Source organism: Alteromonas sp. 5NS40-0096, from assembly GCF_057544385.1.
Genome location: NZ_BAAJLQ010000003.1, coordinates 346030 through 461372, shown reverse-complemented (window position 1 = coordinate 461372; position 115343 = coordinate 346030). Strand labels below are relative to the sequence as shown.

Sequence of the window (115343 nt, the reverse complement as noted above, 5' to 3'; positions counted from 1 at the left end):
TAATAACGAACCTGCTTTACTCTGCGAGGCTTTGCGGTAGACAAATAGATTTCATACACGCGCTTCATATCAAGCTCTAGCTCAGTCGCATAGGTATCTTCACCAACAGGGTATGCTTTGACAACTCTAGCACCCCGTATCACGCCTTGTACCGAAGACTCCAATTGTGAATTGTTCACTACCATATTGGCAATCGTATCTTTGCCATCAATTTTTTGGCCATACACTTGTTCTGCTAGTTCTTTATAAGCATCGAGCTTCGATGCTTTCATTGCCATCAAGGTCTTTTCGCTGAGATTACCACCCATCTGGCTGTCAATTGGCGCATACCCCACGGCATTAAGTAGCGGGTAGGATTCTGGCTCGACTACCTCCCACTCTACATATTTATCAAACATGTTGGCACACGCAGTTGTCAGCATGAGCAAAACAGACAGGCACAATAGTTGAATTGCTTTAAACATTAACTTTTCCTACTCAGGTGTTCCAATTCTGTATTTCTACGTTTTACTAAGCAACTAATATGCCTGAGTGTCTACAGATAAAAATACGGCATGCGAATTGCTGTTCACTACAACGTAAGACGAGTGTTATTCAACTTATATTCGAGAGAAGTTAGCGCTATGCATGGGTTTTGGCAAACAACAAGCTTAATCATACAAACCGCAAAGACCATACTTATTGCCGTTGTTTTCCTGTTCAGTATTCCTGAACGGCAAGCTTCTGCCGCCTGGTTTGAAGCGAAAGGTCAGGCTGTTGTATTTGACGGTAACAAGCAGGATGCGTTAAACGCAGCCACCAAAGACGCCATCAAACACGCCATGCTTTTTGCTGGCGCATCGATACACAGCGTCCAAACGCTAACGAATGGATTGCTGTCGAGCGAACAACTTGAAATCACGGCAAGTGGCGAAGTCAATCAACTGGAACTCGTTTCTGAAACTTGGTCAGGCGATGTTGTCACAGTAATGATTAGAGCCAATATCCTTCCGCAGCAACAAACTTGCTCATCGGCAGATTTTAGCAAATCTATAGTTAGTACTCACTTCCCCATAAACAAAAGAAATCAAGCTACAGATGGGAGAATACACAACTTGGGTAATGCCATACCAGAACGATTGAAAACGATTATGATGGCAGATCCTAACCAAGCGATTATCGATCATGTTGCCAATTACACTGCGAATTGGACAGACTCAAATATTGACCAACAGGCGCCAGAGTTTGCGAGACAAGAACATACCCAGTTTGTTTTGTCAGGGCAAATTAAAGATATTAGCGTTGAGCGTCAGCGCCCTGGCTCACTAGCATTTTGGAAAAGTGCCACGGCCACGCGCTATTTTGAAATGGACATTAAACTTCTGGATGGCATCACGGGTGCAATTTTATTAAATCAAAACTATCATTTTGCGGCACCTTGGAAATTTGATAGGTTCACCTCAGTTGACGTGTTCAGTCAGTCGTTCTGGAACAGTGAATACGGCATTCAGCTAGAAGATACACTTAAACAGATTGCCACTGATTTGGATATGACACTCATATGTCAGCCAGCGACTGGCAGAGTCTTGAATGTAGTAAACAATCAACTCACCGTCTCCATAGGTCAAGCAAACGGCCTAAAAGTAGGCGACAAACTCTCGCTCTATCAAGTCAGCGAATACACTGACACCTATGGCAAATCTCATTTGAAATACAATATCCACCCGGAAGCAGTTATCGTGGTGTCTAGCTATGTAGACAATGCGATTCTTGAGCCAGCGGACGGTAGTTTACTGTCCAATATTCAACCAAACGACTTCGTTGCGGTTCGTTAAGTCTTTTGTTTGTGCTTTGTCTGGTTATAATGAAAGAAGTGAGCGGTCCCCATAGTTTAACTGGATAAAACAAGAGCCTCCTAAGCTTTAGATCTGCGTTCGAGTCGCGGTGGGGACGCCATGCATTCTACCCTCTTGTTACTTTAATGGTAACTTTTGCTTCTTGGAGGATATATGTACGAAGACTCAGATGAACTCCAATCCTTCTTATCCGAGATGGGTGATGTCAAACCGCTAAAAAATGATAAAGCCGAATTGCGCGATGCCCAGATGAGTATCAGGGAAAAGCTCAAACGCGGTATTGTGGAAGATAAAACCGAATCGTTAAATCCCTTGAGCATGGAAGGCGTTGTTCCCATTGACCCCGAGGATTACCTGACTTACCAACAACCGGGTATTCAAGACGGCGTGTTCAAGAACCTAAGGTTAGGAAAGTACCCAATAGAACACAAAATTAGTGTCGCAGCTATGCCGCTTGAAGAATCAAGAGAGACACTATTTAGAAGCTTGTTAAAGTGCCATGAGAAAGGCATGAGAGCGGTAGTTATTAACCATGGCAAAGGCGCCAACAGTAAGCCCTTTCCTGGCTTGAAGAAAAGCTACGTCAAACACTGGCTTGATGAACTAGATTTGGTGATTGCTTACCACACAGCGCAACCACATCACGGTGGTACAGGTGCGACTTATGTTTTGCTGAAGAAACACCCTCAACAAAAACAAATCAATAGAGAACTCAATCGGAAGCGGTAATATATTTTTAGTGGGAATGAAGCGAGATGCTTTCCACAGGCATTGGCGTCGATTTAGCAGAGGTACTGAATACTGCGGTTAACAACATTAACACAACAGCTACAGCAACACCTGTTAACCCAAACCCCTTTGATGAACGATTCATTTTTCGTCTCTTATTATAACTTGTATGCGTATCTTTAACGCTTGACTGCTAACTATCCGTAAAACTGTAACGATTCCATTCGCAACTTACTGTAAAACAGAAAAAAACCGTTGACAAGGTGTCGATGACAAAAATTTGACACCTTGTCAAAAATTGCTTTTTTCCGATTAGCCGATGAACAACCTCGCATTTCTAAACATGCGCATCCATGGGCCGTCTTCCTGCCATTCGTCCGCTCTCCACGAGTTTGCGACAGCACGGAATACTCGCTCAGGGTGTGGCATCATAATTGTCGCCCTACCATCGGTTGATGTTAACCCAGTAATCCCCTCTGGCGAGCCATTGGGGTTCGCAGGATATCGCGTAGTAACCTGGCCATAGTTGTCTACATAGCGCAGAGCCACTTTCGCAGAGTTGTTCAGGGCCACAATATCACTCGGTTGAGCGAATTCAGCTTGCCCCTCGCCATGCGATACCGCAATAGGCATTCTTGAACCGGCCATACCGTTAAGCAAAACTGATGCCGATTCTTGAACTTCTACCATTGCGACTCGAGCTTCAAAACGCTCAGACTGGTTCGTAACAAAATGGGCCCAATGTTCTGTACCTGGGATCAAAGACTTGAGGTTAGACAACATTTGGCAGCCATTACAGACTCCCAGACTGAAGGTATCTTGCCTGTTGAAGAAGGCGCTAAACTCGTCACTTGCTTTACTGTTGAATAAAATTGACTTAGCCCAACCTTCGCCAGCGCCCAATACGTCACCATAGGAGAACCCACCACACGCTGCTAGACCTTTGAATTGGTCAAAAGAGACTTGCCCGCTTAGCACATCACTCATATGTACATCGACGGCATCGAATCCCGCGCGATCAAATGCTGCTGCCATTTCAACGTGAGAGTTAACCCCCTGCTCTCTCAAGATTGCCACCTTGGGGCGAACACCTGTAGCGATATATGGTGCAGCGATATCTTCATTGATATCGTAGCTCAGTGCACTGTGTAAGCCAGGGTCATTGGCGTCTTTTTTCGCTTCAAATTCTTGCTCAGCACAGGTTGGGTTATCACGTAGTCGCTGCATATGCAGCGTTGTCTCTGCCCAGATTGAGCGGTAGTGTACTCGCGTATTCTCAAGTACGGTTTCACCATTGACGTTAAAGCGAATACTGTCATCGCTATTGAGCGCACCAATTACTGTTGAGCAAGATGCCAGACCTTGCTCTGCCAGCACGTTATTTACTGAGTCAAGATTATCATTCGCCACTTGAATCACGGCTCCCAACTCTTCATTAAACAGAATGTCTAATGTCGAACCAGACAAACTAGACAGATCGATGTCGATCCCCGTTTTGCCTGCAAAAGCCATTTCAACTAATGTCGAGAACAAACCGCCGTCAGAACGGTCGTGATACGCCAACAGCTTGTCATCTTCAATGAGGCTTTGTATCGCATTGTAAAAGCCCAGTAATAGTTGAGCTGAGTCAACATCGGCAGGCTTATCACCAAGTTGTTGGTATACCTGAGCTAGACACGTGCCGCCCATGCGATTTTTACCCTGGCCCAAGTCAATCAAAATGAGTGAAGACTCACTCGATTTCAACTCTGGCGTCAGCGTTTTACGAATGTCCTTAACTGCACCAAACGCAGAAATGACCAATGAAAGAGGCGCTGTTACAGCCTTATCTTTACCATTGTCGTTCCAGGCCGTTTTCATCGACATTGAGTCTTTACCGACTGGAATCGTCAGGCCTAGTTCAGGGCAGAGTTCCTCACCAACGGCCTTCACTGCCTCATACAGACCCGCATCTTCACCAGGGTGACCTGCCGCTGCCATCCAGTTAGCAGAAAGCTTAATACGCTTGATATCTCCAACAAAAGCAGGAGCAATGTTCGTAATCGCCTCTCCCACAGCCAGTCTTGCTGAGGCACCGTGAGAAAGCAGTGCAACTGGCGTTCTTTCGCCCATTGACATGGCTTCACCGTAGTAGCTATCAAAACTGCTTGCGGTAACAGCAACGTCTGCGACCGGGACTTGCCAAGGACCGACCATTTGGTCGCGGCTGACCATGCCCGTTACAGAACGGTCACCAATAGTGATCAGGAATGTTTTTTCTGCGACAGTTGGCAAGCGGAGAATTCTTTCAGCCGCATCGCTGAGGGTGACACCACTTAAATCAAGGGCAGCAGACTCAAACGTTTTTGACTCGACGTCACGATGCATTTTGGGTGTTTTGCCAAGCAATACATCGAGCGGCATGTCGATTGGCTGATTGTCAAACTGCGCATCATTAAGGGTTAAGTGCTCCTCTTCTGTCGCTTCACCGACAACCGCAAATGGCGCGCGTTCACGTTGACAAATTGATTCAAACAGCGCTAAATTTTCTGGAGCCACGGATAACACATAGCGCTCTTGAGATTCATTACACCACAGTTCCAATGGTGTCATGCCAGCCTCGTCTGCTAATACATCACGCAACTCGAACTTACCGCCTCGTCCACCATCACTCACAAGCTCAGGCAAGGCATTTGACAAACCACCCGCGCCCACATCATGGATAAATTGGATCGGGTTGCTTTCCCCCAATTGCCAACACGCATCAATAACTTCCTGACAACGTCGTTCCATTTCTGGGTTGTCGCGTTGCACAGAAGCGAAATCCAAATCTTCGTTCGACTGACCAGATGCCATGGAAGAGGCTGCGCCACCACCAAGGCCGATATTCATAGCCGGTCCACCTAACACAATGAGTTTTGCGCCAACTGTGATTTCACCTTTGGCAATATGATCTTTTCGAATATTGCCCAAACCGCCTGCCAACATAATTGGCTTGTGATAGCCACGTACCTCAGTACCATTGAAGCTGGTTACCTCTTGTTCGTAGGTTCTGAAATACCCCAGTAAGTTTGGACGTCCAAACTCGTTGTTGAACGCGGCACCACCTAATGGGCCCTCAATCATAATATCTAGTGCACTAACAATGCGTTGTGGACGCCCATAATTAAGCTCCCATGGCTGCTCCGCGCCCGGTAAATTCAAGTTAGAAACACTGAATCCCACAAGACCGGCTTTAGGCTTAGAACCTCGACCTGTGGCGCCCTCATCGCGGATTTCACCACCCGACCCTGTTGCGGCTCCAGGGAATGGAGAGATAGCTGTTGGGTGGTTATGGGTCTCTACCTTCATCAAGATATCAATATCTTCTTGATGATAGGTATACTGATGAGACTGAGGCTCAGGGAAGAAACGCCCCGCCGCCCAGCCTTCCATTACCGCGGCATTGTCTTTGTACGCAGAGTGCACATACTCAGAAGAGACCTCGTACGTATTTTTGATCATTTTGAACAAAGACTTAGGCTGACTTTCGCCGTCTATTGTCCAATCGGCATTAAAAATTTTGTGACGGCAATGCTCTGAGTTAGCTTGGGCGAACATGTAGAGTTCAACGTCATTCGGGTTACGACCTAAACGGGTGAAATTGTCATAAAGGTAATCGACTTCATCATCTGCTAGCGCCAGTCCCATTTTGGTGTTGGCTTCGCTAAGGGCTGTTTTTCCCTGTCCCAAAATGTCTACCGAACTGAAGGTCTTGGCTTCAGCATCAACAAACAATACAGAAGCTTGCTCAAGATCAGTGAACACAGACTGAGTCATGCGGTCATGTATCGCTGAGACAATTATGTCACGTTCATCACTTGAAAGATTTTCAGCATCGACATAGAAAGCACAACCACGCTCAATTCGATTGATATTGTTCAATCCACAGTTGTGAGCGATATCAGTTGCTTTTGACGACCAAGGTGAAATAGTTCCTGGCCTTGGACTGACGAAAAACACATCGCCAGCCTGCTCTTGTTGGGAACGTTTGGGTCCATACGTCAGCAGTTTATCGAGCACGTTACGCTCTTCTGCAGATAGAGGTTCGGATACGTCAACCAGATGAATAAACTCTGTAGATAACGCGTTTACTTTTATATTTTGTTCCGAAAGTTTATCGAGTAGTTTTGTTACTTTGAATTCAGAGAGTGCAGGAGCGCCTCGTAGGACCAACATATTACAATTACCTGTGTGTGTGCAGGCTTTTTCAGCGCGCAATCAACACCCGAAAGGAAGACTTCAGGGTATGTGAATTGCCCTACTTTTAAAGCCGATAGGTTGATGATTGTTTCGCCGCGGATTATAGAGGAAAAGAGAGCATATTGATAATTAAATCATCAATTAGCGTGTGGTTTTTTTGAATAAATCTATTATTTTTATTGTCTTGTCGCCGAGATAAGTCAAAATGACCTTATGAGACAGAAAAGTGCTACACATTTCATACCCATCGCGTTGCTGATCATTGCACTGTTCAGCTTGGTCTCCTGCTCGCCTGTACCACCCACAACGCCATTAAAAGCGGTCTACGCAAACGGCGTGCTAAAAGTCGGTACATTATACGGTCGTACCACCTATTTTCACGGCCCGGGAGGGCCTGTAGGTTTTGAGTATGAACTGCTCGATGGCTTCGCTCAATACTTAGGCGTTACCCTCGAAGTGTATCCTTATTACAATATCACCGAATTACATGATCAACTGGCCAAAGGTCATATCGACCTTATCGCCAGTGGACAACCCGTCAGCGAATTCGAATTTGAGCAATTTCACGTCGGCCCAATTTATCAATCTGCCAATCATTTTTTAGTGTTCAAACAGGGCAACGAGATGCCAGACTCATTGGAGTCCCTCGAAGTCCCCGTGACCGTTGTTGCTGGCAGCATGCATGCGAGTTATTTACAACAGCTTCAAGATGCCTCATTACCGGTAAATTGGACCTCGACGGAAGAGCTCGATACTGTCGAATTACTCGAGCACGTGGCAAACGGCGACTTGCCTTATACACTCGCAGATAGCAATACACTGGCGATTCATCGTCGACGTTTCCCGCAATTAAGTATCGCAAAAGCAGTAGTTGAGAATACTCAGGTATCGTGGTTGGTTGGGAAACATCAAGACGATCTACTATTAGCCAGTATGCTTGAATACTTCAGTCGCATTCGCCAAGACGACAGCCTAAGTGTTTTGGAAGAAAAGTACTTTGGCCATATTCGACAATTCGATTATGTCGATACCCGAGCATTTATTGCTGCCGCAGAGGCTGTTCTGCCAACATACCAGCCGTGGTTTGAAGAATATGCTTTGGACATGGATTGGCGTTTACTTGCTGCTATTAGTTATCAAGAGAGTCACTGGAAGCCGAATGCTAGGTCTCACACAGGTGTGAGAGGGATGATGATGCTGACTCAGGGCACGGCAAAAGATATGGGAATTGAGAAACGCACCGACCCTCGTCAGAGTATAAGAGGCGGCGCTAAGTATTTTGCCAGTTTAGAAAGTCGCATCCCGGCGAGAATCCAAGCGCCTGATAGAATCTGGATGGCGCTGGCGGCCTACAACATTGGCTTGGGTCATTTAGAAGACGGCAGAATATTAACTCAACGCGCCGGCGGTAACCCTGATTTATGGATAGACGTAAAACAGTACTTACCACGCTTAACACAGAAAAAGTATTACAAACAAACTCGATATGGCTTTGCCAACGGTGATGTCGCGGTCAAATACGTTGAGAACATTCGACGTTATTACGACACCCTAGTTTGGTTAGATATGCAAGCACCTTCAATTTCTCCTGCTATTTCTTCCTCTGAGGCCCCCTAAGGGAGTGTTGACCTAGCAATGGCGTTAAAAACGCGACCAAGATACCGACTTGTCCGACTAGTCACAATGACAAATCCATCATTGCATCGGTAGAATAACGAGACTGTCGATGGAAAGGACTTGAAAAAGTGTCACATTACCTTCATTTATAGGGGGTAGAGTGTCACACAGTGAGTTCTCCATCACTACAGTGTTGTCAAAAGGAGAGCAACGTGAAAAGAACAAGAATGTTAAATAGAGGTACTACATTGAGAAACAATAATAGGCGCCGCCTAATGCTAAAACGCACGCATCAAAAAGTGCTACAAAGAAGAAAGCAATACCAAAGCTACGACATGTTTACTCAGCTTGCGAAAGCAAACTAGCTTCCAATAATTTCCTTGCCCGTTTCGCTCGCTTTTTCTCTGCCCGCCTGCGTTTGAAAAAATAAGAGATTTTACTTGCACATTCATCGCCAAGTACGCCTTTGGTTATCGATACCGAATGATTTAGTGCGCTGTGGTCGAGAAGCTGCATAACCGAGCCTGCGGCCCCGGTTTTGTAGTCACTGGCACCATACACAACCCGGTTTATTCGGCTGTGGACAATAGCACCCGCACACATTGGGCAAGGCTCCAAGGTAACGTAGAGTGTGGCATTAACGATTCGATAATTTTCGATGCGTTGAGCCGCTTGTCGAATCGCCATCATCTCAGCATGGGCACTAGGGTCGTGCTGAGTAATTGGCAAGTTATACCCTTCGCCAATGACTTTATCACCTGCAACAACGATGGCTCCAACGGGAATTTCACCGCTAAGCTCGGCCTGATGGGCAAGTTTTAAGGCATGCCGCATCCAATATTCGTCTAGTTGGGAAATTTGATCACTCATTCGTTAATTTTACTATTTTTTTGTTTTCTCTCGATAGGGAAATACACTGCTACTATTGATATCAAAGCTAACTATCTGTAAATAATAAATAAAATTTTTTGGCAAGAGTATTGCTTAGTCATAGTATATTCATGACTTTTGTCACTATATTCGGCATAAGCATTAAGTTAGTATATTATTTAAGCACAAAGCAATGAGGGAATAATTATGAACACGACGGCTATCGCAATCGTAGCAATTGTGACTTGGGGCATAGTCTCAATTGTCAAAATGAGTAAGAAAACGGCTGCGCCGAAATTCAATGCTGATATCAATGAAGAAACAGCGGCGGAAATTGCCAGACTAAAAGAGAGAATTGAAACGTTAGAAAAGATTGTGACAGACGAGAGTTACGACTTAAAGAAGCAATTTAAAGATCTTGAGAGCGGTCGCGTCGCCTAACACAATTCGGACGCAGACAGGCTGATCGCAACCTGTCTGCCCGCTAGTCGCCCTCGAGTAAAAAGCGCTCGGCGCGCTCTACTCGTCTGGGTTTACCTGAGATAACTAGTACATCTCCCGCTACAAGCTCGAGCAACGCTTCTGGGCTCTCAATTTCTTTACCTTCTCGGCGCAGCCCTTTTATGGATACGCGCATTCTCGAAAGATTGAGTTCTTCCAACGTTTTGCCGATGCCATAAGCGGTATTGTTGACCATTACGGCATGCATGAATTCAAGTTTGTCCTCAGTGTTATACGTGATTTCAGTTGTCTCACCAGGATAGAAGCCGTGCATGTGGTCATATCGACCGCGCCGTTCTGCCCGTATTCGCTTGAGTATCCTTGACATAGGGACTCCAGCGTAATGAAGTACTTGCGACACCAACATAAGGCTACCTTCTTGCTGCTCCGGCACAACTTGCGTCGCGCCTACTTCATACAACTTATCCAGTTCGTAGTCTTTTTTCGTTCTCACCATAGTGCCAACTTCAGGCGCAAGACGCTGTACCGCATCAATCACCTGTACGGCTTTGTCAGGTTGATCAAATGAGATCAAGACCAATTTTGCTGACGCTATACCTGCGCCGTGTAAAATATCCTTCTGCGTCGCATCACCAAAGATTAGGGGTTCTCCGGCATTCCGGCTTTCTTGCACGCGAATGGGATCAATATCAATCGCGACAAATGGGATTCGTTCTATTTTCAACATCCGTGCAACAGATTGCCCAACGCGGCCAAATCCACAAATCACAACATGCCCCGACAAATCACCGGTATCAACAACCGTTGCCGACATCTCGATCCCTTTGCGGTTCATCACTCGTTGAGCCAAGGATAAACTGCGGTCTATCAACAGAGGGGTGACTGCCATACTGATAATACCCATGCTCACCAAAATAGAAGATTGGGTAGACGTAATGACGTCATGGCTTGTCGCCATCGATGCCATAACAAAGCTAAACTCGCCAATTTGACAGAGCTTAACACCGGCTGACCAAGCATCGACGCCATTGTCGTGAAACAACCTAGCCGACAACCTGACCAGCACCACTTTAACCAGCATGAGTAGCGCTACACCCGGCAGTATCACATAGCCATAATGAAACAGTACCGATAGGTCTAGCTGCATACCCACTGTGATAAAAAACAGCCCCATTAAAATATCGCGGAATGGCCGAATGTCAGCTTCCAATTGGTATTTGTACTGACTTTCGCCCAGCATCATTCCAGCGAGAAATGCTCCTAAGGCCATAGACAACCCGAAGGAATAAGTCAGCCCTGCGGCGAGTAATGCCACAAGTATTGTTGTTAAAACAAATACTTCGTCGGTGCGAGTGCGCGCAACCTCTCTAAAAACCCAAGGAAGTAGCCATTTACCAGCAGACAATAAGATGGCAACAACGAGAATGCCTTTGAGCAATGCGAGTCCCAATACGAAGGCCAAGCTCGTCTCGGTATCCGCGGTGAGTAAAGGGATCACAATGAGAAAAGGGACGACGGCAATATCCTGAAACAACAACACACTGATCGCGAGTTGCGTGCGCTGGTTGTTGAGTATCCCCATTTCCGTGACTTGTTTGATAACAATGGCAGTAGAGCTCAGTGCAATCATACCGCCAATAATCACCGCAGCTTGCAGTCCAACGCCAAACCAATAAGCAATAGCACTGAAGACAATTGTGGTCAGTAACATCTGGCTAAGACCAACGCCGAACACGAGATTCCGCATTGCCATAAGCTTTGGCAAAGAAAATTCCAGGCCAAGGGAAAAGAGTAAAAAGACAATGCCAATCTCGGCGAGTAAATGCATATCCTGAGGATTAGCATAGAGTGACGTGACACTTGGACCAACGATCACGCCAGCTATGAGGTACGCTAATACGGCAGGTAAATGCAAACGCTTGAATAGCGAAATGCAAAAAACTGCCGTTATCATCAATAAAATAATTTTAATGAATCCGCTGTCTACCAAGTAACGCTCCAATAAATCACTGAAAAATAGACACTTCCTTAAAAACCCATACGAATACACGCCTTAGGCATGTTTTTTGCTCGATACAAAATAGCTTAAAGTGCTGCGCAACTCTGCCGATAAAATAGTCAGAGATTTGGCGGAGCGCCGTTTTAGACCATGTATCAGTAACAAGGGGCCGATTTTGGACTTCTCTACTACTATCTACGATAGCACAGCGCAAGACAACTATTTTACGTCGTCGTATTCGAGTGCGCCGCTAACTGCTGAACAGTCGAACCTGTTTCTTAACCAGTTACTCTCCACCATGGATATCGATGTATTGGGTAACCTATACGCAAGGCAGCTCAGAACACTTGTACCGGTGAATTATGTGGATGTAAGGCTATTCGATCGCGTTAGACATTACGCCCCTCATAAATCCGTCAGTTTAGCGTCGTTATCCATGCCGGTAATCGACCGAACAGGGACAGAGCATATTGTCTCTTATGGCTTTCCCAAACCAGCAACTCATGCGCAAAAAGTGATGCTCAGAGAGCTTCACAAGTTGTTTAGTATGCCGTTGATCAACGCGATAGAGTTCGAGCGTATGAAGCTTCTGGCAACAAAAGATAGTTTGACAGGGCTTGGTAACCGAAACGGTTTCAATGAAACATTTGCACGGATGATAAGCCGAGCGCAGCGATATCAAAGAAACTTTGGATTACTTGTCATAGACCTAGATAACTTCAAACAAGTGAATGATACTTTGGGTCATCAAGAGGGAGACAAAGTACTCGTCGAAATGTCCCAACTTATCCAAACGGCGCTCAGAGGCGACGATGAGGCTTTCCGATTTGGTGGTGACGAGTTCTGTTGTATTTTGGACTGTGTCCAGCCCAATGCTTTGCAAATTGTGGCCAACCGCCTCCAGCGCAATGTTGCACTTTCTTCGCTGTTATCATCAAAGGGCGTGTCTTGTAGTATCGGTGGCGCGGCATATACCACAAACGAATCAGCAGATGCTTTATTCGGTCGAGCGGACAAAGCCCTGTATCAAGTCAAACACAACGGTAAAAACGCATACTTAGCTGCGTAATAATAGTTTGTTGTTCACGTCAAGGCGGCAATCAGTTGCCGTCTTGCCAATATAACTGCCACGCCACTCTATTTGGCACATTTTCAAACGCCTGTATCCTATCTGGTAAGGCAATTGCGAAAGCCTCATTGGCACTGGAAAGCAGGTAGCAGTTTGGCCTTTGCCACGGGGGCACGTTCCATACTTGAAACCATTGCTTTAGCGGTTTCGAAAACGCAGAGCCATTGGGTTTTACCTTCACTGATAACGGCACCTGACTCAAGTTCACGTCCGTGCCGCTGATTTTCAATGTGTAGCCAAAAGCTGGCAAAAACCATTGATTAGTCTCGAGTTCAATCGCAGTCTGCGTTTTAAAAGCTGAGGCTTCAGCGGCATAAAGTTGTTGCTGAAAACGGCGAACTTGCCAGTTGTTGAACTGTACTATAGGTTGGCTATCTTGCCGTGCGGTAATCATCGCCACAACTTCTCTCAATTGCGCTTCACTGGGTAGAGGTGCGCCACATTGACTTAACCACGAACGCAAAATTTGCTTTTGCCATAATTGAGAATGTTCAGCCAACCCTGTTATAGACAACTGTGAACTGTCTGATGTCAAAACCGCTAACTTTTCTTGCGTGACTTCTTCCAATAGCACACTGTGCTCAGCACACAAATCTGCACTTCTACTTACCGTTCTGCCAAAAGCAGGCCATCGCGCGTTGAGGAGTGGCGTTACTTCATGTCTTAAGAAATTTCTATCAAAGGTAGCATCAAAATTGGATTCATCTTCAACCCAATTCAAGTTGTTACACTTAGCATAAGTTTCAATGGTATTGCGGGGCGTTGGCAACATAGGCCTAACGACCGCGACTTCTTGTCGATAGCTCAGTAGCTGCATAGCCTTCAATCCATTTGGCCCAGCCCCTCTTTTTAACTGAAGCAAGAAAGTTTCTACTTGATCGTCCTGATGCTGGCCAACAAACAACGCCCCCTTGTGCTGACGGCAATAATCCATCAAAACGCCATACCTTGCCTCTCGAGCCAACGCTTCGATGCTTTGCCCCGAACCTTGCTCAAGTGATACCCGATAGCACTTGAATGGAATGTTTAGTTCTCTAGCTAGCGATTCACATTGGCTTGCCCACTCATCTGCATTGGCGCTCAGACCGTGATGCACGTGTACTGCATGGATTGGCGGTAAGATGTCTTGAAGCGCATATAACGCATGTAAAAGAACGCAAGAGTCCATGCCACCGCTGAATGCGACAACGCAGGCATCAAATTGAGATATTTGAGGGGCAATTGATACAAGCTGTTCGCGTATTGCATCAATCAACAATGTAGAGGGGGAAAGCTCGCTAGTCATTACATCATGATAACGCTAGCGAGCAGATTTTCATACCGATTAGCAATAACCAAACGACATCAAACGCTCATAGCGCTCTGCCATTAATGTTTCAACAGGCAGAGACTTTAACTGCGCAAGTTGCTGCTTAATTGTTGCTTTTAGATTAGCGGCCATACCATCGTGGTCACGGTGAGCTCCGCCTAAAGGTTCTTCAACAATAGTGTTAATCAACCCAAGGTTTTTAATTTGTCCCGCAGAGACGCCCATCGCTTCTGCTGCCAATGGTGCCTTTTCTGCGCTTTTCCAAAGAATGGATGCGCACCCTTCCGGAGAAATCACGGAATAAGTGCTGTATTGCAACATGTTGACGCGATCACCAACACCTATCGCTAACGCGCCACCCGATCCACCTTCACCGATTACCGTACAAACAACAGGGACTTTGAGTTCAGCCATTTCTTTCAAGTTACGCGCAATCGCTTCACTTTGCCCGCGCTCTTCAGCACCAACGCCTGGGTAGGCTCCCGGCGTGTCGATCAGTGTCACCACAGGTAGATTAAAACGCTCAGCCATTTTCATCAAACGCAACGCTTTGCGATAACCTTCAGGCTTTGGCATACCAAAATTACGTTTAATTTTCTCATGAGTGTCACGGCCTTTTTGATGACCGATAAGCATGATGGGTTGATCGTCAATTTTCGCAAGTCCGCCAACAATAGCTTTATCATCGGCATAAGCGCGGTCACCCGCCAATTCATCAAACTCGTCAAAAATGCGGCTAACATAGTCAAGCGTATAAGGGCGCATAGGATGACGCGCGATTTGCGATACTTGCCATGCGCCTAAGTCAGAAAAAATCTTCTTTGTAAGCTCGGCACTTTTGCTTCTTAAACGGGTGATTTCTTCTTCGATGCTAACATCGAATTCTCCACCCTGATTAACCAACCTCAGCTCTTCGATTTTCGCTTCTAGTTCGGCAATAGGTTGTTCAAAGTCCAAATACTGTGTATTCATTTCTTGTCCTATCTGTACTGCTACAGTCCAGTCCTAGTGAAAACAGAGAGTGACACTCTGCTCACCCAAATTTTGTTTTAATTCATGCAAAAGCTGATCTTGTGGTGTCACATACCATTTTGCCCCACAGGTCAAAATGGCTTCAGCATCTGGATGCACAACATGAAGTTGAACTGGACAACTTCCCCCCGTAAAGGGTTGCATAATTGTCTGTAATGATGCGATCGTCTTATCCGTAAAGGCTGTCGTATCCAAATTTAGTGCAAGCGCTTTTGCATTTTTTTCTCTTGCTTGCACGATATCCATCACATCTCGGGCGGTGATTGTATTGCCGCCAGAGAAATCATCAAAGCTGACCTGTCCCTTTATAAGTAAAATTCTGTCAGTTTCCAAGACACTTTCGAACTCTTCATATAGATCTGGGAAAAATCTTACATCCATTCTTGCGCTTTTATCGTCCAATGTGACAATTGCCCAACGACGGCCTTTTTTATTGGTCATGACTCTGACTCCCAATACCAAGCCAGCCGCAGTAGCCATAACATCCTTACCGGTCGGTTTTAAATCGACCAACCTACCATCAGAGTAATGCCTGAGCTCACTGGCATATTGATTGATGGGGTGACCTGTAAGGTATAGCCCTAACGTATCTTTCTCACCGTCGAGCCATACTTTCTCTGGCCACAGAGGCACATCGGCAAAAGCCTGCTCTACCGCTTCTGGTTCAGTGGTAAGAAGCCCAAACATATCTGATTGGCCAAACGACTCAGCTTTTGCGTGTTGATCTGCGGCGGCGATGGCTTCTGGCAATGACGCCATTATAGCGGCACGATGAGGTCCTAAGTTATCCATCGCACCTGACAGTACCAATTTTTCCAGCACTCGCTTATTAACTCGCTTGATATCCACTTTCGCGCAAAAATCGAATAAATCGGTAAATGCGCCTTGGCTTTCCCGCGCTTCAATAATGGCTTCAATCGGCCCTTCACCTACGCCTTTGATCGCGCCGATACCATAGACGATTCGCCCCTCACTATCGACCGTGAATTTATACTTTCCGGTATTGAGGTCCGGTGGCAAGATTTCAATGCCCATTCGATTACATTCATCGACTAAGGTCACTATCTTGTCGGTATTATCCATATCCGCGGACATAACCGCCGCCATAAACTCAGCAGGATAATGGACTTTCAACCACAAGGTTTGATATGAGACTAATGCATAGGCAGCTGAGTGTGATTTGTTAAAACCATAGCCGGCAAACTTCTCTACCAAATCGAAGATTTTCATTGCCAAATCAGGGTCGATATTATTGCCTTTAGACCCCTCCTCAAACACAGCTCGCTGCTTGGCCATTTCCTCTGGTTTCTTCTTACCCATGGCACGACGAAGCAAATCCGCTCCACCTAGCGAGTAGCCCGCCATTTCTTGCGCGATTTGCATGACCTGCTCTTGGTACAAAATAATCCCATAGGTCGGCTCAAGAATTTCTTTGAGGCATTCATGCTGATAATCAGCGTCGGGATAAGAGATATCCTCTCTACCGTGCTTGCGGTCAATAAAGTTGTCAACCATCCCCGATTGCAAAGGTCCAGGGCGGAAAAGGGCTACAAGTGCGATAATGTCCTCAAAACAGTCAGGCTTGAGGCGCTTGATCAATTCCTTCATACCGCGAGATTCGAGCTGGAATACCGCGGTAGTCTCTGCAGCTTGTAATGAGCGGAAGCTGGCTTTGTCTTCCAGTGGAATCGCACTGATATCCACATTGACGCCGCGCCCTTCGGCAATCATATCGATAGCCCATTGAATGATGGTCAGCGTTCGAAGCCCCAGGAAGTCAAACTTTACAAGCCCGGCAGTCTCAACATCGTTTTTATCGAACTGTGTAACCGGGTTGTTGCCTTCATCGTCCGTGTAAAGCGGAGAAAAATCGGTAATGGTTGTCGGTGCGATTACCACACCACCAGCGTGCTTACCCGCGTTACGAGTCACGCCCTCCAATACTCGCGCCATATCGATGAGGTCTTTGACTTCCTCGTCTTGATCATAGAGCTCTGGCAATCTTGGCTCAACATCAAACGCCTTAGCCAAGGTCATGCCGGGATCAGGTGGAATTAACTTAGATATGCGGTCGACAAACCCGTATGGATGCCCCAATACGCGACCGACGTCTCTCACTACGGCTTTTGCCGCCATCGTACCAAACGTAATAATCTGTGATACGGCCTGACGACCATACAACTCAGCAACGTGGTCAATGACCTCATCTCGACGGTCCATACAAAAGTCGACGTCGAAATCAGGCATAGAAACCCGCTCTGGGTTCAAGAAACGTTCGAATAGTAAATCAAATTCAAGTGGGTCAAGATCGGTAATTTTGAGCGCGTATGCAACGAGTGACCCCGCACCAGAGCCACGGCCTGGGCCAACGGGAATACCGTTATCTTTACTCCATTGGATAAATTCCATAACGATAAGGAAGTATCCGGGGAACCCCATTTGGTTGATTACCTGAAGCTCTACCTCAAGGCGTTCGTCATATTCCGGTCGCTTTTCAGCACGAACCGCTTCATCGGGGAATAAAAAGGCAAGACGCTCTTCAAGCCCCTCTTCAGAGACTTTGACAAGAAAATCTTCAGTCGTCATGCCACCCGTTGGGAATTGGGGAAGAAAGTACTCTCCTAACCTGACGGTGACATTGCATCGCTTGGCAATTTCAACGGTATTAGCAATGGCTTCTGGTATATCACTAAACAGCTCAGCCATCTCGTCGGCGGACCTTAAATATTGCTGCTCAGAATAACGTTTCGGTCTCCGGGAATCATCAAGCGTATAGCCATCGTGAATACACACGCGGATTTCGTGTGGCTCGAACCCTTCTTTATTGTTGAAGCAAACTTCATTGGTCGCGACAACAGGCAAACCTCTCTCTTCGGCCAATGCTACCGCGCGATGAATATAATCTTCCTCACCAGCTCGACCCGTTCTGGTGAGTTCTAAATAGAAGTTGTCGGCGAAATGCGTCAAATAGAAATTGAGAGCGTTTTCAGTGATCAGAGCATTGTTTTTACTCAAACCAATACCGACATCACCGTGTAGACCACCACTGAGAATAATCACGCCCTCGGCGTGTTCCACCAACCAAGCCTGATCGATCACCGGCCGATGTGAAACGAAACCACGTAGGAACGCCTTGGAAATGAGTAGGGTGATATTTTTATAGCCTTCGTTGTTCGACGCAAGTAAGGTCAGACGGAACGGCTCTTCGTTGATATCTTCACTTTGCACCCAAAAGTCGGTGCCAATTATTGGTTTGATACCTCGAGAGTGGCTCTCAGAATAAAACTTTACCAGACCACACATGTTCATCTGGTCGGTAATCGCCACAGCAGGCATATTAAGATCGACAATTTTGTCGAGAATGGGCTTGACCTTGTTTAGGCCGTCCATCATTGAAAAGTCGCTGTGAACACGTAAGTGAATAAACGACGCAGACATAGGCAGTACTACCTTTTTGCTTGTTCTGCCAATATGGCTTGTACGGGTTTAAAACTAGTACGATAACATGTAATCACGCCATGTTCAGCAAGGGCTTCAAAGTGAGCCTTAGTTGGATAGCCTTTATGCTTGGCGAAACCGTATTGAGGGTATATAGCGTCGAGCTCAACCATGTCCTGATCTCGCGCAACTTTTGCAATAATCGATGCTGCAGATATTTCGGCGTGTTTACTATCGCCCTTCACAACCGCTTCACTTGGGTAATCCCAAGGCGGTAACCTATTGCCATCGACGTACACAAAGTCAGGACATACCGATAAGCCTTCCACGGCGCGTTTCATGGCAAGCATAGTGGCATGCAAAATGTTAATATCATCTATCTCAGATGGCGTTGCTCTGCCGATAGCCCAAGCAAGGGCCTTTTCTCTAATTTCTTTATCGAGTAGATTGCGTTTTTTTTCTGATAATTTCTTTGAATCAGCCAAACCTTCAATGGGTTTATTCGGGTCAAGAATCACTGCGGCGGTTACTACATCTCCGACTAATGGCCCTCTACCGACTTCATCAACGCCGGCAATCAATTTAACCATCGATTAGCTCCAATACTGCATCGGCTGATTGTTTATCGGCACCGCGCATTAACGATTTGTGAATTGCGTAAAAAGTATCAACCATGTCTTTATTATCACCTTCAAACATGGGTAGTAAATGGGACGCTAGGTTCTCGGGATTCACGTCTTCTTGTAACAATTCAGGTATGAGAAGTTTATCCGACAATAAATTGGGCAACGCAAAGAACTTCGCTTTATAAAGTCGCTGCATCATCTTATAGGTCAATGCGCTCATCTTGTAAGCGGCAACCATAGGACGCTTACATAACATCGCCTCAAGGGTCGCGGTTCCCGACGCTAACAAGACAACGTCACTGGCAATCATGACATCTCTAGCCCCACCCAAGGTAACAATAACACTATTGTCGTTTACGAATTCTTGGGCATTGTCTTTGATGTAGCTTTGAATACTCTCCAATCGCTTCTGATTCGCCGCAGGAATGACAAAAAGACACTGAGGCATCGTTGCCTGCATCGTTTTGATTGTCTCAACGAAAACTGGCAACAAACGATTCAGCTCCCCTTGTCTGCTACCTGGTAGCACCGCCAAAATGGGTTTGTCTTGTGGCAAATCGAGCTTCTGTCTCGCTTCACTCCGGTTCGGCTCGAGCGGGACAGCTTCGGCTAAGGTATGCCCTACAAAGCGATAGGGGACTTGGTATTTATCGTAAACTTGGTGTTCAAAAGGAAACAATCCCAAGACTAAATTGGTGGCGGCTGCAATTTTGTGAATGCGCTTTTCGCGCCACGCCCAAACTGTTGGACTCACGTAATGCACGGTTTTTATACCATGCGCTTTGAGCGATTTTTCTACGCGCAAATTAAAATCAGGCGCATCAACACCAATGTAAACATCGGGCCGATTATCCAGAAGATGGCGAATGAGTTTTTTCTTGAGGGCAAATATCTGAGGCAATCGAGATAACACTTCGACAAGCCCCATGACAGAGAGGGTTTCCATGTCAAATAGGCTATGACATCCCGCCGCCTGCATGTTATCTCCGCCAATGCCTTCGATAATGGCATCAGGATGGCGGCGCTTCAATTCTCTTATCATGCCAGCTGCTAGCACGTCGCCAGAAGGTTCTCCAGCGACAACAGCGATTCGAAGTGGTTTAGCAGTCATCAATCAGCGAATAATGCCACGGTCAGAATCGGCAATAAAGTTCACCATTTCTGCTACTTCCGGGAAGGTACTAGCAGGCTCTTTCAATTCAGCTAACGCTTCTTCGATAGTCAGGCCTGCACGATAAATCTTGCGATACGCTCTTTTAATCGCCATAACAGCATCTTTTGAAAAGCCGCGTCTCTTGAGACCTTCGGAATTGATGCCTTGTGGAATATGTTTAGTACCAGACACCATGACGTAGGTGGGCACATCACGAAGTACAATACCACCGCCGCCAACAAACGCGTGGGCACCAATTTTACAAAACTGATGAACAGCAACACCACCACCAAGAATAGTATGGTCGCCAACATGAACGTGGCCAGCTAACATCACATTGTTGGCAATGACCATATGGCTACCCAACACACAATCATGTGCAATATGAGCGTTCACCATAAATAAGTTATCTGAACCTATTTTGGTCAAGCTTTTATCTTGTGTTGTGCCGCGGTGAACCGTAACGGATTCTCGGAAAATGTTGTTGTCGCCAATGATCAACTCGGTAGGTTCACCAGCGTATTTTTTGTCTTGGCAATCCTCTCCAATAGAAGTGAACTGGTAAAAATGATTGCCAGAGCCAATTTTTGATGGCCCCTTTATTACAACATGGGATTCTAAAACGCAGTTGTCGCCAAGGACGACATCATCGCCAACAATACAAAAAGGGCCGACCGTAACATTTTCACCAATTTTTGCGTTAGGTGAAATGACGGCAGTTGAATGGATCACGTTATGCTATCTCTCTCATTGCACACATAAATTCGGCACTACAGACTTCTTCACCGTCTACACTGCCAGTTCCTTTGAACTTCCATATTCCACGTCGCTCTTTGACCAAAGCCACGTCAAACTCTAATCGGTCGCCAGGGACTACTGGACGCTTAAACCGCGCATTATCTATTCCTGCATACAAGTATAGCTTGTCATTTTTACCTTGGGTTTTAAAACCGAGTACACCTGCAGCTTGCGCCATCGCCTCGAGGATCAACACACCAGGGAAAATCGGACGTCCCGGGAAATGACCGGTAAAACAAGGCTCATTTACCGTAATGTTCTTATAAGCCTTTATCGATACACCAGCTTCAAAATCTGTTACTCGATCAATTAATAGAAATGGGTATCTATGTGGAAGTAAATCGAGTATTTCCTGAATATCGATAGTATTTAATGAATTGGCCAACTGTCTCTCCTATGCCACAACTTATTTTGCATACCCGCTATAGGTGGGGTGAAAATAAGCTTGCCGTAAATCTAACAAAAACGGCGGCAACCATACGCGTATAACACTAAAAAACAAATCAGACCAACAGGTATACACCGTGTTGGTCTGATGTTGATCTTAACCCTAAGCGTATCAAATTGAAATAAAATCTGATACTTGTAAATGCTTTAGTTAATTTTTGAAACGGTTTCTAGAACTTGCTGAGACAAGTCGTGATCCGCTTTAGCGAAAGACACAGAACCTGCGCTTAGTACCATGTCATAGCCTTCTTTTTCCGCTACCGCGTCAATCGCTTGCTTGATTAGGCCCAAAAGCTTGTTGCGCTCTTCGTTTGTACGACGTTGGATGTTTTGTTGCAAAGGCTGGCCTTTCTGAGCCAATTGATCGCGAACATCGATGATTTTCTTTTGAATGTCTTCTTTCTCAGATTCACTCATAGTCGCTGCATCACGTTGTAGACGCTCAGCATAGAAACGACCATCTTCTTGAAGCTTGTTGATTTCTTGAATCTGATCTTTGAACTCTGCTTCGATAACAGCTTGGATTTCAGCTGCTTGAGGCATAGATTGGAAGATGCCTTGTACATCTACTACACCGATTTTCTGTTCAGCTAGAGCAGGTGTACTGATTAATGCACTACCCAATAATGCGGCTGCAGCCATTGATTTTGCCAAGTTTTTCAAAAGGAACTCCTTTATCTTTGTTTGTCTGGTCTGTCGCCAGCTTTAAATTAAAATGTTTGACCGATATTGAAAGTGAAGAAACGTGCATCATCACCTTCTCGCTCTTGAATCGCTCGAGAGAAACTAAATACCATTGGCCCCATCGGCGATATCCATTGTACGGATAAACCTGCCGAACTGCGATATTGTTTCCAATCTGAGTAGTCTGCTAACGGTGGAGAGTTAGCGATTACCTCCAAATCTCGGTAGCTATCATAATCGAATTCTGTGTCCCATACATTACCAATATCGAAAAACAAGCTGGTACGTACGCTATTATCAAATTCTTCATCAACAAACGGCGTAGGAACAATAAGTTCTACCCCACCAAGTACCATGGCGTTACCACCCAAGCTTCGTTGAGAGAGTGCCAACACGTCATTCGATGGATCTTGTGGAATAACACTGCCATCCGGGCCAACAATCGCACCTTGGCTCAGGCGCTGAACCCCGCGAGGACCAACGGTGTTATTCTCAAAACCACGCAATGTATCACTACCACCCGCCGTAAAGTTCTCGGTAAATGGAAGAATCTGCTCAATCCCATTCTTGTCACCATATCCATTTCCGTAACCTGCTCTAAAGCGAGCCAAGAATGACCAACGCTGGTTGCGCGACAACGGGAAATAGAAGCGCGAGTCTAGAATCGTTTTGAAGTAGTTTACATCAGAGTTTGGCGTAGTAATGCTAAACGAGGCGCGCTGAGAAGAGCCCGCCGTAGGGAACAAGCCTCGGTTAAGGGTACTTCTGCTCCAGCTTACTGACGCTAGATAGCTTGAGTATTTAATCTCTGCATCGGGGTCAGTACCGTTTTGGAACTGCTGATAAAACGCATCTGTCTGGTCAAATTGACCACGGTTGAATAACTCTACATCAGAATACGTCAAACCGAAGCTAATTCGGTTGTACTCATTTATCGGATAACCGATATTGGCACCAATAGACCACTGTTTAGAGTTAAATCGAATGATGTTGAAATCTTCACCGTCAAATTCACTGTAACCAATGGTGCCACCTAAGCTGATACCATCAATCGTGAAGTAAGGGTCGTTGTAAGTAATTTGCGCTGAGCGCTGGTACGACACGGTGTTAATGTTGAAGCCAACACGCTTACCTGTACCCAAGAAGTTATCTTGCTGTACACCAGCTTGTAGACTCAAACGCGTGCGGTCACCATAACCAATACCGGCATTGAATGAGCCAGCAGGTTGTTCTTTAACACTGAAGTCGACATCAACTACGTCGTCTTTACCCGGGATACGAATGGTTTCAAATTCAACTTCGTCCATGTAAGTCAGACGTGACAGTTGGCCTTTCGACGTCTCAAGCAACGAGTTAGATAGCCATGTCCCTTCCATCTGACTGATGTTTTGACGCAATACGTTATCTGAAGTGATCACGTTACCATTGAAGTTGATACGTCTAACATAGATACGCTTACCGGGATCGACAGACAAGGTTAACTTCACTGTCTTGTCATCTTCGTTGATATCCGGAATGGTAGTAACCGTCGGATAGGCATAACCAAAACGTCCAAGGTACTTACTGATGAACTCTTCGGTGTAAGTTACCTCTGCTTGGTTGTATAGTTCGCCTTCGGTCAGTGGGAGCACGCGCTTGATGTACTCTTCGTGCCCTAGCAAATCACCAGCGAGTTCAACACCTGAAATGCGATATTGTTCACCTTCATCTATGTTCAACGTAATGTAAATACCATCTTTCTCAGGCGTCATAGAGACTTGAGTAGAGGACACGTTGAACTGCAAATAGCCTCGGTCCATGTAGTAGCTGCGGATAGTTTCCATATCACCTTGCAGCGTTTGTTGTTGATAGCGCGTTTCTGACAAGAAATCCCACCAAGGTGCATCAAACTGCAATTCCATGGTGTCGAATAACTCTTGGTCAGAAAAGACTTCATTACCAACGATATTGATTTGTTCTATCTTCGCCGCGTCGCCTTCTTCAAACAACAGTTTTAAATCGACACGGTTTCTCGGTAAAGGCGTGATAATTGCCGACACATCGGCATTGTATTTACCAATACTGTAAAAGAAGTCTTTCAGGCCGTTTTCGATGGAGACAAGGATCGTTTTGTCTAACGGTTCACCGATGCGAATATTATTGCCGTCCAAGCTCTCTTGAAGCTGTTCGTCTTTAATATCGTCGTTGCCTTCAAAAATGATGTTGCTGATCGTTGGGCGTTCCGCGACGCGAATGATTAATGTATCACCGTCGCGCAGGACCTCTATGTCTTCGAAGTGAGTAGAGGAGTACAGTGAGCGAATAAGTTGAGCGACTCTGAAAGCGTTGACCTCGTCACCAACTTGTACTGGGATGTAGGTCAAGGCTGCACCAAGCGCAACACGCTGCAAACCTTCAACTCGAATATCTTGTACTACAAAATCGCTATCGGATGCCGCAGCATTGGCTAAGCTAGCACTGGAACTGATTATTCCGGCTGCTACTAACTGTTTTAACTTCATTTTACTTTTATTCTTCCTGGCTGCGCTTCATTTTTCATGATTGTTCGCATGTTCTTGCATACCGCTTTGGCTCAGATACCCAATCTAGCCTCGCTCTATGTAAGCCGAGCTATATCGTTAAAAATCGCTATACTCATCACGGCAAACAAGAGTACTCCACCAACTCTGAAACCCCATTCCTGTACTTCGTCTGAGACAGGTTTTCCCGTGAGCCACTCAATGGTGAAATACATTAAGTGCCCCCCATCTAGCATAGGAAGTGGCAACAGATTGATTATGCCCAAGTTAACACTTATTAGGGCAAGAAAACTTAAGAAATAGACCAATCCATATCCTGCACTCGTTCCCGCTCCTTGTGCGATTGAAATAGGACCGCTGAGATTTTTTACAGATACATCGCCTGTAAACAGCTTGCCAATCATTTCAATACTCAGCGTCATTAAGCGCCAAGTTTTATCCGTGGCTTTTCCTACTGCTTCTACCACACCATATTGATGGGTAAAAACAAACCCCGGGGGCCATTCTTCAAATTTTGGACCGACACCCAAATAGCCCACTTCGCCATCTGGAGTTTGTCGACCAGTAATTGTGGCAGAAAGTAACTGCTCATTACCAGCCCTATTTACGGCTAATACCACAGTATGACCATTTAACCCTTGGATAGTTTCAACCAAGTTCTGCCAATTATCGATTTTTGTACCATTTAACGTTACTAATTGGTCCCCGACTTGCACCCCAGCTTTTGCTGCCGGTGAATCAGGCCAAAGGGCTGCAACCTCTAATGTGGCGTCGGGACGAAACGGCGTTATACCTAAACTGGTTAGCGGGCTGACCTTATCCGGGTCAAACGTCCATTGCTCGATGTTCAGGTCAACCTGTTGAGTCACACCAGATAGTGTTTTCACTTTAACAGGAATAGATGCTTCACCGACATAAGAGACTAACTCTAAGTTCGCAGCGCTCCAATCTATAGTATCTCTGTCACCAACCGCGAGAATTTCATCGCCGACAGCAAGTCCACTATCCTGAGCGATACTATTAGGTGCAACTTCACCCACTACCGGCTTTATTGTCTCAAAATCGATGAGGTACATTATCCAAAGCGCGAATATAGCAAAGACAAAATTGATACCTGGCCCAGCGGCGATGATAGCCATTCTTTTAAAGACATGCTGCTGATTAAAAGACATATGCGCCTTTTCTGCTGGAACGTCTTCAATACGCTCATCGAGCATACTGACATAACCACCAAGCGGGATACCAGCAATGACAAACTCTGTGCCGTGCTTATCAACTCGACGCCACAATGGCTTACCAAAACCAATGGAGAATCGCTTGACAAAAACACCGCACTTTCTCGCAACGTAGAAATGCCCCCATTCGTGCACGGCAACCAAAATACCAAGTGCGACGATAAATGCGCCAATATTACGGACGATTTCAAACACCTAGTTAAGCTCCTCGATTATGGAATCTGCCACTGCTCGTGCTTTGTTGTCTTGATCCAGAATCTGTTGGAGTGACGAAATAGAAGAATGTTCCATTCGATTCAGGGTTTCTTCATTGACTTGGGCAATTTGAACAAATGAAATCTGCCCATCAAGGAACGCTGCCACTGCCACTTCATTGGCGGCATTCAAACTTGTTGTTGCAGACTGACCAGCTCGACATGCATCGATGGCCAATTTTAAATTGGGATAGCGCTGGTAACAGGGCGTTGTAAAACTAAAGTCCATCATATCACCAAAGTTTAACGCCTTTACACCAGAGCTGATACGCTGTGGAAAAGCAAGACCGTACGCAATCGGCGTACGCATATCGGGCTGGCCAAGCTGCGCTATCACCGAGCCATCAACATATTGCACCATTGAGTGAATCATACTTTGTGGATGCAGGACAACCGTCACATCATCTGCAGACAACCCAAACAACCAGCAGGCCTCAATGAACTCTAGCCCTTTGTTCATCATGGTGGCTGAATCAACGGTAATCTTTCTGCCCATGCTCCAATTTGGATGGGAACAGGCCTCTTCAATCGTAATGTCTGAAAAGGTTGACAGACTGCGCGAGCGGAAAGGACCACCTGATCCGGTTAGGAGAATCTGACTGATCCCGCTTTTTTCCAGATTGCCGTATTCGAAATCAGCGGGTAAACATTGGAAAATCGCATTGTGTTCACTGTCTATCGGCAAAATTTGCGCTCCAGACTGTGTGGCCGTCTCGATAAACAATTGGCCAGACATGACCAACGACTCTTTGTTTGCCAACAGAACACGTTTGCCGGCTTTGACCGCCGCCATTGTTGGCAGCAAACCGGCTGCTCCAACGATAGCGGCCATAACGGTGTCCACTTCTGGCGCGCTCGCTACGTCTTCTAGCGCTTTGTCACCGCAAAGAATATCGGCTTTCAACCCGAGCTCTGCCGCTAGTGCCGTCGCCTGTTCAAGACACGATTCATCAGACAACACCAGATACCTAGCGTTACAAGATACGGCCTGAGCGACGAGCTTTTCTACCTGTCGATGACCCGTAATGGCAAAGACGCGATACAAATCCGGGTGTTGAGCGATAACGTCTAATGTACTGACGCCGATTGAGCCAGTGGCGCCCAAAATCGTTACCGTTTGCATTATGCCATCCATGTCACGTAACAAAATGCAAAGACAGGAAACGCTGCGGTAAGGCTATCAATACGATCGAGGATACCGCCATGGCCGGGCAGAATTTTGCCGCTGTCTTTGACACCTGCGCATCGCTTGAACATGCTTTCGTTCAAGTCGCCTAGAGCCGATACACCGACGGTCAAACCACCGATAACAAAGTGAAGCCATACGTTAGAAGATTCGACCTGATAGTGAAAAGCGGCAAACGCAATAATAGCAAACGACGCAGTAACGCCTCCCATTAACCCTTCATAGGTTTTACCCGGGCTAACATTAGGACGCAACTTATGACGACCAAACTTAACGCCTACGAAGAAAGCGCCGATATCAGCAGCCCATACTATGCCTAATACGTAAAAGATCAGGGAAGCACCGTAAAAGGCATCGACGCCGTGTAAACTAGTGCGCAAAGATACAATTGCCACCCAAGTTGGTATTAGCGTCAGCAAACCGAAGATGCTTCTAACAAGGATGCTCGAGCGCCAAAACTCGCTGTATTTTGGATAAGCGATAATCATTGCAAGAGAAATACACCACCACACAGCGGCTATCGTCAATATGCCGTGATACAAGCCGTTTAGCTGTCCCTGATGCCATATTTGTTGAGTATCAACGAGGAAAGAGAGCAGTAAGCATATTGCGCTCATCCCGATCATGAATACCACTTTCGCGGGACGGCTATCGATACCAGAAATTTTGGCCCATTCATAGGCCCCCATAGCAATCACGCCTGCCATGACTAATTGGAAGCTGTACATGGGTAAGTACAATATGGCCATCAACGCCAATGGCGCTAAGATTAATGCTGTTATTATTCGTTGTTTTAGCATAATGTAATTTGGCTCCTGGTCGCAGAGTACGCGCTAACCCCCGCGAGCCTGTAATTTAAGCTGGCTCAGTAACTTGCTCGCCAGTCAATCCAAAGCGACGTTGCCGTTTTTTGAAATCATCAACTGCCTGTTGAAATACACTTTCATCAAAATCAGGCCACAGCACATCGGTAAAATACAATTCGGCGTATGCACATTGCCACAATAAAAAGTTACTGATTCGGTGCTCGCCACCTGTGCGAATGAGCAGGTCTAATTCTGGCAATTGAGCAGTGGAGACATGCTGATTAAACATGGCTTCGTCAATCTTACTCGGATCTATCTTGCCATCTGCAGCTTGTGAAGCTAACTTTTTAGCGGCATCGACAATATCCCAACGGCCGCCGTAGTTGGCCGCGATATTTAAAATCAAATCCTGGTTATCAGCAGTCATTTCCTCTGCTTGACGGATTTTATCGCGTAACTTCTCGTCAAAGCCATCGACATCGCCAATAACGTTCAGACGAACGCCGTTTTTATTGAGTTTCTTGGCCTCGTTATTCAACACCAGATTGAACAGGTCCATAAGTACAGAAACTTCTTCTTTCGGACGTTTCCAGTTTTCTGAACTGAACGCGAAAAGCGTAAGAGATTTGATATGGTTTTGTCGGGCATAACGCACAACCGCCCTTACTGAATCAACACCAGCACGGTGGCCAAACGTTCTAATTTTGCCTTTACTTTTAGCCCAACGGCCATTGCCATCCATGATAATAGCAACGTGTTGGGGGCCGTCTTGTGCCCCCACCGCTGGCGCATCTGGCGTATCTGACGCCGTCGTACGTTTCCGTAACATGAGTCGAATTACACTTCCATTAATTCTTTTTCTTTACCAGCAAGTAATGAATCCACTTCCTTGATAAATTCATTCGTCAATGACTGGATGTTTTCTTCTCCAGCACGACTTTCATCTTCACTGATTTCTTTTTCTTTTAACAATTCCTTGATGTCGCTGTTGGCGTCACGACGAATGTTACGAATTGCCACACGGCCTTGTTCAGCTTCAGCGCGCACTACTCGGATTAAATCCTTACGACGCTCTTCTGTTAGCGGCGGCATTGGAATACGAATAGTCGTACCGGCACTCATCGGGTTTAGGCCCAAGTCTGATTGCATAATGGCTTTTTCAACGGCTTGAATTGCACTCTTATCGAAGACAGTCAAAGCTAGAGTCCGGTTATCTTCTGCAATCACGTTCGCAACCTGTTTCAGTGGCGTGTCAGAACCGTAATAAGGCACCATAATGCTGTCTAATAAGCTAGGGTGCGCTCTGCCCGTACGAATTTTTGCAAGCTGGCCTTTTAGCGCAGTGATGCTCTTTTCCATGCGTTCTTTCGCATCTAATTCTATTTCATCAATCACGATAGGATTCCTGTTCTTATTAATTGATATTTTCTTGATGATCTATCAAGGTGCCTTCTTCTTCACCCATGACAACGCGTCGCAAGCAACCAGGCTTATTCATGTTAAACACGCGGATAGGAAGGCTGTGATCTCGTGCCAGCGTGAAGGCTGACAAGTCCATCACTTTTAATTCTTTATCTAGGACTTCATTGTAACTCAAGCGGCTATAAAGTGTTGCGTCGGGGTTTTTCACTGGGTCATCGCTAAACACGCCATCAACTTTTGTCGCTTTGAGTACCGCATCGGCTTCGATTTCAATACCGCGTAAACAGGCTGCAGAATCAGTCGTGAAGAACGGGTTACCCGTTCCTGCCGAAAAAATAACGACGCGGCCCGACTTAAGCAAACTAATCGCTTCAGCCCAGTTGTAATCGTCACAAACACCTTTGAGTGGAATAGCCGACATTAAACGTGCATTTACGAATACGCGATGTAACGCGTCTCGCATTGCCAGCCCATTCATGACAGTTGCCAACATTCCCATGTGGTCACCAACAACGCGGTTCATGCCTGCTTCAGCTAGGCCTTGGCCCCTGAATAAGTTACCGCCGCCGATCACAAGGCCAACTTGTACGCCAAGTTCTACCATTTCTTTAATTTCTTGTGCCATACGGTCAAGAACTTTTGGGTCAATACCAAACCCTTCGTCTCCCATCAGGGCTTCGCCACTGAGTTTTAGCAGGATACGTCTATAGGCTGATTTAGGTGTGATACTCATAGTATGAACTTTCCTTATGAATTCGGTTTGACACATGTCTCGTCACAAACAAAGGCGACAAAAAATGAGGCAAAACGATTCGATTAGCAGCAGATTCTGCATTCACTTTAATAAATATGATCCGCCAGTCATAAAAAAGCACCCCCGAAGAGGTGCTCGTAGTTTATATGACATTCACGTCACGCAAAAGTAGATGGGGCAATTATTTCTTTGCCGCTTCCATTTGCGCTGCAACTTCTGCTGCAAAGTCTTCTTCTTTCTTCTCGATACCTTCACCAACTTCGAAACGAATGAAGTTTACAACGTCAGCGTTTTTGCTCTTAAGCAATGCACCAACTGTTGTTGAAGGGTCTTTAACGAAAGCTTGACCAGTAAGGCTGATTTCGCCAGTGAATTTCTTCATGCGACCTTCAACCATTTTTTCTGCGATTTCAGCAGGCTTGCCAGACTGAACAGCGATTTCGATTTGAATCTCACGCTCTTTAGCAACCACTTCTTCTGCTACATCTTCAGGCTTAACAAACTGCGGGCTAGCAGCAGCAACGTGCATTGCAACGTCTTTAGCTAGCTCAGTTTCGCCGCCTTCAAGGATAGCAACAACACCAATACGGCCACCGTGTACGTAAGCGCCAAGGTTATCACCTTCAACGTTGATTACACGACGAGGAGAGATGTTTTCGCCGATTTTAGCAACAAGTGCATCACGAACTTCTTTTACTGTGCTACCGTCTAGCTCAGCTGCGTTTAATGCATCGATGTCGTTGATGTTTTGTTCTGCTGCTAGTGCAAGTAATTTGTTACCGAACGCTAGGAAACCTTCGTCACGTGCAACGAAGTCAGTTTCACAGTTCAGTTCCATCATAGTAGCGCGGTTGCCTTCTACTTTAGTTAGGATTACACCCTCAGCTGCGATACGGCCAGCCTTCTTAGCGGCTTTCGCTTGACCTGATTTACGCATGTTTTCAATGGCAAGTTCAATGTCACCATCCGTTTCAACAAGGGCTTTTTTACAGTCCAACATGCCTGCGCCTGTGCGCTCGCGTAGTTCTTTAACTAGTGCTGCAGTCACTGCCATTTTTCAATTCCTCAGCATTAAAATAATAATTCGATAGGTAAAAGGGGCGAACGCCCCTTGTCTTACATATTCTGTATAGTTTGTGACAGCTCTTTGACAAACTGTCGCAAAATCAGCGGCTATTATTCAGCAGCTTCTACAAAATCGTCTTGTTCTGCTTGCACTTCAATGTTGCTCTCACGACCAGCATTGATAGCGTTAGCAGCTGCATCCAAATATAGTTGGATAGCACGGATTGCGTCATCGTTACCAGGAATGATGAAGTCAACACCGTCTGGGTTTGAGTTAGTATCAACAACACCAACTACTGGGATACCCAAGTTACGTGCTTCAGTTACTGCGATGTGCTCGTGATCTGCGTCGATTACAAAGATTACGTCCGGAAGACCGCCCATGTCTTTGATACCGCCCAAGCTGCTTTCTAGCTTGTCCATTTCACGTTGAAGCATAAGCGCTTCTTTCTTAGTTAGCTTTTCAAACGTACCGTCTTGGCTTTGTTGCTCAAGATCTTTAAGACGCTTGATTGATTGACGAACTGTTTTCCAGTTAGTCAACATACCACCCAACCAACGCTTGTTTACGTAGAACTGGTCACACTTAAGTGCTGCTTCTTTAACTGCTTCACCAGCTGCGCGCTTTGTACCAACGAAAAGTACTTTACCTTTCTTCGCAGCAACACCTTGTACATAGTTCAACGCGTCGTTGAACAACGGCACTGTTTTTTCAAGGTTGATGATGTGAACTTTGTTACGTGCACCGAAGATGAAAGGCTTCATCTTAGGGTTCCAGTAACGAGTTTGGTGACCGAAGTGTACGCCAGCTTTTAGCATGTCACGCATAGAAACGTTTGCCATAATCTTTTTCCTCTATTGGGGTTAGGCCTCCATACATCCCTTCTGTCGATCCACTCGAAAGCAGACACCCCGACAGTAAGTGTCGATGTATGTGTGTTTTAATAAAAAAGTTAATGCTCAAGCCACCGTTTCCAGTAGCCCATTTAGATGAGCGCGCGCTTTATATCACGTTTGTATAACCGACTCAAGAAAATGCGTAAATTTAATACAAGTTAAAACCGCCTAAATAGCCGCTAACCTATACACGGAGCAGCTAAGTCGGTAATATAAGGGGTATTATTTCGAACCGCCGCGTTTTTTCCAAAAACCAAGCCGTTCGCGTTCCCAATAAACTATGTCGAGGATAACAGTGGCAGCAATAATCAAAACCGCTGAAGAGATCGAAAAAATGCGCGTAGCAGGCAAGTTAGCTGCTGACGTGTTGATGATGATTGGTGAGCACGTCAAAAAAGGCGTGACGACAGATGAACTCAATACCTTATGTCACAACTACATTGTTAATGAACAAGGCGCAATTCCCGCACCGCTCAACTATGGTCATCCGCCCTTCCCGAAGTCCATTTGTACTTCGGTCAACCACGTCATTTGTCACGGTATCCCATCGGACAAAAAGCTTAAAGATGGGGATATCGTGAATATTGATGTCACGGTAATCAAAGACGGCTATCACGGCGACACATCAAAAATGTTTGTTGTTGGCAAGCCAAGTATACTTGCTGATAGGCTAATACGAATCACGCAAGAGTGCCTGTACAAAGCCATTGAAATTGTGAAACCTGGCGCGCGTCTGGGTGATATCGGTCACATTTGTCAAACTCATGCAGAAGCGCATAATTATTCAATTGTACGCGAATATTGCGGCCACGGAATTGGTGCTACGTTCCATGAAGAGCCTCAGATTGTACACTATGGCCGACCGGGTACAGGCGACGAACTCGTTCCCGGCATGTGCTTCACCATCGAACCCATGGTAAATGCTGGTAAGCGCTATTCAAAATTGCTTCCGGATCAGTGGACCGTAGTGACAAAAGACCGAAGCCTCAGTGCACAGTGGGAACATACTCTGCTGGTCACGGAAACCGGTGTTGAAGTGTTGACGCTGAGGGACGACGAAACATTGCCCCGAGTCATTAATCACGCCTAACGCCAAAAAAGGGCTAAACAGTCGTTTAGCTCTTTTCCCTACAGTTTGGCTATAAGTATGCATAAATTCGACTAAATATGCAGGCATTTGGGGCTGCGTTAATTCTTGCTTCGTGCTAAGGTGCGATGCACATACCGAAGTTTCTTTTTTAAAAACACATGCCAACCTTAAGCTCTTTAGTTACTGCTGCTAACTCATTGGCTTCTGCCAGTGACATTGCTTCTATTAAAGCCCTGGTGAAACAGTCATATGAATGGATCGAATCAGAGTTCGATACTGCTCCCATTCAAGACTTAGTAATGGGAAGAGCAACGTTTGTAGATGCTTTACTCGCCCGTCTCTGGGACAAAGTCGGTTTAACCCAATTTTCGGATATTGCGCTTTGTGCCGTGGGAGGCTACGGACGAGGTCATTTACAACCGCACTCAGATATCGATCTTCTCATTGTCAGCCATAAACCTCTTAATAAAAAAGCGCAAGAGACGATCAGCCAATTTATCACCCTACTTTGGGACATCAAACTCGACGTAGGCCAATCGGTTCGAACGATTAAGGAAACGGTAAAACTTGCCAAAGGTGATATCACCATTGCCACCAATTTGGTTGAGAGTCGTTTACTTATTGGTAGTGAGGCCGTATTTGACAGCCTTTGGAAAGCCGTAAACGAAAAAGACACGTGGTCGAGCAAAGCTTTTTTCAAAGCTAAGTATGATGAGCAACTGGCCAGACACGCCAAGTTTCACGGAACCTCGTACAACCTAGAGCCCAATATTAAAGAAAACCCAGGGTGCTTGCGTGATATCCAGTCGATTGGTTGGGTGGCCAAGAAGCATTTTCGCGAATACGATGGTTGGAACTTAGTCGGCCATGGCTATTTTACCGAACATGAACACGCCGAATTAATAGAATGTAGAATGCACCTTTGGCGTATGCGTTGCGCTTTGCATTTAGTAGCAGGACGCAGTGAAAACCGGTTGTTGTTTGACTATCAGACCGACGTCGCTGAGAAAATGGGCTATGGTAACGAAGGTAAGCAATCTGTCGAAAAGATGATGAAGGGGTTCTTCAGGATCGTTCGTCGAGTTACCGAACTCAATCAAATGCTGTTACAACGCTTCCGCTATGACATGCTAAATCAGTCAGTGCAAAAGACGATACAAATTAACCAGCATTACTGCCTGTTAGATGGCAATATCGCGCCAACCAGCGATGACGTTATACAAGCGCCCGAAGATATCCTTGATTTTCTCTACGTCGTGGCGGAGACACCTGCTGTGATTGGCCTTGATACCGCTTGTATTCGTCAGCTTCGAAACGCTCGACGTAAATTTCAAGACCAATATTACGTTGAGCGCCCCGAATGCCGAACCAAGTTGATGGCCTTGTTCAGACACCCACGCTTTTTTGATTTTGGCTGGGATGTCATGCACAAATTCGGTATTTTACAAAGTTATCTGCCAGAGTGGGATAAGATAGTTGGCATGATGCAATTTGACTTGTTTCACGCCTATACAGTTGACGAACACACTCACAGGTTGGTCAAGCACGTAAACCACTATTTTAGCGAAGACAATAGTGAGTTCCCTCGTTGCGGTAGAATCGCAAAGAATCTAGACAAGCCCGAATTGCTCTATGTCGCCGCGATCTTCCATGACATCGCTAAAGGGCGACAAGGTGACCACTCTACTCTCGGCGCAAAAGATGTACTGGTGTTTTGCGAACAACACGCCATCGAGCCTGGCGATGCAAAACTGGTTAGTTGGTTAGTTGAACAGCACCTCCTGATGTCTGTCGTGGCTCAACGCAGAGACATCTACGACCCTGACGTGATCAATGAGTTTGCTACCAGCATACGCAGCCACAACCATTTAAATATGCTATACGCATTGACGCTGGCTGATATCAGAGCGACTAACGACAATCTTTGGAATGACTGGAAATCCTCTTTGCTTAGAGAGCTGTATCTGATGACACAAAAAGCGTTAGATAATGGCTTACAGTGTGAGGAAACGCTTACCGAAAGAGTAAGTAATCACAAACAACAAGCCAAAGAAATATTAAAGAGTTCGTCAATTACTGACGAACAAAGGGAAGCGGTATGGCAGCGCCTAGACAAAGATTATTTTGTTCGCTTTAAACCACAACAAATTGCTTGGCATACCGAAATCCTTGTCGAGCATCACAATGAAACCCAAAGCACTGATACGTTAGTGGTCAAAGCCAGTGACAGTATCGCCAAGGGCGGAACTGAGGTCCTTATCTACGGCAAAGACAGGCCAGCATTGTTTGCCCAAGTAGCATCGGTACTAGACAGTAGAAATTGTTCAATTCACGATGCTCATATTACGGTAACGCAAGACGGTTATGTATTCGATAGCCTACTGGTTTTAGAAAACGATGGTACGCGATTGTCCAGTGAATCTAGAATTCACAGCTTGGAAAACGCTATACTAAAACAGATCGCCAAACCAGGCCGTTCTCATGATAATAAGCGCAAAATGCCTCGCCAAATGCGCCAACTTGATGTACCCACAAAAATTAGATTCTTTTCGGCACAAGAGGACTCTACACTAGTAGAACTGGAAGCACTGGACGCCCCGGGTATTCTGGCTAAAATTGGCCATGCCTTTGTCGATTGTAATCTCACACTGAGACTTGCAAAAATCTCAACTATTGGTGAACGCGCTGAGGATATTTTTATCGTCAGTAATAGTGAGGGTAAAGCTCTCACTCAAGATCAGCAGGTCGAACTGAAAAAGCGCATTCTGTATAAATTAGATCAACTTGAAGATATCAACATCACATGACTGAATTAAAAGCAATTATCGAAGAGGCGTTTGAAAATCGTGACGCCATTTCTCCTTCTTCTGCACCACAAGACGTTGCCGATGCGGTTGCAAAAGCAATGGCACTATTGAATAGCGGCGAAGCCAGAGTAGCAGAAAAAATTGATGGCGAATGGGTAGTACATCAGTGGCTCAAAAAAGCCGTTTTACTGAACTTCCGCCTATACAATAATGACGTGATTGATGGTGCTGAAAGCAAATACTATGACAAAGTTGCCTTGAAATACGCAGACTACACCGCAGAACAATTTGCTGCAGACGGTGTACGAGTTGTTCCGCCAGCAACAGTAAGAACCGGAACTTACGTAGGTAAGAATGCCGTACTAATGCCATCGTACGTCAACATTGGCGCTTACGTAGGTGAAGGCACCATGGTAGATACCTGGGCAACAGTTGGCTCTTGCGCACAAATCGGTAAAAACGTTCACCTGTCTGGTGGTGTTGGTATCGGTGGCGTACTGGAGCCTCTACAAGCGAATCCAACAATCATCGAAGACAACTGTTTTATTGGTGCTCGCTCTGAAATTGTTGAGGGTGTGATCGTCGAAGAAGGCGCCGTTATTTCAATGGGCGTTTACATCGGTCAAAGCACGCGCATTTACGACCGTGAAACTGGCGAAGTTCACTACGGCCGAGTGCCTGCTGGAGCAGTGGTTGTGCCTGGCAACTTACCTTCAGCCGATGGCAAGTACAGCTTGTATGCCGCCATTATCGTGAAGAAAGTTGACGCCAAAACACGCGCAAAAGTCGGTATTAATGAACTTCTTAGAAGTGCGGATTAATTTCAGAAATGCATGAAAAAAGAGCCGCAAATGCGGCTCTTTTTTTATACTAAATCAGCCTGAACAGAGTCAAACCAATCAATTACGTCTTTTTCCGGTTCCAACGTTTCAATCGCATCAACTTCCAACATAGGCGCAACGGCTTTGCCTTGAAGCTCTGTAAGTAACTCGTAAAAGTGCTTACCCGCGCCACAATATGAATCGCCATAACTGCTGTCTCCCAGAGCCGCGACAGCGAACGGTTTTCCGCTGAGCATTGGTGACTGGTCTTTTAATTCATCAAACGTAAATTCAAGATTAGGCGGAATGTCACCTTGCCCCGTAGTTGATGTGACAACCAAAATTGCTTCAGCTGAGATAAAATCGTCGACACTTGCATCTGCGAATACTTCGCTCTCTACCCCTTTTCCGGATAGGGCGTCATGTAATTGTTCTGCAACACTTTGCGCATTGCCGTAAACTGAACCAACAAAAATACTTAACTTTGCCATTTTTACACTTTACCTATTGTTTGAAACTTTGCCATTGAGCCAGTAGTGCCCGAATGCTATCACTGGGTTCACAGTTTATCTCAACCCATTGCTGAGAGACTGGGTGTGGAAAACTCATATGTGTACAACTTAAGGCCAAATTGTGAAAATCAAATGCCTGCTTGCCAAATTTATTCTGTTTTCCGTCACCGTGCGTTGTATCGCCAAGAATAGGATGGCGAATATGCACCATATGCCTTCTTAACTGATGTTTACGTCCACTAGCAGGATTCAGCTTAACTAATGAGAATCTCGCCTGTTCATAACGACCTACAGGCATTGGGATTAAATACCGGGCTTGAGGGGCATAATGGGTAAATGCCGGCTGCGGCGCGACTTGTTGTCGACGATTAGCATCAGCGTATTTATCCCATTTATATTTTAGCGCATAGTCAATCACACCCTCACCATGCAGCCACCCCCTAACAATAGCCGCATATTCCTTTTTGACTTGATGGCTCATGAAGTGCTGACCTACCAAGCTAGCGACCTCTGCGCTTAACGCGAACAGGAGTATTCCCGAAGTCGGCCGATCTAAACGGTGTAGTGGATAAACATGTTGGCCAATTTGATCTCGTAACTGCTGGACTGCAAACCGGGTTTCATGTTTATCGATCGGACTTCTGTGAACGAGCAAGCCATGGGGCTTTTCAACCGCAATAATATGAGGATCGCGATAGAGTATGTTCAGCGGTTTCTCAGACATTAGCGTTTCTTGAAGTTGCATCGATTTTTTCAATAATCCGTTTTAATTCTGGCTGTGACTCACCAAAGGCCACTTCTAACATAGGAGATAGCGACATTGGTGGGCAAGGCTCTCCCATTGCGCACAGTTCTCGCATTTTGGGCTCAAACACAAATTGCAGCCACTGTGCAAACGAAAGCGTATCGCAGCAGAATGGAGCTTGGCTTGATAGCGCCTCGGCAGAAGGAGAGTTTTCAGACCAAAGTTGTTGTTCTTTCAGAACGATACTCAGCTGGTCTAAAAGCCCATTCATACTTTGTTGGAACATGATTCACAGCCCCTCAATCTGAAAATAGCGCGGGAGTATATCAACTCATCACGGGTTTGTAACTGACGCTGCCATCTTCTCACGTGCTCATGTTATACTTTTCGTTTTTACTTCTTACGACGATATCCATGTCACAGCAAAAAATAGAAACCATTAGTGAATTTTTACTCCATGGCAACGCTAACTATATCATTTTCGATATGGGCAGAGAGTTAAACTTGGTCGACTCACAAGAATTTCTGGATATTGAAAATGGCATTCTGCCTGCCCCAAAACCAAGGCAGCAGCACGCTTGGTATGGCATTGTATTTTGGCATGGCAATGCAAAACAACAACACTACATTTGGTTCTTAAAATTACCATTGGATGAGCAAGGTTTACTTATTCAAGCCTCTCGTAACCACTTTTTACAGATTATTATCGACGCACTTGGCGCAAGTGTGATTGAGGGAGCTGAAAAACAAGATACGTTGCCAGACAATCCTTATACCTTTGTGCCCAGCCAGTCACAAATGGCCCAGTTCAGTGCTTCAGTTAAACGCCAACTGACATTGAATAGCCACGAATCTGTTGATGCTGCGATGCATTATTTCAAAGCACCTATGGTTGTAGATTGGCGTCAGCTTTCGGTACAAAATATGGCTGATTGCGCGATTGCTTGTAATGATCAATCAATAGCCGAGATTGTCTTCAAGGGCCAGACCCAATGGCCTTCGGACGTGGCTATTCCTTTTTTAAATGCGTGTGAGTCTGTGGCACTGTCGTCAGATGTACAAACACAACTTCTCTCAGCACTAAACCAGTGTGACAACAAACATGAGCCATATCCAATGGCTTTGTTGAGAGCACTAGCGACGCCTCAAAAGACTCAATCACTACACGCTTATTTAAGTGAACGCCTCCGTGGTGACTGTGGCCTAACACTTGACGAACTGAGCGTCATAGCTGGGCGCCATTATACCCAATTTGACGGAGCGCTCATTCTGGCGTTTTTTGAAAATGTCGCGTTGACTGATGAACAGCATCAATATAACTGGGCTCTGTTTAAAGGCTTTTTTAGTGATTTAGGGCAGATTCCAGACCTGCGAGAAGAGGTACTCGGATTACTGCGCAATACCAATCGTTCAGAGCGTCTGTCTAGAGCAATCGGCTCTTTGTTTGCACAAGGACGTACATCATGACACTAGGCAACATACTCCTTTTGGTATTGATTACCGTTGTCGTTATTTTATTTTGGCGCACTCGAGCCATGGCAGAAAGTGCTAGAAGCTACCTTGAGGTCTATTGTGAAAAGCAAGGCATACAGCTGATTAGTGTCGCGAGAAAAAAGTTAAAAGTGGGTACAAACAAAGGAAAACTCGATTGGAAAGCAACATTTAGTTTTGAGTTTTCGGGCAATAGAGAAGATAAGTATACCGGCACCATCCAAATGGTGGGACTGACGGTAGTGTCTGTTGAGCTACCACCATTCAGGGTGTCATGAAGCACCAAATAAAAAAGCGGTGGCCTTAGCCACCGCTTCGTACGAATTTTGAATATCCTTCTCTGCAGTCCGTCGCAACCGAGCCTCCAAGGCTCTAATCCGTTAACCCTTTCCTTATTTTCTCGCACATCCTATGCGAGCTACTCATCCTGAGTAGGTCCCTTTCCATTAATCCTAATTACGCCACACATCCTACATGTGGTACTCTTCGTCCTGAAGTTGTCCTTTCAGCTTCCATCGCTGTGTCCATTTCCTTAATCATTCATCCTGAATGATAACCCGTATCCCTCGGGCGTCCCTAGTTCATCCTTGGTGTCTTCCTGACCCGTCGTGTTTCCTTGTGACATGTTCATAATAGTACTTTGGTATAAGTTTTCGACCGACAATTTCGAAAAAAATGACTGTGGGACAATGGATTACGAAGGGAAAAACGAAAATATTGTTATTTTTCAATAGCTTTATACTAAAGTATAAATTCAAACTGACAAAATTAACCGAAATTGCTTACACATTTGTACGAAATGTCTTACAAACCTTGTAGCTAAAAGAGAAGACGATTTTATAGATTTGGTAATCTCCACTCACTCAGAGAATCTTGTTCACTGATAATAATGCGACTTTCTCTCTGATAAGCTGGCTGGCAGAAAAGGTAAGAAACGGACGTTCAGCGCTCTCTACTATTGTTACGGCTATGTCTCTTAAGCAGTCGTTGGGAGGAATACAACCGTGCCAACATTTTCAGTTAATCTATGACTCCTTTTCAAAATGCATTATCACTTAATGGTTTGGTATTTGGCCTAACCAGAAGTATTGCCTCGATATTAATTACCTCATTGACAAAAGAGCTTCAGATAGCAGCTAACTTCTGAATAATCAAAACTCCAGCCTATTTGTAACGCTCTAATTTTCATAGGTTCTTATTGAGTTTTGGTTCGAATAAATAAAAAATGAATAGCGATTACGACTAATGAAAAAGCAATAACTACGATCACTAAAAGTGACCACCTGAACCCTATACTGCCGTTAGCAAGTGCCGTAACCTTTTTCACGGCATCTTCGGCACTCATTGCGGTGGGTCCTATCCCCGCTATCATACCCTCGTCAACAAAATAGACTGAAGAGAGCGGATTAACGGCCTGAAAATAACTATCACCTATCGAAGTTGCAGGCTGCATAAGAATGATAGCTTGTTGAGATTCGCTGTTAAGAGCCACTCGGTCGCAAGAAATGACACCTTGTACGACAAAATTGATGGTCTCTTCTGGTGCTGTGTTCTTTATGTTGCTGATGACTTTTACTTTTACTGCCTTTATAACTGAAGAGTCTATTCGCGTTTCGGTCTCAATCACTTCAATCAAAGCAATTTTAGTCGCATGTTCGAGCTGTCTTTGAAGCGACCATTCTTGTGGGAAGCAAGCAAAACCTGAGTTGCTGCATAAAAGTAAAACAAGGAATGAAAAAAACTTATGCATTAGATACTACATTCAAAGTGTTTGAAACTGCCGTACTTGGGTAACGAGCCGATAAACGGTGAAAGCTGCAATGACTGCCGGACAGAGTCTTCTGTTGTTAACCTAAAACGACGCATCCACCGGACTATACCGACCTACATCCCTTAAGTATCGGGGAGGGCAGACTCGCTTGGTGCTCAATAGCAATTCCATCGAATCAATTTTGTATGCAACAAACAAATATCTGTCTGATATCGGATAATTGTGCCTATACTTTTAATTCATTGCACGTGTGTTTTGGCTGGAGACTCTCTAAATTGTACTTAGTGTCCAAAAGACGGAAAAGTGGACGAGACAGCACTGTCTCACCACATTAACGGAAAAAACCAATGAAAACATCACTGGATTATCAGCTCAGCGCTAACTTTAAAGGTTGTCATGCAGTCTAAATTGTCAAAACCTTTACTCGCTTTACTTTTCTGCATGCTTCTGGCTACGACTCTGCTGTTTATTAATCTAGACAGAAAAAAGATGATCAAGTCTGAAATGCAGGATAAAAGCGCTCAACTAGCGCTCTCGATTTCAGAAACACTAAGATTGTCTGTTGAAAACCTTCAAACACTGTCAAATGTACTCGTGTTCTTTGAGAATATAAATCATGAACAATTTAAGGGTATTACATCCCAATACTTTGAGGCCGACCCGAGCCTTTTGATCCTAGAATGGCAACCCATCATTGCCGAATCAGAGCGCGAAGCCTTTATTGATAAAGTACGCAGCAGTGGACTTGAGCAATTTCGTCTTTGGGAACCCGACGCAAATGGCGTACCGATTGCTGCAAAATCAAGAAAAGAACACGTACCTGTGCTCCACATGTTATCCAGAAATCCGACGGGCGATGACGTCAACACTTTGGGGTTAGACCTTGCTTGGTCTCCTGAACGTATGGAATCTAAACTTCAAGCTCGAGACACAGGCAGAGCGAGACTGTCTAATTTTTTCGTCGTTGTAACTGGACAAAATGCCCAATATGATCCTATGGGTTTCGCAATTACTCTCCCTGTGTATCAGGACGGCATTGTTCCGATCAACAGCGAACAAAGAAGAAAAAAGATTATTGGTTACTTAGCGGGCGTTTATTCGGTTGAAGAATTGACTAAACCTCAGACAACAGATTTGTTAGCAAACGATTTTAATATTCTTATTCGTGATAGTGAAAACAATGAAAATCGGATCGAGCTTACATCGGGAGAGGCGTCAAGCCACTCAACGTCAACACAAATCGAGGCGTATGGCAGCAGCCTTCACTTTACACTAACTGCAACAAAAGCGTTCGCTCACTCGCGATTTCACGTGTATTGGCTCATTTTACCCGTATCACTTTTGTTATTTGGCATTACCATTTTCTTTTTCTTGCAACGATTAGAAATCCAAAACCACAAGTTAAACAAAACGCTGAGAGACTTAGAAACCGCTCTCAAAGAAGTTGATGCTTTGAAAAAAAGAGAAAAAGAAAACATCTACCGGGCCACTGTGCATGGTACCCAGCACATTATGAACAACTTATTAAATCAGTTGACACTGGTCAGCATGGAAATTGAAAAAAATGCACATTTTAATCCACTGGTGGCTGCGTCTTTTGAAAACATGAAAGCGCAAGCGTTGGAGTTAGTCGATAAGCTTTCTTCAGTAGAAGAAGTTGAAGAGCAAGCTATCAAGGAGTCGATAAGGCCGAAGTGAAAATCAACCTTAATACAGGATGGCTAAAGGTTAATAATTAAAAATGCCCAGCATTGAGCTAGGCATTTCATCTTTCAATTTAAAGCTTCTCGCTACATTTTTGCCGATGCACACGAGCTAATTGCGCTTTAGAATGAGTAGCGAACCGTTGCAGTTACCATATCGAAATCTTCAAATAGGCGATAAGTCGCACCCACAGAGATATCTTCAGTTACAAAATAACGTCCACCGACTTTCAAAGTCACGTCATTGATTTCAGCATCATCGATATCGATGTAACCAAGTTCTGCCAATCCTTCGAAGTTGTCAGAGAACATTGAACGTAGGCCAATTGTTGCGCCGAAGCCACTCTCATCATTAGACGCACTTGCGCCACCGAAACTAGCATCTACGCCCAGTCTTTCGTAAGACACTATGCCGTAAAAATCAATGCTGTCAGCCGCTTCGACTCGATAGCCAAGGCCAACAGACAACAAATCAAAACCAACATCTGCTCCTGAAATATCGGTATCGCCGTCTGAGTATTCAATACGCGTGACAAAGTTATCAGCAAATTGGTAAGCGCCTGCGACTTTAAAGCCTTTCGCTTTATCGTTGATACTTTCATCATCAACTTGAGCATAACCGGCTTCCACATAGTTCCAGCTTGGAGATGCCGCGAAAGCGGTTGAAGCGAAAGTAGAAGCGAGAAGAGTTACTGCTGCAATTTTAGTAAGTTTCATTACATATCCTTGTTTACTAATTAAAACCGCACTGAACAGTGCGACGCGCAGATTACTAATAACTCGCTATTTTGCAAGCAAATTTTATTTATATCGAAGATAAGAAGTCAGATTTAAATAAAATTGAGAGCTGACCACTGTATGAGTAACGAGTCGCCGAAGGCTCTTTGTTTGACGTAGCAAATAAGCTCATAGGGAGCCGCTATTTGGGTTTTCTTCGATACATGACTTGACCCGTTATCCGTCCGATGGATAGATCATCTACCCCTTCGTATCCACCATCTTCGAAAAACGCTTGGTATTTGGGCACCGTAACAAAAACCGCTGCGCCATCTGTTACGTCATTATCAAGTAAAATACTGTCTATCGCGCCCATCAACATGTGACCTAAACCCAAGTGCTGACTGTCTGGATGCACGGCAATGAATCCAATCATGTGGAAGTGGGTAGCGGGTATCAAGCTGCGTATTTTTTCTTCTTTTTCTAACATTTGTCGGGTGCCAAATAACCCAGCGGTTAGCAGCATTTTTAATCGCCAATGCCATAGCCGCCCCGCATTTGCACTATCACTTGGCTCGCTCAAGCACACAACGGCGAGCAGTCTTTCACCGTCGAACAGTCCGATCATTGGATGTTCAGCATCCCAAAACGTATTCAGCTCTTCCCTAATAGCAGAGCGTAGACGGCTCTCGTACCCGTCTTTTTCCGATTGAAAAATATCGAGGAAAAGGGGATCGTCGAAATAAGCGTTATAGAGTAAAGAAGCCGCAACATTGATATCGTCATGGCTGAGGTGCATGGCTTTTATCGCCGACACATCTATTGAATCTTGTAATTCCACCGCTTTCTCCTAGCCCAAATGTTTTGGAAGTAAAAGAAAACTGTACAATAAAAAAACAAGAATGTTAACGAGCTGTTAACATTCTTGCGAGCGATATTTAGAATTGGCTGTAAGCCGCTTCTCCCCATCCGATCAAAGCACCATCTTTAAATACCAGTGGCGTACACTCGTCTTTTGTCGTCACGCCATCCCCTGCCATTTTTTGTGTGCGATAAAATAGCACGCGATAATCGGCGTCATCTTGTTTGTAACGTTCGCTAAAATCCGCGACACCCATGCGTTTTACAACCGCTTCGTAAGTCATATCTGTCTCGAGTTTAGAAATATGCTTGCGATTGTTGTACTCGCGATCTTGCCAATCAGAACTATAGTGACTGTCACCGTCACCACCAACGGAAATAACACATCCAGATAAAAATGCGGGAGAAAGTAGTGCCAAAGCCATAACTGCGTGTTTCATAGTATTCCTTTTTTTAGAAAATATCGTTTCACACTAACAAACAAGTTTAAGGCCAACTTTTTATATCATTGAATTTTAAAGATTTTAACTAAAAACAAAAAAAACAACATGCGATTTTGAAGTAAAAAATGCTATAAATTGGTTAAATTGACTAACACAGGTAACGTCGTGACATCTTCTCAAACGACCCAAGCTCTCATTTTAATTTGCCATTCTCTCGTTGAAGAAGGAAAAAAGCCATCTGTCGGACTTTTACGAGGCAAGGCTAGCTTCAAAGTATCAGTATCGGAAGCCATTGAGGCCATCAAGCACTTTAATACGTTGTCGACACAGGAATCGCAAAATGAAGTGGTTGCCTCAACATCGAGTGCTCCCACCTCAGTACCAAAGCAAATGCAGCAACGACTAACGCAGCTCGAAGACGAAATAAAACAACTGCATCAAACCAATACCGACTTAGAAAATAGAATTGATAAACTCGAATCCCTCGTATTGAGAACCTTTGATTAACAGCGGGCCGAGTATAACTGCCATTGGCAATTGCTATTCAATTTGTGCGATTGGCACCAATGAATCTAAAAAAGTCGCTAAATTCGGCGCAACTTCGGACTTAGCCTCTTTACCGACAGGCTCTAACACAACTGCCCCACTTTCATTATCTATACTGAGAATGAAATTTTCATCATCCGTCAGCGCAAAAAATAGTGTAATAGGCTGTTTTAATCTGCGCTTCATCATGACATGACCAATAAGGTTTTCTTGCAATCGGTCGAAATCTTCGTCGTTCCAGACTTGCAACAATTCACATACGCCCTGTTGTGCTTCAGCACGCCAGCCCATTCCCCAATAGGCGCTAAAATACTCACAAAAATCTGGATGTATTTGTATGTCGAGCGCGTGTTCCAAATCGCTAAAAGAACGTTTAGGCTCTTGCTTTATCGGTGCCCAATTTACCAGCCCATCAATTTCTTCCTGGTCGGCAATACAAGGAGATTGCCACTCTGAGTCTTTTTCAATGGGTAACAACAATTTAGCTAGCTTCGCCCGCTCAAAAAATTGCCGTAAAGCGCTTTCTACATTGTTCTGCATATCGATTTTGTCTGCTTTTCAGTTACAATACGCGGCATATCCGCTGAATGCGGCAAGTGTACGACTTAATTGGTAAATATGACAGATAAACAGACTGCCCCGTTAACGCTCTCTGAGGACCTAACACTAGGTAAACAAGTGAGCTATATCGAAACCTATTCACCTGAACTATTGCAACCCGTTCCGCGAACAGTTGGCAGAACAGCTATCCAGCTTCCGCAAACTTTGCCATTTGATGGTATTGATATCTGGAATGGTTACGAACTTTCTTGGCTGAATGCAAAAGGCAAACCTGTCATTGCAATTTTACAATGTAATGTACCCATAGACTCGCCAAACTTGATTGAATCCAAATCGTTCAAACTGTATTTGAATAGCTTTAACCAATCAACGATGCAGAGTGCAGCTCAAGTTGAAGCGCTATTGCAAAAAGACTTGTCCAATTGTGCCGGCAAGCAAGTTGAAATCAAGCTCTATTCAGCACCCGAGTTTGACCAATTGAATTTGGGGCAATTACAGGGAACCGTTATCGACGATTTAGACGTTGAAATTACGCAGTACCAACCAGGGCCGAGTTTTTTAGCCACGACAGACGAACAAGCCGATGAAACGCTAATAAGCCACCTGTTGAAGTCCAATTGTTTAATTACGAGTCAACCCGACTGGGCCAGCGTATTAATTCGTTACAGCGGTAAAAAAATCTGCCATGAAAGTATGCTGAAATACATCGTATCGTTTAGACAACACAACGAATTCCACGAGCAGTGTGTAGAGCGTCTATACTACGATATATTAACGCAGTGTAATCCAGAGAAATTAACCGTTTATGCGAGATACACCCGTAGAGGAGGGCTCGATATCAACCCATTTAGGTCAAATTTCGAAAAACCATATAGCAATTGTCGACTTGCTAGGCAATAATCAGTAACGAAAGGATAATAGTCGAGATAGTTGACTTTTTCGTATCATAGTCTGATATGCCTTTCAGTTTAAAGGGTTTCTAAGGAAGATAATGTCGTCAAAACAACTGCAAACGCTGAAACAACACGGTGAACAACTGGCGCAGTTCATCATTCGTTTGTCAGCTTTTTATGAAGGTTTCTCAAAGGAAATTGATGAGGAATTACACGTACTCAGGGGGCACCTAGCTGGTCAACCCAACATTACGCTTTCTACACTGAGTATAAACAAGCTCAATGGCATTTTGATGTCGACATCGACGTCGCTTAAACAATATCGCAGTGCAACCGTTAAAGAACTAGAAGATACAATAAAACATATCCAACTGGTTGCCGAAGCGTTCCCCGAACACTATCAAGAATCGACAAAGTACTTAAATGAAATCAGTGCCCCGACTCAGTCGATATTCACACTAGTTAACCATTGTTTAAAAGCACTAGAGCTCTATCGTAAATCAACGGCAGAGGGCTTACCGAAACCAGAAGATGCGGCGAAAAAAGCAGTACCTCAAACTCTCGCTGCGGTCAGCTCTGCACAAGAAGCAATCAATGCATCAGTTTCTCGCTTGCAAGGCGATATTGTCGCCGAGCTCAATCAGCTAGTCGAAACTTACGCGATGCGAACGCCGAATGACGAACAACTCATTCACGTTCGAAGTAAGTTACACAATGGCATTACTGAAGAAGAATTGCTTCAATGTTGTGTGTTTTTAATCCGATTAATTGTCAGAGACACTCTTGGTGAGGTGAACGTCACAGGTAAAGTCATTAATGGCCTTCACAAAGCAATTGGCGAAGTTAATCAATCTGTCACTGAAACAATAGAAACCAGTAAAAATAGCCTTGAAACTAAGCTCAAAAGTAATCAGGAATTAAAAGATCAAATTGACGACATGGAAGATGCCGTCAATCAAAGTGAATCGCTCGAAAAGCTAAAGCAGGATGCTCAAAAATATTTGACCAAAATGGCGTCGACGATCTCCCAACAAGAAGAGTCTGACCGTGCAGAGCAAGAGGCACTAGTCACGTTATTGGACCAAATGCAGAAGCAGTTAACGCAACTTCAAAAGCAGACTCATAACTACCGAAGAAAATTGGCAGAACAACGAATTTCAACTTACACGGATTCGTTGACTAAAATTCCGAATCGCGTTGCATACAACGAACGCGTTCAGCGTGAGTGGGAAGTCAGTAAAAGTACACAGTCTCCCCTGTGTATGGCTTTAGTCGATATTGACCACTTTAAAACGATTAACGACAAATACGGCCACGCTGCGGGTGATAAGACACTACAAGTCATTGCTCGACACCTTAAAAAACATGCCGGCGCCAATGATTTTCTAGCGCGTTGGGGTGGCGAAGAATTTGTCATGCTATTCCCCGGTGTTTCCATTGATGAACTAACAGGAAAATTAGAAGCGATACGGGCCACACTCGAGGCACTACCTTTTAAATTTAAACAGGAGAAGGTGACGATCACCGCGTCTATTGGTGCAGCTTGCTGCATAGATGGAGAACAAATAGACAAGACATTCGACCGCGCTGATGAAAACTTGTATCAAGCGAAAAATTCCGGCCGTAACAGGGTTGTCGTTACCGCATAACACTACATGAACAAAATGCAGATCAATCCGGTGGGCTGGATGAACCAGCTCTCCCAGTCTGAAGTACTACAGCTGCAAGATACAACAAACAGTGCACTGTACGACATGTTCCGAAATTGCTGTCTAGCCGTGTTGAACAGCGGTGTTGATGAAGATAATTTCGAAATCCTTTTTGCCCCATACCACGACTTTGACATCAAATTGGTTCGTCGAGAAAGGGGCGTCAAAATAGAGCTAATCAACCCGCCTCAAGTTGGTTTTGTCGACGGTAAACTTGTTAACGGTCTCCAAGAGCACCTATTTGCCGTCATGCGAGATCTGCTATACATGGGTTCGAAGCATGGTGATGAACGCAAACCCACGAGTGAAAGTGAGATCAGTGACATGGTGTTTGACATGCTCCGCCATGCCAATGCCTTGGAAGGGAATGATGAGCTTAACACCGTTGTTTGTTGGGGTGGCCATTCTATAAAACAACACGAATATCAGTATACGAAAGAAGTTGGTTATCAACTTGGACTAAGGGAAATCAATATCTGTACGGGCTGTGGGCCCGGCGCAATGAAAGGCCCAATGAAAGGGGCAACTATCGGTCACGCCAAACAACGATTCGCCAATGGTAGATACATTGGTATCTCAGAACCCAGCATCATTGCCGCCGAGCCCCCAAATGCCATTGTCAATGAATTGATAATCATGCCAGATATCGAGAAACGCCTAGAAGCATTTGTCCGCGTTGCGCACGGAATAATTATTTTCCCAGGCGGCGTTGGTACAGCTGAGGAATTACTGTATCTGCTGGGAATACTATTGAACGACAGAAATGAACAACAACCTATTCCCGTCATATTGACCGGCCCAGAGGGTTCACAAAGTTATTTTGAAGCGATAGATGAATTCGTTGGTGCGACTTTGGGTAGAGCCGCGCAAGAAAAATATCAGATTATCGTTAATGACCCTGTAGAGGTCGCTCAGACAATGCGAGCAGGCCTGGTGAAGGTAGAGCAATATCGCCGTGCGATGGGGGACTCTTTCAGTTTTAACTGGTCGTTGAAAATCGATGGCAGTTTCCAACACCCCTTCGCCCCTACGCACGCCAATATGGCATCACTCGATTTGAGCTTAAATCAGGACGTAAGTGTATTGGCCAGTAATCTGAGAAAAGCGTTTTCAGGCATTGTCGCCGGTAATGTCAAAGCGGAAGGTATAGCCGAAATTAAACAACACGGTCCATTTGAACTATCTGGCGATCCCGAGTTGATGGAACGAATTGACCGACTTCTACAATCCTTTGTTGAGCAAGGCAGAATGAAGTTGCCAGGGGCAAAATATGAACCCTGCTATACGATAAAATAGACAAATCGATAAAGTGCCCGAGTGCAACGCTTAGTTACGTTTTTATATTGGCGTTTTAGTGCGTTTTTGCGATAGACTCAAGTGTATAGCGAGCGAAAAAGCGAAGGGTTAATGAACAGCAAAGTGATGCGCCTTATTGTATTGGGAATTCTAGCCTATGCAGGTTTTGTCTTTATGGTAATGTCTTTTTACCCTGACAAGCCTGAAGATATGAGCTGGAAAGACCGGGAAGAATACAACAAGGTTCAAATTACAAAGTTGGAACTCGGCGCAACCCTCGACGAGGTTATTGCATTATTGGGGTCACCCGACATCACTGAAGCTAAAATGAAAGCAGACAACAAGATTCAAGTGATGTTTTATCGTACACAGCACGTCCAAGCTGATGGGCTAACAACGGAGGATGAATGTACTCCTTTGTTGTTTGAAAATGACCACCTAGTTGCCTGGGGTCAAGGAGCGTACGATAGTTTCTTACGCAGCTAGGTATGGAACTTGACGCTGACAAACGCACCATCTGTGCACAACAGTACCGCAAGCTCATTTCGATAAAGCTGACTCTCGCAAAATACTTTAAGCAAACGAGTACGAAGCAAGCTCCCTCTCTTACTATTGACGGTCTAAAATCGTTTGCCAATCAAATTACAACATTGACAAAAGAGGCGCCGCAACTCGCCATTGCAGCATCCCTGTGCCGCTGGAATAAACCGAGTGAGGTCGACGACTGCTTAAGCGCGGCGCTTTTGACAGCATATATGGGATTCAGTAGTCACTGGAATCAACTCTATACGCAGCAAGTTATATCTGCGCTCCTATCAATCTATTGGATCAAACGGCAGTCTGATTTAGGTCCAAAAGAACAGCGATTATACGCTCGCGATTTGGCTACCGAGCTCAGCCAAAAACACCTCGAAGTATGGCGTAGTACTTTTCAAATATGGCCTTATTGCCAGCATAAAAATCTTTTGAGCGCCATTAAACACAAAACGTTCACCCCCTCTCAACTGACAGTTTTACATGCAGATTTTCTGACGGCTCATTCACCGGACGACTTTGCGAGTAGGCTTGCTCAATGTGTTCAAGCAACGTCTTTCTCAGAACAATCTTCTCTTGACGCCTTGTGTTTAATAACAAGCACCGTACGAGCCGGGAGTGTATTTCTCTATCAATCCGAAAAAACGGTTTGCATTGCGAACGACGGTAAAGAATTACTAGGGGTAACCTTGACGGAACCCGATAAGCCTATATGGCTGAGTGTCGATAACGTGAGCGGGGTGCCAGCTAAGCCTATAACGTTCGAACAATGGTGGTCACGTGCAAGCTCGTTGTATTCTGACGACGATGTTTATACCAGAACCAATCAACATTTTGCCCGTGATTTCAATATCAACCATCCACCGCAGGCGTTAACCAGCCTACTCTCTCACTTAAAAAACCCAGACGTAACTGTCGATAAAATTGTTCAACTAGTCGAAAGTGAACCATTATTTAGTGATTACATTAAAGGTGTGGCGTCACAGGACAACCGTATGCAATTACCGGTTTCCAATGTGAAACAAGGAGTGATGACTTACGGCCTTGAAAGAGTTGGAGACATGCTAGTGCAACAAGCACTGCAAAAGCGTTTGACTCAACATTATTTTCCACTGGTCGACACTTGTCGTCAGCTAACAATGTTGATAACGGGAATTGCTGCACTCTTGGCGCAGGAATCAAAGGTTTCAACACCTCAACAGGCCGGTCTTTTGGCTACAGTGGCATGTTCACCGCTTTTTACCGTCCCCGCGCTAAAAGTACTGCTTAAATTTCACCACCAATCTACACATTATCATTCACTCAATTCCCTGTTGAATTTTTCGAGCAAAGATCAAATAACAGAATTTGCTAAGCAACTGACGAATAAATGGTACTTACCAGACTATTTCAACACCGTTTTATCGCTACAGGGGAAACTGCCAAAACAAGTGCCGAATCAGATTCGCAAGCCTTTTGCGTTACTCGGCTGTAGCGTATATTTAGGACGAAAATGGCTGCTTGGCTTCAATAAACAATGTCTAGAGTCAGAACAATTCTACACACAGAGCCTGGAGGTGCTGAACATCAACCATGTCTATCTACAACAGATTAAAAGCCAACTTAACCATTTGGTAGTCTACCCAGTCCAATACTAACACTTTCATTTGCCACTAAGATTTACATCAAACTGCGCGCGAAACAAATGTCGCTATGCGAAAAGCCCAAGGTCATGTAGAATATGCGCTCCAGCGCAGACGTAGTTATTTAACGACACAATAATAATCCAAGGTACGGATAGCGATAGTATAAGACTAATCGCGCATGGTCGTGTGCATGCTATTTATCTATGCTTAGACTACGCTCGCTTTATTCAAAGAACCTAACGAAACCAGTATTACCAGAGGATTTCTCCCCATGACGCAGCAACGTATAACTGTCATTCGCGGCGATGGTATCGGCCCAGATATCATTGATGCAGCAACTCAAATTCTTGATAAGGTTGGATGTGACTTCGCTTATGATTACGCTGATGCAGGCTTAGTTGCCTTGGAAAATCACGGTGAATTGCTTCCACAAGAGACACTTGACCTAATTGCAAAAAACAAAGTTGCGTTAAAAGGCCCACTAACAACGCCTGTTGGTGAAGGGTTTACGTCAATCAATGTAAGCTTGCGTAAGCAATTCAAACTTTACGCGAATCTTCGTCCAGTATTTTCATTCAAAGGTACAAAAGCAAGATACGAAGACATTGATATTATTACTGTTCGCGAAAACACCCAAGGCATGTATTCAGGTCTTGGGCAAGTTGTTTCTGAAGACGGTACAGAAGCAGAAGCAATGAGTAAAATCACCCGTGAAGGTGCGGAGCAAATTGTAGAATTTGCTTATGAATTAGCCAGAAGAGAAGGCCGTAAGAAAGTCACTGCCGTTCACAAAGCAAACATACTCAAATCAACTTCAGGCTTGTTCTTGAAAGTTGCGAGAGAAGTTGGCGAACGTTACCCTGATATCGAATCTAGCGAAATGATTGTAGACAATACTTGTATGCAATTGGTAATGAACCCACATCAGTTTGACGTTATCGTTACAACCAATTTATTCGGTGACATCTTATCCGATTTATGCGCAGGATTAGTCGGTGGATTGGGTATGGCTCCTGGCGCTAACATCGGCAAAGATTGTGCTGTGTTTGAAGCAGTTCATGGCTCAGCTCCAGATATTGCAGGTAAGAACCTAGCTAACCCAACAAGCGTCATCTTGGCTTCTGTGCAAATGTTGGAATACCTAAACATGGGAGATAAGGCAGAAAAGATTCGTTCAGCACTTAAAGACGTGATCGAAAGCGGCGACCGAACTACCCGAGACCTAGGTGGACAACACGGTACAACAGAGTTCACTCAAGCTGTACTAGATAGACTATAATTCAGTCTTTATCCAAGTTCAGAAAAACGGGCCTAGTGCCCGTTTTTTTGTTTGTGCTGAAAATCTGATCTTTAGCTCAAATGTTTTTGCTTGCAACCTCCCCTATTCTTCAACCGTAGTTCTTCAACTACAAGGTTAAATCAACGAGGAATAATGGGAATTTGAACATGAAAAAACTAATTTACTTACTTTGCTTGTTTTCATCAGCCGTATATTTACCTAGCGTTGTTCAAGCTAAGGAAACGGCTTCAATCATTAACGCTTCATCCACTTCCAGCCCAGAGGTTCAACAAAGCTTGAACCTAAATTCTGCATCACTGGAAGAGCTGATGTCTTTACCGGGTATTGGCGAGTCAAAAGCCCAGGCCATTATTGACTATCGAGAATCTGTCGGTCATTTTGTTGAGCTTGCTGAGGTGACACAGGTCAAAGGTATTGGTGAAAAGCTACTTGCCAAAATTGAGAAGCAAGTCTACGTGAAATAGACAAGATGTAATCGATACAAAAAACGCCCTTAACGGGCGTTTTTTGCAGTTCGTTAAGACTCTGCGAGCGTTTCTTTAAGAAAGTCTTTAAACTTCCCTGCCAGCTCAGGGTGCCTTAATGCGTATTCAACATTGGCCATCATATAACCGAGTTTACTTCCACAATCATGGCTTTTGCCTTTCATGTAGTAAGCGTCGACTTGTTCTGTTTTCATCAGTGCAGCTATCGCATCAGTAAGCTGAACTTCACCGCCCGCTCCTGGCGGCGTAAATTCAAGCAAGTCCCAAATTTTCTCAGACAACACATAACGGCCAACAACAGCCAAATCAGATGGCGCGTCTTCTAGTGCAGGTTTCTCCACCATTTGATGAATCTTCGCAGCTTCGCCAGGACTGATTTCGGCACCTTCAAGGTCGACAATACCAAATTTAGTTACGTCTTCTTGAGGCACTTGCTCAACCATAACTTGGCTTACGCGACTAGTATTAAATTTAGCGGCCATATCGGCAAGATTGTCTTTCTTAGGATTTGATAGTGCATCATCAATGATTACGTCAGGAAGGACAACTGCGAAAGGAGCGTCTCCGACTAGTGGGCGCGCACATAAAACCGCATGCCCAAGTCCGCTCGCGACGCCTTGCCTGACATGCATAATAGTGACATCTTTTGGACAAATAGCCTGTACATCTGCAAGCAACTGGCGTTTAACTCGTTGCTCTAATGTCGCTTCTAATTCAAATGACGTGTCAAAATGGTTTTCGATACTGTTCTTACTCGCGTGAGTCACAAGTACAATTTCTTTGATTCCCGCTTGAACGCATTCATTTACCACGTACTGAATTAATGGCTTATCAACAACAGGCAACATTTCCTTTGGAATGGCTTTTGTTGCTGGAAGCATTCTTGTTCCCAAACCAGCTACTGGAATAACTGCTTTTTTCACCTGACTCATATTTATTATTTCCCTTATACGGATAAACCAGTGGCGATGACCGAGCACCGATTCTTGAAAGTCTTATAATAAGACTAACACCATGTAAACCATCCGGAGATACTCAATTCACATTGATAAATATACAAATCAATGCTCTACAAATTTCCTATTTAATACTATAGAGAATTGGCAAGAATGCCAATGCCACACTCTTCGATGCATTCAAGATTTCTCAAAAAACTTTCCAGTTTTGCGTTTAAGCCCATCACAAAGTCCTCTATTCATAAAGTAGCCGCGTTGACGACCATTTTTAGCCAAATAACGATTGACTAGGTAACGTATTGGTAAGCCCAAAAGTTGACGGCATTTCCAATAAAAAGGCACGTAAGGACGCCTCGATAAAGCGATAACATTCCTAAATTGATAATACAGCCTTATCTCGGAACCAATTTTGAAGTTTACGCCGCAAAACTTGAGACGGCTGTCACCTTGTGTGTGAAGCATTTCAATGCGTTCATCAAGCAGAATATGGTAGCCCTTTGTTCTCGCTCGCCAACACCACTCGTGGTCAACACCATCGATAAATAGGCTTTCATCTTTCTGCCCTACATCGTTCAACGCTTCTAACTGAATCAACATCCCCGATGCAATAGCCTGCGGCACACTGACAAAACTGTCTTTTTTAAACAAGGTTTTTTGAATAATAGGCTTCACTACTGAACCGCTAAAACTACAGACTACCCTCGGACTCACCGAGGCGACCTTATCAAAAATGGATTGAGCCTCTTTCATGCCATTTTGAACACCGTAAATCAGGTCAGCATTTAGGTTGCTGTCTTGGTCGAGTAAAAAGGCATAGTGAAACCCTGACTCCGAAGCAATTTGCAGCCCAATATTTTGGGCCTTTGCAATCCCCACATTACCTAAGCAGTGATGGTAGCTATGAATTGAAGATCCCGAGATTTGTTGCTGATTTGCGGAATTGTCAACCAAGATAGTCGGAATAGAACAAGCAGCCAGCTTGTTGATATTTTGCTCAACAAACTGAATATCAGGGTTGTAAAGGATAATGATGCCAACAGTATTCAATGTTTCACAAACTTTTCAAGTAATACGCGATCGACTTTATATGCTAGCTTTACTAGAGGAGATGGCAACAGTCTTAATACAAGAACACTCACTGCATACAAAAAATTATGCGGAGAAACCTTTTTAAGATGCCACATCGCATACATTCGGGCCTTAAACTCATTAAGAGACTTACTGAGCCCTCTACGCTTGTAAAAATCATTCACTCGACGAAAATCAAGTAATGGGTCTTTAAGGTTTCTGAACAAATAGCCTTCTTTGGCCAGTCTGACCCAAAAAAAATAATCTTGAGTGTTTTTTAAATGGGATTCGTATCTGAAACCTTGACGAAAGACTTCAAAACGTATGGCGACGGTAGGGTGATTCAACGAACATCGACGAGGTAGCATCGAGACGATCTTCTTGTGTGAACCAGGCATTACCCGCTTGCCCACCTTTTCGCCCGTTTCATTAATTTCAGTTAGCGCAGATCCCAAAACAGCTACGTTTTGATGAGCTTTTAAGTAGGACGTTTGTCGTTCAAGACGATCTCCGTGTGACACATCATCAGCATCCATTCGAAAAAAGAATTTTGCATTTAAATTCAAAGACCAGTCGATGACAAAGTTCATACACGTTGCTAAACCGACATTTTTCTCGCTTTCGATAACAACAATACGCTCGTCCTCTCGGGCGTACTGATACACGATATCTCTCAACGACGAGCGAGTTGGACCATCAATCATAATTACAAATATGAAGTGGCTATACGTCTGGTTCAGGATACTATTAATAGCCTGTTTGAGCCACGTATCTCTATCGCCATGATAAACAGCCAAACCGACAACTGATTCAACGGCATCTAGTGGGCGTTGATGCTGAACAATAAAACGGGAAGACAAATTACCGCCAGGTAGCTAAAAAAGTGGGATTAGAATAACAAAGAATTCCAGAATAAAACACCAAGCGCACTATTTGTTAATAGCGCGCCTAAATCTCTTGATTTTTCGCATTACTTGCCAAACATTTTGAATCACAAAGCTGTATAGAAATAATAAAACCATAAAGCTCCAAAACATAACTGGTTCAGAAACCTGGTACACCTCACCCAAGATTCCGATAGCACAAAACACCGAACCTAGCGCTAATATCGCGCCTAATGCTTGACGGGAAGAAAGCCCTGCCCTCATAAATATGTTGTGCAAGTGTTTTCTATCCGGCTTTAAGACTGACTGTCCTTTCCGTGCCCGTCGATACATAATCGCGGCCATATCCATTAACGGGAGGCCAATGAGCCAAACTGCTGTAATAGGTCGAATTGCTGGACCAGAACCTTGAGTATGATCTACCAGAAGCCAAACGATTGTTAGGCCAACAAACATACTGCCAGAATCACCCATAAAGATTTTGTTGCCCTTAAACCCCTTCCAACTCAAATTGAAGGCAAGAAAAGGAACAATTGCAGCAATAATGATCAGAGGTTCCATTATCGCTGCTCCATTGCCGGAACTTAACAGTAACCCCACGACACTTGTTAGGACGAGTAAACTCATCCCACCAGCAAGACCATCGATACCATCAATCATATTAAACGCATTGATGACACCAACCACGCAAATAATAGTAAAGAAATAACCAAATAGTCCAAAATCGACGGCCCCGAAACCAAATACGTTGCCAAGTGAAGTGATATAATTTTGGGCACTCCAAGCCATAATCGCGGCAACACCAAACTGGCAAACCAGTCGGCCTTTAGCGCTTAAATCGAACCTATCATCCAGCATGCCCAATAAAACAATAAAAGCAGAGGCTGTAAAAAACAACGGACTATTTCTCATCCAAACATCGGTTGCTACTGATGCAACAAGCACTGCCATAAATATCGCGACGCCGCCAGTCAAAGGTACGATTCCGGCATGACGTTTACGAATACTGGGCTGATCAACTAACCCAAACTGATGCGCTAGCGGTGTCATCACGACAAGAAGAATTAACGCCACGAAGAATGCGGTAAAAAGAGGAATAAACTGTAAGTGACTTAGCATTAACTCGTGTACCCTGTCGATGCTATCGCATTCACGCTTAGCTGCTGATAAAACTTAATCATTGTAATTATTAATCCGTTTGCTACTACTTCCATGAACCCGTGTTTTGGGAATCAAGACCGATCTACACAAGCTCAACCCCTATGATAATCATATATATGATGAATAACCAGTAGATAGTCATAAATACTGAGTTATTTGTATTTTACAGGGGATTTGTGACAAAAATAAAACGTCAAAGTCTTTGATGTTTTCAGTAGTGATAGTATGTTACCACCGTTCTAATCTTGTGCTAATATGCCATCAAAAATTAAAAGGATATTTGAAATGTTCAATTGCGGACGAAAAGTTTACGCAACAGGAATCCTTGCTGCGGCGAGTCTATCCGCGTGCGTTCACGTTCCAAAAGAAGTAACAGCTTCAGTTCCACTTGTAAATGTCCAAAATAATAGCGCTTTAAATAAGCCAAACAATATCGTCAACAATTTCACTGGTCGTAGTGGGTTCAAGCTTACTCATAACAATGTAAACTACCTAACAACAACCCCTTATACATCAGCAATGGGGAAAACATGCTTTAGGTTGCAAAGATTGAGCAATTATAGCGAAATGGTAGACCAAAGCTTTAAGGCTGTAATGTGTCAAACACCGCTCGGCTGGTCTTTAATTGACCCTAGCTATCCTGCCCAATAATTTCGTTCAGAAATACTGAGAACACTATGCGCTCCAACTATAAAACTATAATTACTGGCTTTGCTTTGCTTTTTTTCACGGAGATTTGTTCATCACAATCGATTGAACAACTTCAAGAGCTTCGTCGTTCAGTTGCAAGCCAACAAAATTCACCTTCAGTTTCTGGAATTGCGCCGCCCACCATAAACGGTGATAGGCAACTACCTTCAGTAACACCTCAATCTTCCTTGGGTCAGTTTAAGCAAGCACAAAGACAAGGACTGGTGTTACCTGGTGAAGCAACTATTGACTCTGTATTTCCTATGCAGGAAAAACAACTGAGCCCGCCCTTCGCTGCCAACCTTTTTCTTGGCGGCTATGAAACAGAGAGAGATTCGGGTCTAAACGACAATTACATCATCGCTCCAGGAGACAAAATTTCGATATGGCTTTGGGGTGCTGTCAATTTCTCTGATGTTGTGACAGTTGATAATCAGGGTAATATTTTTATTCCAAATGTTGGACCAATAGCACTCTCAGGTACATCCGCTCAGTTAGTTAACACCAAAGTAAGCAATGAAATTCGTAAAATTTATACCCGAGATGTCAATATTTACGTAAATTTACTGACGTCGACACCGGTTTCCGTTTTTGTCTCTGGGCCGGTTCTAAGACCCGGTCAATACGCAGGCCAAGCTAACGACAGCTTGCTTTATTTTCTCAAGCGTGCAGGCGGTATTGACTTTCTCCGTGGTAGCTTTCGTAGCATCAATATAGTAAGACAGGGCGAGATTATAGAAAGTATCGATTTGTACGACTTTTATGTTTCCGGCGTCTTACCGCAAATGTCTTTCAAAGACGGTGATGTTATTCTGGTAGAAGAGATCAAAGACACGGTCATTGTCACTTCAGGTGCGAGAAACAGTTTTACGTTCGAGTTTAGTGCTAACAATGTAATGGGCAAGGAAGTCATTCAGTATGCCAAGCCAACCCCTTTTATCAGTCATGTGAGCTTGGCAGGGCTTCGTGAAAACAGTCAGTTTGCTGCATACTACAGTCTTGAAGAATTCTCCAACACCACTCTTAACGATGGTGACACAATAGAGTTTCTCGATGACCATGAGACTCAAGTTTACCGCATAAACGTCGCAGGTAGTTTCCTCGGACCATCACAGTATATGGTCCCTAGAGGCGCTAAGTTGCACGATCTTCTCCATATGATTTCAATTGATAAATCCTTATCGGATTATAAAAATGTCTACTTATTAAGAGAGAGCGTAGCTATCCAACAAAGAGAAATGCTTAACCAAGCGCTCGATAGATTGGAGCGCAGTGTATTTACTGCGCCAGTCAGCTCTTCTGGTGAAGGCGCCATCCGTGCGCAAGAAGCACAGCTCGTTACCGATTTTGTGGCCAGAGCAAGACAGATTGAACCGCTTGGAAAAGTAGTGATATCTGAAAACGGCAGTACTGCTGATCTTCTGCTTGAGCCGAATGATACGATAGTGATTCCCGCCGTATCGGACGTTATCAATATTGGGGGCGAGGTAATGTTACCTCAAGCCGTCGTATTTAACGCTGACGCTTCCATCACAGACTACATCGCTTGGGCCGGAGGTTACTCTACCAGAGCCGATGACGAGCGCATGATGATTATTAGGAACAATGGCACAGTAGTCTTCACAGATAGTGCATCGACATCTTGGTTATTAGACAACCATAGCATAGAACTACTGCCAGGAGATCGTATCGTAGTCCTGCCAAAAATCGATGCTAAAACCATGCAGGCAGTGAAAGATATTACTCAAATCATATTCCAGATTGCCGTGGCGGCAAATGCCATTATTGATTAGTATGAAGCGTTTCGAACAACACTTGAAAGCTTGGAAGAATGTGCTATTCGCACTTTTTCTGCGTGAACTTCAGAGTAAATTCAACGATAAATTCGGACTTAGTTGGGCGCTGATAGAGCCTTTTATGTTTATCTTTGTGTTGTCATACGGCCGTAGCTTTCTTCTCGGAGATGATGTTCACAGTGTACCCGTCTTCATGTTCATGTTCCTTGGTTTTCTTGGATTGATGACATTTACAAGCATTCTTGGTACCTCTTCTACTGCAATCAAAAGGTCGAAGCCTTTGTTTGCGTTTAGACAAGTTCAGCCTATTGCACCTTTGCTAACGTCTACGTTGATGGAGTCATTAATCAAAGTGGGCGTAGTCGCCTTAGGTCTTATAGCGATGTACGTACTTGAAATAGAGGGGGCTATTGCAGAGCCATTACTATTGTTTTCGTTAGCGGTAATGTTATTTGTATTGGGTGCTTCAATTGCATTACTGTTTGCTATCGCATCTAGCTTTATTCCTGAAGTTGATAAAATAAAAAAAATGGTCACGCGGCCCTTAATGTTTGTCTCTGCAGTGTTTTTTAGCCTGCAAGATATTCCAAAAGAGTTTTGGCCCTATCTCACCTGGAATCCATTACTTCATCTGATTGAATTAGCGAGGTACGCGTGTTATCCAAATTATGGAAATGAAGGGGTGGACATTCAGTATTTGATAGAGTGTACTGTAGCGACGCTTTTCCTCGCCCTGTCATGCTACCATTTGACTTGGAAAAGGGTACTCTCGCGATGATACGCTTAGAGAAACTAACTAAATACTATCCCAGTAACTTAGGGAATCAGTATATCTTTCGTGATTTAAGTTTTAACATCCCCACAGATAAAAACCTAGCGATTCTCGGCAAAAATGGTTCAGGTAAATCTACGCTATTTCGTTTGTTGGCAAAAAGCGAATATCCAGACAAAGGAAAGATTTCAACATCCCACTCTATGTCTTGGCCAGTAGCATTAGCTACAGGCATTCATCCGCAAATGACGGGACGCGAAAATGCTCGATTTATAGGCAGAATTAACAACGTATCTTCGTTGAACCAATATGAAAATTCGGTTCAAGAATTTGCTGAAATCGGTAAACGCTTTGACCTTCCTGTTCGCACTTATTCTTCAGGGATGCGTGCGAGATTAGTTTTTGCTTGTTGTGTAAACATCAACTTTGACCTCTACCTCATTGATGAAGCTACCTCTGTAGGCGATGCCATTTTCAGGAAAAAAGCACGACAAACGCTTAAAGAGAAAAGTGAATCTGCTGGCATCATAATGGTTAGTCATGAGATGGACCAACTCCGAGAGTTCTGTGATGCGGCTGTAATGATAAATAAAGGCAAACTCACTTATTTTGACGACCTTGAAGAAGCCATTACATTTTATGGTAAAAATTAATTTTCAGGACTCATTTTTAAATGACTAAATTAAAACAATATTTAAATTTCCTGCGACAAAGAATGATTCTAGTCGTAATTATCCCTTGGGTAGTTTACGCATTATATTTACTTCTATTTGCGGCTCCGAGGTATGAAAGTACGAGTCAAATGATAATCAAGTCAAATAGCTCTGGAGGAGCTTTTGATCCTTCTTCGCTTTTACTTCCGGCTGTCACCGGCGCTTCGTTAACAAACAACGAAAGCCTTTTAGTTAAGGCGTTTATAGAATCCGCGGACATGCTCGATTTCCTTAACAGCCAAATTGATCTGGCAGGACATTACATGTCTGACGAAGGCGATTTCATCAGCCGACTCGCCAGTGATCATACAAAAGAAGAATTAGCCGCCTATTATCACGACAAAATCAGTGTAGAAGTTGATTCGACTTCTTCGATTATTACCCTTAAAACTCAAGCCTTCACTCCCGCTTTTGCTCAGGAAGTAAATGCACAATTAGTCGCTAGAGCTGAAAATTTTATAAACGAAATAAACAATAAGCTAGCAGAGGTAAAACTCGAATTTGCGCAAAGTGAACATGATATTGTCGAGAAAAAGCTTCAGCAGGCAAAAACGCAACTTCTCGCTTTTCAGTCTAAGTACAGCGTATTAGACCCCTCCGCTGAGGGGGCAGCATTCCAACAAATTGCATTTTCACTAGAGTCTGCATTGGCCCAAAAAAAAGCCGAACTAATAGCTCTAAAAGCGTCGATGTCAGATGGTGCACCTGAGGTACTTTCCACTAAAAGAGAAATATCGGCATTGGAATCTCAAATCAGTCAAGAGAAACTTCGTATTACTGGCTCTAGTTCGACTTCTGAGCTTTCTGTAAGCCAACAAATGGCTAACTACAGTAACTTGCAGGTACAACTTGAACTTGCAATACAAGCCTATTCAGCGTCATTAGTTACACTTGAAAAAGCGCGAGTTGAAACTTATGAGCAGTTACAACACCTCGTTACGATAGAATCACCCACACTGCCAGAGGACAACACCTATCCTAAAGTCATCTACGACTTAACGGTATTTGGCGTTTTCGCGCTACTTCTTTATGGTATTGGACGTATTGTTATTGCCACGATAAGAGAACTTGATTAGTTCGTCGGTAAACAATAGAGAACAAAAAAGCCACCTTACGGTGGCTTTTCTCGAACTTAATCTAATTTGCTTAGAAGAAGCTATAAACCAAGGTAACAGCAGTCTCTGTGTCTAGGTTTTCAACGCCATCAGCAACGTCAGTGTTGTGATCAAGTTTAATCGACAACTTCATCGATAGCCCGCCGCTAATCGTAGCGCTGAGGGCAGATTCCGCACGTGATTTGGTGTTTTCAGAACCAACTTCCGTACTGATTGTTTGGGCAAATTTTGCCGTTTCAGAAATGCGCCAAGTGAAACCGGCCGAACCACGAACGATGAAGCTATCCAGATTTTCACCATCGTTTGACTCTATGAATGAATAACCCGGACCAATACTGTATTCAAATGACGTATCACCATCATTCCATACTTTTTGGCTCCAACCCGCAGCAACGGTAGCTTGGTACTCGAAACTGTTGAACCTATCGTCTTCATATGACGCAAATCCAAATAAACGGTGATCTGGATTTTCAAGTTTGTAGTTAGCTTGTGCAGAACCAAAAAACTTCTGAGCAGAGGTTCGTTCCAGTTCATTGCCATCGGCATCTTCGACCGTTTCACGCTTGTAAAGCCCCTCAAGAACAAAATCATTACTCCATTTTTCGAGTTCTTGTTTTGCTGTTAAGCCCGCATTAAAAGAGGTGGTTTCAGTGTTACCAGACGTGAAGATAAATCCGAACTCGCCATCCATCGTAAACGATTTTGGTTCGTCTTCGGCGAGAGAAGGAAAAGCAACCAGTAATGAGGCACTGAGTGCTGATAGTTTAATTAATGTGTGTTTCATTGATCGTCCTACGCTGTAAATTAAGTCCTGCTGGTCGTATGGCTGCAATAATGCAATGCTTTCAGCAGTTCCGAGTATTCCTTTACCGCCAGCTTGAGATTAAGGCGCTAGTCTAACTTGCGTAAATATTGAGTCAATACCCACTGAACGTGCATCTTGCAAGAATTCAACTAAAGACTAAAAAAATTGATATACCAACGCGAGTGATGTTTCCGTGCTCAACGTTTCAGCATCTTCTGTTGGTGAAGACTCATGATTTAAAACAAACGAAAGTTTCATTGCCAACTTACCCATTATCTTTGCAGAAAGGGCCGTTTCAGAGCGTGACTTCGTATTCTGATTACCCGCCTCAGTCGATAAAAACTGCCGTATTTTCGCTCCAGAATCCCAATGGTATCGATACTCTGCCGACGCTCTAACGATAAACCCACTCGTTGCAGCATTGTTGTCTTCTTCCGCTTCAACTAACGAGTAACCCGGCCCTATGCTATAACGAAAATCGCTATCGCCCTCCAGCTCGAACTTTTGGGACCAACCCGACGCCAACGACGCTCGATAGTCATAGCCATTGAACCTATCATTCTCGTAGTCGCCATAGAAAAACAACCGGCGGTCATTCGCGTTGAGTTTATAGTCAAATTGGGCTGAGCCAAAAAAGCGTTGAGCGGTAGTTTGACGCTCGGGAGTGTCATCGGAGTCAACTTCACTTGTTTTGTACAACACTTCTGCAAAATAACTATTGCTCCAAGACGTCAATTCTTGCTCAGAAGTGATGCCCGCTTTCAGTGAGGTAGCTTCGGTATTTCCAGTGGAAAGCAAAACTCCGAATTCGCCATCAAGCGACAGTGGCTTTTTCTCTTTTTCAGGCGCATCTTGAACGTCGAAGTCGAGTTTATACAAGGCGTCAAGTAATTGTTCTCGGGTATTGTCAGCCAATGAGGGAAACGCAGCAAAGCTGCACGTTGCAACAAGCAGTCGCAAACTACAAGGAACTTTCATGAATCTTCTCGTTTTTATTCTTAACCCATTGCAGGGTCAACTATCGGATAAAACTAGAAACCTTCCCTGTCTCATTTTGTGCAAATGTAGCAGCGTTACCCAACGCCTCTGGCGCTAATTTCAGCAAACCAGCCTGCTGCGGCGTTATCGGCTCAATTTCGCCGTATGTATCCGGTTCCAGTGACTTTACGGTTATTTGGCTAGCACAAGCCAACAATGCCACATCGACATCGGATGTTTGCTTTGTTAAATCATGGAGATACGTAACGGGGAAATGCAATGCCATTGGCAAATTCCATTCACGCATTATCGTACCGCTGCCTTCGGCAAAGGTAAACCCAAAGTGCTTAAGTTGTTTGTTCCAAGGTAACTCATTGGACTTGTCATCCAAATATTTTGCATATTCTGATGGCGACGCCTTGGCGACGACCAATTCACAAAAGTGCCGCAAAATGCCCATTGCGAAAAAGCGCTCAGTTCCTCTTAGTTTGAGTTGTTGGGCTAAATATTTTGCTACCATACCGCCGTATACTGACTTTTCCCAATGTGCTTCTACGCTCAACAATTCGTTACCAAATTGCTGAAAGGCGGCTGATGCTGTCTCAGCTAAAACGAGGTTATACAGGGCTTCACCGCCAATCACCATCACCGCTTTCTCAACAGAAGTGACCTGGGACGCAAAACGAAAGAGAGCACTGTTGGCCAGCTTTAGAATTTTACCGCTAAGAGAAGGGTCAACACTGATTAGTTTACCGATATCGCTGATATCACTGCGAGGGTCGTCAAGCACACTTCTCAAACGGATACAGATATCAGGCATAGTGAAGGATTGTGTCGCCTGTGCTACATACTGCTCTAGTGCCATTAATTTAGCCCTGTTGGATTGGAATGAAAATACAACTGTGAGTATATCAGCGTTCAGATTAAATCGACACGCCCTAACCATATTTGGTATGTAAAACGTAGATGTAGACTTTTAGCGCTTTGCCGCCCCATTTCGTCAAAGCTGTGGTTCAAAAGAGTTTACCTTGGATATCAGATTCTACAGTTTCGTTTTTAAGCTTCTTTTTTCTGTCAGCAGCTCGTTTGCGACGGTAGCATGCGGCAACAATTTTGCGTTTGGTCGGATCGTCAATCTTTAACCAGTAAAGCCTCTCCTCTCTGCTTCGAAAACAACCTTTACAAAACCCTCGTGGTCCGCTTTCACAAACCCCGATGCATGGACTTGGTACCTCGAATAGCTGTAGCTGAGAAGGTGCTTTTTGTTCGCTCATACTCTGATCATGTAAAACCGTTACGTCGAGCAACCATAGGTTTGACGACTCGATAGTATAAGAGTAGCAAACCGCTCGCGACCATCAACAAAGACAGGGTCGCAGCAATTATCACTAGCGGGTTATTGAAGTCGCTGCGGTTTTTGTAGTCCATAATATGTAACATCCAGAAAAAGTCGTAAAACCGCCATATGTCTGTTCTGACCGACTCGATATTTCCAGATTTAGGTGACACATATAGCGTTGTCGATTTCCAATCGTCAAACACAACTTTGTACATCGGTAGTGATAAACGGCTGACTTCTTGGGGTATCTGGGTCAAACGATAAATGCCTAGCACATTGGCTTGTTGCTTTAAGCGTGTCATTGCCGTTGTTCTTACTTCGTTTTCAGATAATTCAGGAAGCTCTTCAAACGTTGTAGGATCGCGAAAGCTGATATCACCAGACCAATACTCAACCACTACAGCGGTATCACCATTTCGTTGGACATATGACAAGGATTTCCAGCTAAGATCAGATGGAATTTGCGTAGATGGTTTGTCTGGGTTAGGTAAGTCGTGAAGTAAATGCGTGCCTCTGACGATGTCGATTGGGATAGCGCTCATAACAACACCGCCCGCGATCCAAAGGACCACTTGCAAACCCACAATCATCCCTAGCCAACGATGGAGGCTGTAGGCACGCTTTCTCAAAGACATAAGTACTTAATCAATCAGGTTGTAATCAATGGTAGACACGACTCTAACACGTTTTATATGAGGGTGCTGGCTATCGCGGCTAGAAATTGAAAAGCGTCCTTGATTCGCTCGTCTGATTTTGCCCAAACGACTGCCGGAATCGTTCGCGAATTTCTCAGCAACAAGACGAGCATTCACCGTTGCTTCTTCAACCATCTCTGGTTTGACTTCATTGAGCCTGGTAAAAAGATACTGTGTATAGGAAGAGTAATCACCTTCACTGAACACAACGCCTTGCTTTAATAGTCCAGCCATTCTCTCCATGATAGTTTGTACTTTCTCTACTTCCCCCGAATAAACAGTAAGCGTTTGGGAAGCCTGATACCGGAAACGCGGCTTGTTATCTGCATACCGCTGGGCCAGTTTGTCTGTCACACTTGGTGACGACACTGAAATATCGCCACTATCCACACCATTTTGAATAAGAAAAGCGCGTACTTTTAGTGTCTGAGAGGCCATGGCTTCGTGAAGTTCATTGAGGTCATTTGAAGCGTGATTATACGAGATGGGCCAAATAACCTTATCCGCCAAGTAGTCTCTTTCACTTAGCCCTTTTACCGTAACAACCCTATCCAGTGCTTTAAAGGACACTATGCCATTTGCCAAAATGCTGCCCAATGCAACCGAGGCAATAATGGCCGATACAGCATAAATAGTGTGTATTTTATTGTTCATTAGAATTCCTGTTTATCGTGTTAGTATCAGGTATTCTGCGCCATCATTTGAGCAACAAAGCATTCAAATTGTGGCAAAGTCAGGGAAGTATGGGGGAAGGATTGGGCTAGCTTTTTCAAGTCAACTCATGTTCTACGGACAAAAAAAAGCGAGGCACTGCCTCGCTTTTTTAAAAAATCGTCTTTATTTCTTCTTTTTAGCCTTTGGATTTGGTAAATCCGTAATGCTGCCTTCGAAGATTTCCGAAGCCAAACCGATAGACTCGTTTAGCGTTGGGTGAGCGTGAATAGTCAAAGCAACATCTTCTGCATCTGCGCCCATTTCAATTGCTAGGCCGATTTCACCAAGCATCTCGCCAGCGTTAGTACCAACCATTGCGCCACCGATGACTCTGCCAGATTCTTTGTCAAAAATCATTTTAGTCATACCGTTAGTCGCATCAGAAGCTATGGCGCGACCAGAAGCTGCCCATGGGAATACCGCAGTTTCGTAGCTTACGCCCTGTTCTTTCGCTTCTTTTTCAGTTAGACCTACCCAAGCTACTTCTGGCTCAGTGTAAGCAACTGACGGAATTGCACGAGGATCAAAATAGTGTTTTTGACCTGCAATCACTTCCGCAGCAACATGACCTTCATGTACAGCTTTGTGCGCTAGCATCGGCTGACCGACAAGATCACCAATCGCAAAGATGTGATCAACGTTAGTACGCATTTGTTTGTCAACACTAATGAAACCACGCTCATCAACGTTAACACCTGCAGTTTCTGCTCCTACAAGCTTACCGTTTGGCTTACGGCCAACCGCGACAAGTACCTTGTCGTAGCGCACAGGTTCAGCAGGCGCTTTTTTACCTTCGAAAGTGACATACAGACCATCATCTTTTGCTTCAACTGCAGTCACCTTAGTTTCGAGCATAATGTTGAATTTGTCTTTGTAGTCCTTCATGAAGACTTTCATGATGTCTTTATCTGCAGCAGGAATAAGCTGGTCTAGGAATTCAACCACATCAATTTGTGAACCTAGTGCTTCGTATACCGTACCCATTTCAAGACCGATAATACCACCACCAAGTACTAGCATCTTCTCTGGAATATCTTTCATTTCCAGTGCGCCAGTAGAATCGATCACGCGGTCGTCTTCAGGGATGAAAGGCAAGCTTACTGGTTCAGAACCAGCCGCAATAATTGCTTTTTCAAACGTGATAGTCGTTACTTCACCACCGTTGGTCACTTCCAACGTGTTGCTACCAGTGAACTTACCATAGCCTTGAACATGCTTGGTTTTACGCATTTTAGACATACCGCCAAGACCGTTTGTTAACTGGTTAACAACGCTGTCTTTATATGCACGGATTTTGTCTAGATCGATGGTAGGCTCGCCAAATGTTACACCGTGACTTGCAAGGTGCTTAGCTTCCTTCATGACTTTTGCAACGTGAAGAAGTGCTTTTGAAGGAATACAGCCAACGTTCAAACAAACACCACCTAGGGTGTCACGTGAATCTACGATAACTGTTTCAATGCCTAGATCCGCTGCACGGAATGCAGCAGAGTAACCGCCAGGGCCGCCGCCCAGTACCACCAATTGCGTTTTAATTTCGCTCATTGTGAACCTCAATTCCTATTTTTTGGTTATGCTATCACTTTTGCGCAATAGCATACCCTAAATACCGCCTTAAAGGCTTATAAAATCATCGAAAATGTTACTGCTATTGTAAACTTTCTCGACCTTTTACTTAAAGTATGATTCTGCGTAAGTCAGTCAGGTTAGCCGCGACTTCCGTCGAGAATCTCGCGCCCACTGCACCATCGATCACTCGGTGGTCATATGACAGGCTCAACGGCACCATCAAACGCGGTTCGAATTCGCTGCCATTCCACTTAGGCTTCATCTCAGACTTAGATACACCTAATATGGCGACTTCTGGCGCATTTACAATAGGTGTGAATGCCGTTCCACCAATTCCACCTAAACTAGAAATGGTAAATGTGCCACCTTGCATGTCTGACGCTTTGAGTTTGCCATCTCTGGCTTTTTTAGAGGTATCGATCAATTCCTGAGACAGTTGCTCAATCCCTTTCTTATTTACGTCGCGAATAACAGGGACAACTAGGCCTCCTGGCGTTTCAACAGCGATACCGATGTTGATAAACTTCTTGACGATTAGACTCTCGCCGTCATCTGACAACGAAGAGTTAAAGACCTCGTACTTCTCGAGTGCTTTAGCCACTGCTTTCATTACGAAAACAAGAGGAGTGATCTTAAGCCCTGACTTGATTTTCGCATGATACGCATTTTGCTCTTTACGGAATGCCTCTACATCCGTGATGTCGGCTTCGTCAAACTGCGTAACATGGGGAATCGTTGCCCAATTACGATGTAAGAATGGACCTGAGATTTTCTGAATACGCGTTAGCGGTACTTCTTCGATTTCACCAAACTTACTGTGATCAATTGGCTTAACCGGCACTATCTGTAATACGTTATCACCAACTGGTGCCGCTGACGCGGCAGTGCCTCTCGGCTTAGCCAATTCAGCTTTAACATAGGCCTGAACATCTTCTTTAAGAATACGGTTTTTTGGACCAGAGCCCGCTACCAACGTCAAATCAACACCGAATTCACGTGCAATTCGTCTCACCGACGGTGAGGCATGCGCTTTACCCGAAGACGCTGGCGCCGCTGATGTAGTAACAGGAGGGCGGCTTTCAGCTGCCGCTTTTTGTGGCGCTGGAGCAGGTGCCGCTGGTTTCTCTGGCGATTTTTCAGCCGCAGGAGCCGCTGGCACAACCGCACCACCACTGGTTTCAAGCTTAACGACAAGTGTACCTTGCTTAACCTTGTCACCCGTTTTGATAAAGACTTCGGTGATGGTACCCGCATGAGTAGAAGGTACGTCCATAGTGGCTTTGTCTGTTTCAAGAGTGATCAAGCCATCTTCGGCCTCCACACTATCACCAACTGACACCAACACATCGATAACGTCCACTTCATCATCTGAACCAATGTCTGGCACCGCCACCTCAATGGTTTCACTGCCAGCAGCAACCGGTGCTGATTCGGCAACGGGCGCTGGTGTCGTCTCAGCGGCTGGCGCAGCTTCAGCAGGTGCGCTAGCCCCCGCCTCTGACGTTTCTAGCTTGATGACGAGTGTGCCTTCTTTAACCTTGTCACCAGTACTGATAAAGACTTCTTTTACGATACCTGCATGTGTCGATGGCACATCCATCGTTGCCTTGTCCGTTTCTAAGGTGATCAAGCCATCTTCTTTTTCGACGCTATCGCCAACCGAAACCAACACATCAATAACGTCTACTTCATCGTCTGAACCGATATCAGGCACGGCAACTTCAATCACACTCGCACCAGAGGCTGCTGTAGCAGCTACTGGCTGATTTTCGGCTGGCGCTTCTTGCGCTGGCGCGGCTTCAGCAGCTGGTGCATCACTTTCACCTGCTGCCTTCATCTCACCAATAACATCGCCTTCTTTGATCTTGTCGCCTACGGCAACAGTCAAGCTTACAATTTCACCTTCAAACGGTGCAGGGATATCCATTGACGCTTTGTCACTTTCTACCGTCACTACACCTTCATCGGCTTCCACTGTATCGCCAACAGCAACACATAATTCGATAACTTCTACTTCGTCACCACCAACATCGGGTACGATAATCTTTTGAATATCTGACATTTGTAAAATACCTTTTATGTTTACGCGTACAGCGGGTTAAGTTTTTCAGCGTTGATATCAAAGCGCTTGATAGCTTCTGCCACCACGCTCTTTTCAACATCACCGCGTTGTGCTAACTCGTATAAAGATGCAACCACAATGTATGCCGCGTTCACTTCGAAGTGCGTACGCAAATTCTCACGGCTATCACTGCGACCGAATCCGTCAGTACCAAGACAACGATAGTCAGTTTCTAGGAACGCACGAACTTGGTCTGAATAGTTTTTCACGTAGTCAGTTGCTGAGATAGCAGGACCCGCTTCTTTCGTGATCACTTGACCGATATATGGCACTTTCTGCTCAGCTTCAGGATTCAACATGTTCCAACGAGCGACATCTTGGCCTTCACGAGCAAGTTCATTGAAAGACGTCACCGAGTAAACGTCTGAAGAAACATTGTAGTCATCGCTTAGAATCTGCGCAGCTTTGCGTACTTCATTCAAAATAGTACCTGAGCCCATTAGCTGAACATTTAGCTTAGACTTAGCACTTTCAACGCGCTCCAACTTGTAAATACCTTTGATGATTTGCTCTGCTACATCGTCACCTTCAGGCATTGCTGGGTGTTGATAGTTTTCATTCATCAAGGTCAAGTAGTAGAAAATGTTTTCGTTGTTACCATACATACGGCGTAGGCCGTCCTGAACGATGACCGCAACCTCATACCCATATGTTGGATCGTAAGTGATACAGTTAGGAATCAGGTTAGCTTGAACATGTGAATGACCGTCTTGGTGCTGAAGACCTTCACCATTTAGAGTGGTTCTACCTGCAGTTGCACCAAGTAAGAAGCCACGAGCTTGGCTGTCGCCAGCCGCCCACGCCAAGTCGCCAACGCGTTGGAAACCAAACATAGAGTAATAAATATAGAAAGGAATCGTCGTGGCGTTACACGTTGAATAAGACGTACCCGATGCTACCCATGATGCCATTGCACCCAGTTCGTTGATACCTTCTTGAAGTACTTGACCCTTCTTATCTTCGCGATAATAAGCAACTTGGTCGGCGTCTTGAGGGACGTATTTCTGCCCTTCGTTCGCATAGATACCCACCTGACGGAACAAGCCTTCCATACCAAAGGTACGGGCTTCATCAGGGATAATTGGTACAATGCGTTTACCAATCTTCTTGTCTTTCAATAGTGCATTCAACACGCGAACGAAAGTCATTGTCGACGACACTTGACGATCACCAGAGCCTTTCAAAATTGCATCAAATGCGCTTAGCTCAGGAATCTCTAATTGTTCTTCCGCTTGCTCTCTGCGTGCAGGAAGGTAACCGCCCAATGCTTCACGACGAGCCTGTAGATACTTCATTTCTTCACTGTCTTCAGGGAATTTGAAGTATGGCAAGTCTGCAATTTTGTCGTCCGCTACCGGGATATTGAAACGGTCACGGAATTGCTTAATTGAATCTACATCCATTTTCTTGACGTTGTGAGCAACGTTTTGCGCTTCACCAGAAGAACCTAAACCAAAACCTTTGACTGTCTTAGCAAGGATAACCGTTGGACGGCCTTTCGTGTCAATTGCCTTTTGGTATGCAGCGAACACTTTCACCGGATCGTGACCGCCGCGATTTAAGCGCCAGATATCGTCATCAGACATATTGGCAACTAGAGCTGCCGTTTCTGGATACTTGTTAAAGAAGTTTTCACGGGTGTATTTACCGCCTTTGGCTTTGCAGTTTTGGTATTCACCGTCCACTGTCTCGCCCATTAGCTGAATCAGCTTGCCAGATTTATCACGCGCAAGTAGTTCATCCCAATAGCTACCCCAGATAACTTTTACCACTTCCCAACCCGCACCGCGGAATGTGCCTTCAAGCTCTTGGATAATTTTGCCGTTACCACGTACCGGGCCATCAAGACGCTGAAGGTTACAGTTGATGACGAAAGTGAGATTATCGAGGCCTTCACGAGACGCTAAGCCGATTGCACCCAAGCTTTCTGGCTCATCACACTCACCGTCGCCCATATAGCAATAAACGCGTTGATCTGAGCAATCCTTGATACCGCGGTTGGTTAAATACTTAAGGAAGCGAGCCGTATAAATCGCTTGCAGTGGGCCAAGGCCCATAGATACTGTCGGGAACTGCCAGTAGTCCTTCATCAAATGAGGATGAGGGTATGATGACAGGCCATCGCCAGCACATTCTTGACGGAAGTTATTGAGCTGTTCTTCAGTCAGGTTACCTTCCATAAATGAACGAGCGTAGATACCCGGTGAGATATGACCTTGTGCAAAGATAAAGTCGCCACCTTGGTTCGCATTAGGCGCTTTAAAGAAGTGGTTAAAGCCAACGTCATAAAGCATCGCTGATGACGCAAAACTACCGATATGTCCACCTAGCTCTAAATCTTTTTTCGAGGCGCGTAAGACAATCATTAGTGCATTCCATCGAATAGCCGCACGAATGCGTGCTTCGATAGTCAAGTCACCAGGCATCTTAGGCTCTTGAGCAGCAGGGATTGTGTTGATGTATGCTGTCGTCGCATCATATGGCAAATGCGCGCCACTGCGGCGAGCTTTGTCAATCAGCTTTTCAAGTAGATAATGAGCGCGCTCGACGCCCTCTTCTTCCAAAACAGACTCAAGCGCATCGATCCACTCTTTCGTTTCTTGTGGATCTACATCTTGGTGCATCATATCAGTCATGGTGCCATCCTATTATTGCTAACATAGAAAACCATCAGCACTTTCGTTTTATAAAAGTGAGATGGCTACGTAAATTAAATTGTCATTACCAGAGTAAAATCACGACTTTCGTGTAGCAGAACTAACACGAAACACGCGCGCAACACCTAAATTTCTAAACGTCTCAGTGCGCGCTGAACTCTGCTATCTCTCTGGTTAATAGACAACAAAGTTGTTTCAATAAATGCCAAATGGGTATTACAAGCTTGCCTCGCGGCCTCAGGGTCGCGATTGGCAATAGCGGCGACAATATCATGCCGCTGTCTTTCGATATCGCTGACAACATCTGGCTGTTGAGCCAACATATCCAAGTTCCGTTCGATGTTTTCAACTAACATGCTTTGCATTGTCGTCATCACGTGAAGCAACACCATGTTGTGAGACGCTCTCGCCATGGTGACGTAGAAATGACCCAGCGCCTCGGCCTGCGCTCTTTTGCTTTCACCTTGTTTTGGTTGTGGTAGCGACTCCAATGCTTGCTTTAGTGCTAGGTAATCTTCGGGCTGTCCACGCAATGCAGCGTAGTATGCCGACATTCCCTCGAGCGCATGCCTAAACTCAAGTAAGTCAAATTGTGTTTCTGGACGGCGACTGATCAGCGCCATCAAAGGGTCCTTCATAGCGGCATTGAGCTGCTTACTGACGTACGTTCCGCCACCTTGCTTACGCTCAACAAGCCCTCTTGCTTGCAAGTTACCAATGGCTTCTCGCAATGAAGGTCGAGATACATCAAATTGAAGGGCGAGTTCGCGCTCTGGAGGCAGCTGTTGGCCAGCCAATAGCGAACCATCCAGAATCATTGATTCCAGTTGTTCAGTAATGACATCTGACAACTTTTTCCTTCCTTGCTGCATAGGCTAGGCTGTTCTCTTCGCTATAAATGTAAAGAATTGTCGGTTTCGAAACTCATTGGTAATACCAATTTACCTATACAGTTTAGGGTAGATTATTAGTGAGGTAAATAGTCAGCATTGAGTGAAACTATAGATGCCGAATCTAAACTTTTCTTTGTCTATGAAATTATTGAAAAAAAATGCATAAACATGACTGGTCTGACGAGCAAAAAAAAAAGCCCATCAAAGATTGATGAGCTTACTTTTTATTCACGTTTTCTAAATGGGTTAAGCAATCGAGCCTGACAGCGTTAAAACCGAAGTTACAACCAATAAAAACATAATGTTACGTTTTGCCAGTTTGACTAGCAGTTTAGGTTCATAGGAGGCGTCTTGTTCTCTCGCAGCTCTGTCATCAGCAGTCATCTCTGCTTGAGACGCCACACGAGTTAAAATAATCTCTGGTCTTGCTTTGATGTCTGCGAGATACCCCAACCACACCGGTAATGCTCTAGAAAAATGCCCAACCAACAATAAACCAAGAGAGGTGATTCTAACGGGAACAAAATCCATCACAAAAAGGATTTGCCCGAGTGTTTTCGCCCTACCTAAATTTTCTTGGCAATACATCTCGTGCCATTCTCTCAACAGGACATAGGCCATGGCACCAGGCGCTCCAAGTGCGACAAACCACATCATTACGGCAGCGTAATGCTGATAGTTTAGCCATAGCATATGTTGTCCAAAACTCTTTCCTTGCCCTCTGGGAGAGAAGTCTTCTTCACAATCAAACTTAGTGCAATGCCCAAGAAGCTCGGTGTACAAACTACACGCTTCTAAATCACCCCGATTGGCAGCATTCAAAAAGCACTTATAGGTGTTTCTTAATGCCTGACACCCAACACAAACCATCAGCACAAGGGTTTGCAAAATGAAAGTTAACAAGTCGTTAGTCAAGCTAGTCAATACAACGAATAGCATTGCAGGCAACAAGGCAAAAATGGCGATGGTCGTACTGTCCGTATCGTCATTGAGCCATCCCTTATCAGAGACAAACCTGTGATAGGCATTGGTGTAAAAAGTAAAACGCCACCAATCAGATTTTACGAAAACCCGCTCTAGACCCAATACGAGCAGTAAACTCAGTAAAATCATAACCCTTTCTCCTGTTGGAATGCGGTGAGTTGTTGACGAAAAAAAGCCCAATCGAAAGCAACGCCCGGATCGGTTTTCCGACCAAACGCAATATCATTATGCCCTACAATTCGACCTAATGTGATCCGAGGATACTTTTGCATTATGGCAAAACTAAGCGAAACTAAAGCGTGATATTGAGCCTGTGTGTAGGGTTCAGAATCCGTACCTTCCATTTCGATACCAATACTGAAATCATTACATTTTGGCTTACCTTGGAATACTGATACGCCTGCATGCCACGCGCGCTTGCTCAAAGGGACAAACTGCTCAATCGTGCCGTCTCTACGAATGACACAATGCGCTGAAACACGTAACCCCGCGATGTCTTTGTATAGCGGATGCGCCGATTCATCGAGGCGCCCTAAAAACAAGTTAGCAATATCCTCTCCACCAAATTCACCCGGTGGCAATGATATATTGTGGATCACGAGGAGCGAGATTGCTTTGTCGTCCTCTCTTTCATCAAAATGAGGCGAAGGTTTTTGCAACGCGCCTGCGATCGTGTCTTGGTCCAATAACACTGCAAATCTGTCCTTTGGTATAGATGTGCTTAAAGGCTTTTCTCGTGCCTTGTAACGACATCAGACTTTGTCGAAATATCACAGCATGGTAGCATACTCAAAGAGACGCGAGCCATGAGTGTTTATGGAAACGAACGACACGAGCAGTAAAAACGGAAAAACCATGTTTATGCTGGCATGGGTATGTGCATTTGGCTTATTGATTTTGGTTTTCAGCGACCTACTCGAAAAACAAATTAATCCCAATAGCAAGCCAGACTCTATCATCAATGGTGAACAAATCACCGTACGACTACAACGCAATAAAATCGGCCACTACGTCACATCCGGTACAATCAATGGACAACAAGTCGTGTTCCTAGTCGATACTGGTGCCACTGACGTCTCAATCCCTGCTCATATTGCAAGTACGCTATCTTTAACCGGAGGGCAAAGACAACGAGTCAGTACCGCCAATGGAACTGTTGTGGTCACTGAAACCTTTGTCGATACGCTGACAATTGGCGACATCGTATTACGCAACGTCGACGCCAATATTAATCCCGGCATGAGAGATAATGAAGTACTGTTGGGCATGAGTGCCTTATCGCGGCTTGAATTTACTCAACGCGGTGAGTGGCTAATTTTAAGAACACTTTAACAAGAGAATCTAACGTGTTACCAAACAAACCCAGTGACGATATAATCGCCGCCAACGTCTCCGCTGCACTAGCAGAAGATTTGGGTGGCAGCGTCGACGCTTCACAAGACATCACAGCTAATCTTATTAACGCTGACACTCAAGCAATAGCGACCATCATAACAAGAGAACCCTGCACCGTGTCAGGTCTGCCATGGGCACAAGAAGCTTTCGATCAAATCGACGACTCCCTGGACATCGTTTGGCATGTTGCTGATGGAGATACCATTGGTGCAGATACTTTACTCGCGACGATCAAAGGTTCGGCACGGGCTATTTTGACAGCTGAGCGCACTGCCCTAAACTTTCTTCAGCTACTCAGTGCTACAGCGACCGTAACCGCCAGCTACGAAACACTATTGCGTGGCTCGAAGACAAAAATTTTAGACACCCGTAAAACGTTACCGGGTTTACGGCTCGCGCAGAAATATGCTGTAGCCTGTGGTGGTGGAAAGAATCATCGCATCGGTTTGTTTGATGCCTATTTGATCAAAGAAAACCACATATTTGCGTGCGGCTCCATCCAAAAAGCGGTAGAAAAAGCAAAATCTACGCACCCCAACAAGCCCGTAGAAGTTGAGGTCGAAAATATCGAAGAATTAACTCAAGCTATTGATGCTAAAGCCGATATAGTGATGCTGGACAATTTTAGTAACGAGCAGATCCAACAGGCAGTGGCGCTAAACCAAGGCCGATGTAAACTAGAAGTCTCAGGAAACATTACGGATAAAAGGTTAAGTGAACTCGCCCAATTTGGTGTTGATTTCATTTCCTCAGGTGCGCTAACCAAACACGTTAATGCTGTTGATTTGTCTTTGCGTATTGCGATTTAAGTCGTGGCTACGTAGGCCAGTCTCTAGGAGAGGCATTGGTGCCGATGGATAGTGCTAACTCACTGTTTTTCTGTAGAGTTACAAAACTGACACCAGCGTATAAGTTTCGATACTTGTCCTTCGCGAAAGTCGGCCTATACTGAGAATCAAGTACCGGGGACGTCCGTAAAGCGAACCAGGTATAAACGTAAACTAACTAAACTTATTTAATTATTTTAATGTTTAAATGCGCAACACGCGTCCCGGAGAGAAACATGAAAAACGTACAGTCTAACCAAAAAGGTTTCACACTAATCGAATTAATGATCGTTGTTGCGATTATCGGTATTCTTGCAGCAATCGCACTTCCTGCTTACCAAAACTACACCCAGAAAGCACGCTTCACTGAAGTGGTTAATGCCACTGCTGCCGCTAAGTCAGCTGTTGAAGTATGTGCACAAACACAAAACGGTGCTGACGCAACAGCAGTTCTAGCTAACTGTGACGGCGGTAGTGCAGGTATCCCAACTAACGTAACAGCTGGTACTGGCGTTGTTGGCCTAGCAACAACAAATGGCGTTATCGTAGCAACAAAAGCAACTGACGCGTCTATCACTGGTAACGGTACATTCACATTGACTCCAACACTTGACTTCGCAACTCGCCAAGTGACTTGGGCTCAAGCTTGTGACCCAGCTACATTGTGCTAATCTCTGATTAGACAAATACGAAGCCCAGTTTATGCTGGGCTTTTTTGTAAGGCCCGCCAGATAAAAGCGCTAGCTTCCAAAGCCCAAAGTTATGTTTTGCTTTTGCGCTTACAAACAACAAAGTTAGCCAGAACAATACGCAATTATTGAGGTCCATATGGCAAAAGCAGCAGTTACTTACACTTGGATTGGCACAGACAGAGCCGGTAGTAATCGCAAGGGTGAAATTACCGCGGCCTCAATCAACGAAGCAAAAAACCTATTGCGAAGACAAGGAATTTCTGCGGTAAAGGTTAAAAAACTCAGTCAGCCTCTTTTTGGAAAAGGCGCAGAGAAAATAAATGCTGCAGATATCTGCGTCATTTCACGGCAAATCGCGACAATGCTTGGCGCAGGTGTCACCCTAATTCAATCGTTGGAAATGATTGCTCAAGGCCATGCGAAGTCGACGATGCGTAAACTTCTCGGCGAGATTACCAACGAAGTTAAAGCCGGTAACCCGCTATCCACCGCTCTTCGTAAGCATCCCGATTATTTCGATGATTTGTACTGTGATCTGGTTCACACTGGAGAACAATCCGGTGCACTAGAAACCATTTATGACCGAATCGCAACCTATAAAGAAAAAGCCGAAGCACTGAAATCGAAAATCAAGAAAGCGATGTTTTACCCTGTAGCTGTTTTGGTCGTCGCCTTTGTCGTCACCACAATTCTCTTGATTTTCGTAGTACCGCAGTTTAAAGAAATTTTCAGCAGTTTTGGTGCAGAACTGCCTGCCTTCACGCAATTTGTTCTTGCGATCTCACAGTTTGTCCAAGACTACGGGATATTCATCGGGATTGGCATGTTCGGCGCAGGCTTCATGTTTATGCGAGCTCACAAAAAATCACAAAAGCTCAGAGACAACGTCGATAAACAAGTGCTTAAGACACCTGTAGTGGGCGAAATTCTCAAAAAGGCCAGTATCGCTCGCTTTACCCGCACCCTAGCAACAACGTTTGCTGCGGGTGTCCCTTTGATTGGCGCGTTAGAATCGGCGGCAGGGGCATCGGGAAATGCCGTATTTAGGGATGCGATTTTATTCATTAAAAAAGAAGTGGCTGGCGGCATGCAAATGAACACAGCCATGCGCGCAACCGCAGTATTTCCCGATATGGTGACGCAAATGATTGCCATTGGTGAAGAGTCTGGTGCGGTAGATGAAATGCTCAGTAAAATCGCGACGATTTACGAAGCCGAAGTTGATGACATGGTAGATGGCTTAACCAGTTTGCTAGAGCCGATGATAATGGCAGTGTTAGGTGTTGTTATCGGTGGTTTGATCGTAGCGATGTACTTACCTATCTTCCAAATGGGTAACGTAGTATAAGCAGCACCTGTTGTTCTTGCCTCGATGAGGTTGTAGTTATCGAGGCTTTCTGGCAGTCTCTGTGCTGCGCAAAAAAAAGAACGAATTATGCAATCAATCATAGATTTAAGTATCCAAATGCCCGCTTTCTTTGTGGCATTGACCTTTGTCGTTAGTTTGATGATAGGTAGCTTTCTGAACGTCGTCATTTATCGTTTACCAATAATGATGGAGCGAACTTGGAAAGCGGAATATCAAACCCATTTTCATCCCGACGAATCCCCAACGCCATTAGCGACGTTCAATCTCATTAAGCCAGATAGCACTTGCCCCAAATGCCAACACAAAATTAGAGCTTGGGAAAACATTCCAGTAGTCAGCTGGCTGTTATTAGGACGGAAATGTTCGAACTGCAAAACGTCCATTTCAGCTCGTTATCCCGCTGTTGAATTACTGACAGGTGTATTAGCTGCGTTCGCTGCTTGGCATTTTGGACCGAGTCTTCAAGCTATTGTTGCCATTTTTGTGACTTACTTACTCGTCGCCATGACGTTTATCGATTTAGACAAAATGTTGTTACCTGACCAATTAACATTGCCGTTACTTTGGTTGGGATTAGTGATCAGCCCATTTGGCATTTTTGTCTCTGCTCACGACGCTATTTTCGGTGCGGCGTTTGGGTATTTAAGTTTGTGGTCCGTCTACTGGCTGTTCAAATTACTCACTGGCAAAGAGGGCATGGGATACGGTGATTTCAAACTACTTGCAGCGCTTGGAGCATTTATCGGTTGGCAAGGGCTACCAATCGTAATTCTACTCTCCTCATTTGTCGGTGCCGTTATTGGTATTGCCTTGATGATTAAACAAAAAGCAGGCACGTCACTGGCGATTCCGTTTGGTCCTTACCTGGCGATTGCTGGCTGGTTAACATTGCTTTACAAGCAAATGATCATAGACAGCTACCTCGCATGGGTACTTGGCTAATGAATAAACCATTTGTCGTTGGCCTCACAGGAGGCATAGGTTCGGGGAAATCTCTGGTAAGTGAGGCTTTTAGCGAATTCGATATCGATATCATTGATGCAGACAAAATCGCTCGTGATGTTGTATTGCCAGGCTCTGAGGCACTGGATGAAATTGCCGATTACTTTGGGCCGGACTTTATCTCAACGGACGGCAGTCTCAATCGCACCAAGATGCGGGAGTTTGTGTTTGATAATCCCGATGCTAAAGCTTGGTTAAACCAATGCTTGCATCCAAAAATTCGCAAGCAAATGCACAAAGAAATTAGTCGCAGTAAACCACCCTATTGTGTTTTGGACGTTCCCCTACTTTTTGAAAACAAGATGCAAGACAATGTCGACATCATCGTTGTTGTGGATTGTAATGAATCACAGCAACTGGAACGAGCTGTAGCAAGAGACGGCAGTGAAATTGAGACGATAAAACAAATCATGTCAGCTCAAGTATCAAGAGATGTTCGACTACGTGGCGCAGATATTGTCGTAGATAATAGTGGGTCAATTGAAGACACGCTTAGCCAAGTTTCCCAAGTTCATCGACAAATACTGGCCAAAACACTAACTAACCCTTGATATTTTTGTACTTTTACGTTTAAGTTCAAGGTAATAAGGGGTGAGGTAATCAATGAGCGACACTGTCTACGAGTTTCCATTAAAAGAGAAAGTTAGGAACTATTTACGAATAGAGCACCTGCTTACTCAATTAACATTGGCATCTCAAGACGTCTCACAGCATACTCATTTGTCTTTTTTAGAACAGATATTCACCCTTCTGGATTTGTTCGAAAGACTAGATATTAGAACCGACTTAGTAAAAGACTTTGATGTTTATGAACGAAATCTTGTTCACTGGTCTCAGCACCCCAACATCAACAGTGATGCACTGGAGAAAACACTCGCTTCAATTATTCGCACTCGAGACTCGTTGAAAAGTGCTAAGAAATTCGGCAGTGAGTTAAAAGAAGATAAGTTTTTGTCATCAATACGCCAGCGCTTCTCTATTCCAGGCGGTAACTGCGCGTTTGACCTGCCTAATCTACATTACTGGCTGACGCAATCAGAACAAGTTAAAAAACAATCCATGACGGAATGGCGTCAGGCCTTCACCCTGCTTCAAGACAGTATTGGCATTTTGTTATCGTTTCTCAGAGAAAAAGGGCAATTCACGACACACACAGCGCCTAACGGTTTTTTCCAAGGGGTGGCTGACGACAATAGTGAATTGATCAGAATCCGCTGCCAATCGGATGTTGGCTACTATCCTGCGTTGAGCGGCAACAAATATCGCTATGCTCTGAGGTTCATGTGGTTTTCTCCAACTCCAGATCAAACCTCAAACGTCGACAAAGAAGTCACGTTCGAACTCGCTTCCTGTTAGACTATCGTTAATTCTCACCTAATCGCTGTAATACAAGGTGCAATACTACATGAAAGTTAACTGTCCCACGTGCAATCGCGAAGTGGAATGGCATGAGACCAGTGAGTTTAGACCATTCTGCAGTAAAAAATGTCAATTAATCGATCTCGGCGAATGGGCCAGCGAGGAGAACACCATCGCAGGTAGCTCAATGACGCATCAGGACCAACTTCCTGACATAGAGGATATCGAGGCTATGCTAGCCAATCAGGAACAAGACTTTTTTAAGCATTAGGGGAAACAATGATTAATTCTATTGTTGTTGTAGGCGCAACGCATGGCAACGAACTCAGCGGTGTCCAACTGGTAAAGAACTGGCAAGCAAAAAGTGTAAATCAACAGTACTCGACGTTTTCTAGCCAGTTTATCTTAGCCAATACGCCTGCAATCGATGCTAACCGTCGATTTGTAGAGGAAGACTTAAATCGACAGTTTTCCATCGAAAATTTGCAGACGCCAGGACCGTCTCAAGAAGCCCAACTCGCAGCGTCAATCAATAAAGCGATTGGTCCCAAAGGTAGCAATAGCCAGACTGATTTGGTTATCGATATTCACAATACAACGAGCCATATGGGCGCAACACTTATTGTGCTAGAGCTTGATGAGTTTACCACCGAACTATGCCGCTACGTTAAAGCAGTGATGCCTGAAGCCAACATACTGGTAGAGGATGAAAAACCCTTTTTAGAACACCGTTACCTGTGCACTGTTGGCAAGCGCGGCGTAATGGTTGAAGTCGGTGCGCAACCACAGGGCGTTTTGCGCCAAGACATTTTTGAACTCACTGAAAAAATGACTCTTGCTATTATGACGTTCTGTGAATTGTGGAACACCGAAGCCGTCCTTCCGTCACCGGCATGCGAGGCGTTTAGGCTGGGCGAGGAAATACGCTTTCCATTAGATGGATGGGGGGAGCGCGAAGCGATGATTCACAGTAATATTCAAGACAAGGACTTTTATCCTGTCCTACCAGGTGAGCCTATATTCAAGCGTTTCAGTGGCGAAGATATTGTGTGGGAAGGCTCGAGTACTATCTATCCTCACTTTATTAATGAAGCCGCCTACCACAAAGCTGATATCGCCTTTGCGACTGCCGTGCAGTTCACTCTCTAGTTGCATCAAAAAAGCCCGCTGACAGGTTTATCAGCGGGCTTTCTATAAACAGTAATGTTTTGACTAAATGTGCTTTTTAAGTGCTTCGATTATAGCGACATTAGCCTCGGGAAAATCGCTAGGAGACAGTGCATTAAGCGCTAACCACTTGCCAACTTGCCCCTCTTTACCAAATGGCTCGTTATCAAACTCATCCACCGTAAAGACATGCAAAGCCACTTTTTTATCACCGTAATCATGACGAATCTGAGTTAATGGCTGTGCTGAGGTAACCACAATACCAATTTCTTCCTCTAGTTCCCTAGAGAGGGCCTGCAGTGGTGTTTCGCCTGGATCGACTTTACCACCAGGAAATTCCCATTTGCCCCCTTGGTGTTTGTCTTTTGAACGCAAACAAACAAAGGTAGAGGATTGCCGCAACACAACACCAACGGCAACATTTACCTCTTTCATTAGCTCAACTTACCACAGCACTGCTTGTACTTTTTACCTGAACCACAAGGGCAAGGATCGTTACGTCCTACTTTAGGTCCCTGACGCGGGGCACTCGATACACCACTTGTAGAAGGCTCTTGAGGCTCGGCATTTTCATGTTGGTAGTTTTTGGGCACATCTTCGGCTTTACGGCGTTGTTCTTCGACTTTATCGACGTCAGACTCTTCTCTTACCTGAACTCGGCTTAAAATAGTAATGACTTCAACTTTCAGTGCTTCCAACATATTCGAAAACAACTCGAATGACTCGCGCTTGTACTCTTGTTTAGGGTTCTTCTGCGCGTAACCACGTAAGTGAATACCCTGTCTCAAGTGATCCATAGCAGCCAAATGCTCTTTCCAATGGCTATCTAGGTTTTGCAACATGATCGCTTTTTCGAATTGTCTCAATACCCCTTCGCCCACGAGCTCTTCTTTGGCTTTATAGGTGCCTACAACGTTCTCTAAGATACGCTCTCTCAGTTTCTCTTCATATAACTTGTCGTCATCATCTAACCACTGCTGGAGAGGTAGGTCTACCGCAAAGTCCGCTTTCAGACGGTCTTGAAGCGCAGGAATATCCCACATTTCGTCCAACGACTGTGGTGGAATGTACTCGTCAATAACACCGCTTAATACGTCTTCACGAATTGCAGTAATAGTTTCACTAATGTCACCTTCATCAAGCAACTCATTGCGTTGCTCATATATGACTTTACGTTGGTCATTAGCGACATCATCATATTCTAGCAACTGCTTACGAATATCGAAGTTACGACCTTCTACCTTGCGTTGAGCGTTTTCGATCGCGCGCGTAACCCAAGGGTGCTCGATAGCTTCACCGCGCTCCATGCCCAAGCGTTTCATCATTGCACCCATTCTCTCTGACGCAAAGATTCGCATTAGTGCATCTTCTAGTGACAAGTAGAAACGCGATGAACCTGGATCACCTTGTCGACCCGCACGACCACGCAACTGATTATCTATACGTCGTGACTCGTGTCTTTCAGTACCGATGATATGAAGCCCGCCAGCATCAAGCACAGCTTGATGACGCTCTTTCCAATCGGCTTTTACCTGTTCAATTTGTTGTTCTGTTGGGTTTTCAAGCGCAGCGACTTCTACTTGCCAGTTACCACCCAATACGATGTCTGTACCACGGCCTGCCATATTGGTTGCAATAGTGACAGCACCAGGTCGACCTGCCTGAGCGACAATATCCGCTTCTTGAGCGTGAAATTTAGCATTCAATACTTTGTGAGCAACCTTCTCTTTTTTCAAAATTCGAGAGATTAGCTCTGAATTTTCGATAGAAACTGTACCCACTAAGCTCGGTTGGCCGCGCTTCACACAGTCTTTGATATCTTCAACAATGGCTTCGTATTTTTCTTCCGCCGTTAAATAAATCAGGTCGGCTTTGTCATCTCTTACCATGGGTTTGTTGGTCGGGATAACAACGGTTTCTAAGCCATAGATGTGATTAAATTCAAATGCTTCAGTATCTGCCGTACCCGTCATACCACCGAGTTTGTCGAACAAACGGAAATAATTCTGGAACGTGATTGACGCTAGCGTCTGGTTTTCGTTTTGAATTCGCACCCCTTCTTTAGCCTCTACAGCTTGGTGCAGTCCTTCTGACCAACGTCGACCTTCCATCGTGCGGCCCGTGTGCTCATCAACGATAACAATTTCACCGTCTTTAACGATGTAGTCGACGTCTTTTTGGAATAGCTTGTGCGCCTTCAATGCGGCATTAACATGATGCAACAATGAAATGTTGCCCGCCGCGAACAGTGACTCACTCTCAGGCAACACACCTTGACGCTGAAGTATTTCCTCAACGTGAAGCTGGCCGCGTTCGGTAAGGTGGATTTGTTTGCCTTTTTCATCAATGGTGAAATCGCCATCGCCTTCCTGGCCCTCTTCGTCTTCTTTTTCCTGTTGTGTTAACTCAGGAATGATGACGTTGATTCGTTTGTACAATTCAGAGCTGTCTTCAGCTGCTCCTGAAATGATAAGAGGCGTTCTCGCTTCATCGATTAGGATTGAGTCAACTTCATCGATCACAGCGTAATACAAATCTCTCTGAACGCGATCTTGTGGACTAAACGCCATATTGTCGCGCAGATAATCAAAACCAAACTCGTTATTCGTGCCGTATACGATGTCGCATTCGTAAGCCGCGCGCTTTTGCTCAGCTGACATCCCAGGAATGTTGCAGCCAACACTCATGCCTAAAAACGCATACAAGGGAGCACTCCACTCAGCGTCTCGTTTCGCTAGATAATCGTTCACGGTAACAACGTGAACACCACGACCGGCAAGCGCGTTTAAATAAGTTGGTAAAGTTGCAGTAAGGGTTTTACCTTCACCTGTTCTCATTTCCGAGATTTTACCTTGGTGTAAAACCTGCCCACCTAACATTTGCACATCGAAGTGACGCATACCAAACACGCGCTTACTCGCTTCACGAACCGTAGCGAACGCGTCAATAAGCAAGTCGTCGAGTGACTCGCCTTTTTCGATACGCGCTTTAAACTCAGCGGTTTTGGCTTTCAACGCGTCATCATCAAGCGACTCATAGGTAGCTTCTAATGCATTAATCGCATCGACGTTTTTTTGTAATTTTTTTAAAAGTCGGTCGTTTCTGCTACCGAAAATCTTGGTAAGGATGCTTGCAAACATTGGGTTGATATTTCCACTTACTGTCTAAAAAAATGGCGTGTTGCCACAAAACTAAATGTCAAAAACAGAGTCTTTCACATTCGAAACTGTACAGTACCTAATGCACTGAAGAACCTGGCTGCTACCGCGATGTCGATTTATAAACAAACGGTAGAGGATCGATTTGCTTCCCGTTTTTCAGTACCTCGTAATGTACATGTGCGCCCGTTGAACGCCCCGTACTTCCCATGATAGCAACGACTTCGCCTTTCGTTACGACATCACCGATGGATACTTCTAACGATTGATTGTGACCATAGCGTGACACCAGCCCATTTCCATGGTTGATTTCAACTAAGAGCCCATAACCATACCGGTCACCAGCCCATGTCACTATGCCCGCTCCAGTAGAAACAACATCATCACCGGTCTTTCCGGCGAAATCGATCCCCTTGTGCATCGCAGGTTTTCCTGAAAAAGGGTCAGCACGCATACCGTAGTACGATGACAACCAACCAGAATTCACTGGACGCCCAGATATCTGGCTCTGATTGTCTATATGGTGACCCTTTACGATACTTTCAAGGACATTGAGTTGAGTTGATTTCTCATCAAGAGAGGATTTAAATGCATTGATTCGTTGTAATAACGAATCGTTTTCGATCGCGGAAACATCACTGTCAGCAACGAATTCGTCCAGGTCAGTCGACTTCATGCCAAGATTGACAGCAATGTTTTGGTTTTTCTGTTCCAACTGATACATTTGCGCTTCTAATTGCGCGATTTGTAGCATCAGTTCTTCGAGTTGAGTTTTGGTGTTGGTCGCCAATGCATCAACTTCGGCTTTGCTCGCGTTTAACTCGCCTTGTGCAACTTTTACGCGGCCAAAATCTTCCATTACTGAGTCAGTAGTTCTGCTCGACACCAACACAAACAGGGAAGATAACACCGTCATACTAACAACAGTTCGTATACTAAACGAACGTCGAAAGCGGCGTTTTTGGCCTGTTAATGTTACGGTGAGTTTCATCACTTATCTACTTTACTCAAAGATTCAAACACTAGTGTACCTTTGTTCATTATATTGAACAAATCCAACACTATGATGCAGTTAAAAAATCCGCAAATTTTGCGACTTTTGCTATTCTAGCCAGCCAACGTTGCCTAAAACAACAAAAAAGCCACCTAAAGGTGGCTTTTTCAATAAATAATTTGTTCGATTACGCTAATACAGGCTCTGCATAGCGAATTGGCGCATCGTCTTTCGAATCGTAAGTGACGAATTCCCAACAGTCTGCTTGAGAGAGGGCTGCATTTAACAGCTTATTATTTAAGCCATGCCCCGTCTTATACGCTTTCAATTCACCTATAATGCTGTGACCACCAAGATAAAGGTCGCCAATCGCGTCGAGAATCTTATGCTTCAAAAATTCGTCATCGTAGCGAAGACCTTCAGGGTTTAAAACGCGATATTCATCAAGTGCTACCGCGTTTTCCATGCTGCCACCAAGTGCTAAGTTGTTTGCGTTCATGTATTCCAAGTCACGCATAAAACCAAATGTTCTTGCGCGACTGACTTCATTGACAAACGAACACGAGTCAAAGTCCAACACCATATGTTGACGAGTTTGACTAATCACGGGATGGTCGAAATCGATTTGGAAATCCACTCTAAAACCATCGTGCGGTACAAGTTCAGCCCACTTATCGCCATCTTCTACGCGAATGGGTTTCTTGATGCGCATGAAACGCTTAGGTGCATTTAGCTCTTCGATACCAGCAGATTGCAACAAGAATACGAACGGACTAGCACTACCATCCATGATTGGAAGTTCGTTGCTGTCAACTTCGATAATAATATTATCAATGCCTAGGCCTGCTAGCGCTGAAGCAAGATGCTCAACAGTGTGAATACTCACACCGTCTTCATTATTTAAACAAGTACACAACATGGTATTACCAACTGCGTTTGCTTTCGCAGGGATATCGACAAACGGTTCAAGGTCAATACGCCGAAACACAATTCCCGTGTTTGCAGGCGCAGGCCGGAGAGTCATTGTGACCTTGTCTCCTTTGTGTAATCCAATACCAGTTTCTTGTACTGGTTTTTTGATAGTACGTTGTCTAATCATCGTGTATTTGCTTTACCTTCAATACAAAGCGGCCGGCAATTATAGTGCCAATTCGCATTTGTGTCAAAAATAACCACTTAACACCCCATTTTCATGGTTGATGTTATGTAGTTTTAGCTCTGACTAACCACATATTTTTAGGTTAGTCAGCCTGCTTTCTAAGGAACGCTGGAATATCTAAATATTCTAGATCGTTGCCTGGCTGAGCTTCATCTTCTGCTTTCAGTGCTTGGTTACCTTCGGTACCGCCTACGTTCGCTCTGCCTTCGTAAGGCTGAGATGCGGTGAACTCTCGGGCTCCTGCATTGATTCGTGGGCTTTCAGAGCTCACAAGTGAAATATCAGGTTTCTTTTCTGCACCAATACCAGTTGCCACTACTGTGACACGTAATTCATCAGTGAGTTCCATATCAATCACAGTACCCACTACCACTGTCGCGTTTTCCGATGCAAATGCTTTAACGGCATTACCTACCGTTTCAAACTCGTCAATCGCAAAATCAGGCCCAGCGGTGATGTTCACCAAAATACCACGAGCACCCGACAAATCGATATCTTCAAGTAACGGTGATGCGATAGCCGATTCAGCCGCTTCTTCTGCGCGGTCTGCACCTGATGCAACACCACTACCCATCATTGCCGTACCCATTTCTGACATGACTGTTTTCACGTCAGCGAAGTCGACATTGATCAAGCCTGGGCGTGTGATCAGTTCAGCTATGCCTTGAACTGCACCGCGAAGTACGTCATTTGCCGCGCTGAACGCTTGCAACAACGGAGTGCCAGGCCCCATGACTTTTAATAGTTTTTCATTGGGAATCGTAATCAGTGAATCGACATTTTTTGATAGTTCTTCGATACCTTGATTGGCAAAAACGCCACGTTTCTTCCCTTCGAACGGAAATGGCTTAGTAACAACTGCGACAGTCAAAATACCCATTTCACGGGCGATTTTCGCTACCTCTGGTGCCGCTCCAGTGCCTGTTCCACCACCCATACCAGCGGTAATGAAAACCATATCCGCGCCATCAAGAGATTGACGGATTGTTTCGCGGTCTTCTTGTGCAGCCTCTCGGCCCACATTTGGATCGGCACCTGCACCTAAACCTTTCGTCACGTTCTGACCAATTTGCAACGTCACATCTGCTTTCGAGCTGCGAAGCACTTGCGCATCGGTATTCACCGCGATGAACTCTACGCCTTCGATGCTGTGAGATACCATGTGCTCGATGGCATTACCGCCACCGCCACCAACACCGATGACTTTGATTACGGCTTCTTCGCCGTGACTATCCATTAACTCAAACATACTTACTCTCCGGAATTGTACGTCTTTTTAACACATCGCTTATCAAAATACTGCGGGTATTACGTCCTTTTACTCCCCAATTGATAAACTCAGCGCCCCCAAAATTAAAATTCGCCTTTGAACCAGCTTTGCACTCTCTGAAACAAACTTTCTCCAGACTTTTGCGTACTGGCTTTTTTATTATCTGACTGCTCTTTACCATAGTGTAATAGCCCTACCGCAGTGGCAAAGCTAGCATCGTCAGTGTACTCAGATAAGCCTTTAACATTCAGTGGCTTACCAACCCTCACGGGCATTTGAAACAACTCTTCAGCAAATTCAACTGCACCTTCCATTTTTGCAGTGCCACCGGTTAGTACCAGACCCGCAGCAATTTGCTCTTCGAAACCACTTGAGCGAATCTCATCATGGACTAACTCAAACAGTTCCTGGTACCGAGGCTCGATTACCTCTGCCAACGTATGGCGAGACATGGCTCTTGCAGGTCTACCACCTACACTCGGTACTTCTATATTGTCTTCCATGCTCACCATATCTTTCAGTGCGCATGCATAATTCACTTTGATCTCTTCCGCGTTGCTAATTGGCGTGCGGAAGATTTTCGCGATATCACTGGTAATCTGGTTTCCCGCTACCGGGATAACTGCGGTATGTCTTATCGCACCATCAGTGAAAATAACGATATCCATCGTACCGCCACCAATGTCGACAACACACACTCCCAGCTCTCGTTCGTCGTCAGTCAAAACCGCGTAGCTTGACGCTAAAGCGGAAAAAATCAGTTGGTCAGCTTGCAGATCACAACGCTCGACACATTTGACCATGTTCTTCGCCATATCGTCTGCACACGTAATAATGTGCGCATCAGCTTCCATTCTCACACCAGACATGCCAATTGGATTTTTGATTCCCTCTTGCACGTCGATAGTAAATTCTTGAGGCAAGACATGTAGTAATCTTCTCTCAGCGGCAATAGGTACTGACCTGGCAGCGTGAATCACGTTGTCTACATCTTCTTGCGTCACTTCCTGATTGTTAATCGGTACCATGCCATTTTCATTTTGGCACTTAACATGACGACCAGATATTGACATGAACACAGACGAAACACGGCAATCTGCCATCAGTTCCATCTCATTCACAGCGGTTTGTACGGACTTAACTACTAAGTTGAGATCGTTCACACCACCTTTATCCATTCCTTTAGCAGAATGGGTACCCACGCCAGCAATACTTATTTGATCGTCATCAAGCAGCTCACCAATCACCGCTTTTACGTGACTAGTACCGATATCTAGGCCGACAATCAGATTGCGTTCAGTAGGTTTTGACATCTTGTCCTTTACTCTCTTTCTATTTAACTTTTATTGTCTTCGCGCTGTTTCCAGCCTACTGCCAACCCGGTATCATATCTCAAGTCAACATACTCAATGGCGTTAGGCTGCTTCACTAACAACGGATACACGTCAATAAAACGCTGTAAACGGTCAATAAATTCCTGCCTTCCCAAGTTCAATTCAACACCATTCTCGAGTTGAATTTGCCATGCAAAACGCTCACTGAGTGATAACTCAACAATCGGCAATTCCATACTAGACAACAACGTCTGCATCGCATTGAAGCCCTCAAGTGCCGTCCGCTCGCTACCACCGGGCCCAAATAGTTTTGGCAACGACAGTCCATGTGCACTTGCGCCAAATGATTCGCCGTATGGGTTGAGCAACAAATCTTCATTCCACTGCGCCACCGCAGTTTGCTCAACCAAATAAATCTTCAATGTATTTGGCCATTGCTTTCTTACCGATGCGCGATAAACCCAAGGCTGCGCTTCAATCAGCTCAAAAACATCATTCACATCCAAGGAAAAAAAACTACCCGGTTGTGATTCGCGTATTAAGCGCTCGAGTTTGAGCACATCAATATGCTTAAAATCGCCCGAAAAATCGACGACCTGCACAGGCGCACGTTGCTCATCTTGAAGCCAAGCATGAACTTGCATGCCTCCAACCACAAGACCAGTCAATATGCTAATCAAAAACAACAAGCCTCCAATAAGGTGCGCTCTTGATTGAGTGTGCTCGGTCATGCACATTCCTCGAAGCTTGTATCCAAAATGGACAACACTAACTCACTGAAACTCATACCATCTGCTGCTGCAGCTTTGGGGACTAAGCTTTTTTCAGTCATGCCTGGTACTGTGTTCGCCTCAAGCAAGTAAAACTGGCCATTTTGGTCTTGCATCACGTCAATGCGGCCCCATCCTCCGCCCGAAACAGCATCAAAGGCAGTTGCACACATCCCAGCCAATTCAGCTTCTTTTTCGTCGCTCAATCCGCTGGGGCAAAAGTACTCAGTAGTATTGTCTTGGTACTTTGCTGAATAATCATAAAAAACGTGGGGGGTAGACATTCGGATAGAAGGCAGCACGCGGTTTTTCACTACAGAAACCGTGTACTCAGAACCTTCGATGTACTGCTCCAACAAGACTTTATTATCGTATTTGAATGCGTCTTGTATTGCAGTGACGAGTTCATTAGCGCTTGTCACTTTAGCCATACCGATACTGGAACCTTCCTGTGCCGGCTTGACCATTACCTCATTCCCCAATCTTTCTATTATACCGCCGCATGATCCAGCTTCAAAGTGCCTTTTGTCAGCAATTTCGTATTTTGCGGTGGATAAACCCAAAGATTCCCAAATTTGTTTCGTTTTTACCTTATCCATAGCCAACGCAGAGCCCAAAACACCCGTTCCTGTGTACGGAATCTTGAGTTGTTCAAGTGCACCTTGCATTGTGCCATCTTCGCCGCCTCGGCCATGGAGCATTATCAGTACGCGATCGACGTTCAAAGACAAGAGGTCTGTTAGCGGCTGACTTGCCGGGTCGAAGGCAAAAGCATCCACACCACATTCTAACAATGCGTTGAGTACAGCATTGCCCGAAGCCAATGACACCTCTCTTTCAGCCGAGTCTCCACCCAACATGACCGCGACTTTTCCGTATCTTTCTATAGTGGTGACATCACTCATGCTGTTTTCTCACCCCTCAACGCCTCAGGCTCCATTTCCAGTTTCTGTAGGTGTTTTGCCAACTTACCAATATTGCCAGCGCCTTGAGTCATCACAATATCGCCATCTTTCACAATATTCGCCATTATTTTGTCTAGCTGCTCTGGGTCACCAACGTAAACGGGTTCAACATCCCCTCTGAGTCGAATAGACCGACACAAAGATTTACTGTCTGCCCCTTCTATAGGTTGCTCACTCGCCGCATAAACATCGAGTAGCAGCAATACATCAACTTTCGATAAAACCTCTACAAAGTCCTCATACAAATCTCGAGTTCGAGTATAACGGTGAGGCTGATACACCATAACTAACCGATTGTCCGGCCAATTGTTTCGCGCTGCGTCTATTGTCGCGCGTACTTCTGTTGGATGATGACCATAATCGTCGACCAGTGTGACTTGTCCTTTTGACGTCGCGAACTCACCCAATTTTTCAAAACGCCGGCCAATACCACCAAATTCAGCCAACGCTTTGACTATCGCACTGTCTTCTATCTGTTCATCAGTCGCAACTGCGATCGCGGCAAGCGCATTGAGTACATTGTGTATACCGCTCAGATTAAGCGTGACCGACAACCTTTCTCGCCCAGGACGGATTACATCGAATACCGCTCGGCCATGCTCTAATTTTACGTTGTCAGCCCTGACATCATTGTGTTCACCCAGACCGTAAGTCACGATGTTACGTCCAATTTTGGGTCTCAATGACTGTATCGTTTCGTCATCACCACACATGATGGCCTGTCCGTAAAAAGGCAGGTTGTGGAGAAACTCAACATAGGTATCTGTCATTTTGTTAAAATCACCGTCATATGTATCCATATGGTCGGCTTCAATATTAGTGACAACGGAAACCATCGGCTGCAAATGCAGGAATGAAGCGTCACTTTCATCGGCTTCCGCAATCAAAAACCGACTACTTCCCAATCTAGCATTCGTTCCAGCACTGTTGAGCAAGCCACCGATGACGAATGTTGGGTCTTGTTCCGCCTCTGCAAATATTGTCGCTATTAGGCTAGTCGTGGTCGTTTTGCCATGCGTACCCGCCACCGCAATCCCATGACGGAAGCGCATTAATTCAGCTAGCATTTCAGCACGACGAATGATCGGGATTCGGTTGGCTCTGGCGAATTGCACTTCTGGGTTGAGTTCGTCAATTGCACTCGATACAACGACAACATCAGCGCCTTCCACATTGTCTGATGCGTGGCCTATCTTTACCTGAGCTCCAAGGCCCTCTAACCTTTTTGTCATTGCACTTTGTTGGATATCAGAACCAACAATTTGGTAACCTTCGTTGAGCAATACCTCTGCGATACCACCCATACCAGCACCACCGATACCGATAAAGAATATGGTTTCGACTTTCCGCATTTGCGGACTTTGAAAAGGTGTTTTTAACACCATTATGCTGCCACTCCTATCAGTGTTTCACACTGTACTACGACGTCTTGTGTGGCGTTTACTAACGCTATTTGTTTTGCCTTATTACCCATATCCAAACACAAATGCGGGTCAGAAACTAATTCGGCAATATTGGCTTCAAGTTGACTTTGCAAATCGTTTTGCTTGACGATTCTGGCTGCGCCTGATTCAGCTAAAAACATCGCATTTTTAGTTTGATGATCATCGACCGCATGGGGCAGAGGCACAAATATCGCCGCAAGGCCCGCTGCGGAGACTTCCGCGACTGTCAGCGCTCCCGCTCTACACACCACTATATCCGCCCATTGATAAGCACTCGCCATATCTTCAATAAAATCCGTAACCTTTAGCTCCCCGTGGCGTGCACCGTAACTCGCTGCTACCCGATCGCTATTGCCCTCACCACATTGGTGCCAAATATTGACCTCATGAACTGAGCGGCTTGCCTCAGGCAAGACCTCATTTAATGCTTTTGCACCTAAACTTCCACCAATTACCAGAAGGTTTATCGGCTCAGATACAGCCGTCTTAGCTGGCAAGGATGCGATATCGTTCCGCACTGGATTGCCGACATAAACGCAGTCAGTCAATTTATAGCTAAATGAGCTTTTGGCTTGTTCGAATCCCAACAAGATTTTTTTTGCAAATCTGCCGAGAATACGATTAGTTAAACCCGCAGCCGCATTTTGTTCGTGTAATACCAATGGCTTCTTAAGTAACCATGCTGCAATACCACCTGGACCACTGGCGTAGCCGCCCATTCCGATGACGAGATCAGGCTGAATGGAACGAACGGTTCTAATCGCCATCATCAGCGCTTTTAGTGCTCCGAAGAGACCCTTAATTTTTGATGACATCCCTTTACCTCTTATCCCTTTAACCGGAATAAAGTGAATAGGATATCCATGTGTAGGAACCACTTTGGCTTCCATACGCTCTGCGGTCCCAAGCCATTCAACGTGCCACCCTTTTTTCACAAGTGCATCTGCCACAGCTAAACCGGGAAACACATGCCCTCCAGTACCGCCGGCCATAATCAAACACACCTTAGTCATCGATAGTGTCCTCAACGTCAACTTGCGCGGTATCGTTGGCAGGCGCTTTGATCTGCTTTTTAGTCGCGCGCTTTTCTCCTTTGGCCAGCGCTTGAACACCATCAACTCGGATTTCAAAATCTATACGTATCAAAATAGCTACCGCAATCGCCATAATAATAAGACTCGAGCCACCATAACTTACTAAAGGCAAAGTCAGGCCTTTAGTCGGTAATATTCCTGCGCTCGCTCCAATGTTGACGGCCGTTTGGAAACTAAACCAAATACCTATACTGTAGGCGAGATATCCATCAAAAGGACGTTCTGCAGATAAAGCTTTGTTACCTATGTGGAGCGCTCGAATCACCATCCAAAGGATCAACGCCAAAACTGCCATTACGCCGACGAAACCTAACTCTTCGGCGAGTATAGCCATAACAAAATCGGTATGCGCTTCTGGCAAAAATTCAAGTTTCTGCAAGCTATTACCCAATCCCTGACCAAGCCAATCTCCCCGCCCATAAGCCATCAACGATTGAGTTAGCTGGTAACCACTACCAAATGGATCAGCCCAAGGGTCAAGGAAGGAGGTCACCCGTTTTAACCGGTATTCTTCAAAAACAATCAATGCGACTACGGCGAGTAAGCCCACAAAAACCAAAGCAAAAAACTGCCAGAGCCGAGCTCCTGCTAAGAAAAGTAGACCTATTGTTGTTGCAAACATGACAACAACCGTACCCAAATCGGGTTGCATAAGTAGCAACAATGCCAGTACAAAGAAAACAATTAACGGCTTAATAAAGCCCTTTAAGTTTTCTGTCACTTCTTCGTAACGTCGCACTAGGTAGCCGGCTAGGTAGCAAAAAAAGAAAAGTTTTGCAGGCTCAGCGGCTTGAATTGTAATCGGGCCCAAAGCAAGCCAACGAGTACTACCATTTACATTTCGTCCGATGGCCAAAACCGCCAACAGCAAACCAATTGCGGCGAGTAGCAAATAGGGGTTAGTGACGCGCCAAAACTGCATCGGGAGTTGAATAACTATCATGCCCGTTATCGTCGCGGCGATCAGATAAATTGTGTGTCTGATAGCGAAATGAAAGGGGTTGTCATACAACCTATCTGCAATGGGCATGGACGCAGAGGTAACGATTATCAAGCCGATTGACATCAGGGCTAGAGCGACCAGCAGCAGTCCAACATCGTAAGGTGAACGCACACCTTGTTCGTCATGACGTGCAGCAAACATAGCGGATAACGTTTGTGTTGCTTGCATTATTCGCCCGCCTCTTGAAGAACAGCATCAGTAAACACTCGCGCTCTATGCTGATAGTTTTCAAACATGTCTAAACTGGCACATGCTGGCGAAAGTAGAACTACATCACCGGGTTCAGCGTGACTAAATGCCACGCCAACGGCCTCGTGCATATTGGCGACAATATGGGCATGGTTTGACAACACGGAAAGCTTATTCGCGTCTCTGCCTAAGGTAATAAGTTTCGCAACGTGCTTATCCAACGAGGGCTTTAACAGCGATAAGTCTGCGCCTTTTGCATCGCCCCCTGCAATCAATATCAATTTACCTTCGACACTGTCAGACAACCCTTTGATTGCTGCGACTGTGGCACCGACATTTGTCGCTTTAGAGTCATCGATAAAGCGCACCCCTCGGTACGTCCCGATTTCCGTACACCTATGAGGCGCACCAACAAAACTATACACCGCCTCTGCTGCATTTTGCGGCTCGATACCAGCTAACGTTGCTAGTGCCAATGCTGCTTGAATATTCAATACATTGTGTTTGCCTAACAGTTGGCAACGACGCATATCTAAAACCGGAACGCCTTTAAACAGAATGTGCCGGCTCGTGTCGTCGTACCCGAAATCGTTACTGACATTACCCAATCCCGTAGTGAGCTGTTTAACCACATCAACATTGGGATACGTTGCCGCCTGGCCTCGCCAGTAAACCGCGCAATCGGCATTGTCATAGATTCTTTGCTTCGCTGCGGCATACGCTAGTATCGTGCCATGCCTATCGAGGTGGTCGTCACTAATATTCAAAATTGTGGCACCTTTCAATTTCAGCGAAGATGTCGTTTCTAATTGAAAGCTGGATAACTCGATAACCACGTAATCGAGATCTTCATCAACCGTATTGAGCACCGCTTTCCCAACGTTACCCGCTGCCATCACTTTGAAGCCAAATGCATCCAGGATATGAGTTAGTAGTAAGGTAACTGTCGTTTTACCGTTCGATCCAGTAATACCAAACGCTGGGGTTTGGTTGACTCGCGCATAGAGTTCTACATCACCAATCACTTCAACGCCGTGGGCTAAGGCTCGTTGAATGTCATCAAGTTGAGGAGAGATTCCCGGGCTCAACACTAAAATGTCGACTCCTTCCCAGTAACTATCTTCGACCTTACCAAGGGCAACCTCATGGCAAAAATCTTCAGGAATCACCAGGGTCTCTCGCGTATCCCAGCACTTAACTTGAGCGCCACTGCGCGCAAGAAAGTCTACAGATGCTCTGCCTGTAACCCCCAAGCCCGCGACAACCCAGTTTTTCGCTGCTAAATTCATCTCTGCCTTATCTCAACTTCAACGTGGCTAAACCGACCAATACGAGAATGAGTGAAATAATCCAAAATCTCACAATAACCCTTGGTTCTGGCCAACCTTTCAGCTCGTAATGGTGGTGAATAGGTGCCATTCTAAAAATACGCTGCCCTCTCAATTTGTAAGAGCCGACTTGCAAAATCACAGAGACGGTTTCCATAACAAAAACGCCGCCCATGATAATGAGTACTAATTCTTGCCTGACTAAAACGGCTAATACACCGAGGGTTCCTCCCAAAGCCAGCGAACCAACATCTCCCATAAATACTTGTGCAGGATAGGTGTTGAACCACAGGAACCCGAGCCCAGCGCCAACGATGGCAGTACACACGATCACTAACTCACTGGTTAGTGGGATGTGTGGGATATTGAGATAACTTGCAAAATTGATATTGCCCGTAACGTAAGCAAAGATGGCAAAGGCACCGGCTACGAGAATTGTCGGGACAATGGCGAGGCCATCCAAACCGTCAGTCAAGTTGACCGCATTGCTGGTCCCCACCAAAGCAAAGTAAACCACGACCAAGTACATCAAGCCGAGCTGCGGCATGACATCTTTGAAAAAAGGCAGTAGCAAAGAGGTTTCAGCCGCCATCGTCGAAGTCGTATAAAGGTAAAACGCAACACCCAGCGCGATGACGGATTGCCAAAAGTATTTCCACCTAGCGATAAGCCCTTTGGCATCTTTGCGAATCACTTTTCGATAGTCATCCACGAACCCAATGATCCCATAGCCCACAACAACAGCGAGTGTGACAAGTACATACTTGTTGGTCAGATCAGCCCACAGCACAACACTAGTTACGATGGCAGCCAAAATCAGTAAGCCCCCCATCGTCGGTGTCCCCGCTTTGGATAAATGACTTTGAGGACCATCATCACGTACAGTTTGACCAATCTGCATTGTTTGCAGCCATCTGATCATCTTAGGGCCAATGAGAATAGCGATAAGCAGCGCCGTTAGGGTGCTCAGGATCGCTCGCATTGTGAGATAAGAAAATACATTAAAACCCGATTCAAACTGGGTTAGCCACTCGGCGAGCCAAATTAGCATGCGATGCGCTCCCGACGGCGTTCAAGCTTTCCCAACACAGAGGCCTCGAGTGCCTCTACAACACGCTCCATTTTTGAGCTTCTTGAGCCCTTCACTAAGATCGTGATATCTCTAAGTTCGTTGATTAAAACAGATTCCAATACACTCATCAGGTCCGCAACGTCATCGGCATGAAACCCCTGTTGTTCGAACAATTTACTCGCTTGACGGCTTAATACCCCCATGGAAAACAAATAATCAATACCTTGCTCTTTCGCATAAGCGCCAACTTGTTCGTGATAGTAACGGGCTTTCTCGCCGAGCTCCGCCATATCTCCTAGAACCAAAACCCGTACTCCTGAGAAAGATGACAAGGTGTCTACCGCGGCATTCACTGAAGCAACGTTGGCATTGTAACTATCATCGATGAGTTTGGTTTGGCCACTGAGTTGTTTAACATTCAATCTGCCTTTAACCTGGTGCATATCCATTAAACCGGCTTGAACATCTTGCAGCGTTGCGCCAACGTTTAACGCGAGTGAAGCGGCGACCAAAGCATTACCAACATTGTGTAAGCCCGGTACTTTTAGCTGAATCGAGATGTTTCCCGACGGGCAATGCAACTGAAATTCTGCACACCCATCAAGCCCCATAATCACGTCTTGCGCAGTAAAATCTGCTTGACTGTTTTGGTCTGGAGAAAAGGTAATAGTCTTTCGTTGATGCAGTTTCCCGAGCCAGAAGTTCGCGAACTGACTGTCTGAATTAACAACCGCAATACCCGCGGAGTCTAAACCTTTAAATATCTCACTTTTTGCCCGTGCAACACCCAACAAACTGCCAAAGCCTTCGAGATGAGAAGCCGCTGCATTCACAATTGTCGCGATATCGGGTTTGACCAACTGAGTGGTATAAGCAATTTCACCAAGGTGGTTCGCACCGAGTTCAATAACAGCGAAATCATGCCCTTCCTCCAATTCTAACAAAGTCAGCGGCACACCAATGTCATTATTAAAATTACCTTTTGTTGCTAGTACCTTTCCTCTGCGACGCAAGATGGCAGCGGTCATTTCTTTAACCGTTGTTTTTCCGCTACTCCCCGTAATGGCAACCGTCTTTGGATTGACGACCTCTTTTATTGCCGCACCAAGCGCACCGAGCGCCAATTTCGTGTCTTCGACTAAGATAACGGGTACATCTACGTCGACTGGCTCACTGGCTATCACGGCAACTGCACCTGCGCCTACAGCAAAAGGCGCAAACTCATGGCCATTAAAATTAGGACCAACGAGAGCAATGTATAAGTCGCCCTCATCTAACGTTCGTGTATCCGTACTTACACCCAAAATGGTCAGGTCTTGGCCTTTTAGCTGACCTCCCACTTTTTCTGCTATCCATGACAGTGTTCTTGCGATCATTGGCAAAACTCCTGTTGCATACGTGCAACTACTGCGCGTTCATTATAATTATTCCGTTCACCGAGGATTATCTGGTAGTCCTCGTGACCTTTTCCTGCGACTAGGACAATATCTTCTGGATTCGCTTGTTCAAGGCACATACGTATCGCTGTTTCTCGATCAGGTTCACATATCACGTGTTGAGGGAACTGCATGCCCTTGAGAATGTCATCGGCAATGGCTGACGGTGCCTCAGAACGGCTGTTATCCGTTGTGATTACCACCTTGTCTGCACCTAATTCAGCGGCCTTGCCCATAAGTGGCCGCTTACCAACATCTCTGTCTCCACCGCAGCCAAATACGCACCAAAGCTGCCCTTTGGTGTGTTGACGAACAGCGGAAAGTGCCTGCTCTAGTGCATCGGGGGTATGTGCAAAATCAACGACAATGTTGGCATGGCCGTGCATCGCAAACATTTCCATCCGGCCAGCAACAGGAACAACATTCGCCAATACTTCTATCAAATCTTCAAAGCGTATTCCTTGAGCCAATAGCGCCGCGACAGCTGACAATAGGTTTGCAACATTAAACTGGCCCAATAAATGGGTTCGCACCCAGCCTTTACCCCAGCTTGTATCCAGAAAAAATCTAGCGCCATCATTAAGATACTCGACACTTGTGGCGAAACAATGGCGATCTTGTGGCATAGGATTGGCGGATTCTGACAAAGATGTCCAAACGAGGGTTTGCTCAGACTTGGCCTCTTGACGCCAATATTGACTCTCAGGGTCGTCGAGGTTCAAGACAAGAGTGTGAGTGCCAGGTTGATGAATTAAGCGTCTTTTCGCCGCACCATAGCTAGCCATATCACCGTGATAATCCAAATGGTCTCGGCTGAGGTTAGTAAATACCCCAATATCCGTTTTCACTTGGTTTAAGCGGCCCTGAACCAATGCATGTGAGGACGCCTCAAATGCCACCTGGCCAACATCGTGCTGAACAAAGTCAGCAAGTAAATATTGCATCGAAATCGCATCAGGTGTCGTGTTAGCGGCTGCTGACTGTGCCCATTGCGTTTCTTGTCCTTCATAAATTCCACTACCTAACGTGCCAATAGCGGCGCTGCTGACGCCCAGTGTGGATTTAATTTGAGCAATTAATTGAACGACTGACGTTTTGCCATTCGTTCCAGTGACGGCGATGGTATCAAGCTTGTTCGCTGGGTAGTCATAAAACGCTGCAGCTAGTGATGATAACGTCTCATTCAATTGATGAAACTGCACGATAATAGAATGATCGCGCATCTCCATTTGGCCGTGTTCAGCACTTTTGTCCGTCTGACACAGAATCAATTTCGCACCTAAGCTGATGGCCTGTGGAATAAAGTCTCTACCATCTTGTGCATGGCCTTTTACCGCAACGAAGGCCAGTTTCGTATTCACTTCTCTGCTGTCTAGAGTTAGCCCTTCAATACGAATATCAGGCGCGGCAATACCAAATTTTTCTAGCCAAATTTGGGCACTCTGTACAAAAGCACTAACCACCACGAGTGCCTCCATTAGCCCACCCAGTGGTAGACACGTGTTTGTCGTCAGGTGCAATGTTCAGCATTTGTAAAGCACCACCCATTATGGTGGAAAAAACAGGTGCCGCGGTATCACCAGCGTGATACAAATCTCCACCGGGTTCATTGATCAATACAACGGTGACGAGTTTGGGGTTGGTCAAAGGCGCGATACCCGCAAATATATTGACGTATTCCTCTCCGTATCCACCCGCAATGGCTTTGCGACTTGTTCCCGTTTTTCCTGCCACTCTATAGCCTGGAATTCTCGCTTTTTTGCCCGATCCTTTCTCAGCGGTCACACTTTCCATCATGGCCATCAAAGCCTTGGCATTTTCTTCACTGACCACCCGCTCTTCTTCAGGTTTCCATCCAGTGTCTTGAGATTGGCTAACGATGTTCAATGGACGTTTGATTCCCCCTGTCGCAATCGCGGTATACATTCTCGCTAACTGTGCAGTAGTCACCGAGATACCGTAACCAAACGACAGGGTAGCGAGCTCAAACTGACTCCAGCGATTTCTTTCGTGGAAAATACCACTACTCTCGCCTGGTAGATTTGAACCCGTATCGGACATCAACCCAAGGTTGTAATAAGTATCGATCAAAAACTGCTTTGGCACAGATAACGCCAGTTTAGACGTACCCATGTTAGAGCTATGTTGAATGATTTCTTCTAATGACAGTTTTCCCAGATTGCGAGGGTCTTTCACTAAACTACCACCTAGGCGCATCCGCCCAGGTGAAGTATCAATGATATCGTCAGGTTTCACTTCGCCAAATTCGAGAGCGGCGAGAACAGCCATGGGTTTTAACGATGAGCCAGGTTCAAACGCGTCGGTAATCACGCGATTTCTCATGCGATGCGCTGACACATTCGAGCGATCATTAGGGTTAAACGAAGGCGTATTTGCCATCGCTAAAATATCCCCGGTCTCAACATCAATCACGATGGCCGATGCCGATGACGCTTGATAATAAATCGTGGCTTCTTTAATTGCTTTGTATGCAAGCGCTTGGATTCGCTGGTCAATGGTTAGCTGCAGATTGCCCGCCTCTTCGCCACTCTTCATTTCAAGAATTTCGACTTGACGACCTTTTGCGTCACGACGAATTTTTCGGCTACCGGGCGTGCCTGTGAGCCAATCATTGTAGAGGCGTTCGAGTCCTTCGATACCCGCATCATCGACGTTGGTGATACCGATCAGTTGTGCGGTTACCTCCCCATTTGGGTAATACCGACGACTCTCTTTTCTAAGGTAGATACCGGGGATGTCCAGTTTCTCAACATAGTCAGCCATGGCAGGAGAAACTTGGCGCTGCAAGTACACAAAGCGGCGTTTTGGATTGGCCACTTTAGACGCCAAACTATCGATATCTTGGCCAAGTACTTCGGCCAACGCCAACCAGCGCCTCTCTTCGCTAAGTGCATTCTTCTCATGAATAATTTTAGGATCTGCCCAAATGGCTCTCACAGGAACACTTACGGCCAACTCAACGCCGTTGCGATCGGTAATAAGACCGCGATATGTCGGCATGTTTCGCGTTCTCAATGTCCGAGAATCACCCTGCTGAATAAGATCATCTGGTGCGATAACTTGGATGTAAGCCGCTCTGAGGCTCAACACAGCAAAAACACTGATCACGACAACGAGGACTACGATAAAACGCCAATGAACTAGACTGGGCTTTACGTTTTCTTTAGCGCCTTTACGCGGCTTTTTGGTCAATGGCATAGTCGTCATTTCACTTTCACCACGACCTCTTCATCTGCCTTAGGCCGATGCATTTCTAGCTTATTTTTAACGAGGCTTTCGATACGATTGTGTTCAGTAAGCGCACGCTGTTCCAGCACCAAGTTGCGCCACTCGACATCCAAGTCATCTTTCTCTCTCATCAGTTCTTCAAGGGCAATGTTTTGTTGCCGATTATGGTGACTGCTAAGAATGACCGAAATCGCACTACTTAGAACCACTAAATACAACAAAACCCGCAACTTGTTGCGGGCCAAATCTGAGACCAGTATGAGCAGTAAATTGAAGTTGGTCTTTGCTGTCATAGTTTTTCAGCCACCCTTAACACAGCGCTTCTGGAGCGCACATTGTGCGCTATCTCCTCATCGCTAGGTTTGATTGCTTTTCCTATGACTTTGAGTATCTTATCTTCATCGATCTGTGCTTGGGTCATCGGCAAACCCGGAGGTAGAGACTTCCCTTTGCTTTGCTCCTTCATGAAACGTTTGACGAGCCGATCTTCTAGCGAATGAAACGAGATAATGGCCATTCGGCCCTCTGGTGCTAACACTTGTGTGGCGGCTTTTAAACCGACTCGCAGTTGTTCAAGCTCAGCATTGATGTATATACGAATACCTTGAAAGGCTCGTGTAGCAGGGTGTTTGTATTTGTCTTTGACAGGCACAGCGTGATCAATTAACTCAGCGAGTTGAGCGGTTCGTGTAATTGGTGTATCGGTTCGCGTATTGACGATGGCATGGGCGATACGCTTGCCAAATTTTTCTTCGCCAAACTCCTTTATCACTTGCGCGATATCCTGCTCTTCAGCTTGAGCCAACCATTCAGCGGCACTAACCCCTCTCGTGGTATCCATACGCATATCAAGCGGGCCGTCTCGTAAAAAACTAAAACCGCGTTCCGCGTCATCGAGCTGCGGCGAGGACACACCCAAATCCATTAATACGCCGTCGACTTTACCCGCAAGACCAAGCTTATCGAGTTCAGTCGCCATTTGTGCAAAGGGTTCGTGAATGATAGTAAATCGAGGGTCTTGAATCTTCTTCGCGACCTCTATGGCCTGAGGATCGCGATCAAAAGCAATCATTCGCCCTTTATCACCCAACGCATTGAGTATTTCACCAGTATGTCCGCCACGACCAAACGTGGCATCAACGTATACGCCATCTGGTTTGATCGCCAAACCTTCAATGCACTCGTAGAGTAGTACAGAGGTGTGAGAGAATGAAGGTGAAGTAGACGAACTGCTCATAACACAAAATCCTGCATGCGTTCTGTAAGTTCGTAATCCCCTGCTTTTTCCGTCTCCATATCGATATGAATTTGATCGGCCCAAACAACGGCATCCCAAATCTCAAATTTATGAAGTTGACCCACCAACATGATTTCTTTGTCTAATTTTGCATGTTGACGGAGAGGAGCAGGTATGAGGAAACGACCATTTTTGTCGATCTCAACTTCGGTGGCGTAACCCAAAAGAAGACGTTGCATCCGTCTCTCTTGCGGGATCATGCTAGAAAACTTACTCAATTTTAATTCAATTTCTTCCCATTCGGGAAGCGGGTAAAGCAGCAAACAACTTTGTTGAGTGTCAATTGTACAGACCAGCTGTCCGTTACAATCATCCAGCAACGATTGGCGATACTTTGTAGGTATTGCTAATCGTCCTTTTGAATCCAGATTGATTGCATTAGCGCCGCGGAACATTCCCCTAGCCTTTTTTTAGGTGTTGTTTTTCTTGTTTTTTGAGTGCTGATCTGCAAAACGTTGATTATCGATCCACAATTTGCCACTTTTACCCACTAATTGACAGTTTAGGTATCATCCCTTCCCACTGTCAAGCAAAAAAGGCCACGGCAGGAGCGCTTGAAGCTTGTATATTCAATGTGTGTACGAATTGCGATCACGAAGTAGTTGATATGTGGGATAAAACCACATTGGTAAGGTATCTAACCTTTTTTAGAACAAATAAATCGGTTGCCCAACATTTCAGCGCTAAGCACGGCGAACTCTATAAGTGGGGAGTGGGTATATCGTTTAGGGATGGAATGATCGCGTGAAGCTTTGCCTCACGCGATGTCGAGATGAATTAGTCTTTCTTCTCTTCTTGAGCGGCTTCTTTGCCTTCTTGCTGCGTAAGCGCAATTTGCATGTTGCGAATTGGATTGTCTGTTTTGTTAGACAACTCAACCATACGGTTAAGCTGGCTCAAAGACATCATCACAGCGTACATTGCGCCTAAGAAACCCGCTTTGTGCAACTCAACGATAGTGGCGTCATCCAGTTGCTGTAGTTTCTTCTCATTGATGCTCTTCATGCCTGTTACATTGCGGCTTTGGCCATTTTCATAGGCGACGCGAATTTCAACGTCTTCAAGCAAATCAAGCTCTACCACTTTCGCAACAAAACGCTGAGTCAACATTTCGCTGTTAGCCAAGTCACCAAGGAATTGTTGGCGGCTCTTCAAGAAATCAGTTGGCTCTTCTTTCTCATCGAACAAGGCTTGGCCTTTATCATTCAACAAGTCGCTGTTTTCATCGACGAATACTGCTAAGTTTTCGCCTTCGGCGCGCACGTCAAAAGGATAACGAATAATGTTCATAGGAATGGCAGGTGCTAACCACTTACCGTCGTTCAAGAAAAGGTTTTGATCTTGCTCTAGACCTAGCATAGCTACAACGTGATGGTTGTTCGAAATCGGGTCCTGAATAACAACTAACGGCATCGCACCTGCAAGTTGCGCGAATTCACGGATTGACGCTGCTGCAAGGTGGCTCTTTTGAGCGTATGCAAAAGTAGGATCTACCGCTACTTTAAGTTCTTTGTGCTTTTTTTTGTCGAGCGGTACGTAATTCATCACCATAATTTTATTCTCATTGTTTGCGTGTAGTAGCCGTCTGTACAGGTAAAAATAAACTCCGCATCCTGTTTGATGCTCGGTATTCAATGACAGTATTTACTCAGTCAAGCACCGGATTCAGAATGGGAAAGGTCTACCACGGGGATTTACTTTATTTCCTTCTCATGCTTATGGGTAGCACGAGTCAATACGGAGTATGTCCCATTTATAGCCCTAAGTCACCCCCTGAATTTCGAAAGTTTGTTTAACCTTTTATTACAAATAATCAACATAGAGATTTATGCTTAAATTCAACGCTGTACGTACTTAGATCATTTGCTGTCTGTGAGGATCTTCAAGCCACACTGTACAAGTTTTGTTCGATTCATCCCCTCACATCCAAGTAACCATCGGAAAAAAACGACAACTGAGCCCTTCGTGTTGCATTGACTGATGGAAATTCGTACGCTTTTCCCTCGCACACGACTTAATAACAAGGCAAACCCATGCGATTCCTTACACTCATGCTATTGCTTCCATTGGCAGCGAGCGCTGCTGATTGGCCTTATCCACAAGATACGCCACAGGCTCAAAATACTCAGATCACCTTAGCAGGCGAAAACCCTATTGATATTTCACGATTTCTCGCGGTCCGCGGAGCAACGCAGGTTTCCATTAACAACGTTGGCACTCATATCGCCTTTGTCAGTTCAATTACAGGGACTCGGCAATTATGGGTTCAACAGGTCAATGGTAACCAAGCAAGACAACTCACGTTTGGCCCAGGCATTTCATTTTACCGATGGCATCCAGATGGCCAAACACTGGTTTACGGTGCTGACAATGACGGGAACGAAAGGGAAGCCTTTTATCTAATCAATCGCAACGGTTTACAAGAACAGATATTGCTACCGGCCTCAGACGCCTTCCGTTCGTTTGGTGGTTTTGCACCAGATGGCCAATCCTTTACTTTTGCTTCAACTGAGCGAAATGGTAGAGACTTCGACATCTATCAGTATGACATGCGTAAAAGTGAAACAACGCTCCTATTGGAAGCCGAATTTGGTTTTTTCCCGAGAGCGTGGCAGCCCAACACCCAAAACCTCTTAGTCGCAGAGACACGAGGCGAAGATGCGCAAGACATATACATGCTTAATGCCTCGACCAAAGCCCTCACACCACTATTCAAGCCAGAAATAGCCAGTGCGTTTAACGCATTTAATTGGGATGGCACTGGGCAAAGATTGTTTTTTGTCTCTAATTTAGACAGAGAGATGAATGCCATCTTTGAGTATTCAGTCGCCACAAAGCAAACAAAGGTGATAGAAAGCAGTCGTTTTGATTTGAACAATGCCCGCCTGTGTTATAACGATTCCATTTTATTGTGGACCGAAAACATAGATGGTTTTGACAAATTGTGGGTCAAACAACTCAGTGAAAACAAAGTCAAACCTATTACTCTGCCACAGGGTGTATATCAAATTAGCTGTGCTGACAAAAGCACGGCGGTTAGTGTCAGAGTCAATGGTCCCACCACGCCAGGTCACATCTACATCGTCGATGCGCAGAGCGGCTATTCTGAAGTGGCCTACCACCCCACGATGGCCGGAATTTCACCCAATAAATTAGTCACGCCAACGCCAATATCCTTCCCAGCACAGGACAATGTGACTTTACACGGCTTGCTCTACATGCCGGAGAAACCAGCGGGTGATGTTACCAAAGCCTTTCCCATTGTCATCGATGTTCACGGCGGACCGACTGCACAAGCGAGAGCAACATGGACACCGCTGACACAATATCTCGTAGGCAAAGGTATTGCAGTGCTAGATATCAACGTGAGGGGTTCAACAGGCTACGGTAAAACCTATATGCGACTGGACAATCAAGAACGACGTTTAGATTCAGTCCGCGATCTAGTGGATGCCCTCACCTACCTTGCTACCGATCCTCGAATCGACACTGGTCGCGCCGCTGTCATGGGTGGCTCTTACGGAGGATACATGGTAAATGCTGTAATGGGTAAGTATCCAGACGCCTTTAAGGCTGGCGCTTCATTTGTGGGTGTGTCCAATTGGGTTAGGGCGTTGCAAACGGCATCTCCGGGCCTCAAAGCTTCCGACAGAATTGAATATGGCGACATAAGCGAACAAAAGTGGCAAACGTTTTATGAGCAAAACTCCCCAATTAATACCGTGGGTAATATAAAGGGTGCTATGTTTTTCGAACATGGTGTCAACGACCCCAGAGATCCCGTGGCTGAATCAGATGAGATGGTGAAAGTCTTGCGCGAGAAAGGGTTGCCAGTTACTTACTTACGTTTCCCAGATGAAGGGCATTCGGTGAGTAAAATACAAAACCGAATCATTTTCTACCGCGAGTTGGCGACGTTTCTCGAACAACACCTGCAAACGCAATAAAGGCGGCTTTCACTATGAACAAACATTGCTGGTATTCAGCCATAGTCGCTGCCGCCCTCATCCAAGGTTGTGCGTCAACAACATCGTCCAAAAGTGATGAGAGCAACCGCCAGCTGGCGAACACCATCACTCAAAACACCATCATTGTCGATGGTCATATTGATGTGCCTTATCGGCTTCAAGAGAAATGGGTTGACGTTTCACAAGCGACCGAAGGCGGCGATTTTGATTATCCTCGAGCCGTCGCCGGAGGATTGAACGCGCCGTTTATGTCGATTTACGTACCTGCCAGCTTAGACAATTCACCAGAGTCGACGGCACTCGCTCATACGCTTATCGATTACGTAGAAAAAATCGTTGAACAGTCTCCAGATAAATTTGCTATCGCCAGAAGTGTGAACGACGTCGAACTGCATTTCCAATCTGGGCTAATATCTCTACCTATGGGAATGGAAAATGGTTCGCCCATTCAGGGTGAGCTGAGTAACCTACATGCGTTTTACAACAGAGGAGTGCGCTACATTACTCTGGCTCATTCTCAAGCCAACCACATTAGTGATTCCTCTTATGATTTGAGGAGAAAATGGAAAGGACTGAGTCCGTTTGGCAAAGTGTTGATAAGGGAAATGAACAATATCGGTATGTTAGTCGACATTTCTCATGTATCAGATGACGCATTTTATCAGGCGCTCGACATTACTCGGGTTCCGGTAATCGCCTCTCACTCGTCGTTAAGACGTTTCACGCCAGGTTTTGAACGCAACATGGACGATACCATGTTAAAGGCGCTTGCCCGAAACGGGGGAGTCATTATGATCAACTTTGGCTCCGGCTTTGTTACAAAAGAAGCGCAGCAGTACCGCATCAAGTTTAATCAAGCCAAAAGTGCTTATGTAAAACAACACGGCGATACTCAAGACGCTATTGATGCATTTGAAGCGAGCTATGCGACAGATCACCCTTATCCCTATTCAACCCTAGAAGACGTATTGGACCATATCGATCATGTCGTTGATACGATTGGCATCGACTATGTCGGCATAGGTTCGGATTACGATGGCGTTGGCGATTCCCTTCCGATTGGCCTTAAAGATGTATCAAGTTTTCCCAATCTCGTTGAAGGTCTTCTCAACAGGGGTTATTCACAACCAGACATCGAAAAGATTCTCAGTGGGAACGTGCTGAGAGTTTGGCGACAAGCTGAAGCTTTCGCACAAACTCATTAGATGACTAACAAGGGCCTTGGGGCCCTTGATTCAGGAATAGGTCAATAGATCGACGCCGAAGAAGTTGTCTACCGCACACTGCCAAATACCATTGCCCCCTTTTCGAAAAACATATACGGCTTTAACCGGTTCACATGGCAGCACGTCACTTTTCTTCTCTGCAAGATACAAGTTTGTCATTACCAAAGCTACGTCCCCCGCTTCCAGTACTACTTCAGCACCATGGCTAACGATGTACTCGCGAGCGTACTTTTTTCGAAATTCATTTACATTATCCACGATTGATGCACAGTGCCCTGGCCCTGCGAGGGGCTTGGGTACAATGTGGGCATCATTGGTATAGCAGGCTTTTAACGCATCGTTGTCGCCTCGGTTAAAAGCGTCATGGATGGCATTCAACTGGTTTGATATTGCGGCTTTACTCATTTCTGTCGTCTCTCATTAGGTTGGCCGCAAATTCAGATATAAAAAAACCCGCCTTTGCGGCGGGTTTTCAAATTTAGATGCGCACTAGCTAACCCGCCACTGATTAATAATGACGAGGACAATAATATTTAGGCTTAGCTGTGCAAATTTCATGGTGTAAATGTGACCTTTTTACAAGAACATGTCAATCGTTAATTTAGTGCTACTGAATTGACGATGCGCCATATTGCTCGACAAAGGATTGGAGCGTCGCAATCATCTGCTTATACAAAGGATTCGCCTGCGGTATTACGCACTTTTCTGGCTGTTCGAGCTTACTCTCGTCAAATGCCATATCGCTTAACATACTGGGGCTCACCACAACATCGGCGTGACAAAGTTCATAACTCTTATCGATGACAAAAAAGGTGTTGCCACCATTGGAATGCTCTATTAGGTTTTCAACTCCCCAAATCGGCGTTGTAACGTCATCTTGCGAATGGGCGATGAATAAAGGCACCTCGACTTTCTTCCCCAATGCTAGCTGATCTCTGATGGCGTTAATTACTTCCATTAACTCCATCCCAGCGAAGCCGGCCACTCCCGGATATTTATAAGGGTTGGGGCCGTCAGTTTCATAGTGTCCATCCACGAGTAATGCGACAAGTTTAATACCCCAAATATTAGACATATCCTCGGCGTCTTGTGATAACGCCAAAGCGCTAGAGAACAACATTAATCCGTCAATGCGGTTTTCTTCAGCCAAGTAGTATTGGGTTGCAAGCGCACCACCAGTAGAAAAGCCGCCAACAAACAATTTATTTCCCAACTTGGGGGCTATTTCTGAAACTTGTGCAACATGTGAAGCCCAGCGTTCAGCTAGATCCCAGTCTTCCATATCATCATCGGCGTCTTTTAGTCCGTGACCAGGTAAAAGCGCCACAACAACGTTCGCGCCCTGTTGATACAGCGATTGCGCGATGTCTCTAAAAAAGAACGGCGAATCGCTCAACCCGTGAAAAAGCACGACAACGTTGGCAGTAGGCACGCCATGGTGGAGGATGTATGGCGCATTTCCCTCATTTTTGAGCACCGAGGAACACAGGCGATAAACTTGCTCATTATCGCTACACACTCGAGCTTCTCCCAACTCAGCTTGGTAGATCGCATTAAACTGGGCTAAACCTTCCTCCAAAGAACTTGCCTGAACTTTTAAACTCAATGCCGCTAAGCTAAGCCCCACACAACACAAAAATACGCGCATCAAAGCACTCTCCAATAAAATCTAACCCTACTCATTCCATACTGAGCATATTCAATACCAGATATCGTATCTTGCAACACACTACATTATCAATCGATATACGTAGGAATGCGGGTTTATCATTTAAAGTGATGAAGTGTGCATTGCACTGTCTCCCGCAATGCACACCAGTTGAAAAAGGCTAAACGGTTCGAAAGGCCGTGTCGCAAAGCTTCCGGCCTAAGTGTAAAAATAAGGTAGCGGGGTTACCGAACTGAGACAGCTAAGTGTAATTGGCTATATTCTCCGTCACGTGCTTAGAACCTTAGCTGTCGAGTTCACTTTTTCAGTCAATACCATTTTGAACGTGGTTCAGGGTAAATGAATTTGGTATGTCGAGGACTGTAAATATGATCATCCTAGTAGGTGGTGAAAAAGGCGGTAGTGGCAAAAGCTGCTTGGCCCAAAACATCGCTGTATTTTTGAGAAACAACAAAACCGATAGTGTTTTAATGGTGGATTGCGACCCCCAGCGCACAACATCAGATTGGATCCACGAACGAAATGCCAATAGCGCGCTGACGCCAATAAACTGTATTCAGTTATACGGCAAAATCCGCAACGAGTTGTTGAGTTTAAAAAAGCACTATGATTACGTCATTATCGATTGTGGTGGGCAAGATAACTTAGCCTTGCGCTCTAGTATGGCCGTGGCGGATCACATACTCATTCCGCTGCGCCCAAAACGGCGGGACTTAAAAACCGTCCCACATATGGAAGATATTATTTCGACCTGCAAGATGGTTAACCCTAAAATGAACGTGGCTTGTGTCATTACTCAATGCCCTTCTCTTCCGACATTGGCACCAAGAATCTTGGAAGCGAAAGACGTTTGCCGCTCGTTTGATATCCCGGTTCTCAATTCAGTGACATTTAGTCGCAATATGTATGACGATTCTGAGGAATATGGTCAATCGGTAATCGAAAGTGAACCCAATGGAAAAGCGGCAATTGAAATACAGAGTATCATCGAAGAGTTACTGACCCGTGGTAAAGGGGAATGCAGTGAGTTTATTGAATCTCAAAAAGTCGTCGCCTTCAGTTAGTCCCAAAAACGTCAACGTCGAGGACTTCATCGATGGAGCTTTAGCGTATTCGTTGGGTGAAGGATTGCCCAGAGAGCTACAAGATCCTGTGGCATTGTCAATTATTGAGGGTCCCGCGTGCCTGCGAGAAAATAAGACTAAGCATGCCACCTTTTCGCTTAATCAAGATACGATTGCGTCATTGACTAAGCTATCCGCAATTACCGGTATCTCCAAATCGAGAATAATTAGAATTTTGGTACAGCAACAATTAAAAAATGGGAATTTGGCGAGCCTATTTCGCTCGCCAATCAAGTAAGGATGTGAATAGGCGAGTTACACGCCCGTTTTAATGTCTTCCATGTGATATTTGTCGATTAATGAATACAGTGTTGGGCGAGTTACGCCGAGTAGCTCTGCCGTTTTCGACATATTTTTGTTAGCTGACTGGTACGCCTTTCTGATAGCTCTCGACTCTGCTTTTTCTCTGACTTCTCGCAAATTCAAGTTTTCAGTTTCCAACGCACTTTCTTTGGCAATCAAACCTAAGTCTTCTGCTTGTACCACACTGCCTTCCGCCATGATTACAGCCGACTTCAGCTTGTTTTGCATTTCCCGAATATTACCCGGCCACTTGTGGACGAGCATTGCATTGATAGCACCTTCGCTAAACGTCTTCGCTTTGGCATTGAACTCTTCGCGATATTGATTCAAGAACGTTCTGGCGAGTAAAACTATATCTTGGTCTCGATCTCGCAAAGGTGGGATATGAATCGGGATTTCGCCGATCCGGTAATACAAGTCTTCACGGAAGGTTTCTTCTGCAACCATAGTGGGAATATCGCGGTGAGTCGCACAAATAACCCGTATATCGACCGGTATTTCTTGCCGTCCACCGACTCTCTCTATAATTCGCTCCTGCAAAAACCGTAACATTTTTGCTTGTAAACCCAGTGGCATATCGCCGATTTCATCGAGGAACAAAGTACCGCCTTGGGCGTGCTCAATCTTGCCCAATGTGGTTTTATTAGCACCAGTGAATGCCCCTTTTTCATAACCGAACAATTCACTTTCGAGCAGGTTTTCTGGAATCGAAGCACAGTTAATCGCGACAAACGGTTTATCTTTGCGAGGACTGTGTTCATGAATACTACGTGCAAACACCTCTTTACCCGTGCCACTCTCACCAAGTAGCAAGGTGCTGATATCAGTGTTGGCAATTTTCTCAGCTTTGCGCATCACGGCGCTAATAGAATCGCTATTCCCGATGATGCGCCCCATGCCAGGATTAGCTTGCGACAACACCCTATTTTCATGTTCCAGCTTGGCTAAATTTAGCGCTCGATTCACTAATAATTTGATGGTGTCGACATCAATTGGCTTTTGATAGAAATCGTAAGCACCAAGGTCTATCGCGCGCAGCGCATTCGCTTTGTCATTGTTACCGGTAACGACAATGACCTTAGTACGCGGAGCAAGCGCGATAATCTCTTCAAGGGTTTTTAGCCCCTCTGAGGCATTCGCGGGGTCGGGTGGTAAACCCAAATCCAACGTG

The 115343-nt window shown here is 45.1% G+C and carries 105 protein-coding genes, 1 tRNA gene and 1 riboswitch (2 of these 107 only partly in view); of the genes, 37 read left to right on the top strand and 69 right to left on the bottom strand.

What is annotated here, in order from left to right:
- Nucleotides 1-464, bottom strand: partial view of an LPP20 family lipoprotein gene (locus AC27G9_RS11975; RefSeq protein ID WP_487074465.1) — the 5' portion only. It extends 4 nt beyond the left edge of the window; only the first 464 of its 468 coding nucleotides appear in the window; its start codon is at nucleotides 462-464; its stop codon lies beyond the left edge, outside the window.
- Nucleotides 465-587: 123 nt separating this feature from the next.
- Between AC27G9_RS11975 and AC27G9_RS11970 the strand changes: the two genes are divergently transcribed.
- The 3 genes from AC27G9_RS11970 to smrA all read left to right on the top strand — a co-directional run bounded on the left by AC27G9_RS11970 (nucleotide 588) and on the right by smrA (nucleotide 2564).
- Nucleotides 588-1814 (top strand): flagellar assembly protein T N-terminal domain-containing protein, encoded by a 1227-nt coding sequence (locus AC27G9_RS11970; RefSeq protein WP_487074463.1) that lies wholly within the window; start codon nucleotides 588-590, stop codon nucleotides 1812-1814.
- A gap of 45 nt (nucleotides 1815-1859) precedes the next feature.
- A tRNA-Arg gene (locus AC27G9_RS11965) sits at nucleotides 1860-1935 on the top strand.
- A gap of 53 nt (nucleotides 1936-1988) precedes the next feature.
- Nucleotides 1989-2564: a DNA endonuclease SmrA gene (gene smrA, locus AC27G9_RS11960; protein ID WP_487074461.1), complete on the top strand. Its 576-nt coding sequence runs from the start codon at nucleotides 1989-1991 to the stop codon at nucleotides 2562-2564.
- 7 nt (nucleotides 2565-2571) lie between these two features.
- Here smrA and AC27G9_RS11955 read toward each other — a convergent pair whose 3' ends face one another.
- Together AC27G9_RS11955 and purL are read right to left on the bottom strand one after the other, a co-directional pair.
- Nucleotides 2572-2709, bottom strand: coding sequence for a hypothetical protein (locus tag AC27G9_RS11955; protein ID WP_487074459.1), 138 nt, complete (start codon nucleotides 2707-2709; stop codon nucleotides 2572-2574).
- A gap of 167 nt (nucleotides 2710-2876) precedes the next feature.
- Nucleotides 2877-6761 carry a phosphoribosylformylglycinamidine synthase gene (gene purL / locus AC27G9_RS11950; protein ID WP_487074457.1) on the bottom strand — a complete coding sequence of 1295 codons (3885 nt, stop codon included), beginning with the start codon at nucleotides 6759-6761 and terminating at the stop codon, nucleotides 2877-2879.
- 237 nt (nucleotides 6762-6998) lie between these two features.
- On the opposite strand from purL, the gene mltF reads away from it, so the two are divergent.
- Nucleotides 6999-8402, top strand: coding sequence for a membrane-bound lytic murein transglycosylase MltF (mltF, locus tag AC27G9_RS11945; RefSeq protein ID WP_487074455.1), 1404 nt, complete (start codon nucleotides 6999-7001; stop codon nucleotides 8400-8402).
- A 339-nt stretch (nucleotides 8403-8741) separates the two neighbouring features.
- On the opposite strand, the gene tadA is transcribed toward mltF, so the two are convergent.
- On the bottom strand, nucleotides 8742-9272 hold the full coding sequence (gene tadA, locus AC27G9_RS11940; RefSeq protein ID WP_487074453.1) for a tRNA adenosine(34) deaminase TadA: 531 nt from the start codon (nucleotides 9270-9272) through the stop codon (nucleotides 8742-8744).
- Nucleotides 9273-9479: 207 nt separating this feature from the next.
- On the opposite strand from tadA, the gene AC27G9_RS11935 reads away from it, so the two are divergent.
- Complete coding sequence (locus AC27G9_RS11935; RefSeq protein WP_487074451.1) at nucleotides 9480-9713, top strand: hypothetical protein; 234 nt, start codon at nucleotides 9480-9482, stop codon at nucleotides 9711-9713.
- A gap of 43 nt (nucleotides 9714-9756) precedes the next feature.
- On the opposite strand, the gene AC27G9_RS11930 is transcribed toward AC27G9_RS11935, so the two are convergent.
- Nucleotides 9757-11688, bottom strand: coding sequence for a monovalent cation:proton antiporter family protein (locus AC27G9_RS11930; RefSeq protein WP_487074683.1), 1932 nt, complete (start codon nucleotides 11686-11688; stop codon nucleotides 9757-9759).
- 220 nt (nucleotides 11689-11908) lie between these two features.
- On the opposite strand from AC27G9_RS11930, the gene AC27G9_RS11925 reads away from it, so the two are divergent.
- Nucleotides 11909-12802, top strand: a complete 894-nt coding sequence (locus AC27G9_RS11925) for a GGDEF domain-containing protein (protein WP_487074449.1) — start codon at nucleotides 11909-11911, stop codon at nucleotides 12800-12802.
- Nucleotides 12803-12833: 31 nt separating this feature from the next.
- On the opposite strand, the gene tilS is transcribed toward AC27G9_RS11925, so the two are convergent.
- The 17 genes from tilS to rpsB form a co-directional block, all read right to left on the bottom strand.
- Nucleotides 12834-14147, bottom strand: coding sequence for a tRNA lysidine(34) synthetase TilS (gene tilS, locus AC27G9_RS11920; RefSeq protein ID WP_487074447.1), 1314 nt, complete (start codon nucleotides 14145-14147; stop codon nucleotides 12834-12836).
- Between the two features lie 39 nt (nucleotides 14148-14186).
- A complete protein-coding gene (gene accA / locus AC27G9_RS11915) occupies nucleotides 14187-15143 on the bottom strand; it encodes an acetyl-CoA carboxylase carboxyl transferase subunit alpha (protein ID WP_487074445.1) in 957 nt (318 codons plus the stop codon).
- A 33-nt stretch (nucleotides 15144-15176) separates the two neighbouring features.
- Nucleotides 15177-18641: a DNA polymerase III subunit alpha gene (dnaE, locus tag AC27G9_RS11910; RefSeq protein ID WP_487074443.1), complete on the bottom strand. Its 3465-nt coding sequence runs from the start codon at nucleotides 18639-18641 to the stop codon at nucleotides 15177-15179.
- 8 nt (nucleotides 18642-18649) lie between these two features.
- Nucleotides 18650-19231 (bottom strand): ribonuclease HII, encoded by a 582-nt coding sequence (rnhB, locus tag AC27G9_RS11905; RefSeq protein ID WP_487074441.1) that lies wholly within the window; start codon nucleotides 19229-19231, stop codon nucleotides 18650-18652.
- Complete coding sequence (gene lpxB / locus AC27G9_RS11900; protein WP_487074439.1) at nucleotides 19224-20378, bottom strand: lipid-A-disaccharide synthase; 1155 nt, start codon at nucleotides 20376-20378, stop codon at nucleotides 19224-19226. Before lpxB ends, rnhB begins: the two co-directional genes overlap by 8 nt.
- Before the next feature lie 3 nt (nucleotides 20379-20381).
- Nucleotides 20382-21152 (bottom strand): acyl-ACP--UDP-N-acetylglucosamine O-acyltransferase, encoded by a 771-nt coding sequence (gene lpxA, locus AC27G9_RS11895; RefSeq protein ID WP_487074437.1) that lies wholly within the window; start codon nucleotides 21150-21152, stop codon nucleotides 20382-20384.
- A gap of 1 nt (nucleotide 21153) precedes the next feature.
- Nucleotides 21154-21603 carry a 3-hydroxyacyl-ACP dehydratase FabZ gene (fabZ, locus tag AC27G9_RS11890; protein ID WP_487074435.1) on the bottom strand — a complete coding sequence of 150 codons (450 nt, stop codon included), beginning with the start codon at nucleotides 21601-21603 and terminating at the stop codon, nucleotides 21154-21156.
- A 209-nt stretch (nucleotides 21604-21812) separates the two neighbouring features.
- The gene (locus AC27G9_RS11885) at nucleotides 21813-22328 is read right to left on the bottom strand and encodes an OmpH/Skp family outer membrane protein (protein WP_487074433.1); all 516 of its coding nucleotides are present in this window, start codon (nucleotides 22326-22328) and stop codon (nucleotides 21813-21815) included.
- Nucleotides 22329-22375: 47 nt separating this feature from the next.
- Entirely contained in the window at nucleotides 22376-24850 is a 2475-nt protein-coding gene (bamA, locus tag AC27G9_RS11880) for an outer membrane protein assembly factor BamA (protein ID WP_487074431.1), read from the bottom strand.
- Between the two features lie 95 nt (nucleotides 24851-24945).
- Complete coding sequence (gene rseP / locus AC27G9_RS11875; RefSeq protein WP_487074429.1) at nucleotides 24946-26298, bottom strand: sigma E protease regulator RseP; 1353 nt, start codon at nucleotides 26296-26298, stop codon at nucleotides 24946-24948.
- On the bottom strand, nucleotides 26299-27480 hold the full coding sequence (gene ispC, locus AC27G9_RS11870) for a 1-deoxy-D-xylulose-5-phosphate reductoisomerase (RefSeq protein ID WP_487074427.1): 1182 nt from the start codon (nucleotides 27478-27480) through the stop codon (nucleotides 26299-26301). It lies immediately after the preceding gene.
- Nucleotides 27480-28343 (bottom strand): phosphatidate cytidylyltransferase, encoded by an 864-nt coding sequence (locus AC27G9_RS11865; protein WP_487074425.1) that lies wholly within the window; start codon nucleotides 28341-28343, stop codon nucleotides 27480-27482. The genes ispC and AC27G9_RS11865 overlap by 1 nt, the downstream gene beginning before the upstream one ends.
- Nucleotides 28344-28398: 55 nt before the next feature.
- Nucleotides 28399-29178, bottom strand: coding sequence for a polyprenyl diphosphate synthase (uppS, locus tag AC27G9_RS11860; protein WP_487074423.1), 780 nt, complete (start codon nucleotides 29176-29178; stop codon nucleotides 28399-28401).
- An 8-nt stretch (nucleotides 29179-29186) separates the two neighbouring features.
- The gene (frr, locus tag AC27G9_RS11855) at nucleotides 29187-29744 is read right to left on the bottom strand and encodes a ribosome recycling factor (RefSeq protein ID WP_487074421.1); all 558 of its coding nucleotides are present in this window, start codon (nucleotides 29742-29744) and stop codon (nucleotides 29187-29189) included.
- A gap of 19 nt (nucleotides 29745-29763) precedes the next feature.
- A complete protein-coding gene (gene pyrH / locus AC27G9_RS11850) occupies nucleotides 29764-30504 on the bottom strand; it encodes a UMP kinase (RefSeq protein WP_487074419.1) in 741 nt (246 codons plus the stop codon).
- Nucleotides 30505-30706: 202 nt separating this feature from the next.
- On the bottom strand, nucleotides 30707-31579 hold the full coding sequence (gene tsf / locus AC27G9_RS11845) for a translation elongation factor Ts (protein WP_487074417.1): 873 nt from the start codon (nucleotides 31577-31579) through the stop codon (nucleotides 30707-30709).
- A 122-nt stretch (nucleotides 31580-31701) separates the two neighbouring features.
- Nucleotides 31702-32433 (bottom strand): 30S ribosomal protein S2, encoded by a 732-nt coding sequence (rpsB, locus tag AC27G9_RS11840; RefSeq protein WP_487074415.1) that lies wholly within the window; start codon nucleotides 32431-32433, stop codon nucleotides 31702-31704.
- 349 nt (nucleotides 32434-32782) lie between these two features.
- Between rpsB and map the strand changes: the two genes are divergently transcribed.
- The 3 genes from map to dapD all read left to right on the top strand — a co-directional run bounded on the left by map (nucleotide 32783) and on the right by dapD (nucleotide 37205).
- Nucleotides 32783-33577 (top strand): type I methionyl aminopeptidase, encoded by a 795-nt coding sequence (gene map / locus AC27G9_RS11835; protein ID WP_487074413.1) that lies wholly within the window; start codon nucleotides 32783-32785, stop codon nucleotides 33575-33577.
- 158 nt (nucleotides 33578-33735) lie between these two features.
- Complete coding sequence (gene glnD / locus AC27G9_RS11830; protein ID WP_487074411.1) at nucleotides 33736-36384, top strand: [protein-PII] uridylyltransferase; 2649 nt, start codon at nucleotides 33736-33738, stop codon at nucleotides 36382-36384.
- Nucleotides 36381-37205 carry a 2,3,4,5-tetrahydropyridine-2,6-dicarboxylate N-succinyltransferase gene (gene dapD, locus AC27G9_RS11825; protein WP_487074409.1) on the top strand — a complete coding sequence of 275 codons (825 nt, stop codon included), beginning with the start codon at nucleotides 36381-36383 and terminating at the stop codon, nucleotides 37203-37205. Before glnD ends, dapD begins: the two co-directional genes overlap by 4 nt.
- A gap of 44 nt (nucleotides 37206-37249) precedes the next feature.
- Here dapD and AC27G9_RS11820 read toward each other — a convergent pair whose 3' ends face one another.
- Genes AC27G9_RS11820 through AC27G9_RS11810 form a run of 3 tightly spaced genes read right to left on the bottom strand, consistent with a single transcriptional unit; the run spans nucleotide 37250 to nucleotide 38748 of the window.
- Nucleotides 37250-37696, bottom strand: coding sequence for a flavodoxin domain-containing protein (locus tag AC27G9_RS11820; RefSeq protein ID WP_487074407.1), 447 nt, complete (start codon nucleotides 37694-37696; stop codon nucleotides 37250-37252).
- 13 nt (nucleotides 37697-37709) lie between these two features.
- A complete protein-coding gene (locus AC27G9_RS11815) occupies nucleotides 37710-38462 on the bottom strand; it encodes a pseudouridine synthase (RefSeq protein ID WP_487074405.1) in 753 nt (250 codons plus the stop codon).
- Nucleotides 38434-38748 (bottom strand): YqcC family protein, encoded by a 315-nt coding sequence (locus AC27G9_RS11810; RefSeq protein WP_487074403.1) that lies wholly within the window; start codon nucleotides 38746-38748, stop codon nucleotides 38434-38436. The genes AC27G9_RS11815 and AC27G9_RS11810 overlap by 29 nt, the downstream gene beginning before the upstream one ends.
- A gap of 128 nt (nucleotides 38749-38876) precedes the next feature.
- On the opposite strand from AC27G9_RS11810, the gene AC27G9_RS11805 reads away from it, so the two are divergent.
- Together AC27G9_RS11805 and AC27G9_RS11800 are read left to right on the top strand one after the other, a co-directional pair.
- Nucleotides 38877-39929: a DUF3549 family protein gene (locus tag AC27G9_RS11805; protein ID WP_487074401.1), complete on the top strand. Its 1053-nt coding sequence runs from the start codon at nucleotides 38877-38879 to the stop codon at nucleotides 39927-39929.
- The gene (locus AC27G9_RS11800; RefSeq protein WP_487074399.1) at nucleotides 39926-40231 is read left to right on the top strand and encodes a DUF3301 domain-containing protein; all 306 of its coding nucleotides are present in this window, start codon (nucleotides 39926-39928) and stop codon (nucleotides 40229-40231) included. Before AC27G9_RS11805 ends, AC27G9_RS11800 begins: the two co-directional genes overlap by 4 nt.
- Before the next feature lie 917 nt (nucleotides 40232-41148).
- Here AC27G9_RS11800 and AC27G9_RS11795 read toward each other — a convergent pair.
- Entirely contained in the window at nucleotides 41149-41703 is a 555-nt protein-coding gene (locus tag AC27G9_RS11795; RefSeq protein WP_487074397.1) for a hypothetical protein, read from the bottom strand.
- A gap of 510 nt (nucleotides 41704-42213) precedes the next feature.
- Between AC27G9_RS11795 and AC27G9_RS11790 the strand changes: the two genes are divergently transcribed.
- Nucleotides 42214-43422, top strand: coding sequence for a CHASE domain-containing protein (locus AC27G9_RS11790; protein ID WP_487074395.1), 1209 nt, complete (start codon nucleotides 42214-42216; stop codon nucleotides 43420-43422).
- 128 nt (nucleotides 43423-43550) lie between these two features.
- Here AC27G9_RS11790 and AC27G9_RS11785 read toward each other — a convergent pair whose 3' ends face one another.
- The 3 genes from AC27G9_RS11785 to AC27G9_RS11775 form a co-directional block, all read right to left on the bottom strand.
- Nucleotides 43551-44144, bottom strand: a complete 594-nt coding sequence (locus AC27G9_RS11785; RefSeq protein WP_487074393.1) for an outer membrane beta-barrel protein — start codon at nucleotides 44142-44144, stop codon at nucleotides 43551-43553.
- Nucleotides 44145-44346: 202 nt separating this feature from the next.
- Nucleotides 44347-44943 carry a GNAT family N-acetyltransferase gene (locus AC27G9_RS11780; RefSeq protein WP_487074681.1) on the bottom strand — a complete coding sequence of 199 codons (597 nt, stop codon included), beginning with the start codon at nucleotides 44941-44943 and terminating at the stop codon, nucleotides 44347-44349.
- Nucleotides 44944-45082: 139 nt separating this feature from the next.
- Nucleotides 45083-45445 carry a DUF3192 domain-containing protein gene (locus AC27G9_RS11775; protein ID WP_487074391.1) on the bottom strand — a complete coding sequence of 121 codons (363 nt, stop codon included), beginning with the start codon at nucleotides 45443-45445 and terminating at the stop codon, nucleotides 45083-45085.
- 168 nt (nucleotides 45446-45613) lie between these two features.
- Here AC27G9_RS11775 and AC27G9_RS11770 point away from each other — a divergent pair, with 168 nt between their 5' ends.
- Nucleotides 45614-45955, top strand: a complete 342-nt coding sequence (locus AC27G9_RS11770) for a hypothetical protein (protein WP_487074389.1) — start codon at nucleotides 45614-45616, stop codon at nucleotides 45953-45955.
- A 33-nt stretch (nucleotides 45956-45988) separates the two neighbouring features.
- Here AC27G9_RS11770 and syd read toward each other — a convergent pair whose 3' ends face one another.
- On the bottom strand, nucleotides 45989-46534 hold the full coding sequence (syd, locus tag AC27G9_RS11765) for a SecY-interacting protein (protein WP_487074387.1): 546 nt from the start codon (nucleotides 46532-46534) through the stop codon (nucleotides 45989-45991).
- Between the two features lie 78 nt (nucleotides 46535-46612).
- Between syd and queF the strand changes: the two genes are divergently transcribed.
- The 7 genes from queF (at nucleotide 46613) to AC27G9_RS11730 (ending at nucleotide 54376) form a co-directional block, all read left to right on the top strand.
- Nucleotides 46613-47455: an NADPH-dependent 7-cyano-7-deazaguanine reductase QueF gene (queF, locus tag AC27G9_RS11760; RefSeq protein WP_487074385.1), complete on the top strand. Its 843-nt coding sequence runs from the start codon at nucleotides 46613-46615 to the stop codon at nucleotides 47453-47455.
- 91 nt (nucleotides 47456-47546) lie between these two features.
- A complete protein-coding gene (locus AC27G9_RS11755) occupies nucleotides 47547-49097 on the top strand; it encodes a GGDEF domain-containing protein (RefSeq protein ID WP_487074383.1) in 1551 nt (516 codons plus the stop codon).
- Nucleotides 49098-49103: 6 nt separating this feature from the next.
- On the top strand, nucleotides 49104-50453 hold the full coding sequence (gene ppnN / locus AC27G9_RS11750) for a nucleotide 5'-monophosphate nucleosidase PpnN (protein WP_487074381.1): 1350 nt from the start codon (nucleotides 49104-49106) through the stop codon (nucleotides 50451-50453).
- 111 nt (nucleotides 50454-50564) lie between these two features.
- Nucleotides 50565-50939: a DUF3192 domain-containing protein gene (locus AC27G9_RS11745; RefSeq protein WP_487074379.1), complete on the top strand. Its 375-nt coding sequence runs from the start codon at nucleotides 50565-50567 to the stop codon at nucleotides 50937-50939.
- 2 nt (nucleotides 50940-50941) lie between these two features.
- On the top strand, nucleotides 50942-52624 hold the full coding sequence (locus AC27G9_RS11740) for an HDOD domain-containing protein (protein ID WP_487074377.1): 1683 nt from the start codon (nucleotides 50942-50944) through the stop codon (nucleotides 52622-52624).
- Nucleotides 52625-52883: 259 nt separating this feature from the next.
- Nucleotides 52884-53891 (top strand): isocitrate dehydrogenase, encoded by a 1008-nt coding sequence (locus AC27G9_RS11735; RefSeq protein WP_487074375.1) that lies wholly within the window; start codon nucleotides 52884-52886, stop codon nucleotides 53889-53891.
- Between the two features lie 167 nt (nucleotides 53892-54058).
- Nucleotides 54059-54376, top strand: coding sequence for a ComEA family DNA-binding protein (locus AC27G9_RS11730; protein WP_487074373.1), 318 nt, complete (start codon nucleotides 54059-54061; stop codon nucleotides 54374-54376).
- Nucleotides 54377-54429: 53 nt separating this feature from the next.
- Here AC27G9_RS11730 and galU read toward each other — a convergent pair whose 3' ends face one another.
- The 4 genes from galU to wecA all read right to left on the bottom strand — a co-directional run bounded on the left by galU (nucleotide 54430) and on the right by wecA (nucleotide 58424).
- On the bottom strand, nucleotides 54430-55329 hold the full coding sequence (gene galU, locus AC27G9_RS11725) for a UTP--glucose-1-phosphate uridylyltransferase GalU (protein WP_487074371.1): 900 nt from the start codon (nucleotides 55327-55329) through the stop codon (nucleotides 54430-54432).
- A 204-nt stretch (nucleotides 55330-55533) separates the two neighbouring features.
- On the bottom strand, nucleotides 55534-56400 hold the full coding sequence (locus AC27G9_RS11720; RefSeq protein WP_487074369.1) for a glycosyltransferase family 2 protein: 867 nt from the start codon (nucleotides 56398-56400) through the stop codon (nucleotides 55534-55536).
- A complete protein-coding gene (locus AC27G9_RS11715) occupies nucleotides 56397-57281 on the bottom strand; it encodes a glycosyltransferase (RefSeq protein WP_487074367.1) in 885 nt (294 codons plus the stop codon). The genes AC27G9_RS11720 and AC27G9_RS11715 overlap by 4 nt, the downstream gene beginning before the upstream one ends.
- A gap of 69 nt (nucleotides 57282-57350) precedes the next feature.
- The gene (gene wecA / locus AC27G9_RS11710) at nucleotides 57351-58424 is read right to left on the bottom strand and encodes a UDP-N-acetylglucosamine--undecaprenyl-phosphate N-acetylglucosaminephosphotransferase (protein WP_487074365.1); all 1074 of its coding nucleotides are present in this window, start codon (nucleotides 58422-58424) and stop codon (nucleotides 57351-57353) included.
- Nucleotides 58425-59182: 758 nt separating this feature from the next.
- On the opposite strand from wecA, the gene AC27G9_RS11705 reads away from it, so the two are divergent.
- The 4 genes from AC27G9_RS11705 to AC27G9_RS11690 all read left to right on the top strand — a co-directional run bounded on the left by AC27G9_RS11705 (nucleotide 59183) and on the right by AC27G9_RS11690 (nucleotide 63513).
- On the top strand, nucleotides 59183-60949 hold the full coding sequence (locus AC27G9_RS11705) for a polysaccharide biosynthesis/export family protein (RefSeq protein ID WP_487074363.1): 1767 nt from the start codon (nucleotides 59183-59185) through the stop codon (nucleotides 60947-60949).
- Complete coding sequence (locus tag AC27G9_RS11700; RefSeq protein ID WP_487074361.1) at nucleotides 60933-61730, top strand: ABC transporter permease; 798 nt, start codon at nucleotides 60933-60935, stop codon at nucleotides 61728-61730. The genes AC27G9_RS11705 and AC27G9_RS11700 overlap by 17 nt, the downstream gene beginning before the upstream one ends.
- The gene (locus tag AC27G9_RS11695) at nucleotides 61727-62377 is read left to right on the top strand and encodes an ABC transporter ATP-binding protein (protein ID WP_487074359.1); all 651 of its coding nucleotides are present in this window, start codon (nucleotides 61727-61729) and stop codon (nucleotides 62375-62377) included. The genes AC27G9_RS11700 and AC27G9_RS11695 overlap by 4 nt, the downstream gene beginning before the upstream one ends.
- 149 nt (nucleotides 62378-62526) lie before the next feature.
- Nucleotides 62527-63513 (top strand): KpsE/RkpR family capsule polysaccharide export protein, encoded by a 987-nt coding sequence (locus AC27G9_RS11690; RefSeq protein WP_487074357.1) that lies wholly within the window; start codon nucleotides 62527-62529, stop codon nucleotides 63511-63513.
- Between the two features lie 70 nt (nucleotides 63514-63583).
- Here AC27G9_RS11690 and AC27G9_RS11685 read toward each other — a convergent pair whose 3' ends face one another.
- The 12 genes from AC27G9_RS11685 to ampD form a co-directional block, all read right to left on the bottom strand.
- Complete coding sequence (locus tag AC27G9_RS11685) at nucleotides 63584-64336, bottom strand: DUF481 domain-containing protein (RefSeq protein ID WP_487074355.1); 753 nt, start codon at nucleotides 64334-64336, stop codon at nucleotides 63584-63586.
- Between the two features lie 177 nt (nucleotides 64337-64513).
- The gene (locus AC27G9_RS11680) at nucleotides 64514-65335 is read right to left on the bottom strand and encodes a DUF481 domain-containing protein (protein ID WP_487074353.1); all 822 of its coding nucleotides are present in this window, start codon (nucleotides 65333-65335) and stop codon (nucleotides 64514-64516) included.
- A 40-nt stretch (nucleotides 65336-65375) separates the two neighbouring features.
- Complete coding sequence (locus AC27G9_RS11675; protein ID WP_487074351.1) at nucleotides 65376-66200, bottom strand: HDOD domain-containing protein; 825 nt, start codon at nucleotides 66198-66200, stop codon at nucleotides 65376-65378.
- A gap of 148 nt (nucleotides 66201-66348) precedes the next feature.
- On the bottom strand, nucleotides 66349-66609 hold the full coding sequence (locus tag AC27G9_RS11670) for a DUF1289 domain-containing protein (RefSeq protein ID WP_487074349.1): 261 nt from the start codon (nucleotides 66607-66609) through the stop codon (nucleotides 66349-66351).
- A 7-nt stretch (nucleotides 66610-66616) separates the two neighbouring features.
- Entirely contained in the window at nucleotides 66617-67309 is a 693-nt protein-coding gene (locus tag AC27G9_RS11665; RefSeq protein WP_487074347.1) for a PepSY domain-containing protein, read from the bottom strand.
- Nucleotides 67310-67315: 6 nt separating this feature from the next.
- Nucleotides 67316-68023 carry an SIMPL domain-containing protein gene (locus AC27G9_RS11660; protein WP_487074345.1) on the bottom strand — a complete coding sequence of 236 codons (708 nt, stop codon included), beginning with the start codon at nucleotides 68021-68023 and terminating at the stop codon, nucleotides 67316-67318.
- Between the two features lie 183 nt (nucleotides 68024-68206).
- Nucleotides 68207-69628, bottom strand: a complete 1422-nt coding sequence (gene lpdA / locus AC27G9_RS11655) for a dihydrolipoyl dehydrogenase (RefSeq protein ID WP_487074343.1) — start codon at nucleotides 69626-69628, stop codon at nucleotides 68207-68209.
- Between the two features lie 130 nt (nucleotides 69629-69758).
- Nucleotides 69759-71714 (bottom strand): pyruvate dehydrogenase complex dihydrolipoyllysine-residue acetyltransferase, encoded by a 1956-nt coding sequence (aceF, locus tag AC27G9_RS11650; RefSeq protein WP_487074341.1) that lies wholly within the window; start codon nucleotides 71712-71714, stop codon nucleotides 69759-69761.
- A gap of 20 nt (nucleotides 71715-71734) precedes the next feature.
- A complete protein-coding gene (aceE, locus tag AC27G9_RS11645) occupies nucleotides 71735-74410 on the bottom strand; it encodes a pyruvate dehydrogenase (acetyl-transferring), homodimeric type (protein ID WP_487074339.1) in 2676 nt (891 codons plus the stop codon).
- A gap of 146 nt (nucleotides 74411-74556) precedes the next feature.
- On the bottom strand, nucleotides 74557-75303 hold the full coding sequence (locus AC27G9_RS11640; RefSeq protein WP_487074337.1) for a GntR family transcriptional regulator: 747 nt from the start codon (nucleotides 75301-75303) through the stop codon (nucleotides 74557-74559).
- A 267-nt stretch (nucleotides 75304-75570) separates the two neighbouring features.
- Nucleotides 75571-76437 carry a beta-lactamase regulator AmpE gene (gene ampE, locus AC27G9_RS11635; RefSeq protein ID WP_487074335.1) on the bottom strand — a complete coding sequence of 289 codons (867 nt, stop codon included), beginning with the start codon at nucleotides 76435-76437 and terminating at the stop codon, nucleotides 75571-75573.
- A complete protein-coding gene (gene ampD, locus AC27G9_RS11630; RefSeq protein ID WP_487074333.1) occupies nucleotides 76434-77000 on the bottom strand; it encodes a 1,6-anhydro-N-acetylmuramyl-L-alanine amidase AmpD in 567 nt (188 codons plus the stop codon). The genes ampE and ampD overlap by 4 nt, the downstream gene beginning before the upstream one ends.
- A gap of 124 nt (nucleotides 77001-77124) precedes the next feature.
- On the opposite strand from ampD, the gene AC27G9_RS11625 reads away from it, so the two are divergent.
- The 9 genes from AC27G9_RS11625 to AC27G9_RS11585 all read left to right on the top strand — a co-directional run bounded on the left by AC27G9_RS11625 (nucleotide 77125) and on the right by AC27G9_RS11585 (nucleotide 84101).
- On the top strand, nucleotides 77125-77640 hold the full coding sequence (locus tag AC27G9_RS11625; protein WP_487074331.1) for a retropepsin-like aspartic protease family protein: 516 nt from the start codon (nucleotides 77125-77127) through the stop codon (nucleotides 77638-77640).
- Nucleotides 77641-77654: 14 nt separating this feature from the next.
- Nucleotides 77655-78512 carry a carboxylating nicotinate-nucleotide diphosphorylase gene (nadC, locus tag AC27G9_RS11620; protein WP_487074329.1) on the top strand — a complete coding sequence of 286 codons (858 nt, stop codon included), beginning with the start codon at nucleotides 77655-77657 and terminating at the stop codon, nucleotides 78510-78512.
- A gap of 254 nt (nucleotides 78513-78766) precedes the next feature.
- Nucleotides 78767-79201, top strand: coding sequence for a pilin (locus AC27G9_RS11615; protein WP_487074327.1), 435 nt, complete (start codon nucleotides 78767-78769; stop codon nucleotides 79199-79201).
- 157 nt (nucleotides 79202-79358) lie between these two features.
- Complete coding sequence (locus AC27G9_RS11610) at nucleotides 79359-80570, top strand: type II secretion system F family protein (RefSeq protein ID WP_487074325.1); 1212 nt, start codon at nucleotides 79359-79361, stop codon at nucleotides 80568-80570.
- Nucleotides 80571-80657: 87 nt separating this feature from the next.
- On the top strand, nucleotides 80658-81533 hold the full coding sequence (locus tag AC27G9_RS11605) for a prepilin peptidase (protein ID WP_487074323.1): 876 nt from the start codon (nucleotides 80658-80660) through the stop codon (nucleotides 81531-81533).
- Entirely contained in the window at nucleotides 81533-82144 is a 612-nt protein-coding gene (coaE, locus tag AC27G9_RS11600) for a dephospho-CoA kinase (RefSeq protein ID WP_487074321.1), read from the top strand. The genes AC27G9_RS11605 and coaE overlap by 1 nt, the downstream gene beginning before the upstream one ends.
- 52 nt (nucleotides 82145-82196) lie before the next feature.
- Nucleotides 82197-82949: a cell division protein ZapD gene (gene zapD / locus AC27G9_RS11595; protein WP_487074319.1), complete on the top strand. Its 753-nt coding sequence runs from the start codon at nucleotides 82197-82199 to the stop codon at nucleotides 82947-82949.
- A 49-nt stretch (nucleotides 82950-82998) separates the two neighbouring features.
- Nucleotides 82999-83223, top strand: coding sequence for a DNA gyrase inhibitor YacG (gene yacG, locus AC27G9_RS11590; RefSeq protein ID WP_487074317.1), 225 nt, complete (start codon nucleotides 82999-83001; stop codon nucleotides 83221-83223).
- A gap of 8 nt (nucleotides 83224-83231) precedes the next feature.
- Entirely contained in the window at nucleotides 83232-84101 is an 870-nt protein-coding gene (locus AC27G9_RS11585) for an aspartoacylase (RefSeq protein ID WP_487074315.1), read from the top strand.
- Nucleotides 84102-84164: 63 nt separating this feature from the next.
- Here AC27G9_RS11585 and mutT read toward each other — a convergent pair whose 3' ends face one another.
- The 20 genes from mutT to AC27G9_RS11485 all read right to left on the bottom strand — a co-directional run bounded on the left by mutT (nucleotide 84165) and on the right by AC27G9_RS11485 (nucleotide 107433).
- Entirely contained in the window at nucleotides 84165-84554 is a 390-nt protein-coding gene (gene mutT, locus AC27G9_RS11580; RefSeq protein ID WP_487074313.1) for an 8-oxo-dGTP diphosphatase MutT, read from the bottom strand.
- Nucleotides 84554-87259, bottom strand: coding sequence for a preprotein translocase subunit SecA (gene secA / locus AC27G9_RS11575; protein ID WP_487074311.1), 2706 nt, complete (start codon nucleotides 87257-87259; stop codon nucleotides 84554-84556). The genes mutT and secA overlap by 1 nt, the downstream gene beginning before the upstream one ends.
- A 121-nt stretch (nucleotides 87260-87380) precedes the next feature.
- A complete protein-coding gene (locus tag AC27G9_RS11570; protein WP_487074309.1) occupies nucleotides 87381-88268 on the bottom strand; it encodes a M23 family metallopeptidase in 888 nt (295 codons plus the stop codon).
- A gap of 190 nt (nucleotides 88269-88458) precedes the next feature.
- Complete coding sequence (gene lpxC / locus AC27G9_RS11565) at nucleotides 88459-89370, bottom strand: UDP-3-O-acyl-N-acetylglucosamine deacetylase (RefSeq protein WP_487074307.1); 912 nt, start codon at nucleotides 89368-89370, stop codon at nucleotides 88459-88461.
- Nucleotides 89371-89512: 142 nt separating this feature from the next.
- Nucleotides 89513-90679: a cell division protein FtsZ gene (ftsZ, locus tag AC27G9_RS11560; RefSeq protein ID WP_487074305.1), complete on the bottom strand. Its 1167-nt coding sequence runs from the start codon at nucleotides 90677-90679 to the stop codon at nucleotides 89513-89515.
- A 104-nt stretch (nucleotides 90680-90783) separates the two neighbouring features.
- On the bottom strand, nucleotides 90784-92013 hold the full coding sequence (gene ftsA, locus AC27G9_RS11555) for a cell division protein FtsA (RefSeq protein WP_487074303.1): 1230 nt from the start codon (nucleotides 92011-92013) through the stop codon (nucleotides 90784-90786).
- A 23-nt stretch (nucleotides 92014-92036) separates the two neighbouring features.
- A complete protein-coding gene (locus AC27G9_RS11550) occupies nucleotides 92037-92765 on the bottom strand; it encodes a cell division protein FtsQ/DivIB (RefSeq protein WP_487074301.1) in 729 nt (242 codons plus the stop codon).
- Nucleotides 92762-93709 (bottom strand): D-alanine--D-alanine ligase, encoded by a 948-nt coding sequence (locus AC27G9_RS11545; RefSeq protein WP_487074299.1) that lies wholly within the window; start codon nucleotides 93707-93709, stop codon nucleotides 92762-92764. The genes AC27G9_RS11550 and AC27G9_RS11545 overlap by 4 nt, the downstream gene beginning before the upstream one ends.
- On the bottom strand, nucleotides 93706-95154 hold the full coding sequence (murC, locus tag AC27G9_RS11540) for a UDP-N-acetylmuramate--L-alanine ligase (protein ID WP_487074297.1): 1449 nt from the start codon (nucleotides 95152-95154) through the stop codon (nucleotides 93706-93708). Before murC ends, AC27G9_RS11545 begins: the two co-directional genes overlap by 4 nt.
- Nucleotides 95154-96227 carry an undecaprenyldiphospho-muramoylpentapeptide beta-N-acetylglucosaminyltransferase gene (gene murG / locus AC27G9_RS11535; RefSeq protein WP_487074295.1) on the bottom strand — a complete coding sequence of 358 codons (1074 nt, stop codon included), beginning with the start codon at nucleotides 96225-96227 and terminating at the stop codon, nucleotides 95154-95156. The genes murC and murG overlap by 1 nt, the downstream gene beginning before the upstream one ends.
- Nucleotides 96220-97479, bottom strand: coding sequence for a cell division protein FtsW (gene ftsW, locus AC27G9_RS11530; RefSeq protein WP_487074293.1), 1260 nt, complete (start codon nucleotides 97477-97479; stop codon nucleotides 96220-96222). The genes murG and ftsW overlap by 8 nt, the downstream gene beginning before the upstream one ends.
- On the bottom strand, nucleotides 97479-98789 hold the full coding sequence (murD, locus tag AC27G9_RS11525; RefSeq protein WP_487074291.1) for a UDP-N-acetylmuramoyl-L-alanine--D-glutamate ligase: 1311 nt from the start codon (nucleotides 98787-98789) through the stop codon (nucleotides 97479-97481). The genes ftsW and murD overlap by 1 nt, the downstream gene beginning before the upstream one ends.
- A 7-nt stretch (nucleotides 98790-98796) precedes the next feature.
- Complete coding sequence (gene mraY / locus AC27G9_RS11520; protein WP_487074289.1) at nucleotides 98797-99879, bottom strand: phospho-N-acetylmuramoyl-pentapeptide-transferase; 1083 nt, start codon at nucleotides 99877-99879, stop codon at nucleotides 98797-98799.
- Nucleotides 99873-101276, bottom strand: coding sequence for a UDP-N-acetylmuramoyl-tripeptide--D-alanyl-D-alanine ligase (locus tag AC27G9_RS11515; protein WP_487074287.1), 1404 nt, complete (start codon nucleotides 101274-101276; stop codon nucleotides 99873-99875). The genes mraY and AC27G9_RS11515 overlap by 7 nt, the downstream gene beginning before the upstream one ends.
- Nucleotides 101273-102814 (bottom strand): UDP-N-acetylmuramoyl-L-alanyl-D-glutamate--2,6-diaminopimelate ligase, encoded by a 1542-nt coding sequence (locus tag AC27G9_RS11510; protein ID WP_487074285.1) that lies wholly within the window; start codon nucleotides 102812-102814, stop codon nucleotides 101273-101275. The genes AC27G9_RS11515 and AC27G9_RS11510 overlap by 4 nt, the downstream gene beginning before the upstream one ends.
- Nucleotides 102792-104564, bottom strand: coding sequence for a penicillin-binding transpeptidase domain-containing protein (locus AC27G9_RS11505; RefSeq protein ID WP_487074283.1), 1773 nt, complete (start codon nucleotides 104562-104564; stop codon nucleotides 102792-102794). Before AC27G9_RS11505 ends, AC27G9_RS11510 begins: the two co-directional genes overlap by 23 nt.
- The gene (gene ftsL, locus AC27G9_RS11500) at nucleotides 104561-104878 is read right to left on the bottom strand and encodes a cell division protein FtsL (RefSeq protein ID WP_487074281.1); all 318 of its coding nucleotides are present in this window, start codon (nucleotides 104876-104878) and stop codon (nucleotides 104561-104563) included. Before ftsL ends, AC27G9_RS11505 begins: the two co-directional genes overlap by 4 nt.
- Complete coding sequence (gene rsmH / locus AC27G9_RS11495) at nucleotides 104875-105822, bottom strand: 16S rRNA (cytosine(1402)-N(4))-methyltransferase RsmH (RefSeq protein WP_487074279.1); 948 nt, start codon at nucleotides 105820-105822, stop codon at nucleotides 104875-104877. Before rsmH ends, ftsL begins: the two co-directional genes overlap by 4 nt.
- Nucleotides 105819-106277, bottom strand: a complete 459-nt coding sequence (gene mraZ, locus AC27G9_RS11490; protein ID WP_487074277.1) for a division/cell wall cluster transcriptional repressor MraZ — start codon at nucleotides 106275-106277, stop codon at nucleotides 105819-105821. The genes rsmH and mraZ overlap by 4 nt, the downstream gene beginning before the upstream one ends.
- Nucleotides 106278-106659: 382 nt before the next feature.
- Complete coding sequence (locus AC27G9_RS11485; RefSeq protein WP_487074275.1) at nucleotides 106660-107433, bottom strand: SapC family protein; 774 nt, start codon at nucleotides 107431-107433, stop codon at nucleotides 106660-106662.
- A gap of 482 nt (nucleotides 107434-107915) precedes the next feature.
- Between AC27G9_RS11485 and AC27G9_RS11480 the strand changes: the two genes are divergently transcribed.
- Both AC27G9_RS11480 and AC27G9_RS11475 read left to right on the top strand, forming a co-directional pair.
- Complete coding sequence (locus tag AC27G9_RS11480) at nucleotides 107916-109829, top strand: S9 family peptidase (protein ID WP_487074273.1); 1914 nt, start codon at nucleotides 107916-107918, stop codon at nucleotides 109827-109829.
- A gap of 14 nt (nucleotides 109830-109843) precedes the next feature.
- Complete coding sequence (locus AC27G9_RS11475; RefSeq protein ID WP_487074271.1) at nucleotides 109844-111055, top strand: dipeptidase; 1212 nt, start codon at nucleotides 109844-109846, stop codon at nucleotides 111053-111055.
- A 30-nt stretch (nucleotides 111056-111085) separates the two neighbouring features.
- Here AC27G9_RS11475 and AC27G9_RS11470 read toward each other — a convergent pair whose 3' ends face one another.
- Entirely contained in the window at nucleotides 111086-111481 is a 396-nt protein-coding gene (locus AC27G9_RS11470; protein ID WP_487074269.1) for a YybH family protein, read from the bottom strand.
- 202 nt (nucleotides 111482-111683) lie between these two features.
- Nucleotides 111684-112724, bottom strand: a complete 1041-nt coding sequence (locus AC27G9_RS11465; protein WP_487074679.1) for an alpha/beta hydrolase — start codon at nucleotides 112722-112724, stop codon at nucleotides 111684-111686.
- A gap of 169 nt (nucleotides 112725-112893) precedes the next feature.
- Nucleotides 112894-112977: riboswitch (cyclic di-GMP riboswitch) on the top strand.
- A 136-nt stretch (nucleotides 112978-113113) separates the two neighbouring features.
- On the opposite strand from AC27G9_RS11465, the gene AC27G9_RS11460 reads away from it, so the two are divergent.
- Nucleotides 113114-113809, top strand: coding sequence for an AAA family ATPase (locus AC27G9_RS11460; RefSeq protein ID WP_487074267.1), 696 nt, complete (start codon nucleotides 113114-113116; stop codon nucleotides 113807-113809).
- Complete coding sequence (locus tag AC27G9_RS11455; RefSeq protein WP_487074265.1) at nucleotides 113769-114107, top strand: ribbon-helix-helix domain-containing protein; 339 nt, start codon at nucleotides 113769-113771, stop codon at nucleotides 114105-114107. The genes AC27G9_RS11460 and AC27G9_RS11455 overlap by 41 nt, the downstream gene beginning before the upstream one ends.
- Nucleotides 114108-114124: 17 nt before the next feature.
- On the opposite strand, the gene prsR is transcribed toward AC27G9_RS11455, so the two are convergent.
- Nucleotides 114125-115343: the 3' portion of a PEP-CTERM-box response regulator transcription factor gene (gene prsR, locus AC27G9_RS11450; protein WP_487074263.1), read on the bottom strand. It continues 143 nt past the right edge of the window; 1219 of the gene's 1362 nt are visible here — the last part of the coding sequence; the start codon falls outside the window, past its right edge — the gene reads right to left on this strand; it ends in the stop codon at nucleotides 114125-114127.

Excerpts from the sequence above, each read along its gene's own strand:
- AC27G9_RS11550 (WP_487074301.1), bottom strand. The coding sequence starts at position 92,765 with ATGACCGAGCACACTCAATCAAGAGCGCACCTTATTGGAGGCTTGTTG.
- AC27G9_RS11465 (WP_487074679.1), bottom strand. The coding sequence starts at position 112,724 with ATGCGCGTATTTTTGTGTTGTGTGGGGCTTAGCTTAGCGGCATTGAGT.
- ftsZ (WP_487074305.1), bottom strand. The coding sequence starts at position 90,679 with ATGTTTGAGTTAATGGATAGTCACGGCGAAGAAGCCGTAATCAAAGTC.
- AC27G9_RS11800 (WP_487074399.1), top strand. The coding sequence starts at position 39,926 with ATGACACTAGGCAACATACTCCTTTTGGTATTGATTACCGTTGTCGTT.
- AC27G9_RS11745 (WP_487074379.1), top strand. The coding sequence starts at position 50,565 with ATGAACAGCAAAGTGATGCGCCTTATTGTATTGGGAATTCTAGCCTAT.
- ispC (WP_487074427.1), bottom strand. The coding sequence starts at position 27,480 with ATGCAAACGGTAACGATTTTGGGCGCCACTGGCTCAATCGGCGTCAGT.
- AC27G9_RS11700 (WP_487074361.1), top strand. The coding sequence starts at position 60,933 with ATGCCATTATTGATTAGTATGAAGCGTTTCGAACAACACTTGAAAGCT.
- murD (WP_487074291.1), bottom strand. The coding sequence starts at position 98,789 with ATGAATTTAGCAGCGAAAAACTGGGTTGTCGCGGGCTTGGGGGTTACA.
- AC27G9_RS11795 (WP_487074397.1), bottom strand. The coding sequence starts at position 41,703 with ATGCATAAGTTTTTTTCATTCCTTGTTTTACTTTTATGCAGCAACTCA.
- AC27G9_RS11605 (WP_487074323.1), top strand. The coding sequence starts at position 80,658 with ATGCAATCAATCATAGATTTAAGTATCCAAATGCCCGCTTTCTTTGTG.
- AC27G9_RS11780 (WP_487074681.1), bottom strand. The coding sequence starts at position 44,943 with ATGCACCTCAGCCATGACGATATCAATGTTGCGGCTTCTTTACTCTAT.
- coaE (WP_487074321.1), top strand. The coding sequence starts at position 81,533 with ATGAATAAACCATTTGTCGTTGGCCTCACAGGAGGCATAGGTTCGGGG.
- accA (WP_487074445.1), bottom strand. The coding sequence starts at position 15,143 with ATGAATACACAGTATTTGGACTTTGAACAACCTATTGCCGAACTAGAA.
- AC27G9_RS11735 (WP_487074375.1), top strand. The coding sequence starts at position 52,884 with ATGACGCAGCAACGTATAACTGTCATTCGCGGCGATGGTATCGGCCCA.
- yacG (WP_487074317.1), top strand. The coding sequence starts at position 82,999 with ATGAAAGTTAACTGTCCCACGTGCAATCGCGAAGTGGAATGGCATGAG.
- AC27G9_RS11480 (WP_487074273.1), top strand. The coding sequence starts at position 107,916 with ATGCGATTCCTTACACTCATGCTATTGCTTCCATTGGCAGCGAGCGCT.
- tsf (WP_487074417.1), bottom strand. The coding sequence starts at position 31,579 with ATGGCAGTGACTGCAGCACTAGTTAAAGAACTACGCGAGCGCACAGGC.
- murC (WP_487074297.1), bottom strand. The coding sequence starts at position 95,154 with ATGGTGTTAAAAACACCTTTTCAAAGTCCGCAAATGCGGAAAGTCGAA.
- dnaE (WP_487074443.1), bottom strand. The coding sequence starts at position 18,641 with ATGTCTGCGTCGTTTATTCACTTACGTGTTCACAGCGACTTTTCAATG.
- AC27G9_RS11775 (WP_487074391.1), bottom strand. The coding sequence starts at position 45,445 with ATGAAACACGCAGTTATGGCTTTGGCACTACTTTCTCCCGCATTTTTA.
- dapD (WP_487074409.1), top strand. The coding sequence starts at position 36,381 with ATGACTGAATTAAAAGCAATTATCGAAGAGGCGTTTGAAAATCGTGAC.
- rsmH (WP_487074279.1), bottom strand. The coding sequence starts at position 105,822 with ATGAGCAGTTCGTCTACTTCACCTTCATTCTCTCACACCTCTGTACTA.
- uppS (WP_487074423.1), bottom strand. The coding sequence starts at position 29,178 with ATGTTACGGAAACGTACGACGGCGTCAGATACGCCAGATGCGCCAGCG.
- AC27G9_RS11460 (WP_487074267.1), top strand. The coding sequence starts at position 113,114 with ATGATCATCCTAGTAGGTGGTGAAAAAGGCGGTAGTGGCAAAAGCTGC.
- AC27G9_RS11685 (WP_487074355.1), bottom strand. The coding sequence starts at position 64,336 with ATGAAACACACATTAATTAAACTATCAGCACTCAGTGCCTCATTACTG.
- AC27G9_RS11615 (WP_487074327.1), top strand. The coding sequence starts at position 78,767 with ATGAAAAACGTACAGTCTAACCAAAAAGGTTTCACACTAATCGAATTA.
- wecA (WP_487074365.1), bottom strand. The coding sequence starts at position 58,424 with ATGCTAAGTCACTTACAGTTTATTCCTCTTTTTACCGCATTCTTCGTG.
- ppnN (WP_487074381.1), top strand. The coding sequence starts at position 49,104 with ATGAACAAAATGCAGATCAATCCGGTGGGCTGGATGAACCAGCTCTCC.
- AC27G9_RS11820 (WP_487074407.1), bottom strand. The coding sequence starts at position 37,696 with ATGGCAAAGTTAAGTATTTTTGTTGGTTCAGTTTACGGCAATGCGCAA.
- tilS (WP_487074447.1), bottom strand. The coding sequence starts at position 14,147 with ATGACTAGCGAGCTTTCCCCCTCTACATTGTTGATTGATGCAATACGC.
- bamA (WP_487074431.1), bottom strand. The coding sequence starts at position 24,850 with ATGAAGTTAAAACAGTTAGTAGCAGCCGGAATAATCAGTTCCAGTGCT.
- AC27G9_RS11865 (WP_487074425.1), bottom strand. The coding sequence starts at position 28,343 with ATGCTAAAACAACGAATAATAACAGCATTAATCTTAGCGCCATTGGCG.
- murG (WP_487074295.1), bottom strand. The coding sequence starts at position 96,227 with ATGACTAAGGTGTGTTTGATTATGGCCGGCGGTACTGGAGGGCATGTG.
- mraZ (WP_487074277.1), bottom strand. The coding sequence starts at position 106,277 with ATGTTCCGCGGCGCTAATGCAATCAATCTGGATTCAAAAGGACGATTA.
- AC27G9_RS11785 (WP_487074393.1), bottom strand. The coding sequence starts at position 44,144 with ATGAAACTTACTAAAATTGCAGCAGTAACTCTTCTCGCTTCTACTTTC.
- aceE (WP_487074339.1), bottom strand. The coding sequence starts at position 74,410 with ATGACTGATATGATGCACCAAGATGTAGATCCACAAGAAACGAAAGAG.
- AC27G9_RS11695 (WP_487074359.1), top strand. The coding sequence starts at position 61,727 with ATGATACGCTTAGAGAAACTAACTAAATACTATCCCAGTAACTTAGGG.
- AC27G9_RS11730 (WP_487074373.1), top strand. The coding sequence starts at position 54,059 with ATGAAAAAACTAATTTACTTACTTTGCTTGTTTTCATCAGCCGTATAT.
- pyrH (WP_487074419.1), bottom strand. The coding sequence starts at position 30,504 with ATGAGTATCACACCTAAATCAGCCTATAGACGTATCCTGCTAAAACTC.
- zapD (WP_487074319.1), top strand. The coding sequence starts at position 82,197 with ATGAGCGACACTGTCTACGAGTTTCCATTAAAAGAGAAAGTTAGGAAC.
- AC27G9_RS11505 (WP_487074283.1), bottom strand. The coding sequence starts at position 104,564 with ATGACGACTATGCCATTGACCAAAAAGCCGCGTAAAGGCGCTAAAGAA.
- mutT (WP_487074313.1), bottom strand. The coding sequence starts at position 84,554 with ATGAAAGAGGTAAATGTTGCCGTTGGTGTTGTGTTGCGGCAATCCTCT.
- ftsA (WP_487074303.1), bottom strand. The coding sequence starts at position 92,013 with ATGTCAAAACCTACTGAACGCAATCTGATTGTCGGCCTAGATATCGGT.
- AC27G9_RS11740 (WP_487074377.1), top strand. The coding sequence starts at position 50,942 with ATGGAACTTGACGCTGACAAACGCACCATCTGTGCACAACAGTACCGC.
- AC27G9_RS11670 (WP_487074349.1), bottom strand. The coding sequence starts at position 66,609 with ATGAGCGAACAAAAAGCACCTTCTCAGCTACAGCTATTCGAGGTACCA.
- AC27G9_RS11955 (WP_487074459.1), bottom strand. The coding sequence starts at position 2,709 with ATGAATCGTTCATCAAAGGGGTTTGGGTTAACAGGTGTTGCTGTAGCT.
- AC27G9_RS11570 (WP_487074309.1), bottom strand. The coding sequence starts at position 88,268 with ATGAAACTCACCGTAACATTAACAGGCCAAAAACGCCGCTTTCGACGT.
- AC27G9_RS11805 (WP_487074401.1), top strand. The coding sequence starts at position 38,877 with ATGTCACAGCAAAAAATAGAAACCATTAGTGAATTTTTACTCCATGGC.
- lpxB (WP_487074439.1), bottom strand. The coding sequence starts at position 20,378 with ATGACTGCTAAACCACTTCGAATCGCTGTTGTCGCTGGAGAACCTTCT.
- ftsW (WP_487074293.1), bottom strand. The coding sequence starts at position 97,479 with ATGCAAGCAACACAAACGTTATCCGCTATGTTTGCTGCACGTCATGAC.
- AC27G9_RS11755 (WP_487074383.1), top strand. The coding sequence starts at position 47,547 with ATGTCGTCAAAACAACTGCAAACGCTGAAACAACACGGTGAACAACTG.
- tadA (WP_487074453.1), bottom strand. The coding sequence starts at position 9,272 with ATGAGTGATCAAATTTCCCAACTAGACGAATATTGGATGCGGCATGCC.
- AC27G9_RS11610 (WP_487074325.1), top strand. The coding sequence starts at position 79,359 with ATGGCAAAAGCAGCAGTTACTTACACTTGGATTGGCACAGACAGAGCC.
- AC27G9_RS11675 (WP_487074351.1), bottom strand. The coding sequence starts at position 66,200 with ATGGCACTAGAGCAGTATGTAGCACAGGCGACACAATCCTTCACTATG.
- galU (WP_487074371.1), bottom strand. The coding sequence starts at position 55,329 with ATGAGTCAGGTGAAAAAAGCAGTTATTCCAGTAGCTGGTTTGGGAACA.
- AC27G9_RS11515 (WP_487074287.1), bottom strand. The coding sequence starts at position 101,276 with ATGATCGCAAGAACACTGTCATGGATAGCAGAAAAAGTGGGAGGTCAG.
- AC27G9_RS11640 (WP_487074337.1), bottom strand. The coding sequence starts at position 75,303 with ATGCAGCAAGGAAGGAAAAAGTTGTCAGATGTCATTACTGAACAACTG.
- AC27G9_RS11930 (WP_487074683.1), bottom strand. The coding sequence starts at position 11,688 with ATGATAACGGCAGTTTTTTGCATTTCGCTATTCAAGCGTTTGCATTTA.
- AC27G9_RS11790 (WP_487074395.1), top strand. The coding sequence starts at position 42,214 with ATGATCAAGTCTGAAATGCAGGATAAAAGCGCTCAACTAGCGCTCTCG.
- lpdA (WP_487074343.1), bottom strand. The coding sequence starts at position 69,628 with ATGAGCGAAATTAAAACGCAATTGGTGGTACTGGGCGGCGGCCCTGGC.
- AC27G9_RS11475 (WP_487074271.1), top strand. The coding sequence starts at position 109,844 with ATGAACAAACATTGCTGGTATTCAGCCATAGTCGCTGCCGCCCTCATC.
- AC27G9_RS11470 (WP_487074269.1), bottom strand. The coding sequence starts at position 111,481 with ATGAGTAAAGCCGCAATATCAAACCAGTTGAATGCCATCCATGACGCT.
- AC27G9_RS11690 (WP_487074357.1), top strand. The coding sequence starts at position 62,527 with ATGATAATCAAGTCAAATAGCTCTGGAGGAGCTTTTGATCCTTCTTCG.
- AC27G9_RS11510 (WP_487074285.1), bottom strand. The coding sequence starts at position 102,814 with ATGGAGGCACTCGTGGTGGTTAGTGCTTTTGTACAGAGTGCCCAAATT.
- ftsL (WP_487074281.1), bottom strand. The coding sequence starts at position 104,878 with ATGACAGCAAAGACCAACTTCAATTTACTGCTCATACTGGTCTCAGAT.
- AC27G9_RS11660 (WP_487074345.1), bottom strand. The coding sequence starts at position 68,023 with ATGAACAATAAAATACACACTATTTATGCTGTATCGGCCATTATTGCC.
- rpsB (WP_487074415.1), bottom strand. The coding sequence starts at position 32,433 with ATGGCAAACGTTTCTATGCGTGACATGCTAAAAGCTGGCGTACACTTC.
- AC27G9_RS11680 (WP_487074353.1), bottom strand. The coding sequence starts at position 65,335 with ATGAAAGTTCCTTGTAGTTTGCGACTGCTTGTTGCAACGTGCAGCTTT.
- aceF (WP_487074341.1), bottom strand. The coding sequence starts at position 71,714 with ATGTCAGATATTCAAAAGATTATCGTACCCGATGTTGGTGGTGACGAA.
- AC27G9_RS11485 (WP_487074275.1), bottom strand. The coding sequence starts at position 107,433 with ATGGTGATGAATTACGTACCGCTCGACAAAAAAAAGCACAAAGAACTT.
- syd (WP_487074387.1), bottom strand. The coding sequence starts at position 46,534 with ATGCAGAACAATGTAGAAAGCGCTTTACGGCAATTTTTTGAGCGGGCG.
- AC27G9_RS11665 (WP_487074347.1), bottom strand. The coding sequence starts at position 67,309 with ATGTCTTTGAGAAAGCGTGCCTACAGCCTCCATCGTTGGCTAGGGATG.
- lpxC (WP_487074307.1), bottom strand. The coding sequence starts at position 89,370 with ATGATTAGACAACGTACTATCAAAAAACCAGTACAAGAAACTGGTATT.
- AC27G9_RS11935 (WP_487074451.1), top strand. The coding sequence starts at position 9,480 with ATGAACACGACGGCTATCGCAATCGTAGCAATTGTGACTTGGGGCATA.
- AC27G9_RS11585 (WP_487074315.1), top strand. The coding sequence starts at position 83,232 with ATGATTAATTCTATTGTTGTTGTAGGCGCAACGCATGGCAACGAACTC.
- rnhB (WP_487074441.1), bottom strand. The coding sequence starts at position 19,231 with ATGGTTAAATTGATTGCCGGCGTTGATGAAGTCGGTAGAGGGCCATTA.
- purL (WP_487074457.1), bottom strand. The coding sequence starts at position 6,761 with ATGTTGGTCCTACGAGGCGCTCCTGCACTCTCTGAATTCAAAGTAACA.
- queF (WP_487074385.1), top strand. The coding sequence starts at position 46,613 with ATGACAGATAAACAGACTGCCCCGTTAACGCTCTCTGAGGACCTAACA.
- mraY (WP_487074289.1), bottom strand. The coding sequence starts at position 99,879 with ATGCTAATTTGGCTCGCCGAGTGGCTAACCCAGTTTGAATCGGGTTTT.
- ampE (WP_487074335.1), bottom strand. The coding sequence starts at position 76,437 with ATGATTTTACTGAGTTTACTGCTCGTATTGGGTCTAGAGCGGGTTTTC.
- AC27G9_RS11625 (WP_487074331.1), top strand. The coding sequence starts at position 77,125 with ATGGAAACGAACGACACGAGCAGTAAAAACGGAAAAACCATGTTTATG.
- AC27G9_RS11545 (WP_487074299.1), bottom strand. The coding sequence starts at position 93,709 with ATGAGTGATGTCACCACTATAGAAAGATACGGAAAAGTCGCGGTCATG.
- AC27G9_RS11815 (WP_487074405.1), bottom strand. The coding sequence starts at position 38,462 with ATGCAACTTCAAGAAACGCTAATGTCTGAGAAACCGCTGAACATACTC.
- mltF (WP_487074455.1), top strand. The coding sequence starts at position 6,999 with ATGAGACAGAAAAGTGCTACACATTTCATACCCATCGCGTTGCTGATC.
- smrA (WP_487074461.1), top strand. The coding sequence starts at position 1,989 with ATGTACGAAGACTCAGATGAACTCCAATCCTTCTTATCCGAGATGGGT.
- glnD (WP_487074411.1), top strand. The coding sequence starts at position 33,736 with ATGCCAACCTTAAGCTCTTTAGTTACTGCTGCTAACTCATTGGCTTCT.
- secA (WP_487074311.1), bottom strand. The coding sequence starts at position 87,259 with ATGTTTGCAAGCATCCTTACCAAGATTTTCGGTAGCAGAAACGACCGA.
- AC27G9_RS11810 (WP_487074403.1), bottom strand. The coding sequence starts at position 38,748 with ATGTTCCAACAAAGTATGAATGGGCTTTTAGACCAGCTGAGTATCGTT.